The 115343-nt window shown below is 40.3% G+C and carries 103 protein-coding genes, 4 tRNA genes, 2 pseudogenes and 1 other annotated feature (1 of these 110 only partly in view); of the genes and pseudogenes, 37 read left to right on the top strand and 72 right to left on the bottom strand.

Annotation, left to right across the window (positions count from 1 at the left end):
• The 7 genes from F907_RS10815 to F907_RS10845 all read right to left on the bottom strand — a co-directional run.
• Nucleotides 1-503, bottom strand: the start of a protein-coding gene (locus F907_RS10815) for an efflux RND transporter permease subunit (protein WP_004699728.1). The gene continues 2632 nt to the left of window position 1, outside the view; only the first 503 of its 3135 coding nucleotides appear in the window; the start codon lies at nucleotides 501-503; its stop codon lies off the left edge, out of view.
• 14 nt (nucleotides 504-517) lie between these two features.
• The gene (locus F907_RS10820) at nucleotides 518-2008 is read right to left on the bottom strand and encodes an efflux RND transporter periplasmic adaptor subunit (RefSeq protein ID WP_016651922.1); all 1491 of its coding nucleotides are present in this window, start codon (nucleotides 2006-2008) and stop codon (nucleotides 518-520) included.
• Nucleotides 2008-3312: a TolC family protein gene (locus tag F907_RS10825; RefSeq protein ID WP_016651921.1), complete on the bottom strand. Its 1305-nt coding sequence runs from the start codon at nucleotides 3310-3312 to the stop codon at nucleotides 2008-2010. The genes F907_RS10820 and F907_RS10825 overlap by 1 nt, the downstream gene beginning before the upstream one ends.
• Nucleotides 3313-3392: 80 nt before the next feature.
• Nucleotides 3393-3797 carry a hypothetical protein gene (locus F907_RS10830; protein ID WP_004699723.1) on the bottom strand — a complete coding sequence of 135 codons (405 nt, stop codon included), beginning with the start codon at nucleotides 3795-3797 and terminating at the stop codon, nucleotides 3393-3395.
• A gap of 125 nt (nucleotides 3798-3922) precedes the next feature.
• Entirely contained in the window at nucleotides 3923-5752 is a 1830-nt protein-coding gene (feoB, locus tag F907_RS10835) for a ferrous iron transporter B (RefSeq protein ID WP_004699721.1), read from the bottom strand.
• On the bottom strand, nucleotides 5742-5999 hold the full coding sequence (locus F907_RS10840) for a FeoA family protein (RefSeq protein ID WP_004699719.1): 258 nt from the start codon (nucleotides 5997-5999) through the stop codon (nucleotides 5742-5744). Before F907_RS10840 ends, feoB begins: the two co-directional genes overlap by 11 nt.
• A gap of 10 nt (nucleotides 6000-6009) precedes the next feature.
• Nucleotides 6010-7290, bottom strand: a complete 1281-nt coding sequence (locus F907_RS10845; RefSeq protein WP_004699717.1) for a cation efflux transmembrane domain-containing protein — start codon at nucleotides 7288-7290, stop codon at nucleotides 6010-6012.
• A gap of 84 nt (nucleotides 7291-7374) precedes the next feature.
• Between F907_RS10845 and cadR the strand changes: the two genes are divergently transcribed.
• Nucleotides 7375-7779 carry a Cd(II)/Pb(II)-responsive transcriptional regulator gene (gene cadR, locus F907_RS10850; RefSeq protein ID WP_004699715.1) on the top strand — a complete coding sequence of 135 codons (405 nt, stop codon included), beginning with the start codon at nucleotides 7375-7377 and terminating at the stop codon, nucleotides 7777-7779.
• Between the two features lie 49 nt (nucleotides 7780-7828).
• On the opposite strand, the gene F907_RS10855 is transcribed toward cadR, so the two are convergent.
• The 3 genes from F907_RS10855 to F907_RS10865 all read right to left on the bottom strand — a co-directional run bounded on the left by F907_RS10855 (nucleotide 7829) and on the right by F907_RS10865 (nucleotide 11020).
• Nucleotides 7829-8713, bottom strand: coding sequence for a copper resistance protein B (locus F907_RS10855; protein ID WP_004801527.1), 885 nt, complete (start codon nucleotides 8711-8713; stop codon nucleotides 7829-7831).
• On the bottom strand, nucleotides 8700-10580 hold the full coding sequence (locus F907_RS10860; protein ID WP_016651920.1) for a copper resistance system multicopper oxidase: 1881 nt from the start codon (nucleotides 10578-10580) through the stop codon (nucleotides 8700-8702). The genes F907_RS10855 and F907_RS10860 overlap by 14 nt, the downstream gene beginning before the upstream one ends.
• Nucleotides 10581-10669: 89 nt before the next feature.
• A complete protein-coding gene (locus tag F907_RS10865) occupies nucleotides 10670-11020 on the bottom strand; it encodes a hypothetical protein (protein WP_004801531.1) in 351 nt (116 codons plus the stop codon).
• 150 nt (nucleotides 11021-11170) lie between these two features.
• Between F907_RS10865 and F907_RS10870 the strand changes: the two genes are divergently transcribed.
• Both F907_RS10870 and F907_RS10875 read left to right on the top strand, forming a co-directional pair.
• Nucleotides 11171-11854 carry a heavy metal response regulator transcription factor gene (locus tag F907_RS10870; protein ID WP_004722337.1) on the top strand — a complete coding sequence of 228 codons (684 nt, stop codon included), beginning with the start codon at nucleotides 11171-11173 and terminating at the stop codon, nucleotides 11852-11854.
• Entirely contained in the window at nucleotides 11844-13220 is a 1377-nt protein-coding gene (locus F907_RS10875) for a heavy metal sensor histidine kinase (RefSeq protein ID WP_016651919.1), read from the top strand. The genes F907_RS10870 and F907_RS10875 overlap by 11 nt, the downstream gene beginning before the upstream one ends.
• Nucleotides 13221-13298: 78 nt before the next feature.
• On the opposite strand, the gene F907_RS10880 is transcribed toward F907_RS10875, so the two are convergent.
• Complete coding sequence (locus tag F907_RS10880; RefSeq protein WP_016651918.1) at nucleotides 13299-15662, bottom strand: heavy metal translocating P-type ATPase; 2364 nt, start codon at nucleotides 15660-15662, stop codon at nucleotides 13299-13301.
• Nucleotides 15663-15943: 281 nt separating this feature from the next.
• On the opposite strand from F907_RS10880, the gene F907_RS10885 reads away from it, so the two are divergent.
• The 3 genes from F907_RS10885 (at nucleotide 15944) to F907_RS10895 (ending at nucleotide 17557) form a co-directional block, all read left to right on the top strand.
• Nucleotides 15944-16324, top strand: a complete 381-nt coding sequence (locus tag F907_RS10885) for a copper resistance CopC family protein (protein WP_004722340.1) — start codon at nucleotides 15944-15946, stop codon at nucleotides 16322-16324.
• Nucleotides 16325-16391: 67 nt separating this feature from the next.
• Nucleotides 16392-17273, top strand: a complete 882-nt coding sequence (locus tag F907_RS10890) for a copper resistance D family protein (RefSeq protein WP_004801541.1) — start codon at nucleotides 16392-16394, stop codon at nucleotides 17271-17273.
• Nucleotides 17274-17287: 14 nt separating this feature from the next.
• Complete coding sequence (locus F907_RS10895) at nucleotides 17288-17557, top strand: hypothetical protein (protein ID WP_004722342.1); 270 nt, start codon at nucleotides 17288-17290, stop codon at nucleotides 17555-17557.
• A gap of 103 nt (nucleotides 17558-17660) precedes the next feature.
• Here the strand turns inward: F907_RS10895 and F907_RS10900 are convergent, their stop codons facing one another.
• The 4 genes from F907_RS10900 to F907_RS10915 all read right to left on the bottom strand — a co-directional run bounded on the left by F907_RS10900 (nucleotide 17661) and on the right by F907_RS10915 (nucleotide 21417).
• Nucleotides 17661-18560, bottom strand: coding sequence for a recombination directionality factor (locus tag F907_RS10900; RefSeq protein ID WP_004801544.1), 900 nt, complete (start codon nucleotides 18558-18560; stop codon nucleotides 17661-17663).
• 146 nt (nucleotides 18561-18706) lie between these two features.
• A complete protein-coding gene (locus F907_RS10905) occupies nucleotides 18707-19834 on the bottom strand; it encodes a YqaJ viral recombinase family nuclease (protein ID WP_004801545.1) in 1128 nt (375 codons plus the stop codon).
• A 146-nt stretch (nucleotides 19835-19980) separates the two neighbouring features.
• Nucleotides 19981-21036, bottom strand: coding sequence for a DUF932 domain-containing protein (locus F907_RS10910; RefSeq protein WP_004801549.1), 1056 nt, complete (start codon nucleotides 21034-21036; stop codon nucleotides 19981-19983).
• Nucleotides 21037-21099: 63 nt separating this feature from the next.
• On the bottom strand, nucleotides 21100-21417 hold the full coding sequence (locus tag F907_RS10915) for a hypothetical protein (RefSeq protein ID WP_004801552.1): 318 nt from the start codon (nucleotides 21415-21417) through the stop codon (nucleotides 21100-21102).
• Nucleotides 21418-22217: 800 nt separating this feature from the next.
• On the opposite strand from F907_RS10915, the gene F907_RS10920 reads away from it, so the two are divergent.
• Nucleotides 22218-23339 carry a putative periplasmic lipoprotein gene (locus tag F907_RS10920; RefSeq protein WP_004801554.1) on the top strand — a complete coding sequence of 374 codons (1122 nt, stop codon included), beginning with the start codon at nucleotides 22218-22220 and terminating at the stop codon, nucleotides 23337-23339.
• Nucleotides 23340-23452: 113 nt separating this feature from the next.
• Nucleotides 23453-23962, top strand: coding sequence for a hypothetical protein (locus tag F907_RS10925; RefSeq protein ID WP_004699703.1), 510 nt, complete (start codon nucleotides 23453-23455; stop codon nucleotides 23960-23962).
• A 71-nt stretch (nucleotides 23963-24033) separates the two neighbouring features.
• Here F907_RS10925 and F907_RS10930 read toward each other — a convergent pair whose 3' ends face one another.
• The 3 genes from F907_RS10930 to F907_RS10940 all read right to left on the bottom strand — a co-directional run bounded on the left by F907_RS10930 (nucleotide 24034) and on the right by F907_RS10940 (nucleotide 26689).
• Nucleotides 24034-24963 (bottom strand): hypothetical protein, encoded by a 930-nt coding sequence (locus F907_RS10930; protein ID WP_004699700.1) that lies wholly within the window; start codon nucleotides 24961-24963, stop codon nucleotides 24034-24036.
• A 1-nt stretch (nucleotide 24964) separates the two neighbouring features.
• Nucleotides 24965-26299: a YagK/YfjJ domain-containing protein gene (locus F907_RS10935; RefSeq protein WP_004699698.1), complete on the bottom strand. Its 1335-nt coding sequence runs from the start codon at nucleotides 26297-26299 to the stop codon at nucleotides 24965-24967.
• 216 nt (nucleotides 26300-26515) lie between these two features.
• Nucleotides 26516-26689 (bottom strand): helix-turn-helix transcriptional regulator, encoded by a 174-nt coding sequence (locus F907_RS10940; RefSeq protein WP_228127864.1) that lies wholly within the window; start codon nucleotides 26687-26689, stop codon nucleotides 26516-26518.
• A gap of 149 nt (nucleotides 26690-26838) precedes the next feature.
• Here F907_RS10940 and F907_RS10945 point away from each other — a divergent pair, with 149 nt between their 5' ends.
• Nucleotides 26839-28188, top strand: coding sequence for a hypothetical protein (locus tag F907_RS10945; protein ID WP_004801557.1), 1350 nt, complete (start codon nucleotides 26839-26841; stop codon nucleotides 28186-28188).
• 445 nt (nucleotides 28189-28633) lie between these two features.
• On the opposite strand, the gene F907_RS10950 is transcribed toward F907_RS10945, so the two are convergent.
• From F907_RS10950 to F907_RS10960, 3 genes are all read right to left on the bottom strand, one after another.
• Nucleotides 28634-28723, bottom strand: a tRNA-Ser gene (locus F907_RS10950).
• A gap of 85 nt (nucleotides 28724-28808) precedes the next feature.
• The gene (locus tag F907_RS10955) at nucleotides 28809-30839 is read right to left on the bottom strand and encodes an NADPH-dependent 2,4-dienoyl-CoA reductase (protein WP_016651917.1); all 2031 of its coding nucleotides are present in this window, start codon (nucleotides 30837-30839) and stop codon (nucleotides 28809-28811) included.
• Between the two features lie 284 nt (nucleotides 30840-31123).
• Complete coding sequence (locus tag F907_RS10960) at nucleotides 31124-32041, bottom strand: DMT family transporter (protein ID WP_016651916.1); 918 nt, start codon at nucleotides 32039-32041, stop codon at nucleotides 31124-31126.
• Nucleotides 32042-32191: 150 nt separating this feature from the next.
• Here F907_RS10960 and F907_RS10965 point away from each other — a divergent pair, with 150 nt between their 5' ends.
• The 3 genes from F907_RS10965 to F907_RS10975 all read left to right on the top strand — a co-directional run bounded on the left by F907_RS10965 (nucleotide 32192) and on the right by F907_RS10975 (nucleotide 35529).
• A complete protein-coding gene (locus F907_RS10965) occupies nucleotides 32192-33043 on the top strand; it encodes a LysR family transcriptional regulator (protein ID WP_016651915.1) in 852 nt (283 codons plus the stop codon).
• Between the two features lie 263 nt (nucleotides 33044-33306).
• On the top strand, nucleotides 33307-34650 hold the full coding sequence (gene argG / locus F907_RS10970; protein ID WP_016651914.1) for an argininosuccinate synthase: 1344 nt from the start codon (nucleotides 33307-33309) through the stop codon (nucleotides 34648-34650).
• Nucleotides 34651-34845: 195 nt separating this feature from the next.
• Complete coding sequence (locus tag F907_RS10975) at nucleotides 34846-35529, top strand: pirin family protein (RefSeq protein ID WP_016651913.1); 684 nt, start codon at nucleotides 34846-34848, stop codon at nucleotides 35527-35529.
• A gap of 45 nt (nucleotides 35530-35574) precedes the next feature.
• On the opposite strand, the gene F907_RS19220 is transcribed toward F907_RS10975, so the two are convergent.
• Complete coding sequence (locus F907_RS19220) at nucleotides 35575-35802, bottom strand: hypothetical protein (RefSeq protein ID WP_016651912.1); 228 nt, start codon at nucleotides 35800-35802, stop codon at nucleotides 35575-35577.
• 389 nt (nucleotides 35803-36191) lie between these two features.
• Nucleotides 36192-36410 carry a hypothetical protein gene (locus tag F907_RS10980; protein WP_016651911.1) on the bottom strand — a complete coding sequence of 73 codons (219 nt, stop codon included), beginning with the start codon at nucleotides 36408-36410 and terminating at the stop codon, nucleotides 36192-36194.
• Nucleotides 36411-36634: 224 nt separating this feature from the next.
• On the opposite strand from F907_RS10980, the gene F907_RS10985 reads away from it, so the two are divergent.
• Nucleotides 36635-37012, top strand: coding sequence for a DUF6232 family protein (locus tag F907_RS10985; protein ID WP_016651910.1), 378 nt, complete (start codon nucleotides 36635-36637; stop codon nucleotides 37010-37012).
• 522 nt (nucleotides 37013-37534) lie between these two features.
• Here the strand turns inward: F907_RS10985 and F907_RS10990 are convergent.
• The 7 genes from F907_RS10990 to efp form a co-directional block, all read right to left on the bottom strand.
• A tRNA-Val gene (locus F907_RS10990) sits at nucleotides 37535-37611 on the bottom strand.
• A gap of 47 nt (nucleotides 37612-37658) precedes the next feature.
• On the bottom strand, nucleotides 37659-39632 hold the full coding sequence (locus F907_RS10995) for a transglutaminase TgpA family protein (protein ID WP_016651909.1): 1974 nt from the start codon (nucleotides 39630-39632) through the stop codon (nucleotides 37659-37661).
• A 2-nt stretch (nucleotides 39633-39634) separates the two neighbouring features.
• Entirely contained in the window at nucleotides 39635-40552 is a 918-nt protein-coding gene (locus tag F907_RS11000) for a DUF58 domain-containing protein (protein WP_016651908.1), read from the bottom strand.
• 14 nt (nucleotides 40553-40566) lie between these two features.
• A complete protein-coding gene (locus tag F907_RS11005) occupies nucleotides 40567-41526 on the bottom strand; it encodes an AAA family ATPase (protein WP_016651907.1) in 960 nt (319 codons plus the stop codon).
• A gap of 78 nt (nucleotides 41527-41604) precedes the next feature.
• Nucleotides 41605-41907 (bottom strand): YbdD/YjiX family protein, encoded by a 303-nt coding sequence (locus F907_RS11010; RefSeq protein ID WP_005271805.1) that lies wholly within the window; start codon nucleotides 41905-41907, stop codon nucleotides 41605-41607.
• 2 nt (nucleotides 41908-41909) lie between these two features.
• Nucleotides 41910-44012 carry a carbon starvation CstA family protein gene (locus F907_RS11015; RefSeq protein ID WP_016651906.1) on the bottom strand — a complete coding sequence of 701 codons (2103 nt, stop codon included), beginning with the start codon at nucleotides 44010-44012 and terminating at the stop codon, nucleotides 41910-41912.
• A gap of 196 nt (nucleotides 44013-44208) precedes the next feature.
• A complete protein-coding gene (gene efp, locus F907_RS11020) occupies nucleotides 44209-44778 on the bottom strand; it encodes an elongation factor P (protein ID WP_005271812.1) in 570 nt (189 codons plus the stop codon).
• An 89-nt stretch (nucleotides 44779-44867) separates the two neighbouring features.
• Here efp and epmB point away from each other — a divergent pair, with 89 nt between their 5' ends.
• The 3 genes from epmB to F907_RS11035 are packed head-to-tail and all read left to right on the top strand — an operon-like array spanning nucleotide 44868 to nucleotide 49727.
• A complete protein-coding gene (gene epmB / locus F907_RS11025; protein WP_016651905.1) occupies nucleotides 44868-45884 on the top strand; it encodes an EF-P beta-lysylation protein EpmB in 1017 nt (338 codons plus the stop codon).
• 13 nt (nucleotides 45885-45897) lie between these two features.
• Nucleotides 45898-47652 (top strand): hypothetical protein, encoded by a 1755-nt coding sequence (locus F907_RS11030; protein ID WP_016651904.1) that lies wholly within the window; start codon nucleotides 45898-45900, stop codon nucleotides 47650-47652.
• Nucleotides 47634-49727: an EAL domain-containing protein gene (locus tag F907_RS11035; RefSeq protein WP_016651903.1), complete on the top strand. Its 2094-nt coding sequence runs from the start codon at nucleotides 47634-47636 to the stop codon at nucleotides 49725-49727. Before F907_RS11030 ends, F907_RS11035 begins: the two co-directional genes overlap by 19 nt.
• An 89-nt stretch (nucleotides 49728-49816) precedes the next feature.
• Here the strand turns inward: F907_RS11035 and rpmE are convergent, their stop codons facing one another.
• The 4 genes from rpmE to F907_RS11055 form a co-directional block, all read right to left on the bottom strand.
• A complete protein-coding gene (gene rpmE / locus F907_RS11040) occupies nucleotides 49817-50041 on the bottom strand; it encodes a 50S ribosomal protein L31 (protein ID WP_005271825.1) in 225 nt (74 codons plus the stop codon).
• 199 nt (nucleotides 50042-50240) lie between these two features.
• Nucleotides 50241-51209, bottom strand: a complete 969-nt coding sequence (locus F907_RS11045) for a bile acid:sodium symporter family protein (RefSeq protein WP_016651902.1) — start codon at nucleotides 51207-51209, stop codon at nucleotides 50241-50243.
• Nucleotides 51210-51346: 137 nt separating this feature from the next.
• Nucleotides 51347-51748: a lactoylglutathione lyase gene (gloA, locus tag F907_RS11050; protein ID WP_005271831.1), complete on the bottom strand. Its 402-nt coding sequence runs from the start codon at nucleotides 51746-51748 to the stop codon at nucleotides 51347-51349.
• A 2-nt stretch (nucleotides 51749-51750) separates the two neighbouring features.
• A complete protein-coding gene (locus F907_RS11055; RefSeq protein ID WP_016651901.1) occupies nucleotides 51751-53922 on the bottom strand; it encodes an AmpG family muropeptide MFS transporter in 2172 nt (723 codons plus the stop codon).
• Nucleotides 53923-54108: 186 nt separating this feature from the next.
• On the opposite strand from F907_RS11055, the gene F907_RS11060 reads away from it, so the two are divergent.
• Nucleotides 54109-56739: a Lon protease family protein gene (locus F907_RS11060; protein ID WP_016651900.1), complete on the top strand. Its 2631-nt coding sequence runs from the start codon at nucleotides 54109-54111 to the stop codon at nucleotides 56737-56739.
• 48 nt (nucleotides 56740-56787) lie between these two features.
• On the opposite strand, the gene F907_RS11065 is transcribed toward F907_RS11060, so the two are convergent.
• From F907_RS11065 to surE, 3 genes are all read right to left on the bottom strand, one after another.
• Nucleotides 56788-57717 (bottom strand): LysR family transcriptional regulator, encoded by a 930-nt coding sequence (locus tag F907_RS11065; RefSeq protein ID WP_005271838.1) that lies wholly within the window; start codon nucleotides 57715-57717, stop codon nucleotides 56788-56790.
• A 137-nt stretch (nucleotides 57718-57854) separates the two neighbouring features.
• On the bottom strand, nucleotides 57855-58679 hold the full coding sequence (locus F907_RS11070) for a peptidoglycan DD-metalloendopeptidase family protein (protein WP_016651899.1): 825 nt from the start codon (nucleotides 58677-58679) through the stop codon (nucleotides 57855-57857).
• A 110-nt stretch (nucleotides 58680-58789) separates the two neighbouring features.
• Nucleotides 58790-59560, bottom strand: coding sequence for a 5'/3'-nucleotidase SurE (surE, locus tag F907_RS11075; RefSeq protein WP_005242997.1), 771 nt, complete (start codon nucleotides 59558-59560; stop codon nucleotides 58790-58792).
• Between the two features lie 102 nt (nucleotides 59561-59662).
• On the opposite strand from surE, the gene F907_RS11080 reads away from it, so the two are divergent.
• Nucleotides 59663-60037 (top strand): MCR_0457 family protein, encoded by a 375-nt coding sequence (locus F907_RS11080; RefSeq protein ID WP_005271840.1) that lies wholly within the window; start codon nucleotides 59663-59665, stop codon nucleotides 60035-60037.
• A 124-nt stretch (nucleotides 60038-60161) separates the two neighbouring features.
• Here F907_RS11080 and F907_RS11085 read toward each other — a convergent pair whose 3' ends face one another.
• Nucleotides 60162-60524, bottom strand: a complete 363-nt coding sequence (locus F907_RS11085) for a VOC family protein (RefSeq protein ID WP_016651897.1) — start codon at nucleotides 60522-60524, stop codon at nucleotides 60162-60164.
• A gap of 326 nt (nucleotides 60525-60850) precedes the next feature.
• On the opposite strand from F907_RS11085, the gene F907_RS11090 reads away from it, so the two are divergent.
• From F907_RS11090 to F907_RS11100, 3 genes are all read left to right on the top strand, one after another.
• Nucleotides 60851-61255, top strand: a complete 405-nt coding sequence (locus F907_RS11090) for an MCR_0457 family protein (RefSeq protein WP_016651896.1) — start codon at nucleotides 60851-60853, stop codon at nucleotides 61253-61255.
• A 127-nt stretch (nucleotides 61256-61382) separates the two neighbouring features.
• A complete protein-coding gene (dacC, locus tag F907_RS11095) occupies nucleotides 61383-62531 on the top strand; it encodes a D-alanyl-D-alanine carboxypeptidase PBP5/6 (protein WP_005271844.1) in 1149 nt (382 codons plus the stop codon).
• A 92-nt stretch (nucleotides 62532-62623) separates the two neighbouring features.
• Nucleotides 62624-63166: a gamma carbonic anhydrase family protein gene (locus tag F907_RS11100; protein WP_016651895.1), complete on the top strand. Its 543-nt coding sequence runs from the start codon at nucleotides 62624-62626 to the stop codon at nucleotides 63164-63166.
• 75 nt (nucleotides 63167-63241) lie between these two features.
• Here F907_RS11100 and F907_RS11105 read toward each other — a convergent pair whose 3' ends face one another.
• On the bottom strand, nucleotides 63242-63538 hold the full coding sequence (locus tag F907_RS11105; RefSeq protein ID WP_016651894.1) for an FmdB family zinc ribbon protein: 297 nt from the start codon (nucleotides 63536-63538) through the stop codon (nucleotides 63242-63244).
• Between the two features lie 35 nt (nucleotides 63539-63573).
• Nucleotides 63574-64749 (bottom strand): formamidase, encoded by a 1176-nt coding sequence (gene fmdA / locus F907_RS11110; protein ID WP_016651893.1) that lies wholly within the window; start codon nucleotides 64747-64749, stop codon nucleotides 63574-63576.
• Between the two features lie 299 nt (nucleotides 64750-65048).
• Here fmdA and F907_RS11115 point away from each other — a divergent pair, with 299 nt between their 5' ends.
• From F907_RS11115 to purB, 4 genes are all read left to right on the top strand, one after another.
• Nucleotides 65049-65537: an NUDIX hydrolase gene (locus F907_RS11115; protein ID WP_005271851.1), complete on the top strand. Its 489-nt coding sequence runs from the start codon at nucleotides 65049-65051 to the stop codon at nucleotides 65535-65537.
• A gap of 4 nt (nucleotides 65538-65541) precedes the next feature.
• Nucleotides 65542-66675, top strand: coding sequence for a tRNA 2-thiouridine(34) synthase MnmA (gene mnmA, locus F907_RS11120; protein WP_005271862.1), 1134 nt, complete (start codon nucleotides 65542-65544; stop codon nucleotides 66673-66675).
• Nucleotides 66676-66693: 18 nt separating this feature from the next.
• Nucleotides 66694-67425: a high frequency lysogenization protein HflD gene (gene hflD, locus F907_RS11125; RefSeq protein ID WP_016651892.1), complete on the top strand. Its 732-nt coding sequence runs from the start codon at nucleotides 66694-66696 to the stop codon at nucleotides 67423-67425.
• A gap of 89 nt (nucleotides 67426-67514) precedes the next feature.
• Nucleotides 67515-68903 (top strand): adenylosuccinate lyase, encoded by a 1389-nt coding sequence (gene purB, locus F907_RS11130; RefSeq protein ID WP_016651891.1) that lies wholly within the window; start codon nucleotides 67515-67517, stop codon nucleotides 68901-68903.
• A 343-nt stretch (nucleotides 68904-69246) separates the two neighbouring features.
• Here purB and F907_RS0117980 read toward each other — a convergent pair whose 3' ends face one another.
• The 8 genes from F907_RS0117980 to F907_RS11170 form a co-directional block, all read right to left on the bottom strand.
• On the bottom strand, nucleotides 69247-69633 hold the full coding sequence (locus tag F907_RS0117980) for a hypothetical protein (RefSeq protein WP_032861936.1): 387 nt from the start codon (nucleotides 69631-69633) through the stop codon (nucleotides 69247-69249).
• 223 nt (nucleotides 69634-69856) lie between these two features.
• The gene (locus tag F907_RS11135) at nucleotides 69857-70975 is read right to left on the bottom strand and encodes a hypothetical protein (RefSeq protein WP_016651889.1); all 1119 of its coding nucleotides are present in this window, start codon (nucleotides 70973-70975) and stop codon (nucleotides 69857-69859) included.
• Between the two features lie 18 nt (nucleotides 70976-70993).
• A complete protein-coding gene (locus F907_RS11140; RefSeq protein ID WP_016651888.1) occupies nucleotides 70994-72544 on the bottom strand; it encodes a hypothetical protein in 1551 nt (516 codons plus the stop codon).
• A gap of 200 nt (nucleotides 72545-72744) precedes the next feature.
• Nucleotides 72745-73964 (bottom strand): IS3-like element ISAba19 family transposase gene (locus tag F907_RS11145; RefSeq protein ID WP_087486619.1). Its coding sequence is split into 2 segments (ribosomal slippage): nucleotides 72745-73688 and nucleotides 73688-73964, totalling 1221 coding nucleotides; the frame shifts between segments, so codons are not numbered across the junction.
• Nucleotides 73573-73689 (bottom strand) — a sequence feature (AL1L pseudoknot). It overlaps the preceding gene by 117 nt.
• Nucleotides 73933-76680, bottom strand: coding sequence for a type VI secretion system Vgr family protein (locus F907_RS11155; RefSeq protein WP_016651887.1), 2748 nt, complete (start codon nucleotides 76678-76680; stop codon nucleotides 73933-73935). Before F907_RS11155 ends, F907_RS11145 begins: the two co-directional genes overlap by 32 nt.
• A 248-nt stretch (nucleotides 76681-76928) precedes the next feature.
• Nucleotides 76929-78392, bottom strand: coding sequence for an amino acid permease (locus F907_RS11160; protein WP_016651886.1), 1464 nt, complete (start codon nucleotides 78390-78392; stop codon nucleotides 76929-76931).
• Between the two features lie 457 nt (nucleotides 78393-78849).
• The gene (astA, locus tag F907_RS11165) at nucleotides 78850-79887 is read right to left on the bottom strand and encodes an arginine N-succinyltransferase (RefSeq protein WP_016651885.1); all 1038 of its coding nucleotides are present in this window, start codon (nucleotides 79885-79887) and stop codon (nucleotides 78850-78852) included.
• Nucleotides 79888-80271: 384 nt separating this feature from the next.
• A complete protein-coding gene (locus F907_RS11170) occupies nucleotides 80272-81174 on the bottom strand; it encodes a LysR family transcriptional regulator (protein WP_016651884.1) in 903 nt (300 codons plus the stop codon).
• Between the two features lie 238 nt (nucleotides 81175-81412).
• Between F907_RS11170 and F907_RS11175 the strand changes: the two genes are divergently transcribed.
• The gene (locus F907_RS11175) at nucleotides 81413-82777 is read left to right on the top strand and encodes a hypothetical protein (RefSeq protein ID WP_016651883.1); all 1365 of its coding nucleotides are present in this window, start codon (nucleotides 81413-81415) and stop codon (nucleotides 82775-82777) included.
• Nucleotides 82778-82859: 82 nt separating this feature from the next.
• Nucleotides 82860-84053 (top strand): OmpP1/FadL family transporter, encoded by a 1194-nt coding sequence (locus tag F907_RS11180; protein ID WP_016651882.1) that lies wholly within the window; start codon nucleotides 82860-82862, stop codon nucleotides 84051-84053.
• 44 nt (nucleotides 84054-84097) lie between these two features.
• Here F907_RS11180 and F907_RS11185 read toward each other — a convergent pair.
• The 4 genes from F907_RS11185 to F907_RS11200 all read right to left on the bottom strand — a co-directional run bounded on the left by F907_RS11185 (nucleotide 84098) and on the right by F907_RS11200 (nucleotide 86738).
• Nucleotides 84098-84171 (bottom strand) — tRNA-Trp (locus F907_RS11185).
• Nucleotides 84172-84239: 68 nt separating this feature from the next.
• Nucleotides 84240-84324 (bottom strand) — tRNA-Leu (locus F907_RS11190).
• A 106-nt stretch (nucleotides 84325-84430) separates the two neighbouring features.
• Nucleotides 84431-85255 (bottom strand): protein kinase domain-containing protein, encoded by an 825-nt coding sequence (locus F907_RS11195; protein WP_016651881.1) that lies wholly within the window; start codon nucleotides 85253-85255, stop codon nucleotides 84431-84433.
• Nucleotides 85230-86738, bottom strand: coding sequence for a DUF3336 domain-containing protein (locus F907_RS11200; protein ID WP_016651880.1), 1509 nt, complete (start codon nucleotides 86736-86738; stop codon nucleotides 85230-85232). Before F907_RS11200 ends, F907_RS11195 begins: the two co-directional genes overlap by 26 nt.
• Nucleotides 86739-86912: 174 nt before the next feature.
• On the opposite strand from F907_RS11200, the gene F907_RS11205 reads away from it, so the two are divergent.
• Both F907_RS11205 and F907_RS11210 read left to right on the top strand, forming a co-directional pair.
• Nucleotides 86913-87803, top strand: a complete 891-nt coding sequence (locus F907_RS11205) for an ATP-binding protein (RefSeq protein WP_016651879.1) — start codon at nucleotides 86913-86915, stop codon at nucleotides 87801-87803.
• A 101-nt stretch (nucleotides 87804-87904) separates the two neighbouring features.
• The gene (locus F907_RS11210) at nucleotides 87905-89005 is read left to right on the top strand and encodes a DUF6670 family protein (RefSeq protein WP_016651878.1); all 1101 of its coding nucleotides are present in this window, start codon (nucleotides 87905-87907) and stop codon (nucleotides 89003-89005) included.
• Nucleotides 89006-89079: 74 nt separating this feature from the next.
• Here the strand turns inward: F907_RS11210 and F907_RS11215 are convergent, their stop codons facing one another.
• Nucleotides 89080-89640: a TetR/AcrR family transcriptional regulator gene (locus F907_RS11215; RefSeq protein WP_016651877.1), complete on the bottom strand. Its 561-nt coding sequence runs from the start codon at nucleotides 89638-89640 to the stop codon at nucleotides 89080-89082.
• Nucleotides 89641-89732: 92 nt separating this feature from the next.
• On the opposite strand from F907_RS11215, the gene F907_RS11220 reads away from it, so the two are divergent.
• From F907_RS11220 to F907_RS11230, 3 genes are all read left to right on the top strand, one after another.
• Nucleotides 89733-90275, top strand: coding sequence for an HPP family protein (locus F907_RS11220; protein ID WP_016651876.1), 543 nt, complete (start codon nucleotides 89733-89735; stop codon nucleotides 90273-90275).
• A gap of 150 nt (nucleotides 90276-90425) precedes the next feature.
• Complete coding sequence (locus F907_RS11225; RefSeq protein ID WP_016651875.1) at nucleotides 90426-91004, top strand: TetR/AcrR family transcriptional regulator; 579 nt, start codon at nucleotides 90426-90428, stop codon at nucleotides 91002-91004.
• Nucleotides 91001-91909, top strand: coding sequence for a DMT family transporter (locus tag F907_RS11230; RefSeq protein WP_016651874.1), 909 nt, complete (start codon nucleotides 91001-91003; stop codon nucleotides 91907-91909). The genes F907_RS11225 and F907_RS11230 overlap by 4 nt, the downstream gene beginning before the upstream one ends.
• 529 nt (nucleotides 91910-92438) lie before the next feature.
• Here the strand turns inward: F907_RS11230 and F907_RS11240 are convergent.
• The 4 genes from F907_RS11240 to tsaD are packed head-to-tail and all read right to left on the bottom strand — an operon-like array spanning nucleotide 92439 to nucleotide 95199.
• A complete protein-coding gene (locus tag F907_RS11240; protein ID WP_005217099.1) occupies nucleotides 92439-92942 on the bottom strand; it encodes a hypothetical protein in 504 nt (167 codons plus the stop codon).
• A 40-nt stretch (nucleotides 92943-92982) separates the two neighbouring features.
• Complete coding sequence (locus F907_RS11245; protein WP_016651872.1) at nucleotides 92983-93738, bottom strand: tRNA(His) guanylyltransferase Thg1 family protein; 756 nt, start codon at nucleotides 93736-93738, stop codon at nucleotides 92983-92985.
• Nucleotides 93738-94190 (bottom strand): bifunctional polynucleotide phosphatase/kinase family protein, encoded by a 453-nt coding sequence (locus tag F907_RS11250; RefSeq protein WP_016651871.1) that lies wholly within the window; start codon nucleotides 94188-94190, stop codon nucleotides 93738-93740. Before F907_RS11250 ends, F907_RS11245 begins: the two co-directional genes overlap by 1 nt.
• Before the next feature lies 1 nt (nucleotide 94191).
• Complete coding sequence (gene tsaD / locus F907_RS11255; protein ID WP_004652786.1) at nucleotides 94192-95199, bottom strand: tRNA (adenosine(37)-N6)-threonylcarbamoyltransferase complex transferase subunit TsaD; 1008 nt, start codon at nucleotides 95197-95199, stop codon at nucleotides 94192-94194.
• Nucleotides 95200-95344: 145 nt separating this feature from the next.
• On the opposite strand from tsaD, the gene rpsU reads away from it, so the two are divergent.
• Both rpsU and F907_RS11265 read left to right on the top strand, forming a co-directional pair.
• Nucleotides 95345-95560 carry a 30S ribosomal protein S21 gene (gene rpsU, locus F907_RS11260; RefSeq protein WP_004652785.1) on the top strand — a complete coding sequence of 72 codons (216 nt, stop codon included), beginning with the start codon at nucleotides 95345-95347 and terminating at the stop codon, nucleotides 95558-95560.
• 29 nt (nucleotides 95561-95589) lie between these two features.
• The gene (locus F907_RS11265) at nucleotides 95590-96036 is read left to right on the top strand and encodes a GatB/YqeY domain-containing protein (protein WP_004808327.1); all 447 of its coding nucleotides are present in this window, start codon (nucleotides 95590-95592) and stop codon (nucleotides 96034-96036) included.
• A gap of 79 nt (nucleotides 96037-96115) precedes the next feature.
• Here the strand turns inward: F907_RS11265 and F907_RS11270 are convergent, their stop codons facing one another.
• The 7 genes from F907_RS11270 to F907_RS11300 form a co-directional block, all read right to left on the bottom strand.
• A complete protein-coding gene (locus F907_RS11270) occupies nucleotides 96116-96523 on the bottom strand; it encodes a hypothetical protein (RefSeq protein ID WP_016651870.1) in 408 nt (135 codons plus the stop codon).
• A complete protein-coding gene (locus F907_RS11275) occupies nucleotides 96501-96860 on the bottom strand; it encodes a hypothetical protein (RefSeq protein ID WP_016651869.1) in 360 nt (119 codons plus the stop codon). Before F907_RS11275 ends, F907_RS11270 begins: the two co-directional genes overlap by 23 nt.
• Nucleotides 96861-96900: 40 nt before the next feature.
• Nucleotides 96901-97266, bottom strand: coding sequence for a GFA family protein (locus tag F907_RS11280; protein WP_016651868.1), 366 nt, complete (start codon nucleotides 97264-97266; stop codon nucleotides 96901-96903).
• A 30-nt stretch (nucleotides 97267-97296) separates the two neighbouring features.
• Complete coding sequence (locus tag F907_RS11285) at nucleotides 97297-98739, bottom strand: M48 family metalloprotease (RefSeq protein ID WP_016651867.1); 1443 nt, start codon at nucleotides 98737-98739, stop codon at nucleotides 97297-97299.
• A gap of 125 nt (nucleotides 98740-98864) precedes the next feature.
• Nucleotides 98865-99452, bottom strand: a complete 588-nt coding sequence (locus F907_RS11290) for a 1-acyl-sn-glycerol-3-phosphate acyltransferase (RefSeq protein ID WP_016651866.1) — start codon at nucleotides 99450-99452, stop codon at nucleotides 98865-98867.
• A 111-nt stretch (nucleotides 99453-99563) separates the two neighbouring features.
• Nucleotides 99564-100529, bottom strand: a complete 966-nt coding sequence (locus F907_RS11295) for a 2-hydroxyacid dehydrogenase (RefSeq protein ID WP_005271931.1) — start codon at nucleotides 100527-100529, stop codon at nucleotides 99564-99566.
• A 17-nt stretch (nucleotides 100530-100546) separates the two neighbouring features.
• Nucleotides 100547-101185, bottom strand: coding sequence for a hypothetical protein (locus F907_RS11300; protein WP_016651865.1), 639 nt, complete (start codon nucleotides 101183-101185; stop codon nucleotides 100547-100549).
• Between the two features lie 279 nt (nucleotides 101186-101464).
• On the opposite strand from F907_RS11300, the gene F907_RS11305 reads away from it, so the two are divergent.
• Together F907_RS11305 and F907_RS11310 are read left to right on the top strand one after the other, a co-directional pair.
• Nucleotides 101465-102565 carry an MBL fold metallo-hydrolase gene (locus F907_RS11305; RefSeq protein WP_016651864.1) on the top strand — a complete coding sequence of 367 codons (1101 nt, stop codon included), beginning with the start codon at nucleotides 101465-101467 and terminating at the stop codon, nucleotides 102563-102565.
• Nucleotides 102566-102765: 200 nt separating this feature from the next.
• Nucleotides 102766-103407: an SDR family oxidoreductase gene (locus F907_RS11310; RefSeq protein WP_016651863.1), complete on the top strand. Its 642-nt coding sequence runs from the start codon at nucleotides 102766-102768 to the stop codon at nucleotides 103405-103407.
• A gap of 71 nt (nucleotides 103408-103478) precedes the next feature.
• Here F907_RS11310 and F907_RS11315 read toward each other — a convergent pair whose 3' ends face one another.
• Nucleotides 103479-104075 carry an NAD(P)H-dependent oxidoreductase gene (locus F907_RS11315; RefSeq protein WP_016651862.1) on the bottom strand — a complete coding sequence of 199 codons (597 nt, stop codon included), beginning with the start codon at nucleotides 104073-104075 and terminating at the stop codon, nucleotides 103479-103481.
• A gap of 99 nt (nucleotides 104076-104174) precedes the next feature.
• On the opposite strand from F907_RS11315, the gene F907_RS11320 reads away from it, so the two are divergent.
• Nucleotides 104175-105080, top strand: a complete 906-nt coding sequence (locus F907_RS11320) for a LysR family transcriptional regulator (protein ID WP_016651861.1) — start codon at nucleotides 104175-104177, stop codon at nucleotides 105078-105080.
• Between the two features lie 64 nt (nucleotides 105081-105144).
• Here the strand turns inward: F907_RS11320 and F907_RS11325 are convergent, their stop codons facing one another.
• From F907_RS11325 to F907_RS19455, 7 genes and pseudogenes are all read right to left on the bottom strand, one after another.
• Nucleotides 105145-106062, bottom strand: a complete 918-nt coding sequence (locus tag F907_RS11325; RefSeq protein WP_016651860.1) for an alpha/beta hydrolase — start codon at nucleotides 106060-106062, stop codon at nucleotides 105145-105147.
• Between the two features lie 40 nt (nucleotides 106063-106102).
• Nucleotides 106103-107029, bottom strand: coding sequence for an alpha/beta hydrolase (locus tag F907_RS11330; RefSeq protein ID WP_016651859.1), 927 nt, complete (start codon nucleotides 107027-107029; stop codon nucleotides 106103-106105).
• Nucleotides 107030-107360: 331 nt separating this feature from the next.
• A complete protein-coding gene (locus F907_RS11335) occupies nucleotides 107361-108275 on the bottom strand; it encodes an alpha/beta hydrolase (protein WP_016651858.1) in 915 nt (304 codons plus the stop codon).
• A 122-nt stretch (nucleotides 108276-108397) separates the two neighbouring features.
• Entirely contained in the window at nucleotides 108398-109300 is a 903-nt protein-coding gene (locus tag F907_RS11340) for an AraC family transcriptional regulator (RefSeq protein ID WP_016651857.1), read from the bottom strand.
• 52 nt (nucleotides 109301-109352) lie between these two features.
• Nucleotides 109353-110261 (bottom strand): AraC family transcriptional regulator, encoded by a 909-nt coding sequence (locus F907_RS11345; protein WP_016651856.1) that lies wholly within the window; start codon nucleotides 110259-110261, stop codon nucleotides 109353-109355.
• Nucleotides 110262-110679: 418 nt separating this feature from the next.
• Nucleotides 110680-110829, bottom strand: a pseudogene (locus F907_RS19525) (hypothetical protein); the annotation flags it as partial.
• Nucleotides 110827-115130: pseudogene (locus tag F907_RS19455) on the bottom strand (trimeric autotransporter adhesin AtaA); the annotation flags it as partial. The pseudogenes F907_RS19455 and F907_RS19525, both read right to left, overlap by 3 nt.
• Between the last annotated feature and the right edge of the window lie 213 nt (nucleotides 115131-115343).

Raw genomic sequence — 115343 nt, 5'->3', positions numbered from 1 at the left:
AGTTCATACTTCAAAAACCAATCTTGTATGCTTCGCAGTTGTGAGAGATCATGTTGCCCTGTTGGATCAACCAAAGCATATTCGTAGATCCAACCAACACCTGTAGCATCTGGTCCTAATGAAGATTTTGCATTTGCAGGCATTCTTTCTTGTATTTGATTGAGATATTCCAATACACGAGAACGTGCCCAATAAAGATCAGTATGTTCATCAAAAATGACATAAACAAACGAATCACCAAAAAAAGAATAGCCCCGAACAGCTTTAACACCGGGTACTGATAACATGGTCGTTGTTAAAGGATAAGTCACCTGATTTTCAACAATTTGTGGTGCTTGACCGGGAAAATTAGTTCGCACAATCACTTGTACATCAGACAGATCTGGCAAAGCATCAACCGGAGTATTCTTGACAGCCCAAGTTCCCCAAACGGCAAGAACTACAGCAGCTAATAAGACAAATACTCGATTTGTAATTGAAAAACGAATAATACGGGCGATCATAATGGTTCTCCCGTTTAGTTCTGCATAGATGTCATAGACATCTTGGAAATGTCAGAAATAACATAAGCATCCCCAACACGTGTAAAACGAAAACTGACCTGCTCGCCTTGCTGAATTTGGGTAAATGGTTGTACTGGTTGTTTAAAGCTCATGGTCATAGCCCCCCACCCCAATTCAGCAATTGCATGATGTGAAATGGTAATGTCTTGAGCTGTAACTTTTTCCACTTTACCAATGCCTTGGTATATTGATGCCTTAGTCACTTGAGATGATGTAATCGATTGTCCAGTGTTCAGCTTATCCAGTACACCCTGTAAATTGGCCTCAGAATCAATTAGGAATTGTCCCGAAATCACGATTTTCTGACCAGCGTTCAAACCCTGTAGAATTGCTATTTTATTTCCGTCACTCTGTCCTAACTGTACAACAACAGGTTCGAAACGCCCTTTTTCATGTGCGACAATAATAATATTACGAGTACCTGTACGTATAACAGCTTGCTCTGGCACAACTAAACTGCTTTGAGGATTGTTGGAAAATTTGACAGAAGCAAACATTCCGGGCTTGAGTTGCCCCTCTCTATTGGGTAACTCAATACGAACTTTTATGGTTCTGCTTGTAGTATCTAATGTCGGTAAAATATCAATGACTTTGCCAGACACTTTTTGAGGGTACGCAGCAAAAGTTGCTTCGATTTTATCTCCTCGCTTTATCCCAGCAATTTGCGTTTCAGGCACTGCTGCTTCTAACCAAATTGGATTCACGCCTTTAATGGTGGCAAGTGTTTGCCCCATAGCTAAAGCCATTCCACTACGAACTTCTAGTGAGTCAATGAATCCACTCAAAGGAGCACTCAAAGTCATATTAGACTGTACTTGATGTGTCCGTTCGACTTGATGGATCACATTTGGTGGGATTCCCAGAAGCTGTAGGCGTTGTCGACTTGCTTGAATAAGAGAACGGTCTCCTATTTTAAGTACTGCCAAAAACTCAGTCTGTTCCCCAGTCCACTCAGGGATTGAAATATCAGCAATCGGACTCCCTTGAGTCACTATATCCCCGACTGCTTGGCCATAAACACGCTGAACAAAACCACTTGCTCGTGTTTGCAGAATTGCTACCTGTCGTTCATTCGCTTGTAATATGCCATTGGTTAACAAGGTATTGCCCATTACAGCCTGTTCGACTGTGGCATAACGAATGGCTAGATTTTGTTGAAGAGCTGGATCAATCTTTACTCCTGCACTTTCAGTTATTCCAGAAGTACTTTCATCCGCATACTTAGGGACTAACTGCATATCCATAAAAGGGGATTTCCCTGGCTTATCAAAATGCTGTTCTGGTTTCATTGGATCGTACCAGTACAACACTTTAGCAGTTGCCTGATCACTTACAGTTTGCTTTTCATCATTTTGATGCGCATACCAATATCCAATCCCACTACCGACTCCCAAGCTGCCCACAATCAAGCCAGCAATTACAAATGCCAATTTATTTTTTAACATTATCTTGACTCCTCAGCATGGTTTAAGGTGGGTTCTACAAAAGAAAAATAGAGCTGGGCTTTGATAATTGCTTGCTGTTGTTGTAAATCGATGAGACGTAATCGCTGATTTAGTAATGCTTGTCGTGTCTCAATGACATCTGACAAATTGGCTTTACCAGCCTGATAACTTGCTAACTGTAAAGTTACTTTTTCTTTAGCCAAAGGAAGTGTACTTTGAACGGTACGTTGGATTTGTCTTTCAAGAGCTTTTAAATCCGATAGCCCCTCATCTAACATGGTGAGATGGTCGCGGTATTTTATCTCCTGATCTGCTGTAATCCGATTTTGTTCAGCTAATGCTGCCTGAATGAGCGGACCACTACGTTTTTTTGAAAATATTGGTAGTTCTGTTGTCAGTTGTACACCAATCATATCTCCAAATTCAGGAGCACGATGCTGATAGGCAAGCTCAATACCCCAATCTGGTTTTTGAAGGGCTTGGGCTTGCTTAAGCTTTGCTTCAACAGTTTGCTTTTCTGCTTGGAATGCTTTTAGTTCAGGGTGTTGATGCAGATGATGATATAAACGTGATGTATCAAAATTAATTATAGGTTCTTGGGTAGGCAAACTTTCTATTTCAGTTGTACCACTAGAATCCTCACTGATTAATCGGTGTAATTCTAGTTTTGCCTTATTTATATCTCGAAGCAAATCATCTTTTTGATCAAGCAAAATAGTTTTGTCCAGCCTAGGGGAAATTGTATTAGCAACCATGGTTCGACCAGACGCAACCTGTGTTTGTGTAATCTGGGATAGCAATCCATTTTCTGAAAGAAGGTCATCATATAACGCCAGTTTACGCTCAAGATAAAAACGTTTAAGCCATGCCGATGCTACTTTTTGACGTAACTCAATTTGCAGAATTTCTGTTTGAGCATTTGCTGAACCCAATTCAGCTTTTGCTAATTCAACTTCAGCTAATCTTTTGGCACGATTTGGAAAATCTTGCATGATGCCAATCTTTTGCATCGTCATCCCCTCTTGTGTGACAGACCATGCAGCATCACCTGATACAGGGTAATTATCGAGACCCACAAATAGTTTAGGATTGGGCAAAATACCTGAAGCTGAAACTATATTCTCAGCACCTTCAATCTGAGCACTATTAGCTCTTAGAGCAGGCGCATATCGCTCAGCAAGCTTCAATGCTGTATCCAAAGTCAGTGGCTGGGCATAAGCATGTCCATAACTCAAGAAAAAACAGATCGTCGCAATCGAGCATCCACCCCATTTTAGGGACAGCTTTCCTTTATTAAAGTTCATATTTTTAGCTCTAAAATGATGTACACGCGCACGTGCAGAACACCCATAGAAAACTCTATGAATGATGAAGAATCATCAAATTAGTTAAAGCGTGGGGGTTTCCATAAATTGGAAAGATCAGATGAGATGAAATTTTGATTTAATGGAGAAAAAGTAGACTGTTCCGCAGGTAAAAAAATCATCGACTGCAAAACATCCAGCGCTGTAGATGTATATGCAATTTTAGAAAATGACATAATACAATCTTGCTTAGACATACATGATGGATCATGTAATTGCTTCTTAATCTTTACCTCAGCTTTCATACAATCCATGTGCATAGCACTTGCTTTTTCATGATCTTCAGAATTCATCATTTGCATGGATTGTGTATCTTGAGATGACATTAAACATGGGCTATGTACAGATGCAGCAGCTGCTGCCGATCCTACAATTAGGATAGCAAAAGATAAAAACAGCGATAAGCATGTCCTTAACAAGTGCATAACATCAAGACCAAAATTTAACCTTTTTAGTTTTACAGATTATCCTGTAAATAACAATCCTATAATTAATTAAACTAATTCATTAAACAGCGGTTGTTGGTTTATATCAACAACCGCCTTCTAAATTAAAACCGACTTATAACTTGATAAGTTATAAAGGAAAATAAATAAGCCAATGAAAAGAGATATACAGCCATTACGACTGGTTGTTTCCAACTCCCTGTTTCTCTTCGAATGGTCGCTAGTGTTGCTAAACAATGCGGGGCAAAGATAAACCAAACTAACAATGACATACCTGTCGCTAGCCCCCATCCATCCGGACCAGATATTTGAGATAATAAAGTCTGGGTAACTGCATCTTCATCACCAGACATTGCATAGATCACCCCTAACGCAGCAATAATCACTTCACGAGCTGCCATTGCAGGAATCAAAGCAATACAAATTTCCCAAGTAAATCCAATCGGAGCAAATATTGGATGGATTAGATGCCCTAACTGTCCAGCAATACTATAATTGATTGGTGGCATTGTTGGATTATCAGGTGGTAAAGGGAACGTTACCAAGAACCATAATAAAATAGAAAGTGCGACAATAATTCCACCAACTCTTTTTAAGAATATAGTTGCTCTATCATAAAGCCCCAAAGCTACATTTCGAACATCTGGAATACGGTATGTAGGTAATTCAAAAATGAAAATACTTTCAGTTTTATCTTTTCTGACTAATTTCAGGAATAAAGAAACCAATAAAGCGGATACGATTCCTGACATGTAAAGCCCGAACAGAACTAGACCTTGTAAACTGAGCCAACCATAAACCAACTTGTTTGGAATGAATGCAGCGATCAGCAAAGCATATACAGGTAGTCGTGCAGAACACGTCATTAAAGGTGCAATCATAATCGTTGCTAAACGATCTCTTTCAGAGCTAATACTTCTAGTCGCCATGACTCCGGGAATTGCACAAGCAAAGCTCGAAAGTAGTGGAATAAATGAACGCCCACTTAAACCAGCTTTAGACATCAGCTTATCTAACAAAAAAGCAGCTCTAGGTAAGTATCCCGATTCTTCTAAAATTAAAATAAAGAAAAATAAGATCAGAATTTGAGGCATGTACGCGAGTACACTACCAGCACCTGCAATTACACCATCAACGACCAAACTTCTTAAAAGTGGATGAGTAATCAGAGGTCCTATCGCCCCACCAAACCATGAAATCGAATCCTCAACAAAGGAAATTAACGGTTGAGCCCAAATAAAGACAGCCTGAAACATTACAAACATGGTAAAGGTCAATATTAATAATCCAAAAACTGGATGTAAGAATATTTTGTCCAAGAAAGCCGTTCGTTTATCACCATTATCATTTTTCAAGATGACTTGTTTTGTAATATATTTGATTTGGTCAAAGTGACTCAGATCAGAATGATAAGGGGCAACAAACAAATTCTTTTGATCCAATTGGGTCAATAGCCCCTGAATGCCTTTTGTTTTTACAGCTACTGACTCAACAACAGGAATACCTAAAAGCTGAGATAGCTTCGTTGTATCAATTGAAATCCCACGCTTTCTAACCTCATCCATCATGTTAAGAACAAGTAACATTGGTCTGTTTAAAGCCCTGACTTCAAGTACAAGACTTAAATGAAGATGAAGATTCGTAGCATCGACAACACATACAAAAATATCAGGTATAACTTCGCCTTTTAATTCACCAAAGCATACTGCTCTAGTTACCTCCTCATCTAAACTGCTCGGTTTTAAACTATAAGTCCCAGGCAAATCCAATACTCGAACGGTATCACCAGATGGCAGTTTAAAAAATCCCTCTTTCCGTTCTACCGTTACCCCAGCATAATTTGCAACTTTTTGACGAGTCCCTGTGAGGGTGTTAAAAAGTGATGTTTTACCGCAATTAGGATTACCAACAAGTGCAATATTTTTAGTGTCCATTGGTAATCTCTACAAAAATTCGTTCTGCTTCATTTTTTCTTAAGGCGAAACGTGAGGTTTCGATTTGAACCAACACAGGATCACCACCAAAAAGCCCTTTCGCAAGCACTTGTAAGGATTCACCTACTCTAAAGCCCAGCAGTTCTAAACGCTCCAGAACAGGATCATTTTTATCTTGATACTGTTCACCCTTTTTAAGATCAATGATTTTTACAGTCTGGTCTTGCTTTACTTGAAATAAATTCATTGTCAGCACCCTACTTCAACGCCAAAATTTTTCGAGCGCCATTCAGTACAAACAGTGAAACAAGAATACCAATAATCAAATCTGGGTAAGCTGAACCAGTCCATGCAACAAGTACACCTGCTAAAATAACCCCCATATTTACTATTACGTCATTAGCTGAAAAGATCCAACTCGCTTTCATATGGGCTCCGCCATCTCTATGCCCAGAAATGAGATACAAGCACGTCACATTGGCAATAAGTGCTAAGAAGCCAATAATGATCATCAAATCTGACTCTGGTTCACTACCGAACATGAAACGTCTGACAACATCAATAATAACGATCAAAGCTAATAAAAGTTGAATCCATCCTGCAAAATGAGCTGCTTTTAATTGGTATTTAGCCGCTTTCCCTACCGCGTAAAGTGCTATACCGTAAACGGCCGCATCAGCAAACATATCAAGAGAGTCCGCAATGAGCCCCGTCGATGCGGCAATAATTCCACTTATGAACTCAATAAAAAAAAGAACACCATTAATCGCTAGTAATAATTTAAGGACTTTCGCCTGCTTAGTCGGATCTGGTGTTTCAGGCAATTCCCCAGTGGCTTTTACTGTTTCCACGAGCTTTGCACCAAAACCTAGGGCTTCAAGTTTTGTGGTAATTTCATTAATCCCATTGGTATGGAAAACAACTAACTGTCTTTGCGCCAAATCAAAAGATAAACCTTTAACTTCATGCAAGGGAGAAAGTGCCATTCTTACCATTTGCTCTTCTGCCGAACAATCCATCTTCGGAATCAGAAAAGTACTAGCTTCTTGTGCTTGTTCTTTATTTTCATAAGCTTCAGTTTTATTTAATTTTGCCCCAAATCCAAGAGCTTCAAGTTTTGCAGTGATTTCATTACTTTCACCATTATGCAGAACTTTTAGGTTTCGGTTCGGCAAATCAAAAACCAAGCTCTTAACATCTACCAATGAAGATAAAGTCATCCGAACCATTTGTTCCTCTGCGGAACAATCCATTTTCGGGATGCTATAGTCACTGATGAAAGTCGCTGTATCTTCACTCCCCCTAATCTTTTCAGGTGAAGTTATCGAATCCGAACCACAGCATGAATTCGACTGCTTACTACCGCATGAATCTTTTTCATCAGGGTTAGGTTCTTGCTGTACCTCATTATCGCAACAAGAACTTTCACTTTCTTCTGTAGCTAAATCTTTAATTTTACAAGAATCTGTTTTTGATTCATTTTGTTTTTGCTTAGTGTCTTCACAAGAACTTTCTTGATTACAACCGCAACCACTCATTGATGTGCCTATAGTCATATCTTCACGTATTGCATATTAAAATCCCTATAGCTACTATAGAGTCAATAGATCAGGTGACTTGAAATGAACTTAAAAATTGGTGAATTATCTCAGCTATCCGGTTGCCCTGTTGTTACAATACGGTTTTATGAAAAAGAAGCTTTATTACTAGCCCCTAATCGTTCGGAAGCTAATTATCGACTTTATAACAAAGACCACTTAGAGCGACTTCTATTTATTCTTAATTGCCGAACTTTGAATATGAGCTTGGACGAAATAAAAATTTTATTAGCATACAAAGACAAACCTTGTGGAAACTGTAGTTCTATTAACATCTTAGTTGATAAACATATTCATCAATTAGAGCAGAATATCCAAAAACAGATTCAGCTTAAGCAACAACTTTCTGATTTAAGAAGCAAATGCTCTGGTTTTTTGGAAATTAACTCTTGTAAAGTACTTGAAGGGTTATCCGTAAGTTTAAAATAATTAAGAATGAATAATGGAATATCACCATTATTCATTCTTAATAAAATATTTAGAAAACTAATTCAATACCTGCCCCGTATAACCACCCCTTTTCAGAATTTGTAGCTTCTTGAAAAGTTGTTAATTTCTGTCCTTTTTCATATTGATAAGCGACATCAACAAATGGTCTTATACGCTTATTAATCTCGTAACGAGTTTTTAGACCTGTCTTTAACTCAGACAAACCTGACTTTGTAGCAAAATCAGAATTATCATTAAACACAATATCTGCTGCAATATATGGCTGAGTAATTAGCTTTTGAGTGAGTAATAGATCTCGATCAAACTCAAAACTGGCTCCCCAAAAATTATTTTCACCACCATAAAGGTAGGCTTTTGTCTCAAAGAAATAAGGTGCAAGGCCTAATAATCCAATAACGCCATCAATGCGATTACTATTACGGTTATTTTTGTCCTCACTATACCTTACCCCAGCTTGTACATCCCAAAATGGTGCAACATTTCTACTGTAAAGAGCTGATACATCATATTTGGGATCATTACTCTCCGCTTTATTCATATTAGCTTCAACAAACATTCGATTTTCATCTGTTCCAATCAATGCCTCGAAACTCGAACCTAAGCTGCCCTTTCCATCTTTATCAACTATCCACTCATTGGAAAATTTAGTTGTCTGATAAATTTGCCCACCATGCTCGTTCATATGATTTTGGCTAAAAGCTAAAGTTTCAGACCCTTTGCTGTTTGAAGACTTTTGATCAGTATTACGTTCAACATAGCCTAATCCGCCTGATTCGCGTAAAAGCACACTCATACTTGACGTACTCTTATTTAGATTTTCAGTCGAATTATCATTCGCAAATGCCATACCCGCTAAGCCAATTAAAGCAACAGATAAAATTGTTTTTGAATATAACTGTTTAGTGATGTGCATGTTGATTCACTCCCTCATGGCTAGTTTGAGGTTGGGCAACGATACTTTTCGTATCATCATCATTGCTATCTACATTTGCCACAATGAGTTTGTTCATCATTCCAGCTGCCATGTGATATAACAAATGGCAGTGGATAGCCCATTCACCCAATTCATCAGCAGTAAGTAAAGTTGTAACTGTTTTCCCCGGTGGCACAATGATCGTGTGTTTATTTGGCATATTACTTGGATCTTGACCATTTTCAAGCTGCATAAACATACCGTGCAAGTGCATTGGGTGAGCCATCATACTGTCATTCACAAATTTCAAGCGTATACGTTCCCCGTATTTCACTTTGAATGGTTCTGTTTCATTAAACTTCTTACCATTAATTGTCCAAATATAGCGCTCCATGTTCCCACCAAGACGGATTTCCATTTCACGTTCAGGGGCACGAGTATCTGGTTGAGGCTTTAAAGATTGTAAGTCACTATATTGAAGTGCTTTTTGACCAACAGGTGTTGAAGCATTTGCCCAGCCATATACAACATCACCATTCTTTTCTTGTGTAGGTGCATTAGATGTAGTCATTTGCATGCCATGGTTCATACCTGACATAGATTGATCTTTTGAGCTGTCTGTCATAGACGACATATCGTGATCCATGCCTTTCATTGAAGACATGTCATGGTTCATTCCAGACATTGACTGATCTTTTGAGCTGTCTGTCATAGATGACATATCGTGATCCATACCTTTCATTGAAGACATGTCGTGATTCATGCCCGCCATAGAAGACATATCATGCCCCATCCCCATATCTTCCATAGTTAATAAAGAACGAGGACGTGACTTCGGCATTTTGATTTGATTTATTGGAGGAGTATTCTCATCATGTAAGGAACCAACTGAAAAACCACTCCTATCAATTGATTCTGCTTCAATTTGATAATTTGATTGTTTGGGTTCTACAATAACATCATACGTTTCAGCCGTCCCTATTCTGAATTCATCAACCGGAACAGGTTTCACTGGTTGCCCATCTGCACTGACTACCGTCATTTTCAAGTTAGGGATTCTGACGTCAAAGAATGACATTGCTGAGGCATTAATAAACCGAAGACGTACTTTTTCACCCGTCTTAAAATTACCAGTCCAATTTTGTTCTGGAGTCTTACCATTCATCAAAAAAGTATATTTTGTCACATCAGACATATCTGTCTTGAGCATTCGCATCTGGTTCCACATCGAACGGTCTTGCCATGTTGCTTTTAAACCATCTTTTTTAATTTGTTTAAAAACATCAAAAACAGTTTCACGACGGTTCTGATAATAGTCAGCTTCTTTCTTTAGATTATTCATGATTTTATCACTAGTTGAATCATGAAAATCTGAAAGTAATACGACATAATCCTTATCTGTTTTCTCAGCTACAGTTAAAGGTGTCCTATTTTTGGGGTAAATGACTAACGGACCATACAAGCCCTCTTGTTCTTGACCTTTACTATGCGAATGATACCAATAGGTACCATTTTGGCGTACCTTAAACTTATATTCGTAGGTCTTATTAGGGGCAATACCGTCAAACTGATTAAATCCGGGTACGCCATCCATGATGCCCGGTAGAATTAACCCGTGCCAATGAATAGAAGAATCTTGTTTTTTTAGCTTGTTATGGACACGAATAATAGCATCATCACCTTCCTCAAACTCAAGAAGAGGTGCAACAAATTTCCCATTAACCGTAATTCGTTTTAAAGGCTTACCTGTGATATTCACCGTTTGCTCAGCGATTGTTAAATCATATTCTTTAACTGCTGCCACAACCCAAGTTGATGAAAATAAACCGACTCCTATTAAAAGGACATGCGTTAATTTTGTAGACATTTATTTCACCTATCTAATATAAGGATGGGAGAATCAAGCAAACCTATTATTCGCTTTAATTTCCCCCGATCTTTCATTTATCGTATTTGTTATTTATTTGATGTATTTGACATGTTCATCTTTGAGTGGTCCATGTTCATCATACTGGAATTATCCATATTACTCATTTTAGATTGCCCCATATTCATCATCTTAGAATGATCCATCTGAGACATATCCGTCATGTTACCATGCTCATGCTGACTATGATCCTGTTGGGTTTTATCATCATTCTTCATATTACAAGGTTTTTGACATTTCTCTTGCGTCTTTGAATCGGCTTTAATTTCAGACACAACTGTAGTTCCTTGTTTCACATCTGCTGCCCAAGACTGAGTTCCTACAATTAAAGTACCAACACACATAAGAGTGGTTAAGCTACGGCTGAATAGAGTTTTCATGTTTTGCTCCAAAAATTAACTTTATGTAAATACCTTAAAGGCCTTCACTAAACATCTATGTGACATGAAAATGACATTTTTGTAATCTACAACGAATCACGTATTTATAACGTTATTATGTTCTTAATGAGTGATATGGGATTTTTATCAATGAGAATCTTACTAGTTGAAGATGAACAAAAAACCGGTGACTACCTTAAACAAGGTCTATCTGAAGCTGGGTATATAACGGATTGGGTAACGGATGGATTATCTGGTAAACATCAAGCGCTTTCCGAAGAATATGACCTCATCATTTTAGATGTGATGCTTCCAAAGCTAGATGGTTGGGATATCATTTATGATATCCGAAAAAGTGGCAAAACTATGCCTATTCTTTTTCTTTCAGCACGTGATCAAATTGAAGATCGTGTGAAAGGCTTGGATTTAGGTGCTGATGATTATCTAGTCAAGCCTTTTGCTTTTGCTGAGTTATTAGCACGAATTAAAAGCTTACTCCGACGGGGACAACAAAAAGAAGATAGTAACCTTATTACAATTGCTGATCTTGAACTTGATCTTCGTAAACGCCGCGTCACTCGCGCTGGGCAACGTATTGACTTAACAGCTAAAGAATTCGCGCTGATGGAATTATTTATGCGTAGACGTGGTGAGATATTACCTCGTACGCTCATTGCCTCTCAAATATGGGACATGAATTTTGATAGTGATACCAACGTTGTAGAAGTCGCTATCAAACGTTTGCGCAGTAAAATTGACAGTAATTTTAGCCCAAAGCTGATACAGAACATACGTGGAATGGGGTATGTTTTAGAGGTAGAAGATGACTCGTAAATTGTTTAATGCAATCAGCTTTCGTATAGCAATCATCTTTTCTCTTTCTACTGTTATCATCTTAATGATTATGGGGTTGGTTATTCACAAGCTCGTAATGCATCATTTTGAAGCTCAAGACCGAACTCAATTAGAAGGCAAAATTCAACTTATAGAGAATCTACTTGAACAGAACCCATCTAACTCTCAAGAACTAAATTTATATTTAAAAGATGCCTTAATTGGACATCACGATCTGATTGTTCAGATTGAACGTCCAACAGGTCAAGTTATTTTTAGCTCAGCACCATCAGTAATTCATCCCCAAGCACTCAACAAATCAAAACAAGATCCATGGCTTGAATGGAAAATTAAAAATAAGACTTATCGTGGATTAATTTATAAAAAGACTTTTGATCATAATGACTCGTTTATATCAGCTCAGATTATTGTTGGAATCGATACCTCTGAGCATCTACATTTCTTAAATGACTTTAGACGTCAACTTTTATACATTGGATTTGTGGGTACAATTTGTTTAATGTTCTTAGGGTGGTTCGCAGCATGGCGAGGGCTACGTCCAGTACAACAAATGGCAAAAGTAGCAGAGGGTATCTCAGCCCAACATCTTTCTGAACGTTTAGAAGTCGAAAATACTCCAACCGAACTTAAATCACTGGCTGTCGCTTTTAATGATATGTTAGATCGGCTAGAAGCCGCAGTAGAAAAACTTTCAGATTTTTCATCTGATCTTGCTCATGAAATAAGAACACCTATTAACAATTTGATGACTCAAACTCAAGTATGTTTATCTCGTAGTCGAAATATTAATACTTATCAGGAAGTTCTATTTTCAAATTTAGAAGAGTTTGAGCATTTAGCTCGCATGGTCTCTGATATGCTATTTTTGGCAAAAGCAGAACATGGTCTACATTTACCTAACCTACAACAGGTTAATTTAGTTAAAGAAGTTTCAGCATTATTTGATTTTTATGATGCTATCGCTGCTGAAAAGGGAATGTCACTCGAACAGAGTGGTTCAGGTAGTATAAAAGGTGATCCTTTAATGCTACGCCGCGCTTTAAGTAATTTGTTATCGAATGCAATTAAATATGGCAAATCAGATTCGGTCATCAAAATCAATTGCCAACAAAGCTTTGATAAAACTGTTTTTACAATTGAGAATGAAAGCTCACCTTTATCATCAGACCAGCTAAATCGATTATTTGACCGTTTTTATAGAACAGATGCTTCCAGACAGCGAGTTGAGGAAGGTACTGGCTTAGGGCTAGCAATTACCAAATCTATTCTTGATGTGCATGGAGCTTCCATTCAAGCGACTTATAACGAGGGACATATTTCTTTTAAAATTATCTTTAAAAATTAGTGATATCTCGGTTATTAAGCACTCATTCTAATGATGCTTACCACTCATTAACTTACGCTAATGAGTGGTAAGTCGTGATTATTTTTGATGACGTAATCGTAAGGCATTACCAATTACCGATGCTGAGCTTAGGCTCATTGCTAATGCAGCAATCATAGGCGAGAGTAACCAGCCAGTAAATGGATATAAAATACCCGCTGCTAAAGGAATACCTAAAGCATTATAAAGAAATGCGAACATAAGGTTCTGCTTCATGTTTTTAATGGTTGCTTCTGATAATGAACGAGCAATTTCAATACCACGTAAGTCACCTTTTACTAATGTAACTTGGGCACTATTCATTGCTACATCAGTACCCGTGCCCATTGCGATTCCAATATCAGCTTGAGCCAAGGCTGGTGCATCATTAATTCCATCACCAGCCATAGCAACAATTCTCCCTTCTTTTTGCAATTTTGTGACCAAATCTAATTTATCAGCAGGTTTAACCTCACCATAAACCTCACTAATTCCTAACTTAGCCCCAACTGATTTTGCTGTAGTTAGCCCATCACCTGTTGCCATGATGATTCTTAAACCTGAGTCTTCCAACGATAAAAGGGCCTCTGGAGTGCTTGCTTTGATTGGATCTGAAACTGCCAGAAGACCTAGCAGTTTTCCATCGGCTGCCAAATACATAACACTGGCACCTTCAGCTCTTAATACCTCTGCTTGTGGAATAAGAGTGTTAACAGATATCCCTAATTGCTTCATCAGTGCCGTATTGCCTAGCGCTAATTTTTGTCCGTTTATCTCTCCATTAACACCAATACCTGAACCTGATTCAAATGAAGTAGGTTTACTTAAAGTAAGATTTCGCTCACGGGCGGCACGTACAATTGCATTTGCTAAAGGATGCTCACTGCCCTGATCTAAACTCGCAGCTAAACGGAGGACTTCATTCTTTTCATATCCTGAAGTGGCTACTACTTTATTGAATGATGGTTGTCCTTCTGTCAAAGTTCCTGTTTTATCAATAATCAATGTATCAATTTTACGTAGATTCTCTATTGCGGCAGCGTCTCGAAAAAGTACTCCATTTGATGCACCTCGCCCTGTTGCTACCATAATTGACATTGGCGTAGCTAATCCCAAAGCACATGGGCATGCGATGATTAAAACAGCTACTGCATTGATTAATCCATAAACCCAACTAGGTTCAGGTCCGAATAGCCCCCACCCCAAAAAAGTTAGAACAGCAATACCTATAACCCCCATAACAAATCGTCCTGCAACATGATCCGCCATCCGCTGCATAGGTGCTTTTGAACGTTGAGCCTGAGCAACCATTTGCACGATTTGAGAAAGTACGGTTGATGATCCAACTTTTTCTGATCGCATCACCAATGAACCATTCATGTTCATTGTTGCACCAATGACTTGATCACCCACACGTTTTGTAACTGGCACAGGTTCACCAGTTAACATCGATTCATCTACAGAGCTTGAACCTTCTGTAATGACTCCATCAACAGGAACTTTTTCACCGGGGCGTATCCGTAATAAATCGCCTACGTGTACATGAGATAGTGGAATATCTTCTTCTATACCATCAACACTGATTTTTCTTGCTGTTTTAGGTGCTAGCCCAAGTAGGGATTTAATTGCCGCTGAAGTTTGGGAACGTGCTTTTAACTCTAGCACTTGACCTAACAATGTGAGAGAAATAATCGCTGCGGTCGCCTCAAAATACACAGCAACACGCCCCATAGATACAAATGAGTCTGGAAATACTTGAGGTACTATTGTTCCAACAAGGCTGTATATAAAAGCAGCTCCTGTACCTATTCCAATCAAGGTCCACATATTTGGACTCCGATTCCAGATTGACTGCCAACATCTCACAAAAAATGGCATTCCTGCCCACAAAACAATTGGTAAAGTCAGTACCAGTTCAATCCAGCTTTGCACCTGCATTTCGAACCAGTTCAATTGATGACCAAACATTGCTAAGAAAACTACAATAATGGTTAGCGGTAAGGTCCACCAAAATCTATGCTTAAAATTCTTGAGTTCTGGGTTTTCATCAGCGTCATCTAAGTCAGGAAGTAAAGGCTCTAACGACATACCACAGATCGGACAATTTCCCGCATGGTTCTGTCTAATTTCAGGATGCATTGGACAAGTGTATATCGTGAAGGTATTAACATGAGCAGGCTGATTAACTTCATTTGAATCCTCACCATCCCTCTTTTGTGGTTCTTTTAACGTAACTACATTCTCAACTTTAGTAATATAAAAATGAGGATCACTTTTAAACTTTATGTGGCATTTCTCACTACAAAAGTAAAAAGTTCTATTTTTAACTTCTTCATAAAACTTGGATGCTTCTGTAACTGTCATACCACAGACAGGGTCAGTAAGTCTGTTATTGAGTACTTTGTTTTCATGATGATGGTCCATAAAAGCCTCCTTCATATTTAATTTTTTAAATTAATAATTTCATTAAGATGGAAATAGACTCCCTCTTATTAGTTTGTTTAGTGATCATTGTTTTCTTTAAAGCCAGTGTACCACTTGTGGTTTTTTAATTTTTAAAATGACAAAAATGTAATTTTGAAGTCATCGGGATGTTTCTCTCATCCTTTAATAATAAGCGTGAGAAAGGTGATGACCAAGCAACCAATTGATGCATTTCATTCGGTCATTACTGAGCCCAAGATTAGTTTAAAGAGGATGAAGAAATGAAAATTTTCAAAAATAAAATGTCAGCTCTACGTAACACTCTCGTAGGTGCAACACTGATTGTTACTGCTTCAAGTGCATTTGCACACGTGAAACTTGAAAGTGCAATTCCTGCGATCAATGCTTCTGTAGCAAGTCAACCAAAAAACATAACACTCAATTTTGGTGAAGAAGTCATGCTAATGAACGTTAAGTTACTTGATGCCCAACGTAAGGATATCCCTTTGAACTACCAAATAACTCATGATATGAAAAAATCATTTGACGTAGCGGTTCCAAAACTAAAAAAAGGAAAATATACGGTGGTTTGGACCACAATGGGTACCGATGGCCATAACATGAATGGTGAATATAATTTCACTATTAAATCGGCAAAATAACAATGAGTGAAAATAGTCAACATGCCAGCAGCTTGCTGGCATGTTGCTATAATAAAGGGAGAAAAATATGATTCCTGAGACTTGGATATATGCAACATGGTTGGTTAAAGTCATTTTATATTTAGGGATTGCATTTGTTATTGGCGGTGCTTTCTGCTATTTCTTACTTGGACGTTATGTTGAAATCAAGGAGACTATTCTAAAATACATGACTATTGGTACAGGTTTAGGCCTTTTTTCAAGTGTTCTCGGCTTCTTCATTCTTATAGGAAGTTTTGCCAACACTGGCCTTTCAGGTATGTGGGATAGCAACTATATAAATATACTAGTCAATACTCCTACTGGACATGTCTCTATCATTCGATCAATCAGTTTTGCACTTTTACTCATATTTATGATAGTCAAACTTAGTAAAGGGACGATTGATATTTCCAAAACTGAAGGAGCAATCTTTACCATACTGCTCACACCAATCGTTTTAAGTTTTTCACAACTCGGACACGTCACGAATTTACCCTTATTCGCTCAAGCTTTGTTATCAATACATGTACTTGTAATGTCCTTATGGATGGGGTCGCTTTATCCATTATGGAAAACAAGCAAAAAAATTAATGGCTTACCACTTAAAGAACGTATGCATCTATTTGGGCAAATAGCAGCCTTTATTGTAGGAATACTCATCGCTTGTGGTCTTAGTATTGCTTTATTACTCTTTAAAGATTTTAATACTCTAATCAATACACCTTATGGGCATGGATTTATTATTAAAATATTATTTGTCCTAAGTATTTTATTGTTAGCAGCCTTTAACAAATGGTATTTCACACCTCGCTTACAAGACCCGAAATTTGCGAAACAATTGGGCTATGCCATTTTATTTGAGATGTCATTAGGTCTATCAATTCTTTTAGCCACTGGTTATATCACCACTGTAGTCGGTATTGAGTAAAAAAGGATCACGCTATGACTTCATGGATGAAGTACAATTTATTATTTTTCATTTTTTTGAATACGACATCATGGGCTGAACCTAGCACTTCAAAAACGATTCGCTCCTTAGATGATACCGAATTACGTAATATCACTGATCATAATCATGGCGACACCAAAGTCGAAGAGAATAAAGACCATCATTCTAAAGATAAACAACTACGTAATGAAGATAGTAGACAACAAAAAGTTATAAATGGATTAATGTTACAAAAGCCTAACGTACTACCGCCCTCCAAATAAACGATACTTAAGTAATGTTTATTGATTCAATAAGTAGTTCAAATTTTTTAATAAAAAATAGTAGCAATATTACTGTTGGGGGCTTCTTAGCCCCCAACAGTATTTAATTCAGAGCTTGAACCGACTGCTGTAAGCCTTTCTGAATATCTTGAACATGAGTGAGATCATGCGTTTGCTGATGCTCTGTTTGAGATTCAACGCTGTAAAACTCCTCCACTATATCCAAACCCTCTTCACCTCCCACCTCAAAGCAGGCATTACCATAACCCTGCCGTGCCACATGATCCAAAGCCTCCTGATAGAACCCTGCTGTCTTACTTTGTTCATCCATCTGTTTGGCTGAACTAATCGCATCTTTCAGGTTTGTGCCATCACGTAAAGTCAGATCCACGTAGTAGATCGGGGTACGGTAACTTTGTGTGGTGCTTTTACCTCGCAAGGTCAATTGCAATGGCAAACAAGAAAGTAAGTCACCCGATGCTGCGTGATAGTAACGAAGTCGAGCTGCCAAAGTGCGGATGCTGTTAAAGCCTGTGGTTCTAAAGATGAAAGTACCAAACTCATCTGATTCATCTAAGTTGACGTAGAGTCTGCCATAGGGCTTGCATAATCCACCCTGTGCCAATGGACATAAATCAGGGGATGGACAAGGATGTTGTTCAATGCCATTTTGACCGAGTCGCTGACAGCTTTCGCCATTGCCTGAACAGATTAAACGTCCAGTTTGGCGGTCAAATAGGCTGTACTCTGCTCTTAAGTTGAGATCGGGATCATTGAAGATCATGCGGACTGGAATGCTTCTCAGCTTTTGGTTCTGATTGGGCGCTTTGGCACGTAGTTGCTCATCCAGTGGATGTTTGACCCACCCATCTTTATTTTGGATTTGGCTGGTAATGGTAAATTGATCATCTTTTTCAGGCAGACGTTTTCCATTCTTTTCGACAATTTTGCCGATACTGATACGCCCCAACACAGGTGGGGTAATAGCTAAACCTTTAATCATGATGATGTACTCTATATAGATGTTGAAATGGCGTTTAAATTTGGATAAATAAATTTTGGGCATAAAAAATCCCATACTTGTTTGGGGTATGGGATCAGTTGGTTGGGGTGTTAGTTAAATTGAAATGGGTTACTTGGGTATCAGCCCTATCCACCATTCGGATAAATCTGAAAGCGTCGTGTTCCTGCTTTGGTTTGGGGAAATTGCTGTAGGTATTCAGGATGCTGTTTAAGCAATGATTTACTGTCTAGGCTGATTGAGTCTTGTGATTTCTTCCATGTGACTGAACCACCTGTAAATACCGCTCGCTCTGCTTCTTTCATCATCATTTGTAGTTGATGTTTCAGTTCATCAAAATACTGCTGGTGTTGTTCAACTTTATGTCGCTCCTCTAGTAACTGATTAAACAAATAATTAGCTTGTTCATTTTGGGTCAGGTCTTCTACTGTTAATGGAATCTGTTCAGGATAAAGTTGTTGCAAGGCTTTAGCTGCTGAATCCGAAGCATCTACACTGGGTGGAATACCTGTTTCGACACATTGCCAGAAATGACGTTCCGCATTAATGATGTGCTGAATCACAGTTTCATTACGAGTCACTTTATAGATTTTGGTTTCATGCCCACAGATCAAGGCACAAATATGCGCTGCCTGTTTACCTGTCACTGCCAATTGATGCTGTACCTGACACAGCACATATAAAGGCACGCCATCTCGCCATAGTTTTGCGCCATATTCCCCCACGGTTTTACATTCCAAAATTTGCACTTCTTCATTACCGACTACAGCATAATCCAAGTTCGCCAACATAAACTGTTTGTCTTCATCAGGGTGTTGCAATACTGCATTAACTCGACGGACTTTATGATTGGTGTGCATGCTGTAGTATTCAGCCACCAAAGGTTCTAGCTTTTTTCCCCAGTACAAGGGTGCGTAACCTGCACTTTCATCCTCGATGTTTTGTTGCATCCGCCCTGTCTTGATCATCCACAGTTCCAGCATCGACATATAGGGATTCAGTCCACAGGCCGTTGCTGCATCACTGCTGCCAATACCCTGTTTTCTGACTTCTAACCATTGTTGATAGTTCATCTGTTTGGTGTTGGCAAGTCTTTTTGCTGTAAGGGCTTTGGTCTTTCGTGGTTGCGTATTCGGTCGATCTCGTTTGGTTCGGGTTCCCACCTCAATCTGCTGAATGGATTGATTTAGATTCGGTAAATAGGGTTGTAGTGGTGGGTTATTTAGCGTGTTTTGAATTTGAGTATGACTATTCATTGCAATTATTCCTGTATCGATAAAATCGTAAAAGCTGAATTTTGGGCATAAAAAAGCCGCATGAGGGTGCGGCTAAAGGTGTTGCTGTGCTTGTACGGTGTTACTGTATGCTTAGGCTAATGGAGCTGGCTTAATTGAAACTGAATTTAGGCAATCATTCTCAATGCCTGTTCCAGACCACGCTGTTTAATGGCAGCCCCTGCACCAAACCATGCTGAATCGAGTCGATGATCGGTACTCATCGCTCGACGTTCATGGTCACAGAACTCGGTGATGCTGCACAATAATCCATAAGCGGTATCCTTGGCTGAACTCAGTTCTGCACCACGTCCATGTCCGTTAAACATGGTCATGACTTTCGACATGGCACGTCCATTTGGCTCGGTTTTATTGTCCGCTTTGGTTGGGGTGTTGATGCCTTGGTTTGGCATAGCAGCATTTCGATAGAACTGAATGATGCTTTCATCTTGTTCAGCCATAGTTAGGTTGGTATTGTTAAACACCGCATCAAAGAAGGCTGCTGCTTCCTGCTGAGTTACCTTACGCTGGCTCAGTTGTTTCATTTCATACATGTGTTCATCCCATGCACGGACTGAAATACCCAACTGTTGTTTAACTTTCTCAGCATCGAAACGAGTGCTGTGTGGGACTTTAACCACACCTGCACTGGTATTTTGTCCTTTGAGAGCAATTGCCAAAGTATTGTTACATACCACCCGGATACTGGTGAACTGTGCAGTGGTTGCTAGAGTGCCATCACAAGCCGTCGCTAGTAGAATATAGCCATTACTCACATCCTTACCCTTGAGTGCTGAAGTCTGTCCAGTCTTGGCTAATGCCCAGAATTTCTTGCCACCTTTCAGTACCCCTGCGGTTTCCAGTTCAAAGCCTGATTGCTCCGTCAGGTCTTTGTAGAAGTGTAGGATTTCCATCGGTTGGACTTCTTGAAAGCGTTGGCTGACCACGGATAAAGGTGCATGCGTATCTGAACGGTAAAGCACTCGTTGTTCTTCAAAAGGCATGATGATGCTTTGTCCACGTTCATTCTGTGCCATGTAATTGACATCCGAGGATTCTATCCGCCAGTCCATGCCTGCTTGTTGTGCCCAAACCTCGATGGGTTGGTTTGGTGTGAGTTCATTGCCTAACCCATGCCAAGGGGTTTGTCCAGTGAATGCCATAGTTTCAACTAAATGTGCCATAAGAATAATTCCTGTATCGATTTTGAATGGGTAAAAGGGTTCGATTTAAATTTTGCTAAATACTTAATTGCGTAAATTCGGGCTAAAGCTGCGGTCACAGTTGTTGCAGTAATACTGTTTGCGATAAGTTGGGTGAAGCGGTTGTTGCTGTTCATCTTCAGTGATCAACATCCAGATACCGCCAATCAGTACCCCAACGATTGCACCTGCAATTGGAGGAATATTCAGGCTTTTGGAAACACTCACTCCTAATGTGGCAAGTGCCATCGGTGACATCACACTATTGGAAATGGGGTTATTGGTTGAGGTACTGGGTAAATGTTGGGTTGATTCAAGCAGTACCGTCTCTCGGGACTGGCAATAAGGACATGGCAAACTCATTGTGGTATTTCCTGTAAATGAATAAAAAAACCTGCTGGGGAAGCAGGCAAAATGATTGCAATGTAGCTGAAGCATGTATTGGTGCTATCTCAAATGGAGAAACACTGTTCTCAATTAGATGCTATGTATTTGTATTTTTTTAGAATGCGTTTTTTTTCATCAGTTTTAGGCAATTTTTGAATGATGATTAAACAGATCAATTGACCTGTTTTTTAGCAGCGATTATGATGCAAGGGCTGACCTACATTGTCAGTCGGTTTTGACAGACCGCTCATCTAGCGCATCGGAGTTTATTCATCTGAGTATTCTTTGTATGTGTAAAAACCTTCTCGTCCCCCTTTGCGGTAGAACGGGAGGGGGACGCGTTCGCGCGTGCTGGTTCTAGATGTCCAGTCTGTCAACCCCTTTTCGTTCTGCCACCATAATCAATTGACAGTGATTCGGTAGAACTTCTAATTCATCTAGGAGTCAACCATGACGCAATTTACTGTGCTTTATTATTCCCCTGCACTTTCTCTGCCTCTCAGGCATTTTATTCCAATTCATTTATCACACGCTTTCACTGTGTCCTGATTGACTCAAGGCATCAATTAACTGCTGCATCCATTTTGGTCAGTGGTGTTTTGTGCTGGATAAAAATCATGAAATTCATCGCACAGCTTATTTTGGTTGTCCTTATTGTGCTCAGTAACAGCATCGCTAGAGCCTATGACAGCCAAGCAAAATGTATTTGAAATTACAGGCAATTTCATAATTCATTTTTAAAAACTTAAAAAATATTGGATGGGGAAAATAATAGGATGAAATACATTTCAATTGCGCTGCTCACCAGCCTTGCGTTGGTCGGCTGCTCAAAACCACAACAAGATGATGTAGAGAATAAAGAACTATCTCAAAAGATTGAAAACATGTCATTGAATGATGCTGTCCCTGCACAGGCTGTTTCTTCTCCTTTGATTATCGCTCGCAATAAAATTACACCTCCGCTAACAAAGACTGGAGAAGACTTTCAGGAACTCATCAAAGATGAGGGGTATTTTTCCTTTTATCCACCGTATAAAACCATCTATGGATTGCAGATGTTTGCTGAAAATGACGATGTTGCAGATTATTGTGCAAACTGCGTGTATTTCCAGTCCATTCTCAATGATTTAAGAAATGTGCTGGCTTTAAAAAACAATCAAGTTTTAGTGATCGGAAATACAGGTCAACAGTTTCCTGCATTCACTTTTGCTTTAGGTGATGACTATTCTTTGCGTGCAGCGCATGATACGGCAATCAATTATATAAGATCGACAATGCAGGTGACTCCACCACAAAAAGATCAATTTGAGAGTACAGAACAATATCAACAACGTATTCAGACACTTCAAAATGAGTTGGATACTAAAAATGCCCATCTAAATTATGACTTGAAGCTTTTAGAACTCAGTTTAAATGCTACGTCTGGTCAAAGTCTGTTTATGCCAAGCAGCTATACACCGAATGATCGACCAAATGGTCCGATTGATAATTTTGTTTATTACGATGCTGATTCGAAACAATTACATTTTGAGAATATGAATTTCGCATCTGATCTTATTGTGAATTTCACAGCCCCATCCACGCCAGAGTTAGCACAAAATATTATTACGGCTAGTGGACAGAAGTATGTCGGTTACATTTTTAACTTCAATAATCATAAATTGGAATTAGAGAGCTTAGTCATTTATCAGGCCAACAACACTCAAGCTGATTCTGCGAATGAACCGATTGCCATCCTTGAACCGAGCACCATGTCCTTTCAACGCAAACATTTCAACGGCATAGAAAATGCTCGATTAAAGCAATTTGATGTGACACTGAAAAAGCCAATTCCTTTTGATTTTAGCTTGGAAAACTACACGCCGATCGAAAAGGTATTTAAAAAGATCGATGAGTAATTCCCACTTTTATAAAAAGTAAAAAATTGATTGACCAAACAATTAAATACACAGAGTTGGGCTTTCACCCAACCCTGTAGATCACAATATTCGATTAAATATAGGCATGTGTAATGAATTTTATTCCATCGATTGTTTTATCCAGTGTGTTGCTACTGACTTTAACTGCGTGTAATTCAGGTAACGATGCACCAAAACCAAAGGATACCCCAACTCAAACAAGTGAGCATAGCACTGCTGATGCGACTGAAACTCCGCCTCAATCTGAAGATGATTTTCCAGCCGTTGATAAATCCTTTCTGGAAGATGAGTCATATAATGCTGAGGAAGGGACTGAACCCACTGTACAAGAACAATTTGAAGTCCGTGTCCGTCGTGAAGAATCACAATACTCCATGACAGGCTATACCGATTTGTTAAACATCATGTCCTTGAACGATGCGCCAACCACCATCACAGGGGTTTTAATCAACCGTGGTAATTGCAGAAGCAAAGGCACTTACGATTACCAAAATATGCGCTATGGCTCAGTGGCAAAAGTCTACTTGGGCTGTTCCGCTGAATATGTCCGTGAAGTGACCATCACCACCAACAGTGGTTTGACCTATACCTATAATTTTTAGAGATTTAATCACAGCGATTTATACAAGCATAAAAAAGGCGTTCTAATCAGAGCGCCTTATATTTGAAAAGTTTACTTAGCAGGGATATTCCCTGTATAGCTTTGCCATAAATAGGAAATATGCTGACTCATATACCGATAAAGTTTGAGGGGGCCATTTAGAAACTCAAGCTGTTTACTCCAGTAGCTACGCATATCACTGTCCGCAAAGTAACAGTGTTTTTCCCAAACCAAATAAGGTGATCCTTGCACAAGCTCATGTCCCTTGTGTAAACAAGCCCCTCTCCATACCCGTAAGATAAAATCAGAATATTTACACTCATCACCAATCACATAAATGATGGCATGGACTGAATAAAATCCATTCAGTGATTTCACAATACGCCATTGCACATCATACAGCTTGCCAGCTAATTCTTCGGATTGATGTAATCTTTCCAGCCATTTACTAGCAAGTTTTGGTAATTTAACTTCGGCATCAAATTGTAAGGGAATAGTAAACATACAAGGTAAATCATAGATCATACAATTGATCTGCTTATGTTTGTCTAGACAACGTTTAAACAATGCCTTTTGGAATTTAATACTTTCATTAATTGGTTCAATAAATTTTGTATATTCCAGTGCAATCCGTCGTTTCAGAAACTTATGTTTAAATTGATCATGAATAAGCTCTGCATTCTCTACAAGGTAATTCATATTACCGTAATGAGAAAAGCCTACTGTATCAAAGATTGCAGCCCAATAAGGATTTAGTTGAAATCCATGTAATACCAAACGGTGATAATGCAGCCAAGGTAGAGAATTTAAAAATATACGATAATTCTTATCCAAACATTTGGGTGATCGTTTATCCATAACCGCTAGTTTCCCATTTTCAATTTGAGCTGCATTTTGAATACTCTGTCCTAAGAACAAATGAGTATTAACATCCAGCATGAATGGGATAATTGGTGTCTGCGGTATATAGTGTGCTTGAGGAGTCGCTGAATAATGAGTCATTTCATGCCTCCTTTTGACCAGTATTTTTAAGAGATTTACCCATTTTTATCGCAACATCCTTAGCAATATTTTTACCAAATACACGTATGAAGTAGGCTTTATCATTTCTAAGGTTTTGCTCATTCTCTTCATCCTGCTTAATCCTTTTATGCACAATGAATTGGTCTCTTTTGGTTATATAACGGATGGCTTTAATCAAATACTCGTATTTTTGTTTATCACTGCGATGTAAGGTGCCAATACCGACATCTTTGTATTTGCCATTGTGAGCATCAATATTGCAATTATAGTAAGTCCCCTCATCACCAATCACTCTTTTCCAGACCTCACCAATCTGTTGTGCTAACTTAATGTCCTGTGAGTGTTTACGACCATCGAGAAAGAAAAAACAGTGGTAGTGATAGCCCGTTTTTTCGGCAAATTCCAATTTCCATAGATAGCCCAATATACGTAAATTTGAAGTACGCTTTAAATAACGAAGGCATGTGATTAAATCTGCTTTGACTTGGGCAAGTTCAGGGTTTTGTGTTTTTCCATAACGAAAATCGACACGAGCAATGACAATTCTCGAATGTTTAGCCAGTATCGTATCTACACATTCTGTAGCGACCTTTTGCTGATATTGGGAACGTTCCCTTCGTTTTTTCTGTTGGTATTTGAATTCCTTTTCTTGAGTTAGCAAATACAAACGTTCAATGAATAGATTAATTAATTCTGCATAACAAATTGAAGTTATTGTTCCATCAGTATTTCTTAGCTGAATAATATCATTGGGGTAATGTAGATAAAAATCAGCATGAAAATAACCCTTTAGAATTTCGTTATACGCTTGCATAACAATCTTATGATGCTCACAATCATAATGCTCTAGAGGATCAAACCCTTGGATGAGTATTTGCTTTAATAATTCAATGAATTTTTTATCAATAGGCTCATACCATCCATGATACAGAGTGCCTTTGATCTTACGATAAGCCTGCACATAGTTGTGTTTTAAGATTTGTTTTACTAATTCAATTTCTGAGAATATTTTCTCAGCTTCAGGATTTGATCGAATTTCATATTGGTTATATTCAGTGTTGAAATCTAATAAGTAATCCAATGCCAATGAGCTTGAATGCTGATCGTCTGCTGCATTGAAGCATTCTTCATACATTGAATTGAGTAAAGACTGTTGCTCTTCCAATGGTGCTGTAATCTGAATGGGCTGATTAGATGAATCAGTATCAGTTATTTCAGTCTGCTGATTTAGAAAGTGTTCAGGTACTTGTGTTAAGTATTCATGTGCTAAAGCAGGTGTTTGATTATTACTCATAAGATAGGATGATTGATTCATAATAATGAACTTCTCTGTACGTAATTACACCTAACAATTTGTTAATTAAGTCAATTTATATAATAATTAATATTATTAGATATACTGATCATATAAGTAACACAAATGGTCAGGCGTAAAAATCACTGTAATCCCATGACCTCGAAATCAAGGAATTACAGTGTTATAAGGGTTAATAGGGTATGTGAGAGTTGTAAAGATATCTTGCTAATCTGGTTAGCTTTTTTTTGAATTGATCCAATCAATTATGTCCTGCTCTAACCAACCAACGGCTGATAGTCCCAATCTAATCGGACGAGGAAAAGACGAATCATATCTCTTGGATTTCGGGTTCATTTTGTCATACAGACTTGATTTACTTAAACAGACTAATTCTGTTACTCCTTTCATTCTAAGAATCTGATTTTTTTTGGTTTCTGAGGTTTGCATTGTTTACTCCGATTTAAACCTGATGTGGATGTCTTCGGATATAAATATGCTCTAGAATCCTCAGAAACATCAGCAAAACAAGATTCACAATTGTTAAGTAGCGTATTTAAATGAGTAATCCCGTCTTCGATCATGAAATTTACAGAATAGCTCACCCTGTAATGCAAAAATTAGTAAAGCAAGCTGTAAAAGCAAGAGAGTTTCAAGCAACTTTCCCAAATCTGTATAACGAGTTAATACGTATTAGGGATGTAATATTGAGGCAACTGGTCAACCTGCTAACTGAAAAATATAAAGAAAGAAAGTCACTACCTATTGAGCAAATCAAGATTGAAGTAGAGATAATTGTCTTTGGCAGACAGTTACTCAACCATGTAATGGGATATTGTCAAACAAGGCAATTAGTGGATGAAGATATATTTTTGTTAAACCATTTACTTCAACCAGATGAACTAACATCAATATTTGAAGAACTTTATTGCATATTTTGGGAAAACATCAAAAGTTATGAAGAATGGACACAATTCCCCAATTTTTCGACAAACCTCAAACGTATTTTGAACGAAAAGTATTTCTTACCTGACTTGTTACCATTCTGGGATATTAAATCTCTATTTTTGGATTATCTTAAAATTTATATTGAATATCATAATTTTAAGAATAGCAAAGATATAAAAGGCACAAATATAACTCAAGTCCCTTCATATCACGAAGTTAGGAATGCAATTAAAGGATTGAAAATTTATGGTACACCACTACAGAAGTCCACAAAATCATTTATTGGATGCTCTCCGTTAGATGCCAATTTGCCACCTTCAAAGTTCATAAATCTTCATCTAAATCTAGAAGAGGATGTTAGCAATCTGCCTGTGCTTTTAAGTAAATTTATACATGAATTTATGGCTACAAGATTAGATAATCAGAGAAATGGGACAGATGCCCAGCCTATTATTGACAATAAGGTTTCTGAAAAAATTCATAGCTTGAGCATCATTTTAGATGATTGTGCAAATTCACTTGAAGTACTCAAAAGAGCTGATGCAATTCTTACTGCGCTAATCAGCCTGATTTACTACGATAAAATTTTTGAAACAAAGATCAACAAGGGTAACATCCAGCAGTTTGAATCAGCGAATTATTCTAAATTTATGCTAAGTGAAATTCACGGCTCTGCAAACCAAACTATAATTGAGAATGCTATCAATCAAGATCGTCGCAACTCAATCAATCATACAGGCATGGATTATTTTTCCGATTTGTTCCAAACGCTTTATGAATTACTTGAAAATGATAAAGATATAAAAACCATAAAGCCTAAAAAAGCAACAATATTTATCACTTGTGGTATGAGGGACATACTTTATGAACATACATTTAGTAAAGCAAGTCTAAGTAAAGGTCTAAATGATATGGTGAAAAATTTATCACCAGAAAATTTATATGAGATCATCAATCTGTAAGGATGCAGACAACTTAACAGTCCGTATGATATACCAGTATCATCAAATTTATGGGTTTAACATCACTTACAAGCATCTAAAGAATATGGGTAGATTTATTTTTTTACAGTCTGCCCATAATTATGAATCGATAAAATCTCATAAACAGAATGTATAAGATCAAGAAAACTCATCCAAGATGAAAGTAAAGATAAGCAACAGTAAAAAACCAAATACAACAGACCATTCAAGCATAAGACCAAAGTGGATATTTGCAAAATTCCCCACCTTAAAATCAGTTTGGAATTCTACTAGAAATTTTCTTTCAACTAATATGATGTCCAAATAAGTAAAAAGATGTCTCTTTAGATATCACCTAATCCAATGTTTGATGAGGGGTAGGTTGAGGGGTAAAATCATAGATAAAAAACAAGCCCTTGTAAAAACAAGGGCTTATTTAAATATTTGGCGGAAGCGGTGAGATTCGAACTCACGGAGGACTCACACCCTCGTCGGTTTTCAAGACCGGTGCATTAAACCGCTCTGCCACGCTTCCATGTGCGTAAGAATACAAAGCTTGCCCTCTTTATACAAGAGAAATTTAACTGCAATGTATTCAAATGCATAATGTTTCATCAATTTTAGAGTTTTGCGGCTAATTCAGCACCATCCCGGATCGCACGCTTGGCGTCAAGCTCAGCTGCAAGCTTGGCACCACCAATAATATGGTAGTTCGCTGAAGTATTTTCACCGTCTTTAGGCATGAGATCTTTCACCGACTCTTGCCCTGCACATACGACAATGGTATCTACACGCAATAATTGATCATGGCCATTATGCTCAACCCACAAACCCTCATCGGTCACGGCTTTATACTGTACACCACGCAGCATACGCACCGCATGTTTTTTCAACTGTGCACGATGTACCCAACCCGAGGTCTTACCCAGACCAATCCCAAGCGGTGTGGTTTTACGCTGCAATAAATAGATCTGACGCACGGGAAGCTCAACTTCTGGACGCTGCATCCCGCCTTCAGAGATATAGTTAGGATCTGGATCAACCCCCCACTCACGTTGCCATTCAGCCAAAGGTTGTGGCTGAGGTTGATGTGGTGGTTTTAACAGGAACTCTGATACGTCAAAGCCAATCCCGCCTGCACCAATCACGGCGACTTTATGCCCCACTTCTGCACCGCGTAATACTTCTGCATATGACAACACCTGAGGTGCGGTACTACCTTGAATTTTTAATGCGCGCGGTACAACACCTGTTGCAACAACCACTTCGTCAAAACCTTCACGTTCTAACTGCTCGCGACTTACACGTGTATTTAAACGGACATCTACACCTGTCTGTTTCAACTGCACTTTAAAATAACGAATCGTTTCATGAAATTCTTCTTTCCCTGGAACGACCTTGGCTAAATTAAACTGACCGCCGACATCATGATTGGCTTCAAACAGCGTTACGGCGTGACCACGGCTTGCAGCCACAGTTGCAGCTGACATCCCAGCGACACCACCGCCGACAACGGCAATACGTTTTGGTTTTTTAGTTTTGATATAAACCAGTTCTGTTTCATGACAAGCCTGTGGATTGACCAAACAGCTGACACGTTCATTCTTAAATGCATGATCCAGACAGGCTTGGTTACATGCGATACAGGTATTAATTTCATCCACACGATTGGTAGCCGTCTTATTCACCCAATAAGCATCTGCCAAGAATGGACGCGCCATTTGCACCATATCAGCCTTGCCAGAAGCAATAATCTCTTCAGCAACATCAGGCATATTGATACGGTTGGATGCAATCACAGGAACTGATACATGCTGTTTTACCGCTGCAGTATAGTCGACGAATGCGGCACGTGGCACTGAAGTCACAATCGTAGGTACACGGGCTTCATGCCAGCCAATCCCTGTATTAAGCAACGTAATCCCTGCTTTCTCTAATGCTTTAGCTACCACGATCACTTCTTGCATGGTATTGCCGTCATGCACCAGATCAAGCAAAGAGAGACGGAATGCGATAATGAATTTTTCACCGACTTTGGCCCGGATCGCTTTGACAATCTCTACAGGGAAGCGCATACGATTTTCAATATCGCCACCCCAACGGTCAGTACGTTTGTTGACATGGCTGCTGAGGAACTGGTTAATTAAATAACCTTCTGAACCCATGATTTCTACGCCATCATAGCCTGCTTTTTTTGCCAAGCTTGCACAACGGGCATAATCTTCAATGGTTGCCAAAATTTGAGAATCCGACATCTGACGTGGTTTAAAGGGATTGATCGGAGCCTGAATTGGTGACGATGACACTGAAAATGGGTGATAACCATAGCGGCCAGAATGCAGGATCTGCATCAAGATTTTTGCACCATGCTTATGCACTGCGTGAGTCACAAGACGATGATGAGGAATATCTGCCAAGCTATTCATGGTTCCGCCTGCAGGGAGTAACCAGCCTTGACGGTTTGGAGAAATACCTCCAGTAATAATTAAGCCAACCCCACCCTTCGCCCGTTCACCAAAATAAGCAGCGAGCTTTGGATAGTTAAAGAAACGATCTTCTAAACCTGAGTGCATTGAACCCATTACCACGCGGTTTTTAATGGTGGTAAAACCTAAATGTAATGGTTTTAAGATATTTGCATAGCTAGTCATGATATTCCTTCTTAATTTTGGCTTTGCAACTTGTTGCATAGTACTTTAATACTTTTTTGTTGATTTGGGATGACCCTAGATAAAAATTTAATGGTTGAAAGTGTCAATTCAGCTTCAACAAGCATCTTGATGCTGTCTATTCAGCATTGCAATCTAATGAAAACCAAACATAAAAAAGCAGCCATATTGCTATGGCTGCTTTGAGGTGCAAACTTAAATCTTTCCAGTCTCACTTAAGGAATAAAACGACTATTTCTCCAATCAAATACGGATATAAAAACAAATCAATGCTGCTGATGACCCGAATAAGCAAGAGGATCTTTTGGCACTTTCATTTTTAAAGAACTCATCACGATTCCCAAACAAATCAAGACCGCGCCTATTAAGATGTTTAAGCTTAAAGGCTCATGCCAGATCAAAGAGCCAAAAAACAGGCTCAAAATTGGAATACACATAATTGAGATCGAAGCCACAAAGGTATCCACCTGACTGACAATCCAGTTCCAAAGCACAAATGCAAAACCAGTTCCAATCACTGCAATATAAAAGAGTGCTGATTCATTTAAAGGATTCAACCAAACTTGAGCATCAACAGGCTCAAAGCATAAAGCCATGATGAACATGAGACTGCCACCCAGCAAAAGCTGCCAAATGGTCAACTTGATTTTGTCATAACTCGCAAAATTCTTTTTGATAAAAACGGTTGATAATGCCCAAAAGAACCCTGAACCAATCAATAACACTTGTCCCAGCAATGACATATTCAGATGCACATGATGCAGTTGCGGCCAGAGAATTGCGATCAATCCCAATGCTCCAAGAACCAGTCCAATAACTTTCTGCTGATTCAATCGTTCATTTAAGAAGTAATGTGCCAATACCCCAATAAAAATTGGCATGGTAAAAACCAGTACTGCAGATAAACCTGAATCTACAAATTGCATGGCAAAAGTCTGGGTGGCATAGAAACCAAAACAGATCAACATGCTTAAAATGATCAAAGGCTTCCACTCAGCTGGCCGTGGCAAAATAGATTTTTTTAAAATCCGTTGTACTAGCATCAAGGTTAATGCTGCTAAAATCAATCGCGTAGAGATAAATAAGAATGCTGGGAAAACTTGTAAACTATGCTTGACCAAGCCCCATAACGAACCCCAGACCAAACACAGCAATGTAATTGCACTGACGACTCGAATATTCACATCTGGTACTCAACCGCTAGAAAGTCTGCTTAGTGTATAAAACAAATGACATCATGAATAATGTTATGTTTTAATAGATACATCATTTTTTTTGATGCCATTATGATTTTTCATGCTTTTCTTGAATGGCTCAGATATTGAGGACTTGCCGTGAATATTGATATTAGCGATATCCGATCTTTTGTGACTGTGGCCGAGCTAAAAAGCATTACTGCTGCGGCAAATAAGCTCAATTATTTACAGTCTAATATGACTGCCAAAATAAAAAAGATTGAAAATCACTATAAACGCCAATTGTTCATTCGCAAGCCCAAAGGTGTGGAACTGACTGAATCAGGCATGAATTTGTATGCTCAATACAAAAAAATGATTTTTACGTGGGAAGAAACTGAAAATAAGATCTATCAACAAGAAAATGTACTGCGCTTTGGCACCAATACCAGTCTAGGCGGTATGCGTTTTCACCCCTCTTTTAGCCAGCTCTATGAAGCCTATCCTGACCTTTCGATTACCATGAAGACAGGTCCAACAGGTTACATCGAGGATGAGATTTTAGCGGGCAATCTGGATATTGCGTATGCCCTGGGACATCCTAAACATAAAAATCTACAATATATTCAAAAGGCAGAAGATCAACTGGTCATTATCGGTAAAAACATGATCAACCATGACAGTCTGGAGGAATGTCTGAATCATCAAAATATCTTGCTCGCGTCTGAACAATGCTGCTATGCCACAACCTTAGAGAGTATCTACACAGACTATAAGCTTAAAAAAGGTGAACTCACTCATATTTATGATCATGAAGCCTTAATTCATTTTACCCAATTGGGTATGGGCATCTCGATGATTGCCAAATCATTGATCGAAAAATATAACATTCAATATTATCGGGAAACGCCTGAGCAGTATCGAGATATCGGGCTCTATCTGATTGCACGCCATGATCATGTGTTCACACCGATTGAGAAACAATTTATTGGCTTAAATGATTCGCTTTGAACGAGATACTTTTTATCAACGGTATTTGCCTACTTTTCACTGAAGACCTTTTAAAGTTCAACGCCTGTTAACACCTTATGCTGAATACTTATCGTAAAACTTTATATTTTTCTGTTGTTAATCTATTTTTCAAATGAAAAAAAAAGAATTCCTTTCCCAACAGAAAAAAAATTGATTTGAAAAGTGATATAGTACTGAGCGTATAAATTCTCTTTGGTCACCGATGTATTAGGGTGCCTATTTCGAAATAGTTAGGACTAGCAATGACTGATAATGCAACGATCTTGCAGCATGTACCAGTAGGTAAAAAAGTTGGGATTGCCTTCTCTGGTGGTTTAGACACTTCAGCAGCTTTATTATGGATGAAACAGAAAGGCGCAGAGCCTTATGCATATACTGCAAATCTGGGCCAGCCTGATGAAGATGACTATGATGCTATTCCAAAGAAAGCTGAACAGTACGGCGCAGTCAAAGCTCGATTAATCGATTGTCGTTTACAACTTGCACTTGAAGGGATTGCTGCAATTCAATGTGGCGCATTCCATATCAGCACGGGTGGTTTACCTTACTTCAATACCACACCTTTAGGTCGTGCAGTGACAGGTACAATGCTTGTTACCGCGATGAAAGAAGATGACGTCAACATTTGGGGTGACGGCTCGACTTATAAAGGTAACGATATTGAGCGTTTCTATCGTTACGGTTTATTAACTAACCCTGCGCTTAAAATCTATAAGCCTTGGTTAGACCAAACCTTTATTGATGAGTTAGGCGGCCGTGCCGAAATGTCGCAATTCTTAATCGACAATGGTTTTGACTATAAAATGTCAAAAGAAAAGGCGTATTCAACTGACTCGAATATGTTGGGTGCGACGCACGAAGCCAAAGATTTAGAATATTTAAATGCTGGTATCAAAATCGTAGACCCGATCATGGGCGTTGCGTTCTGGAAAGACGACGTTGAAATCCAGCCTGAAGAAGTGAGCATTACTTTTGAACAAGGTATGCCAGTGGCACTGAATGGTCAACGTATCGAAGATCCTGTTGAATTCATTCTTGAAGCGAACCGTATCGGTGGTCGTCATGGTCTAGGAATGTCTGACCAAATCGAAAACCGTATCATCGAAGCGAAATCTCGTGGTATCTATGAAGCACCGGGTATGGCTTTATTACATATCGCTTATGAGCGCTTGGTCACAGGTATTCATAATGAAGATACGATTGAGCAATACCGCATTAATGGTTTACGTTTAGGTCGCCTACTTTACCAAGGCCGTTGGTTCGATTCTCAAGCGCTCATGCTTCGTGAAACGTCACAACGTTGGGTTGCTAAAGCGATTACTGGAACTGTCACTTTAGAATTACGTCGCGGTAATGACTACACCATCATGAACACCGAATCTCCTAACCTCACGTATGAAGCTGAGCGTTTAACCATGGAGAAAGGCGATTCGATGTTTACGCCAATGGATCGTATCGGTCAGTTAACCATGCGTAACCTTGACATTACCGATACCCGTGCAAAACTCGGTATCTATACTGAAACAGGTTTGCTTGCAGTTGGCCAAGGTTCTGCAATTCCACAATTGGAAAACAAATCAAAATAACAGATGAGTAAATTAATTTACCCATTTGAAAAGGCTGAATATTTTTATTCAGCCTTTTTTATTTTATCCAAGAAAATACACACGATTGAATCATCTTATTTATAGAACAATATGTCGCATTAAAAGACTGTTCATCCCTATTATGAATCGATAATATAAGCATTAAGCAATACATAATAATTTGGGAGATGAAAGATGAATGCTTATCTACATCGTAGTGAAAACCGTGGTCATGTCAAAGCAGGTTGGTTAGACACTTATCATAGCTTTTCATTTGGAAGCTGGTATGACCCAAAATACATGGGCGTCAGCGCACTACGCGTGATTAACGACGATACGGTTGCTGCACATAATGGTTTCGGTACTCATCCCCATGACAATATGGAAATCTTGACCTGTGTACTTGATGGCACCATTTCCCATAAAGACAGTATGGGTAATGAAGGCCAAATCAATGCCGGTGAATGGCAGTTGATGAGCGCTGGAACTGGGGTCACTCACAGTGAAATGAACAAGCATGATAAAGCGGTGCATCTGTTACAGATCTGGATCCAACCCAATGTGCAAGATGCGGATCCAACCTATCAGCAAATTCAACTCAATCCAAAAGATCATCCAAACCAATGGCACTTGATTGCTGGTGATGAATCTGCGCCAATGTCGATCCGTCAAAATGCTGAAGTGAAAACTGCGGTTCTTGAAAAAGATCAACATTTAGAAATTACAGCACAGAAAAAAGTAAACTATGTGCATGTGATTTCAGGTGAAGTGATGATTGCCGATCATTTGGTAAAAGTAGGTGATGCATTATTGTTTGATGAGACTACAACCATTACTGCATTGCAAGACAGTCAAATGATCTGGTTTGACCTACCTTAAGCCCAGTTTGACTTGTACCTCTTCCCCTCAAGGGGTACAAGCTTTTTAATCATTACTACTATCACAACTGTTTGAATCAGAATTTGATTCAGTATTAAAACTACAATCATCCATACGTCTATCATCATTATCTTGAAATGAGTCACCGCTAGATGTGGTCGAAGAATATGAATCGTTATAATCAGAAGAATCTGGTGTAGTGCTAGTGCTCTGTGCGAAGAAAAACAATAAAACGAGACCAATCACAATAACTAAAATGATAAACATCAGCATCGCCACCCCCTATTATTTCTATTGTTCTATTTCATTAAGGATATCACCTAAAGTCCCTTAAAATTGTAGGCATTAAAAAAGCCCGATTAACGGGCTTTTCTACAACCTTGAACATTTTTAAAAACGATCTAAACCGTTTCGTTCGTTGTTAGCTGTGTATTCAGGTCATCATATCTTTGTTCATTTAGGCAAGATTTCTCTTAAATCCCAAATAGTATATGACTTCCTTATTGTTTAAATTAGCACCAACCATCGAGTGAGTCAAGGGCCGAATATCTCATAAAAATTACAGCGCCTTTCACTAAAAAATGTTGAGCATAGTATTTTATTTTCTAATACATATGAGGAATTCTTCTCAAACTCCCCTCTAATCCCACTTACTTATATATTCAAGAAAAGTTATTCTCAATAAAAGAAGCTGTTCTATTTTTTAGATTAAAAATTAACATCATTTCAAATATTATTATGGCCTCTAAGCGAAATTTATCACTTTTTCTCCTTTTTATCTTTCCATTCACATCTGGATTTTCGTCATGAATAGTAATAATAGTTATTAGGCTAGGAGCTGATTCCAACCCCATAGCATCGCCTACTTTTAATTGCTCCATAATGATTACTCAATAAATCAAAATTGAACTAAAATAACTAAATAAATCAGAGATTGAAGCACAGTATAAGAGTCAGGCAATTATCATTTAAATTAATACTTGGGGGTTTTGGTATATTTCTATCAATATAAAGTGGATTTAAAAGTCGTTTATTAAAAGCCTTGCTTGATTAATTTTTTTCAATAAAATACCTTCTTACATAAATTTACAATGGGTACTAAAAATTGTCAGCAGTACAAAAACCAGAACAAACGCTTTTTTCAAGTGGTAATGTAAGTGTTACAAATGCAAGATTTATTGTAAACAATCAAACTTATGCTGTCCGTAATATCACTTCTGTAGATAAAAGGCTTAAGAAAGCGCCAAAACTCGGGTGGTGGATTTGCGGTGTAATCTTTCTTCTCGCTGGTATTTCAGGCAGTAATTTAACTGCTGTTATAATAGTCGGCCTTATTCTTATTGGTGTTGGATTTTTAGTTAAACATAAATACTATGTGGTCCTTAAAACATCCGCTTCTGAGCTACAAGCGCTTGAAAGCGAAGATGAGAATTATATTGATGAAGTAATTCATGCAATAAATCAGGCTATTCTTTATCATTAAAATGAAAGCATAGAAAAGCTCTTCTGGGCTTTTCTATGCGCCAAGTTAAGTATTCCTCATATTCACATATTATATAAAGCCGTACTAACCTAAATGTTTTCAATAATTGAACCTGAAACACAGAGCCAGAAAACGCTAAGTGCTTCAATTTTCAGGTAGCTAAAATATTTGAATAATAATGAAATTGGCTCATAAATATTGGCCCAAGTCAAACAATAGAGCCAAGGTGTTCAACTATTTGAATAAAATGCATCAACATTATTCAAAAGATGTTTATAATTTCTTGACTATAAAATCGGTAGAGTTAAAGTTTAAAATAACTGAAATCTAAAGATAGCTTTTAGACATAAGCTCGTTATAAGCCCCTCTTTTTCTTGGTTTTGGCAGTTTCATCTTGTCGAAGATTTGTCGTAAAGAGCCTAAAATACTGTTCAGCACCCACCACCAAGAATAAACCATGTCAAATAGACATAAAAAAAGACCTATAAGCCGCTGATTCGCTTATAAGTCTTTGATAAATCTTGGTAGGTATATCCAGACTCGAACTGGAGACCTCTACGATGTCAACGTAGCGCTCTAACCAACTGAGCTATACACCTAGAATGAGAAGCATCATATTCATTTTTTATGAGCTTCACAAGTTTTTTTACGACTGTTTTAGTGCAATCGCACAGTCTTTAAGCAAGCGCTTAAACTCTTGAATATTTCCGCTATCTTTTTGCTCTAAAAAAACAATTTGTTGATATAACACAATTGCTTGTTCAAATACCTGTTTGTTCTGAACCTGATCTGCTAAACGCTGCATCCACACCTGAAAAGTCTCTGCGGGTTGCTTATGCAAATGTTTAGGCAACTGCTTTTGAAACTTAAATACCGCTCTTTGATAATCTGCCTGCTGTCGTGTTTGTCTCCACCAATAAACCCCCACATAGATCACTAAAATCGTACCAGTGCCTGCAATCAAAACGATTACATAAGTATAACTTGAATCCAGACCGAGTCGGGACAACCAGTTTTTCTGCTTCTCTGCATCATAGCCTACGACTTTGCTTTGCCATTGATAGCTTAAATAGTCACTCCAAATCCGCATATTTTTTAAAAACTTAAACTGTTGTAAGCGCCAAGCCTTGCTTTCATCTCCCCATACCGTCTGGTCTTGTGCCAGATAATTTTGCATGCCTGTATCAATTCGTTGCGGTGCAATCATGGCTGTTGGGTCAATTCTTTTCCATTTTCCATTGAGATAAACCTCACTCCATGCGTGTGCATCTAACTGGCGTACTTCCCAGCTCTGCCCATCAAGTGCTAATTGCCCACCTTGATAGCCTATTACCACCCGTGCTGGAATGCCGGCATAACGCATCAGCATGACAAAACTTGAGGCGTAGTGTTCACAAAAACCTTTGCGACTGGAAAACAAGAACTGATCAATACGATCGCCACCTAAAGTACCTGGTGTTAAGGTATACACAAAGCCACTTTTTCGGTACCAAGAAAGCACAGATTGTAGATATTTTTCAGGTTGCTTCTGGCTCTGTTCAAAAAGCTGATGTGCCAATTGCTGTGCTTTTTCATCACGATTCGAATCAAATTTGAGATTTAACTCAAGTTGACGTGGTGGTAGGGAAATTGCTTCGCCTGAGTTAGGTCCTAACCACAACATTTGTATAGGTACATTGCGCTTAACCAATTTAGTCGGGCGAATACTATTGTCTTGATACAACTGCAAATAGCGTTCCTGTGGAATCGAGTATTCCAATCCCATAATCCAGTTGGCTTGCTCATCTGCCGATAAATATTGATAAGGCACACTCCGTGGTGTGGACTGCACATTTTTAATCTGCTGATTAAAGTCACTACTGGTCCATGTACTGCCATCATATTGATCCAACACCAAAGCTCGCCAGTACAGCTCAGATCGACTTGGAAATTGCGACATATCAGCTACAATCCGAAAGGCCAAAGCCGAAGACTGTGATAATTGAGCAATATCTCCTGGTGACATGCGATCACTCATGCCTGTAGTGGCTTGATTACCTTGAATTGGAACCGCCCAGAGTGGTGGTAAGCGAGGAAAAAAGATAAATAGAATCAGAAAGAAAGGAATTGCGATTCCAACAAATTTAAGAATTTGTTTAACATCTTGCTTCAGTTGATTGGATGACAATTTATTTTGATTAAATAATCCCGTCTGGATTCGATACAAGCCGACTAAACACATCACAAATGTAGCAAAAACAATCATAGCCATCCAAAATGCTTGGCTATGTAACAGCAAACTCGCACTGACGAATAAGGCAAAATTAAAGATGATTAATAAATCACGTGTGTTTTTCGCTTCTAAACATTTGGCAAATAAACACGTGCTTAAAAAGGCAACTCCGGCTTCAACCCCCAATAAGGTTTGATAGTTGAAATAGACCAAGCCTAAACACAATAAAATAAAAAGCAGCAAGAACCATTTTGGAAATGCACTGTAACGCTGTTGACGATAGCGACGCACTAACAGCAACCAGATGACAGCCCACACGCCTGTTAAAGTGACAGGTACAAAAGCAACTTGCCCCAGCAAGACCAAAGTTAATGCAGCCAACACACAGAAATAGATTTGTTGCGTCATCATTAAGCCTGCGCCAATAAAAGTTTTGCTTTAATCAACTGAACCTGCCCTTGCCCACTTTCCAAACGTGCATGCGGTAAAATCAAGGCATAATCATCACCCAATTGTTCGCATTGTTCGACCAAGCCCATCATAAAACTTAATTTTTCTTCATGACCTTGTGCTGGAATCTGTTGATAATCAATTTCCAAATGTTGATGACTGGCCTGAGCCTCAAACATTTTGATCAAAAAACCCTGCCCACGCGCCACCTGTTTCCAAGCCACATTCTGATAAGAATCGCCTTGTTGAAAGCCTCTGAGCTCCTTAAATTCATCCAGACGATCATGTGCTGAAGTTGGTTGGCTTTTATGTTCTTTTTGCCAATCATAAGCTTTGGGGGCAATCCATATTTTTTGTTTTGGCGATAAATAAGTCCAAGCCCGAACTAAGCCCAAAGGGTAAGTCGAATAAATTTTAATGGTCTCAAATTCATAGTATCCACGTACCGTAACAACAACAGGCAGTTCAATACTGTGTTGAGTCTGGTCTAGATAAAGAAGTTGCTCTTGAGTTTGCCACTGGATTCTCAAATAACGTGCTGAACTGACAGGCTGCTTAAATAGGAGCTTTAAAATGAGTGTTTGATCGACTTGCCCAACCTCAGGTATCACAACATCGATTTGCAAAGCATGTAATTGTTTAAAGGTCAGATAAAAACTGATACACAAAATGGCGCTGATTAAAAAACAAAATCCTAAAATCAGGTTATTGGCATAGTTAATCCCTGCAATAAAGGTAATCAGAATCAGGATTAAATATAAAAAGCCTTGCTTATAGATAAAAACCAATACATCTTTTTGTCGTAGCGTTTTACTGACACCCACCTGAAAGCGTTTGGCAATCCATTGGCTAAGCTGCTGTTTGAATCCAGTTTGCATATGCCTATACTCGCTTACAATGCTTCAACCGACTGCAAAAGTTGTTGTACCTCGGTTTCACCCAAACTAATACGATGCGCCGTAACAGCGACAAATACGGTTTGCACATCATCAGTCGTGACAAAACTGCGCCCCTCAACCAAGGCATAGGCTTGCGCTGCAGCCTTCAGTGCAAGTACACCACGTGTAGACAGCCCATGACGTTGCTTACGTGTTTCAGCAGCGAGATCCAGAATATAGTTGAGCACTGCATCACTGAGGAAAACCTGCTTTGCTAACTCACGTAAATGTAAGATATCAGCTTGATTAAACACGGCATCTAATTGATGAATCAGCACTTGGCGAGAGCTTTGCTGCAATAGTAACTTTTCTGCCTGACGAGATGGATAGCCCAGTGACAAACGCATCAGGAAACGGTCAAGTTGAGACTCTGGCAATGCATAGGTTCCACTTTGGAACAGCGGGTTTTGCGTTGCCAGTACCCAGAAAGGTTGTGGTAACGCATAATGTAGCCCATCTACAGTCACAGCACCTTCTTCCATCGCTTCGAGTAACGCACTTTGGGTCTTAGGACTACAGCGGTTAATTTCATCCGCAAGTAAGATCTGAGTAAACACCGGTCCTTGCTTAAACTCAAACACATGTTCTTTTTGATTAAAAATATTGATGCCAATCACATCACTGGCCAACATATCATTGGTGAATTGAATCCGTTGAAAATGCAATCCTGCCAGACGCGCCAGAGCACTGGCCAAGGTGGTTTTCCCCAATCCTGGTAGATCCTCAAACAGTACATGCCCACCTGCCAATAAACAGGTCAAAGCCAATTTAGTTTGCTGAGGTTTATCTAAAATCAGCTGATTCACTTCAATTAAAAAGTGCTCAATCTTCTGTGCAAAACTTCTGATATCTTGTTCTAATGACTGATTTTGCTGTTTTTTGTCCTGAACCGAAGTCTGACCCATGCCCCACATCATATTCTCCCCAAAATAAAACAGTGCATGCTTCAACATACACTGTTTTGGTTTTTTTTCAACGAAATCAATTGATTTCTAGCAAGGACATTTTTTCATATTGCCACCCGCTGAAGGATAACGCGCATCGATACAATGACGATAAAAAGTCTTGGCATCCATGGGAGTTAAATCCGGATGATGTGCTTTCATATGCTCAACATAGGTTTCATAATCAGGTACACCAACCATGAGACGAAAACTTTGCTGTAAACGTTGCCACAGTACGGCGATGCGTGACCAATTCTTTGGCGACAATAGCAAATGCTTCTGTGACATGATGGTGAATTTAATAATCTTCACAATCACTGAACCACCTTGTCGGGCAATTTTAAAATCCATACTTACTCTCCTTTGATGCTATTCGCAGTCATCGGTGTTTCTGAATAAACCGCAGGTGCTTCATTGGCAGTAGGCGTTGGACTTGCCAAAGCACGGCGTACGATGCCAATAGAAGCAATCACCATCACGATTGCAACAATCATAAAGAACCCACACAACGCAGCATTGATCTGGTTCGACATCACAATGGTCTGCATTTCAGCCACTGTTTTGGCTGGTGCAAGCACTTCGCCACGCGCAATCGCATCCGAGAAACGGTTCGCTTGTGCCAAGAAGCCAATCTTCGGATTTTCATGGAAAATCTTCTGCCAGCCTGCAGTCATTGAGGTAATAAACAAGAAAATAGTCGGGACAATGGTGACCCATACATACTTCTCTTTCTTCATCTTAAATAGAATAACTGTCCCCAAAATCAACGCCATAGAGGCAAGAATCTGGTTACCGATACCGAATAATGGCCACAAGGAGTTAATCCCGCCTAATGGGTCAACAACGCCTTGATAGACAAAGAAGCCCCAACCCGCTACCGCGACAAACGTTCCGACCAAATTCCCAAAGAATGAACTTGATTGTTTAATTGCTGGCACTACGATACCCACAGTATCCTGCACCATGAAACGACAGGCACGTGTTCCTGCATCTACCGCAGTTAAAATGAATAAGGCTTCAAATAAAATGGCAAAGTGATACCAGAATGCCATCATTGAACGGCTATTGAAAATTTCAGAAATGATATGCGCCATACCAATCGCGAAGGTTGGTGCACCACCTGTACGTGATAGAATTGAGCTCTCGCCCACTTCTTGTGCCAACAAAGTCAGCATTTCAGGACTAACGACAAAGCCAAGGTTACGTACTGCTTCCGCAGCAGTATCGACCGTTGTTCCCAGAATTGCCGCAGGTGCATTAATCGCAAAATAGACACCCGGATCAAGTACCGTTGCACAGATCATGGCCATGATCCCGACAAAGGATTCCATGAGCATCCCACCATAACCAATCATACGAATATTGACTTCGTTATCGACCAGTTTTGGTGTTGTCCCTGAAGCCACCAAGGCATGGAAGCCCGAGATCGCACCACAGGCAATGGTAATAAATAAGAAAGGAAATAAACTACCTGCAAATACAGGCCCTGTGCCATCAATGAAATGCGTTACCGCTGGCATTTTCAAATCAGGCATCGCAAAGATAATCCCGATCGCCAAACCTGCAATCACACCGATTTTTAGGAAAGTAGAAAGATAATCACGTGGTGCTAATAACAACCAAACGGGTAAAACTGACGCGATGAAACCATAAATAATCAACGCCCATGTCAACTGGGTACCACTCAGGGTAAATAACTGGCCCCAATATGGATCTTTTGCAACATCACCCCCATAGACAATTGCAGCCATCATTAGTACAAAACCAATAATCGATACCTCTGCAATTTTTCCAGGGCGCAAATAACGCATGTAAATGCCCATGAATAGCGCGATTGGAATGGTAGTTGCAATACTAAATACGCCCCAAGGACTATGTGCCAGTGCCTTGACTACAACTAATGCCAATACCGCAAGGATAATAATCATGACTCCAAGCGTACCGAGCATGACAATGACACCAGCAAAAGTACCGAGTTCCTGCTTGGCCATTTCTCCCAACGAACGGCCATCACGGCGTGTTGAAATAAATAGAACCAGAAAATCCTGTACAGCACCTGCAATCACCACTCCAACTAAAAGCCAGATTGTTCCAGGTAAATAACCCATTTGCGCTGCCAGAATCGGCCCAACCAAAGGACCAGCACCAGCAATAGCAGCAAAGTGATGCCCAAATAAAACGTATTTATTGGTTGGAACATAATCCAGACCATCGGCAAGGCGATGTGCTGGAGTTAACCGTTTAGGATTTAATTCAAAAACTTTGTTTGCAATAAATAAACTGTAGAACCGATATGCAATGCTATATACACAGACCGCCGCAAGAACCAACCAGACTGCATTGACATGCTCACCACGACTAACTGCCAAAATCCCAAATGAAATTGCCCCAACAATGGCAACCAAACTCCATAGGAGTTTTGAGGGAAGTGATGACTTTGCTTGTGTTGTCTCCATTCAAAAAACCTCTCAAATACATAACGCGTGGTTATTTAGATTTCCCTTTCCATATTTTCTGTAGAAGAAATATCTTTGTAAGTTTACCTTCTAGCTTCAATTATTTATCTAATACTTTGGCATAAAAAAAGGGATGATTGTTTAATCATCCCTTCGATAATTGTATGTCTTGAGTAGCTCTGCCACTCATTCACAATTATGCACGCTCTAGGTAATCACCCGTACGCGTGTCTACACGAACACTTTCTTCTTGCTGTACGAATAATGGAACACGGACTACAGCACCTGTTTCAAGTTTCGCAGGCTTACCGCCACCGCCAGAAGTATCACCACGAACACCTGGATCAGTTTCAACAATTTTGAGCACAACGAAGTTCGGTGGGCTTACAGTCAAAGGTACGCCATTGAATAACATGATCGTACATTTTTCATTAGAATCGTCTTTTAACCATTTCGAAGCATCACCCATTGCTGTTTTATCAGCAGCGATTTGCTCGAAAGATACAGGATCCATGAAGTTCCACATTTCGCCATCGTTGTAGAGGTAATCCATTTCTACTTCTACAATATCAGCTGCTTCTAAAGAGTCACCTGATTTGAAAGTTTTTTCTAATACTTTACCAGAGCGAAGGTTACGTAATTTCACACGGTTAAATGCTTGACCCTTACCTGGTTTTACATATTCATTTTCCATGATTGAACATGGGTTGCCATCAAGCATAACCTTAAGGCCTGCTTTAAAATCATTTGTAGAATAATAGGCCATGAAAGGCGCACTCCAAACTTAAAACTCAAATCTATTAATGTTAGACTACACGCACAGGTGTGACACTAACACTATTTTTAACGTATGGCATGATAAACTATTTACATCAAGAGCAAAACTGGCAATCACAACTCAGTGATCTAATTACCGATCCTTTAGAGCTGTTAAATCTGCTTGAGTTATCTACCGATCAGCTATTATCAGGTGCAATCCTCGCCTCTGAACAGTTTAAATTGCGCGTCCCGCGTGCATTCGTCGGAAAAATGAGCATTGGCGATCCGCTTGACCCTTTATTGCTACAAGTATTACCACACCATCTGGAACTGGAACAACATCCCGAATTTGTCACCGACCCGCTCGGCGAAGAAGCGGCCAATCAAATGGCTGGGGTTTTACACAAGTATCAATCGCGTTTTTTACTGACTTTAACCGGTGCATGTGCAATTCACTGCCGTTATTGTTTCCGCCGTCATTTTCCATATCAGGACAACCTTCCTAAAAATGACGACTGGATCAACATCAAGCAATATATTGAGCAAAATCCACAAATCAATGAGGTGATTTTAAGTGGCGGTGATCCACTGACGCTCAATAATCGAAAAATTTCTTTGTGGCTAGAACGTCTAGCATCTCTCCCTCAGATTAAGATATTGAGAATTCATTCACGCGTTCCGATTGTGATCCCGAATCGTATTGATGAAGAGCTGATTTCTATATTAAAAAACAGTAGGCTGCGCATTGTAGTAGTGGTACACTCAAATCACGCAGCTGAACTCGATGATTTCACCTGTTCGAAGTTATTGCAGTTATCACTTCACCATATAACCGTGCTGAATCAAGCGGTTCTACTCAAAGGTGTGAATGATTCTGCAGAAACGCTCAATGCCTTGAGTCTCCGTTTATTTGAAGCACGAGTAATGCCCTATTACCTTCATGTTTTAGATAAAGTCAAAGGTGCTCAGCATTTTGATTTAAGATCTTCAGAGATAGATCAGATATACAGTGATGTATTAGCGAGTTTACCTGGATATTTAGTTCCTAAACTTGTCAGGGAAATTGCGGGCGAAAAAAATAAAACACCGCTTTTTGGGGTTCAAACGTTCTGAGATTGATTACACAATGATGAATAATGCTTTTTCGGATATTTTTCAAATTCCAACGGTCTTAAGACGAGACAAACTGAGTTTTTGCGATACCAATTCAAAAAGTCTGAATGAATGGATCTCAAACCTGTCAATTATGCAGTTAGGTGATACCTCGAAGGCGTTATTTGCTGCCTTATTAGAACTTAGTGAATTAGAATGTTCTGAAACCTTGCGATTTGATTTAGTACAGGTTCTACATCCGACCATTGAAAACGTTCTGGGCAGCCTGGAAAAAAACTTTTTCAATCAAGGTGTGATCAGTTCAGATCGCAATGAGCACATCATCGAATTGGCGATGTTATTGCGTTGTTACTTTGCTGCTATTTATATCAATATCGTACGCCGTAGTAACGATCAACTCGATCAACAAAAGTTTTCTATTTTTGCTCTAAATCAAAAGAAGAACCTGCAAACGGCAAGAACACTTGCAACCTTTCAATCCTTGCAACAACTAACACAACTACTCTATCAACAACATATGTTGTATAGCGAGCCTGTTGCAGGACAATGGTTAATTGCACATCAGCTCTATGATGCAGCAGTCATGCATAAATACCAGCATACCAACCTCGATCAAGCTCAGGGTAAACCAAGCGCTATTAGCAACATTAGCCAAGCCTACGCCCAATTAATTTTGATGGATATTTTTAATACCAATCAAATCCGTCAATCTGAAATCCAGGCTCTGTTCCAGTGTAGTTTTGACTGGGCTAAAATGGTTCAAGTGCTATCTAAAGAAACAGATTTAACCAAATATGTCGTAGATACCACGAAAGACCATCCACCAATTTATAATAAAAAGCAAAGCTCAGGCTTTAATCCAAATATATTTATCAGTACCCATAGCCTTTTGGATCATGTCACGGCGACACTGCATAAAAATGCGGAATACATTTCCAAGAATGAAAAAATTTATTTGACCCCTGCGCTTAAATTTCATGTGCAAACCATCTTAGGCACAACCGCGGAACGCCGTCATGAACGTTATGAGTATTCCGCGCAACTGCATATCTGTTTTGGTTTGCTTACCGCTCACTTTTATCTTTCCAAAGCCAAAAACTTTTCGGAAACCTTATTGCTAGACCATAGTTACGGTCTGCAAAATGAATCGAAGTTTATGTCCGCTTGGGACAAAAAAAGCACTTCAGATAACCAAGAGTCAGCAATTCAACGCCTAAGCCGGGAAAGTAAAGCGGTATATCAGGCTGACATTCTGGATATCAGCGTCAATGGTTACCGTATTAAATGGTCTGGAGAAGCACCAAAGAATCTTAGAACAGGCGAATATATTTTAGTTAAAGAAACATCACATGGGCATTGGCGCGGAGGAGTAATTCGTTGGCTCAAACAATCAACCGAAAAAAGTTTAGAACTCGGTTTGGAAGTATTGGCACAGGAGATTTTCCCTTGTGCAGTTCGTTTACAAGCAGATCGACATATCAGCAATTATCATCCAACACTTTTATTAAAAAATCAAAATCTGGATGAAACAAAAACTACATTAATTTTACCGGGTTCACAAATTTTTAGAGAACACCAAGCTATTCATTTAAGATTGGGGAAAGAGGAAGTCAAAGTGTATTTATTAAACGCACAATTAATTACCCAGAGTTTTGTTCAATTTGAGTTTGAACTACTAAATGAAGAAGAACTCCCTGTTCTGCAAAAATATATGGCTCAAAAAAATATGGACACAATTGATCAAGATTTATGGGAAGCATTGAAGTGAGAAATTCTTTACTCTCTAAAAAACTAAAACGCACTGAAACACGCTTACTGATTATTGACGACAATCAGCTTCGATATAATCAAATTGCGGCAATTTTTAAAGCACAAGATCATCAAATTAAAGCCACTTTGTTAGATGATCTTAAAACATTTGAAAAGCAGCTTAATTTACCTTGGGATATTGTGATTTTTGGTCGTGCCTATGACCTAAAAATCGAACAAACGCTTTCCTTAATACAGGCTTCATCCCAACCAAGTTTACCTGTTCTACTATTAGAACCTGATGACTTCAATGCAGATCAATACCAGGGCTATATTCATAAAGGTATCTATGATGTAGTGAATTTTAAAACGCCTGAAACGTTTTATATCAACATGATCCGCGCCCTGTCTTATAGTCGCTTGGTACAGGCCGAGCACCGCTTGCTCAATGAACTGGAAGTCGCTCAATCCCAAGCACAATCTTTGGTTGCAGAGACACATAAAGCTGTTGCCATTTTACAGGAAGGCATTCATCTCAGTGCCAATACTGAATATGCCAACCTATTTGGTTTTAGCAATGCGGATGAATTGATTGGCTTGCCAATTCTTGACGTGTTACAACCCGAGGATTTAGGGCAATTTAAGCTCCGCTTTAAAAAGATCTCTCAAGGGCAATTTGAGCAAGGCCGATTTGAACTTCGTACTCAAAACTCAACCGTAAAGAATAATCCATTACACCTAGAGTTTCTGCCTTCAGGCAATGAAGAGGAAATTCAACTCAATATTGAGTGTCCTACATCTGCTCAGGTGATAGCTCAACCGCCAGCAGCGACTGTTTCATCCGAAAAAGTCTCGACTCTAGGCACAGCTTTACAACAGCTCAATCGACAACTGACCAATCATCCAGCCAATGCCAATGCCATTGTGCTATTTAGTCTCACTAGCTGCCCAAATGAAGTTTTCCAAAATGATTGGCGCGGAACAAAAGCATATTTTGCTAATATCCAAAACTTTATCAAAGAACAAGTGAGTGTTCCTGTCTATCAAGTCGATAGCACACTCTTCGTTGCATTATTTCAAGCTGAATCCAAGAATGTTTTAAATTCACTGCTGATCGGTTTAAATAGCTTGCAAAAACCCCAACTTTTGGCAACAGCAAATTACACCTTCCCTTTACACCTTAAATTAGGGTATTGCGAACTTGCACAAGCCATTCCAGATGAGGCTGTTTTTGAGCAAGTTCTCAGCAAAGCATTCTCTGCAGCTTTACCCGTATTCAACAGTCCAAAAATTGATACTGATATTGGTTTGACGACCGAACATATTCCAACAAAAGTCCAGTTAAGCTTGCTACAAGAGCTTAAACAAAAACTGGATGCGGGTGATATCCACCTTAAATATCAGCAGCTTTATGATAAACAAGATCAGCACACGCATACTTATGAAGTTTCTGGTGGCTTTATCTATAACAATCAATGGCAAGATTTAAGTGATCTGGCTGATCTTAAAGATGATACCGAACTCTCTGTTCAACTTGATCGTTGGGTTTTGGTTGAAGCATGCAAACAATTGCACAATTTTATTACCCAATACCCTAAGGCAAAACTGATTGTTAACCTAAATCATCAGGTACTATTAAATGATAAGCAGTTGCCTGAGCTGGTTGCAAAACTACTCACCATTATTGGTAGTAAACAAGCACATCCACTGATCTTGCAATTCTCAGAGCAGGCGCTCCAACAGAATCTTTCTCAAGCACAGCCACAGATTGCCTTACTACGCCAACATGGCGCCGAAATTTCAATTCGTGGTTTTGGCGACTCGCTGTACAGCGACAGCATGCTGCAGCAAATTGATACCCAGTATCTCAACTTACATAGCAAACTCACCAAAATGCTGAGTTCAGATAAAGACATTGCAACCTTACAAGAGAAAATCCTACATTTTATCGGTCAAAAACCTGTGGAAATTTTCTTGATGGAACTGAATGATATGAATTTATTCGCAAATGCATGGAATGTTGAGGCTCGCTTCTTGCAAGGTAACTATTTCCAGAAGAAACTTGATCGTTTAACCGATGTACAAGACCAATAAGGTCTTGCACATCGCAGACTATATACATTATTAATAAAAATATAGTCACAAAAAAACGGGCATATTGCCCGTTTTTTTCTTTCTTGATATTAACGTTTGATAGAACGTGACATACCAGAGAAACGTTGTTTGAATTTGTCGATACGGCCGCCTGTATCCACATTCTTTTGTTTACCAGTATAGAATGGGTGGCAAGCTGAACATACGTCAAGGTAAATTGTTTCTTTACCAAGAGCAGAACGAGTTTCGATTACGTTACCACATGAACAAGTAGCAACTAAGTTTTCGTATTTAGGGTGAATATCGGCGCGCATGGTCGATGCTCCTATTAAGTAAGAAAGGCTTAAGCTGTTATCGCAATTGATCACTCTCAATCTGAGGAAAGCAAAGTGTTTTCACACTTGCAGATCAACACCACAACAGACCATTTCTTTTGACTCACCGAGACTCTAACGGTCAGAGCAAAGCCAACAAGTGGCGACTATTATACGCCAAAAAATTCAATTTTGCGAACTATTCCTGTTTTGATTTTGACCAATGGTTCGCAATCATGCCACACACCATCAACTGAATTTGGTGAAAAATCATAATTGGCAACACAATCATACCTAGGGGTTGTCCAATAAACAGAATCTGTGCCATTGGCACGCCACTCGCCAAGGTTTTTTTTGAGCTACAAAAGAAAATCGTGACTTGATCGGCACGATTAAAGCCCAACCACTTTGGTAAATACAAAGCCAATAGCATGACGATCGTTAACAGCACCGAACATGCCAGCACCAGATATAATAAAGTTAGACCACTGACCTGATGCCAAAGTCCTGCAATTACAGCACTACTAAACGCGCCATATACCACCATTAAGATCGACCCCTGATCAAACGCTTTAACGACACTTGGGACTTTAACCATATAAGGAAACACATAAGGACGCAGCAACTGCCCCAGAACAAAAGGCACCAGCAGTAGCAATGTAATCTGGATAATAGATTTAGTCGGATCAAAACCATGTTGGCTTTGTCCTAAAATGAAGTAGCTCACCAAAATCGGGGTAATGAACATACCGATAATATTAGAGAAAGAGGCGCTACAAACGGCAGCAGCCACATTGCCTTTAGCCATCGAGGTAAATGCAATCGAAGATTGTACTGTAGATGGCAAGAAGCACATAAACAGAAAACCCCAATATAACTGTTGCCCTAAAAGTGGTTCTAGCACAGGTTTCGCCAACAATCCGATTGCTGGGAAAATTAGAAAAGTAAAAGCAAAGACGAGCGCATGCATTTTCCAATGCAGCATACCTTCAATCACAGCTTCACGTGATAACTTGGCGCCATGTAAAAAGAACAATACGGCAATCGCAACCGTGGTCAGCATATTAAAATAATGTGCAGCCTGCCCAGAGACAGGTAAAAAAGTCGCCAGTACCACCATCGCAATTAATAATATTGTAAAGCGATCCACTGCCAATAGCTTCAACATAACCTATCCTTATCTACTCACGAATAACTATAAAGCCCAATATGATGTTGTTGACCATTTGATCGACTCATCATACTGGGCTCTACAAATAAAGCTAGGGCTTTAGATCAGAAATCTTGGACTGACCAGACCAAAGCTTAATTATTACGTGCGTTTTGATCCTGTTGAATCAATTCAACTTTATAACCATCAGGATCTTCGACAAAAGCAATTACCGTAACGCCACCTTTCATTGGGCCTGCTTCACGCACGACTTTACCACCACGTGCCTTGATTTCTTCACATGCTTTATAAGCATCTTCCACACCAATCGCAATATGGCCATAAGCATTGCCGAGATCATAACTCGCGGTATCCCAGTTATGGGTTAACTCAAGTACCGTGTTATTTTCTTCATCACCATAACCCACAAAAGCTAGCGTAAAACGCCCTTCTTCATAATCACGCTGGCGTAGCAATTTCATACCAAGCACCTCAGTGTAGAACTTTAAAGATTGTTCTAAATTACCTACTCGTAGCATCGTATGTAACATGCGCATAGTTATTCACCTGTCTGTTGTGTTGTTCGGTTTTCATGGTCGCGTAATAATTTCGCCACCCAAACCACGAGGAATAAAATTGGAATTCCAATGAGAGTCGTCATTAAAAAGAAATTCGGATAACCGATATTGCTGACAATCGTTCCTGAGTACCCACCCAATAACTTGGGTGTGAGCGTCATCAGAGAACTAAAAATCGCATATTGAACTGCAGTAAACGATACGCTGGTTAAACTAGATAAAAAGGCAATAAAGGCAGCACCCGCCAGACCTGAAGCCAGATTATCAATAATAATTGCAAGGTACAGCCATAAAGAGCTATAACTTTTGATCACTTTACCAGAAAGCTCTACAGTTCCTGACTGCCCTGGATCAATCACAGCCACCGGCTGGATATCAATATCTAAAACATCCGCATGAGCAGCAGGATTAATACGATATTGTCGCGTTGCCAACACTTCGTGTCCAGCAGGAACTTTTAAGTTCGCCACAGCCTGGAGTGTTTTAGTCGGAGAAGCCTGTAATAACTTTCCATCGACAGCACCTGTAAACAAGCCCTTTTGGTCAATTTTTGCGGTAAATTCCTGTCCATCCAACTTTAAAATCACTGGACGTTCTGCATCTAACTCTTCCGCTTTCACCCCTGCGAGCTGACCTTTAATCACCAAACTTTGTTTAAGTTCTTTGAGTGTTAATTGATCATCATTGTTAATCGGCAATATTTGAATCTCAGGCTGTTGCGTATGAATGAGATATGGCACTTCTAACTGAATATGCGACGCTGCCTGATTCTGATATTGAGTACTCACCTGCACTTGGTTTGCTTTTAATAAAACCTCGTTCGGTACTTGTAACTTCCAATACCCAACTTCATCTGGCTGTACCTGATAGTGCTGATCTCCGACCTGAACTTCAACCTGATCAAGTGGCTTGCCCGATTTGACTAGACCGATAAAAATCAAATTGGTTGAACTAGCTAAAACTGCACCGACGAACATCAATTTCATAATGTTCATACGCTGTGCCAGCAAACCACCCAAGAAACCACCAACCAGACTAAAAAGTACACCGTAAATTTTAACCGCTTCTGCAATCTGCTCTTTACTAAAGTTCAGATCTTGGTAGAACACATTGGAAATTACCCCTGCAATAATGTCAGAGATACGGAAAAATCCAATCAACAGCAATAAAACTAAAGCCAGTTTTACACCATAGCGTTTAAAGAAATCCAGAATCGGCGCGACCCATGTTTCTTTCGCCATTTGCTGGTTAACCACCCCCATCTTGACCAGTCCAAAACCTGCCAATAATGCAATTGCAGTTGCGGTTAAAAAGCGTAATGCTTCTAAACCAAACAAAGTTGCAGTGTCTTTGATTGCTGCTGATTTCGCAATCGCATCGGTCACATTACCTGAATAGATATAGCTCAGCACGAAAGTCACAACGGCAATAAAAAATACAAACACCAAACGGTAATAATCTGTGGTTTTATACTGCTTATAAACACGATTTACTTGGGGTTCACGTACACATAAGGTCGTGATAATACCGACAACCATCACTGCTGCCATGGTTAAATAGGTATATTTCCAAGCTTCGTAAATATAATTGCCTTTCGCTGTGCCTAAATAGGCTGCCAAGAACAAAGCACCTGCACCTGCAACGATCATCCCGATCCGATAACCGGCATTGTAAGTCGAAGCTAAAACCGTTTGCATTTCAGTCTCGGCCAGCTCAATCCGGTAGGCATCAATTACAATATCTTGTGTAGCTGCAGAGAAACCCAGTAAGACCGCACCTGCCGCCATCTGGATCAGATAACTTTTTCCAAGCGCCGGGTCAGAAAAGGCCATGATACAAATTGCACAAATAATCAAACATTGTGCAATTAACAACCAGGCACGACGTCGACCTAAACTTTTAGTCAAAAAAGGAACAGGCAGCTCATCAATGAGTGGTGCCCAAACAAATTTAAAGGAATAACCGAGTGCAGCCCAACTAAAAAAAGTGACTGCACTTTTATCAATACCAGCCTCACCTAGCCATAATGACAAGCTAGAAAAAATCAATAAAATTGGAATCCCTGCCGAGAAACCAAGAAATAACATAATCAGCGCACGGCGATCTAAAAATGCTTTAAATGCCGACGCCCAACCAGAGGCTTGAGTTGTCATTGGTTATTATTTTCCATGAACATGCGTGAATGTGCTTATTCAATCGTTTCTTGCTCTCTCTTGCAAGTTGCTTTATGCAATCATTCTTTTGTTTTGTCGATAAAAAACACAAGTTCGCTTGATCTTTAGGGCTAAAACTGTATACCTTTAATTACTCAACTTTAGTTTATTTGTTGGATAGCAACAGTGACCCAAAAACTCGATCAAATGACTGCAACAACTTTATCTTTAACACCAACAAACACTATCAGCGCAAATATAAACTCTTTACCAAGTGCCTTTGAGCAGACGGAAATACAAGCAACACTGATTAAAACAGCTTTACGTGCCGACCAACTGACACATATTCCAGATCTCGCAGAAATTCCGAGTTCAACCAAACGAATCAAACCACTGAATAATTTTTTAGGGCAAGACCGCGCGCGCGCTTCCGTCGAAGCCGGTATTTCCCTACCATACTCAGGCTACAACATTTTTGCGGTTGGGACTGCAGGATTAGGTAAACGTACCATGATCAAGCGTTTGCTCCAGCAACATGCGAAAACCATGCCAACACCCAATGACTGGGTGTATGTGAATAACTTCAAAAACCCAAGACAACCCATTGCATTACGCTTTCCAGCAGGTCAAGGCACTAAATTCCAAAACACCTTGCAACAAGCATGGCAAATCATTTTAAAACAATTAGAGCGCCGTTTTAGCGCTGAAAGTTATCACAACCGGATTGAACGTATTCGTCAGGATACCGGCGATGTACAGCAACAGGCTTTAGTCGAGTTAACCAAAGAAGGCGAAGAACTCGATTTGAAATTGGTTTCTCGTAATGACAAACATACATTCATCCCGATGCAACTACGCAACGATGAATATCACGAGTTAAGTCAAAATGAACTGAATGCACTTGGCAGTAAAGAACGTGCTGAAATCAACGCCAATGTTCGTTATATGGAGAAAAAACTCGAACGTTTGGGTCTGCATCTGGGTGATTTAGAAGATGATGCTCGAGATCAGGTTTCAAGCCTAAATCGCGACATTGCCACTCAAGTGGTCATGCCACGTGTAGAATCTATCTTAAATAAAAACAAAGAAGTCAAAGGTCTCGACTTATATTTAAAACATTATGCTGAAGACATAATTGAAAATGTAGAGTTGATTCTAGAACAAGAAGAAGATGACTTTACCCCTGCTTTATTCAATCGTGTTCCTTCGCGCTATCAGGCCAATGTGATTGTTGCCAACAAGCCCAATAGCGGTGCACCAGTTATTTTTGAAGACTTCCCAACGCACTACAACCTGTTGGGTCATGTCGAGCAACTCACGCATAACGGTACCATTACCACCGACTTTACCTTGATTCGCCCCGGTTCTTTACACCAAGCCAATGGTGGCTTTTTAATGCTTGAAGCAGAACAACTGCTTGAACAGCCTTATGCATGGCAAGGTCTAAAACGCGCTTTAAAATCGGGACAACTCAAACTGTCATCACTCGAACATATGCTGACCTTAACTGGCAGCATTTCAATTGAGCCAGCATCCGTTCCACTTGATATTAAAGTGGTTTTACTTGCAGAACCTGAAATTTATTATGAAATTCTGGAAGTTGAACCCGAGTTAGGCAGTGTCTTTAAAATTCGTGCCGACTTCACCGATACATTACAACGTAATGACAGTAATGAGCAGGCATATATGCAGCTGATTGCAGATTATGTTCAAGCTGACAAGTTACTTCCCTTTGATCGTTCTGCACTTGCGGCTTTGTTAACGGATTCCAGCCGTCAGGCGGAAGATCAAAGTTCATTATCGCTACATGCATCTACCCTAGGTGACCTCATTCGTGAAGCACATCATCATGCATTTAAATCAGATGACAAGATCGTTACTGACCAGCATGTCAATCAAGCATTACATCACCGTCAATATCGCTTAGGCTATTTAAGAGAACTGTATTGGCAGGATCTTTCTCGCGGGACTCAATTAATTGAAACCTCTGGACACCGTCTCGGTCAGATCAATGCCTTATCCGTGATCCATTATGCCGATGTTGAATTTGGTCTACCTTCTCGCCTGACTGCATCGGTGTATCAGGGCGGCGGTGATATTCTGGATATTGAACGCAGTGTTGAGCTCGGTGGTTCACTGCATGCCAAAGGCGTGTTATTGATGTCGAGCTTTTTGAAGGCTCACTTTGGTCGTGAACAAATCCTGCACTTCTCTGCCGCTTTAGCTTTTGAACAAAGCTACGGACAAGTCGATGGCGATAGTGCGACGGTTGCAGAACTTTCAGCGCTGATCTCTGCGATCTGTCAAATTCCGATTGATCAATCTTGGGCAATTACAGGCTCGATGAATCAATTGGGCCAAGTACAGCCGATTGGTGGCGTCAATGCAAAAATTGAAGGCTTCTACGATGCATGTAAACTTCAAGGCTTAACAGGCAAACAAGGCGTCATCATTCCACGTCAAAATATGCAGCACTTAATGCTACGCCAAGATGTGAGCGATGCGGTACACGCAGGTCAATTCCATGTCCATGCGATTGATACTATTGATCAAGCTTTAGAAATTTTAATGGCACGTCCAGTCGGAACACTCGATAAGAAAGGCCGCTATACCAAAAACTCGATCTATGCTGCAGTGATGGAACAACTTGAGTATTGGCAAGCGATCGAAGATGGTGAGGCCGTTGAAGATGACGAACCAAAGAAAAAGAAAAAGCGTAAGAAAACCAAAAAAGATGAGCTCGCGGCGAAAAACACTGAAGAAACAGTAGTTGAAGCAAAAAGCTTAAAGCCAATCAACCGAAAGAAACGAAAATAGAAGTAAAGAAAAAGCCATGCTCCCAAAGGAACATGGCTTTTTTATGAATCAGGCTACGCCCTGCAAGGAACGCCCACCAGGTAACTGAGCAAAATATTGCTTCAGTGCGTCAATACAGCGATGTACTTTCATTGGATATTGTTCACGTTTCGATGTTAACGCATGTAAGGTATATGCAGGTAACTGCCAATCTGGTAACACTTCAACCAAAGAGCCACTCACCAATTCCTTTTGAATATCCATATATAAAATACGGGCAATTCCATGTCCTTGTTGGCATAGTGACTTAGCAACAAAGACATTATTGGTGCCTAAACGTGATTTCATATCCACATTAACAACTTCCCCACTTGTCCCATGACGGAACGAAAAGTGTTGGTAGTTTTGCATCAAGGTGATTGGAAGTAATTCATGATGATGCAAATCTTCAGGGCGCGTAATTGGTTGGGCTTGATTCAAATAGCTCGGGGAAGCAACCAATACCTGATCAACTCTTGCCAAAGGGACAGCTGACAGTTGATGATCATCCACTTTAAGACTCATTCGAATCGCAATATCAATACGCTCTTCAATGAGATCGATATAACGATGATCCGCTTCAAAATGAATGGCTAAGCCTTTATGTGCTGACATCCAATGAGAAAGCGCAGGAATAATATGCAATGCACCAAGTTCAGGTGTGGTCGCAATACGCAGATCTCCAACCAGATCATCACGTAATTCATTAATTCGGATTTTGCCACGCTCAGCCGCAGCTAACATTTCTTGGCAACTTAAAAAGAATGCTTGCCCAGCCTCGGTAAGACTCAGTTTTCGAGTTGAGCGATGAAGTAAAGTGACATCCATTTCTTGCTCTAAAGAGCGGATTTGTTGACTCACTGCGCTGGTTGTGATTCCTAACTCTCGTGCTGCACCACTGAAAGAGCTTCTTTCCACAACACAGGCGAAAACCCCCATTGCACGCAATTGATCTAGCATAGACTTCCCTCTTACCTTAATTTATTAATATGCTTATTGTTCTAATGAAAGCAATCTCAATTCAGTATACAAGGAAGTCTATTTGCGCACTAGAGGATTATTAATAAATTATTGAATGATTATTAATAATCTTAACGTTAATTTGGTAAAACCGTGACTGGGTTCACAGGTTTACCATCTAAACGAACTTGGAACTCCAACATGACACGTGATGCACCTGATGATCCCATTTCTGCGATTTTCTGTCCCGCAGTCACTGTATCGCCACTCTTCACTAGCATTTTACTGTTGTGCGCGTAAGCGGTGATGTAACCATCAATATGCTTCACCAAAACCAGATTACCATATTCTTTTAGGCCATCCGCGGCATAGACTACTTGTCCATTTGCTGCAGCAAAAACTGGATCACCTTCGTTACCACCGTAACGCGTCCCTTTCACATTACTCGCTAAATTAAAGGTTTGAATAATCGGACCATTCGATGGTTTGACCCAACGCAGACTCGAAGCCAAAGTCGTTGATGGGTTCACTGGTACAGCAGGAACAACGGGTCTCGGTACAACAGGTTGTGTTTTTGGTACAACAGGTTGCTGAGATGGCAAATTAATACTTTGACGTTGAATAGGTGTCGTTTGTGTCATGGCTTGCGTAGACGTTGTACGCTGCGCTACAGAACCTTTTAAACGCAAAGACTGATTCACATAAATTCGATAAGGCGGTGCAATTCCATTCAGTGCAGCAACATCCAAGTAGTTCAAACCATAGCGATTTGAGATTGCACTCAGTGTATCACCGGAGCGTACAGTATAATAATTCGGTGCTTGCACATAACGTGTTCCATTATTTACTTGCGGTTTAGATGCACAACCTGTCATAACTGCCACTGTAGCAACCGCCATAGACAAAACGATTGTTTTAATCATCTTCTGTGATAGAAAAACCGAGACATGGTTTAAGTGCATCTTCGCCCTCATCGAAAAAACCTTATTTACTTTGCGCCTAAGAGTATCAAAAAAGTGAGAAAAAACGAGTTCTCACTTTCTATATTCACAAACTTATAACATTCATACGGCTAACCATTTACATGAGCATGTAAATTTTCAAGTACCGCATAGTTGGTTGCATCCATCTGGATCGGTGTAATACTGACATAGCCATTTGAAACAGCAAAAAAATCGGACTGGATTTCACTTGACCCAGCTTGCGGATCAGTAATTGCTTCTCCAGCTAAGCCAATCCAATACACTTGACGTCCACGTGGGTCGACATGACTACTGATCGGCTTTGATTGTGCACGGCGACCCTGATAGGTGACCTGCGCCCCTTTGATCTGTTCAATATCCGGGATATTAATATTAAAGATGTGACGTGGTGGCAGCACTGGCAGACCTTTAGCAATAAAGTCATGTACCCATTTTGCCGCTACTGCATAATGCTGTGGATGTTCATAAGCACGAACATTGGATCCCGCTAGCGACACGGCAATTGCTGGATGTTTCATTAAACGCCCTTCAAAAGCTGCACCGACCGTACCTGAATATAGAACATCATCTCCCAGATTTGCCCCGCTGTTGATACCACTGACCACCAGATCGAATTCAAAATCAAAAAGACCGTTCATTGATAAATAAACACAATCCGCAGGTGTTCCATTAACAGCCCAGACATCTTCAGAAATCTGGATAGGACGTAAGGGACGGTCTAAGGTCAAAGCACTCGAGTAACCGCTTCGCTCACTTTCAGGAGCAACCACAACCACTCGGCCTAATGGCTTTAACGCTTGCGCTAAAGCCTGTAATCCTGGTGCAAACACACCATCATCATTCGCGATTAAAATATTCACTAAAATCAAATCTCTTCAATGTTACTAGGCAGTTTTTTCAATTGAATTATTCCTTGAATTATATATATTTATGGCTTCATAGTATTAGAAATTTATACAGCCATGAGACATTTATCTAATTTTATTCGAATTTTTGGGGTAAGTTTCACACTTTTAACAGCACCCGCTGTTTTTGCAGATGAAGCGGTTTCAGCAAAAGAAGCGGATGCATTAATTAAAGATGACATTGCCAATGCACAAGTCCTTATTGAAATGTGCCCTAATCTAATTGGCAAGAATGCTAAATTTGACCAGAACATCAAAAAAATGCTGGGTTCATATTTAAGTAATTACTCAGACAAATCTGCATCTTTAGACAGTCTACAAAAAGATGGAGAATTTAAAAGCCTACTCAAAGAAGCACGCGAAGCCGCCTCAGAAGTGGACAAAGCTGAACAAAAATCAGTATGTGAAGACGTACTCAATTTCGAAGGCTAAACTGCTTTCAAGATTTTGTTGTGGTTTTACACATAATCGTTTAAAACCACACAACCTGTATAAGCCATCTATCAACCTCTCAACCGCCATCCACATTTTTTTGAATTCAAGCAATAACCAGTTATTACCAAGCATCGGGTTCTCGAACCATATGAATAATATTGGCTGGGCTTGTAATCCACCCTCCTCGAAATCCTTCTGGCAAAGGTTCAATTGCATCACAACGGGTCACCCCTTGCGTATTTAAATATTGAGCAGCCTCAGGAAAATTATCCGTAAACAATTCCAGCCAAAGCTCAGCTTGACTCATTTCTGGCGCTGGAGCCAGCCACAATTTAACTGGACCAAGTTCAAAACCAATATCAGGCGATTTTTCTGTAATTTGTTTAAGACCAATCACGTCACGATAAAATATAACCGTAGCTTCAAATTGGTGTGGTGGAAGTTTAAGGGCGATATCAACACCACCCGTGAATTTTGCCTTCATCTTTTAACTCCTTTTCCATGTGATTTGTTATTTTCTCTTGTGCTTTTTTTGCTTTATTCATTCACCCTACAGCTCTAGCCACTTCATGCCTACTCATAGCAACACTCGGGGCAACCACTGTAGCTTATTTTTTTAAGCATGTTATGTACAAACAAGGATGTCAAGCCAAGGAATATCTACTCTTATCGTACGAACCATATTTTATATTTTGAAAGCTGAAAGCCACACTTTCTCTACGCTTCCTACAGCAAACATACATTTTTTAACATGCTTTTATGCTATAAGTTATTCAAATTCTTTAAGTCTTGTTTTGAGTTTGATTTCTTATGAAGAAAAATGTTTTTAAAACACTAGGTTTATCATTGCTCATCGCTTCGAGCGCTTTAGCTCCTACAGCCTTTGCAGCAGATAAAAAAACCGCTGAAGCAGAAAAGATTGAAGTAACCCCTACGTCTGATAGTGTGACCAAGCAAGAACTTGCGGCAATCTATGTTCTATCTGAAATTTGCCCAAGCTTAATCGGCAAAGATTTAAAATTTAACAAAGCCTATGACAATTTAGTCAAAGCCTATTTAAATAACGATGCCAAAGCTGTCGAAACCCTAAACAAACGTGTCAAAGGTAAAGATTTCCAAGAAGCGTTAAAAGAAGCGCGTGCTGATGCAAAAGCAGCTTCTGACAATGACAACCGTCAAATTTGCGATGATGTTCGTAATTATTATTCGAAATAATCCGACCAATTAAGCGTCAGGTTACAATACTGTATGAAAAAGCCGATTTCTCCCGTAGAAGTCGGCTTTGCTTTGTCCTAAAATGCTAGGCTCGTCTGCTTCATACAAGATACTGGAACCACCTAGAATGACTCACAAAAGCGCTCTTGCTGCATTACTCCTTTTGCCAAGCTTTTCATATGCAGCAACTGTCCTATCCGCTCCGCCAGAATTAAATAATAAATCCTATGTACTTATGGATTACGAGACTGGACAGATTCTCGCTGCAAAAAATGAAAATGAAAAACTTGCACCTGCTTCAATGACAAAAATGATGACAAGCTACATCATTGAGCAGAAGCTTTTAAAAGGTGAATTGACTGAAAACGAACAAGTCCGCATGAATGAATCTGCGTGGTGTCGTGGCAGCAGTTCTGAATCATGTATGTACGTTCCATTAAATGGTACGGCGACAGTTCTGGAAATGCTACGTGGTATCATTATCCAGTCGGGCAATGATGCATCTAAAGCAATGGCAGAACACATTGCGGGCAACGAAGGCACTTTTGCTCACATGATGAACCAAGAAGCAAAACGTGTGGGTATGGTAAATACACATTTTATCAACTCAACAGGTATGCCAGCTGACGGTCATTATTCAACTGCAAAAGATATGGCGATTCTTGCTCAGCACATTATCAAAGACAGTTCGAAGTACTACCCGATCTATTCTGAAAAAGAATTTACTTTCAACGGAATTAAGCAAGGTAACCGTAATGCCCTGCTTTATACCGATCCAAGCGTTGATGGCTTAAAAACAGGTCATACCAATGAAGCTGGCTTCTGCTTAACCACATCGAGCAAACGTGGTCCAATGCGTTTGATCTCGGTGATCTTTGGTACACCAAGCATGAATGAACGTGCCAGCCAAACTCGTACTTTATTGGCTTGGGGCTTTGCCAACTTTGAAACGGCAAACGTTCAACCGGCCAACCAAGTACTTGCTAAAGCAAAAGTATGGTTTGGTAAACAAGATGAAGTTCAAATTGGCTTAGCTGAAAACTTCAACGTTACCATGCCTAAAGGCCAAGCTGACAAAATCAAGACTCAGCTTGTGGTTCAACCGAAACTCAATGCACCTTTAGCCAAAGGTCAAGTGGTTGGTAAATTAGTGGCGAGTCTTGATGGTAAAGTGATTGCTGAGAAACCACTTGTGGCATTAAAACCTGTTGAAGAAGCTGGTTTCTTTGCCCGCATGATTGACCATATCAAAATGTTCTTCAGCAACTTATTCTAAATTTTAGAAGAGTCAGATTAAGCATTCATGCCCTTGGGCATGAATGCTTTTTTATTTTATAATTCCTTTAAATTTTTCGATCGAAAGCAACTATGCCAAAGAACATCCGTCCTTATTTAGACCAAAATCCTGATGTTGATCCAAGCTGCTACGTGGATGACATGTCCGTGGTCATTGGTGATGTCAAATTAGCAGAGAATGTTTCAGTTTGGCCATTTGCGGTGATTCGTGGTGATGTCAATTCAATTCAGATTGGTAAAAACAGCAATGTACAAGATCATTGTATGTTGCATGTCAGCCATAAAAATCAATCTAAACCGAATGGTTCTCCATTGCTAATTGGCGAAGATGTGACGGTTGGACATCATGTGACTTTACATGGTTGTAGCATTGGCAATCGTGTCTTGATCGGGATTAATACCGTGGTATTAGATGACGTCATTATTGAAGATGATGTGATGATTGGTGCAGGCAGTCTGGTTCCACCACGTAAAGTGTTAAAAAGTGGTTATCTCTATGTCGGTAGTCCAGTTCAGCAAGTTCGCGCACTGACTGAAAAAGAAATGGAATTTTTACCTTACTCAGCACGTCATTATGTGAAAGTGAAGGATAATTATCTCAATCAAGAGAATTAATTTGAAAATCAGCATTTAATGCTCTATTAAATGCTGATCAAATATAAATAATTAAGCGCTGACACCAGTGAGATATCACAGCTCACATAAAGAACAATTCACGCCTCGGCAATTGTGCAATACCGATGTCCGAGCACCCTTTTTATGGGTCCCGGGTCCTTCAACCAATGGCCCTGCCAATTGCTCGGCACCCGATGAGGGTCTCCATTTATTTTTAACCGAGATCTTTTGATGCCCTGTAATCATCGGTTTTAATAACATGGATTGCTGACAATATGGGCAGGACGTATTATCCCTTGCAATACTGACCATCGGGACATTCTGCTCAAAAATCCCTTCACAATGTTCACATCTAAAATCATACAATGGCATCTTAAAATCCTTCTTATACGCTGGTATTCATATTACTAGCGGTGTCCCCAAAACTTATTCTCGTTTAAGGCACCCTGCGGCAAAATATTCTTCTCAAAAATAGAGGTCGGTAAAGAAATTGTGCAGGCACAGTTTGGAATATCCACAATACCACCGATACGCCCTTCAACAGGTGCAGCAGTCAGCAACATGTAGGCTTGAGATCCGGTAAATCCAAAATTCTCAAGATACTTAATCGCTTTTAAACAGGCTTGGCGATAAGCAACCGTGGCATCCAAATAATGATTTACCCCATTTTCAACACTGATGCCTTCAAAGGTTAACCACTGATCGTAATTAGGTCTGACATTACTTGGAACAAAGATCGGTGAATCAATATTATATTTTTCCATTCCGCCTTTAATCAGATCAAAACCAACACGGGTTACCCCATCCATTTCAATCGCGCCACAGAAACCGATTTCACCATCACCTTGTGAAAAGTGTAAATCCCCCATAGAGAAGCCGGCACCTTTTTGATATACAGGAAAATAAATACGGCTGCCCGCAGCAAGATCTTTAATGTCGGTATTACCCCCATGCTCACGCGGTGGCACTGTACGTGCTGCTTCAGCAGCCATCCGATCAAACTCTGCTCCTGTCACGCCTCTCAGCACCGCAGTTCTTGGATCGGGTGGATTGGCCTGCCCTTTAGGCACCAATAACGCTTCTCGACGATTCCACTCCTTTAAAAGTTCATGCGAAGGAAGCGTTCCCATTAATCCGGGATGTTTTAAACCTGCGATACGTACACCGGGAATATGACGCGAGGTTGCAAATAAGCCTTTTAAATCCCAAATCGCCTTATCTGCTTCAGGAAAATAATCAGCTAAAAACCCACCGCCATTTTCCTTGGCAAAGACTCCAGAAAAGCCAACCGAAGAGATTGGCTGTATATCCAGTAGATCGATCACCAATAAATCCCCTGGCTCAGCCCCTTCAACATAAAAAGGCCCTGTCAGTGGATGCGCTCGTGTGAGATCCACATTTTTCACATCGGAGACATCATCGGTATCTTTGATTTGGGCATCTAAAAAATCCAGACTTTCAATCAGAATTTCTTCACCTGGTTTCACCGATGTTAAAAATGGAATATCTGGATGCCAGCGATTATGGCCAATCTCTGCTTGTTCCGCTAAAGCGACACCAGGTTTAATTTTAATATGTTGCATATGACTTCAACTCCGTGTGATGTATATGAATCTAATCAATTATCTGTTCTACTTCTAAATCATTGAAAGGCCAAACAAAGGCTACACTTCTTGGATGGAATAATTATTTTTACCTTGCGATCAAAAAACACACTAGCACATTCTGTTTTTTTGAAGCAATTCCTTTTCGATTCTCAACACAACAAATACTCACCAATGGCAACAAATATTTTTCTTCTACTTTAGTGAATTAACCTTCCTATATAGCCAAAAACAGCCAAATTTTGTAGAATACGTTTTTTAAAACCATGGTGCTTTCTATGACCGCTTGGACACCTCATGTCACAGTCGCCACTGTAGTCGAAAAAGACGGACGTTTTCTGTTTGTTGAAGAACACAGCGAAGGCTTTGTACATACCGTGTTTAATCAACCTGCGGGTCATGTCGAATGTGGTGAAACCATTATCGAAGCAGCAATCCGTGAGACCTTAGAAGAAACAGGTCATCATGTCGAAATTGATCATCTGCTCGGGATTTACACCTATACACCGCCAATGTTTCCTGACCGCACCTATTACCGCTTTTGCTTCTTGGCCCATGTCACGGCAGTTGAAGAAAATGCGCAACTGGATACAGGCATTGTTGCTGCGGTCTGGATGAATCTGGATGAACTAGAAGAATCCGCACGTGCACGTAGTCCATTGGTTTTAAAAGCTGTTAAAGATGCCCTTGCTGGCAAAAAATATCCTTTATCGCTTATTTACGAGCACCCTTTCTCTCCCTCATTAACTTCTCATTTGGACGCTTAATTAGATGCAACAACGTGTCATCGTCGGTATGTCTGGTGGTGTAGACTCCTCTGTTTCTGCCGCATTATTACTTCAACAAGGATATCAAGTTGAAGGTCTTTTCATGAAAAACTGGGAAGAAGATGATGGTACGGATTACTGCACAGCATTAGAAGACCTAGCAGATGCACAGGCTGTTGCTGATAAGATTGGCATCAAGCTACATACTGCCAACTTTGCCATGGAATATTGGGATCGTGTCTTTGAGCACTTCTTGGCTGAATACGCTGCTGGGCGTACCCCGAACCCAGATATTTTATGTAATAAAGAAATTAAATTCCGTGCCTTCCTTGATCATGCCATGACCTTAGGTGCAGACTTTATTGCAACAGGTCACTATGCGCGTCGTGGTGCGAGCATGCAGAACTCACGCGGTGAAACCTATGCCCCATTGCTGCGTGGTGTCGATAACAATAAAGACCAGACTTATTTCTTACATGCGGTACATGGTCGTGAAATTAACAAGACCTTGTTCCCAGTCGGTGAAATTGAAAAGCCCGAAGTGCGTCGCATTGCGGAACAACTTGATTTAGCAACAGCCAAGAAAAAAGACTCAACGGGTATTTGTTTTATTGGTGAGCGCCGTTTTACTGACTTCCTCAAACAATATTTACCTGCACAAGCTGGAAAAATTGTTTTGGAATCAGGTAAAGAAGTTGGTGAACATCATGGCTTGATGTACTATACGCTGGGTCAACGCGGTGGTATTGGTATCGGTGGGATGAAAGGTGTACAAGAAGGTGCATGGTTCGTACTGCATAAAGATATTGCCAATAACCGACTGGTGATTGGCCAAGGACATGAACATCCATTAATGCAAAGTACACAGCTTTGGAGCGAGTCGATTGATTGGGTTGCAGGTGAACAGGATATTCCAAGTACTGGATTCCGATGCACGGCAAAAACCCGTTATCGCCAACCTGATCAGGCGTGTACAATTTATCGTGATGAACAGACTGAACATGGTATTCGGGTTGAGTTTGATGAACCACAACGCGCTGTAACGCCTGGGCAAAGCGTGGTGTTCTACTCCGGAGAGGTGTGCTTAGGTGGTGGTGTGATTCACCATACCAATGCACCTGAACCAGATTTTATTTAAGGAAATTGGAAGCGAAGCATGGTCGAGTTACCCTTTCAGCACACTCAAGCGTTGAATGTTAGACAGAACCGTGCTCTGGCATTGGCTGCGGTCTTTCAAGCAACCCAGCTTACACATATGACCGCAATGGCAGGTCAGCAAAGTATTGGCGATAGTGGTAATTTTTACTTTGAACTCTTGATCAAAGCCAGTCTGAATATCCGCCCGACCGCTAATAATGCCAAGCAAACCCTCGATTTCTTTAACCAGCTTGCTGATATTTCACTTGGTTTAAAAACATTAGAAGGTTGTATTACCCAACCTTTTAATACGTCACCCAAATCTCGTGTTCCCAAAATGTCCACCGCTAAACTGCCAATGTCCTATGCAATGGCCTTATTGCAACTGGAAAAGAAAGTCTACAGTAATCCCGAATACGTCAAAATCATCGAAACCGCACAACAAAAAATCTTAAAGCAACTCTCATTTTTCGATAATAACTATCTGCACCCAAGCATTATTGCCAATCTCGCACAGACCTATGTTGAAACTGCCGGGCAGATTAATCCACGTATTTTAGTGCGTGGCAATGCAGAAGCTTTTAAAGACATCAACCATACCAACCGTATTCGTGCCTGCCTATTTACAGGCTTGCAGATGGCGCATTTATGGAAACAGCTCGGTGGTAGCTCTTGGGCGATGATCTTTAGCAAACGCAAGTTATTACAAGATATCCAAGCTCTCGCTCGTTTGCAGTATCAGGTGGTATAGACCGATGCTACAACGAATTTATTTTTATACCGTTTTACAACCTCTCTAAATCTCTCCTGTAAGGAGAGACTTTAATTTAAGGAATCTGTATGAATGCTTTAACCGCACTCTCGCCACTTGATGGACGTTACGCTAGCAAATGCGATGCCCTACGCCCTTTTTTGTCTGAGTTTGGTTTAATCCACGCTCGTGTCACGGTTGAAGTGCGTTGGTTACAAGCACTTGCAAATCGTGCAGAAATCATCGAAGTTGCGCCATTTTCAAATGAAACCAATGCTGCTTTAGATGCGATTGTTGCAGATTTCTCTGAACAAGATGCAAACCGCATTAAAGAAATTGAACGCACCACTAACCACGATGTAAAAGCAGTTGAATACTTCCTTAAAGAAAAAATTGCCAACATCGATGAATTACAAAATGCAGGTGAATTTATTCACTTTGCTTGTACGTCTGAAGACATTAATAACTTGTCTCATGCGCTTATGTTGAAAAATGGTCGTGAGGTTCTCGTTTCAAGCATGAAACAAATTCTCAATGCGATCTCAGCTTTGGCGATTACACATGCCGACCAACCGATGTTATCTCGTACACACGGTCAAACTGCAAGCCCAACCACTTTGGGTAAAGAGATGGCGAACGTTGCTTATCGTTTAGCGCGCCAAATCAAGCAATTTGAAAATGTTGAGTTATTGGGCAAGATCAATGGTGCTGTCGGTAACTATAACGCCCACCTTTCTGCTTACCCAGAAATTGACTGGGCTGCACATGCACAAGCATTCGTTGAGTCTTTAGGTTTAAGCTTCAACCCGTACACCACGCAAATCGAGCCACATGACTATATGGCTGAATTGTTTGATGCTTTACGCCGTTACAACACCATCTTGATCGACTTTAACCGTGATGTTTGGGGTTATATCTCTCTCGGTTACTTCAAACAAAAGTTAAAAGATGGCGAAGTGGGTTCTTCAACTATGCCACACAAAGTAAACCCGATCGACTTTGAAAACTCTGAAGGTAACTTGGGTATTGCCAATGCTGTCTTGGGTCACCTTGGTGAAAAACTTCCAGTTTCTCGCTGGCAGCGTGACTTAACCGACTCAACTGTATTACGTAATATGGGTGTTGGTTTTGCGCAAAGCTTAATTGCGTTTGATGCCTGCTTAAAAGGGATTGGTAAACTTGAATTGAATGCTGCACGTTTAGACGAAGATTTAAACGAAGCACAAGAAGTTCTTGCTGAACCAATTCAAACAGTTATGCGTCGTTATAACGTTGAAAAGCCATACGAAAAATTAAAAGCGCTTACCCGTGGTCAGGCTATGACACGCGACATGATGGTAAACTTTGTGAAAGGTGATGAACTTGCGCAAGTGCCAGAAGATGAACGTACTCGTTTAGCTGAGCTTACTCCTGCAACTTATACAGGAAATGCCGCTGAACAAGCAAAACAAATCAATGATTTGATTAGCAAGATCTAAAACTGATTGACTTAAAAAAGCAGAGCTTCGGCTCTGCTTTTTTTGTTTCATCACCCTACAATTATTTTTAGAAGCCATTCTCACAGCCTATTTCTAAAAAATTTTTAAAATTTTGATTTAATAGACTTCACTTTAAGCATCACTCCTAATATCACCCAAATTCAGATGGTTCTATTTTATATTTCTTGAATAGCATTTCACGCATCTTTGGATTGATATCCTCATCATATTTAATAGTTAAAAATATATCCCTTATAGTAGAAAATAGCTTATTCCCCCATAACAACTAGCTTCTTTATACTCAAAAACTGAAAAGAAAATTAATATAAAACATGGAAGATTGCTACTCCTCAATTTTCAAAACAAAATCTTTATTAAAGTCTTTCAGCCCATCCCTGACTGTACCAGAAATATTAATCTTATAAATACCAGACTTGATTGGCGTACCTTCAATCTTAGTCAAAGCATGAGGAGCAAAATCTTTATCCCCTTGACTTGATAAGACAATCAAACCACTCTTTTGATCTATATTTGATTCCACAAAAAAAGTATCCTCAATCACACGGTATTCCTTCATCTTTATTTCCGCATAATAAGGGCTTCCAACCTTTCCTCTAGGGATTTCTTTTGTCAAAAAGACATCATTACTTATATTAGAGCAACCTAATATAAATAATGATATTAGTATCAGAATTTTTTCATTTGTTTGAACTCTATTTTTTAATTTCATTTTTAAACTATAAGTTATTTCTTATTCGTCACTTCTAAATGCCAAATCGTTTCTCCCTAGCTACTTCTCAATCTTTTGAAGTACTTCACCACATTCAAAATAACGGGACTGCAATTGACTTACAGGACTTCACCAATCAACTGGTATGGAAATAGGCTCTATTTAAATCGTATCTAGTCATTTCAACCCCATACAAGATGAGGCTTTTAAAAACTAAAACTTATTATGACTCGCTATCAAAGATCCAGTATTCCTCACCCCAGTCTTTGTTATATTTAGGAATTAATGTTCCTTTAGTAAAATACAAACGCTTCTCCTTTTGGCTAGATAAAATCCAATAACCTGTTCTTGGGCATAGCTCGCCACCTATAACTTTTAAATCAGGTGTAGCAAAAACACTTATCTCTTCTCCCCCAATATCTTCAAACTCACCTTCTACTAATTCAACAAAATACCAACTACAATCAACCTCAGAAAAAACATTATTTGCAATCAGCTCTGGGGCCAATCCTAATTGGCTATCATAACTTAGTTTTACATAACCAAAATCATCATCTATTTTCTTCTTTTTAATATTTTCAATTGCGAATGTTCTTAGTTCTTCAGATGGAGTCCATGCTGTATATTCATTAAACTTAGAAAACAATTGCTTACCTAAAGCATTTATTGTACGGCACTCTTCTAACCATCCTCTTTCAAATGTATCTGACTCCTGATAAGTCCAAGCAAATTGTGGTACGCCATATTGATCACCCACAGGGATATATACGCCTGTTTTTGGGATAAGTTCCCCACTATTTACTCGTATATCTGTATGAACTCGAAGCTTTGGCACTTTACGATCAAAAATTCCCAGTTCTTTAATCACTTCAAATAAAGTATATAAACTCCATGATCTTGGAGGCTTAACACAAGAATCGTAATAACTACATAATCTATATAGTTCATCAAAGCGCATTTTAAAATCTGTTTCTTCTTCTTCTGACATCCAGTTGGGTTGAAACTCGCCTAACATACGTGCTGTATTATATGCAGGTGTCCAGCCATATTTTTCCTGTTTAGTCTGTTCTATAATCCTAATCAAACCTAATCTGAAATCAAGTAAAGACGGGTAAGCATAGGTGCTCCAATTGGCTGAGGTATCCCCCATTCCCCAACCTTCTTGCAATAGGACACGATCCCGATATTGTTGATCAGCTAGATCAATTACTCCACCAGTATATTGAATCAAATCATCCAATTTGGTCAGTAACATCTCTAAATAAGATCGTGAAGTAACATAATAGATTAGGGCAACTGATTGCTTTTGAAAACGAGTCAATTGCTGTTCTATATTCTGCATTATGAGCATCTCTCAATTTTATCTATTAATAACTTGTCCAGATATATTTGGAAGACCAATTCTGACATCTTTTAGCTGCTCATCAAAATCAGTCATTCCCCAATTTGTATCATAAGGACCATGAATATTCTGTTCTTTAATTTTGCTTCGTACTGCCTGATATTTAGCTTTCTCAGCCGGAGACAAACTATTATAGGCATCCCGTCTTATTGGGGATTTAAGCGATAAACGTCCATAAGTATCCACGGGATAATAAATGGTATTGTCGAACTTTCCTTCTTTGAAAATAACCTGTTCCCAACCACCTGATAAATGATAACTATCTCCTAAAGCATCTTTTGTTTGGCTTGAGGCAGGGCCACGCCATACCTTAATTGATTGACCAGCAGGAATATCATAAATTACAAACTGTCCATTTGCATTCCAGTCTGGCCATACCGCTAGATATTTACGCCAAGCCGCTTTCGGATCAGGACTATTTTTAATTTTAACAAAGACTTCTTCTGTGACCCAACACTCACCAAATGCACCATTTGCAGGTGAAGTTACACGGTATAATCTGGCAGGGCCAGTAATAATATCTGCTGACAACCTACTAAATGAAGCAATATTATAATCAGCCAAAGGAGGATAACCATCTTTTACCATTTCATTAACCGTCTTTCTTTTACTAGCAGGCTCTAATGGTGCATGTTCTAAATCCCCCCTACTTAACCAAGTCGGCCGTGGCTTTTTAGTACGCATTAAAGTAATAGCACGCGCTTCTGGCAACGTTCCTCTAAAATGAACATTGGTAGTATTCCTTACCGCTGTTCTTTGTAGATATGACTCCATATCCAATCTATAAATAACTCTTGCCAAAGCATCATTAAGAGGCGCTAAAGCTTTTGCCAGTGGGGCATCTGCAGCTTTTCGAATCTTTCTAACAATGGCGACAGTATTTTTAATTTTATCTTTTAAACCAGGAATATATTTAGCCTTATTCGTTAAGTTATCTAATAGTTGAATCCCTCGGTCAAAAGCAGCCAATAACTCCTTTGCACTAAGCTTATTTTTTACTTTTATAATTTCATTCTTTAAATAAACGAGAATATCCACGTTCGGTAGATATTTTTTAATATAATCTTGTACTTGTTTTTTCCTTAAAAAAGTAATAACCCATGTCATAGCTGAATCGACAGCTTTAACAACGGCTTTTCCTCCACTTCGTCTTACAAACAAGAAGAAGATTTTTAAAACCCCTTTAACCAAACTCCCTAGGCTTGGAAATAGACCAATTAAAGTAAGGGCCAATGCGACCCAAGCCCACTGATCCGAAATATCTTCATTTAACTTCTTACAATTTGCCACCAAATCGCGAACATCACATATCTGATCCACAAATGGGATCATGGAAATTGCTGCATCAAATACAATTTGCCCCGTACTACGATTGTCATTGAAGTCTCCTTCAATGGCTTCTACCATCCACTCCCATATACTTTTTTCCTCTTGAATGTCTTTTTGCTCACCAGTCATCCAAGCCAATGCATCTCTAGCTTGTGTAGCATTAGGAATATTATTTGCCATTATTTAAATCCCCAGAACTACGGATTGTTGAATCGTCTTCAATTTCTAATAACTCTTCTAGTGGATTGGCAATTTTTTCTTTACCGTCTTGAGTTTCATACACTACTTTTTTTATAGTTTCAGGTGGTACATTTTCATGCCTAGCAAATCCATTAGCATCTTGAACCGTACCGGGTTTGTCGGAGACTTTTTTATTTAAGTTAAGCCACCTGACCTAACGGGTTAATCTTATCATAGTACATTGCTTCAAACTCAAAAGGCGATACATAACCCAGTGCACTGTGTACACGCTTTTTATTGAACCAATCTACCCAGTTTAGTGTCGCAAGTTGTACATCTGCTAAACCTTGCCAATCTGCTTTTAAATATTCAATCACCTCTGTTTTGTATAAGCCATTCACCGTTTCAGCCAGAGCATTATCGTATGAATCACCCGTTGTACCGACTGATGCTCGTAAATTTGCTGCTTCTAAACGATTGGTATAGCGAATGGAAAGATATTGCACACCTCTGTCGGAATGATGAATCACATTCTTTGGCATGCCTCGATCATGCAATGCTTGCTCTAATGCATCAAGCACCATATCTGTATTCATCCGTGTAGATACTTTCCATCCAACAATTGCTCGTGAGAACACATCAATAACAAATGCGGTATATACCCAGCCTGAATGAGTTTGAATATACGTAAAGTCACCCACCCATAGTTGGTTTGGATGATCAGCATTAAAATTACGTTTCACTAAATCATCTGCCCGTTTTTGGTCATCTCGGTTACGGGTGGTTTGTTTATTCTTACCACGCCAAACACCTTGTATACCTAGCTTTTGCATCAATCGAGCAACTGTACAACGTGCAATAACATAACCCTCACGTTTCAATTTTTGCCAAACTTTACGTACACCATATCGACCTGAACTTTCTTTCCAAATTCGTTTAATTTGTTCAGCATGATACTCATCATGTAGATCTCGTTTCGCTCGATGTTCTGGATTGTCAGTGAGATCTAAAGTTCGGTAATAGGTTGAAGGTGCAATCGGTAAAATTCTACAAATCGCTTCAACACCATATCGATCTTTATTGTTATGGATAAAATCCACCATTATTTGTGTGGGCGGTCGAGCTCCGCCTGGGCGAAAAAAGCGGCTGCTTTACGTAGAATTTCATTGGCACGTTTTAATTCTTTAATTTCACGTTCCATTTGCTTCATTTTTTCTTGGTCAGATATCTGTTGTACTTTGGCAGGATTTAGTTGATCCAGATGCTTTAAATACCAAACACGCAATGTTTCAGGAGTACAACCGATTTTAGGAGCAATAGCTGTGATTGCTGCCCAAGTAGAAGGATAATCTTTTTCAGATTCAATTAGTAATTGAACCGCTCTTTCTCTAATTTCGGGGGTATAGTTTGGTTTTGTCATCGGGATAGTCTCTCAGAATATTGACTCTCCGACAAACCCGGTACGGTTCATCTAATTTTCCTTCTAACGTCGTTCCATTTTTAAAGAAAATTTTATAACCATTATCTGCAATCCCTTTTCTTGTTTCAGGGTCGCGATAATCTAATTCGATCCAATTTTTTATATCAGCACCTGGTAAATTAATTGGTGTTAACTGAACCTTCGCCCCACCCATAAATAAATGCTGCCCTGCCTTCACCTCAAACTTGCCACTGGTAATCGGGAAAATACCTGAACTATTCAGCTTGATCTGAGAACCACCTGCGGTAATCACAATCTCTTTTGGACTAGTAATTTCAATGCGGTCTTCGGTCGAGGTAATCTGGATGCCTTGCTTGGCAAGTAAATCCATACCATCCCCTTGGGCATGCATTTCAAACTTACCTTTGGCAGCCACTTGCTTAATGCCATTCTGCGCGGCAAACACACTGATTCTGTTTTGGACATGGCTAATCAGATTTTTTTGCGTACTTAAATTAATACTATCGCCTGCAATCTGATTAATTTGCCCATCGGCTGATAAATGAATATCTTCATTGCTGCTCAGACCTATGCCCGCTGGTGAATTAAGTAGAAGTACAGCTTTATTAAACTTGGCAATATCAGATTCAATGGATTCAAAAAATGCCTTTAACTGCGTTAAAGATTCAACCTCATCGGTTTGCTGATTCTTAGCTATTTCGCTCAGTGCCTTGGCATTGCTCTGGTTGCCCTCAAGCTGCTGTTTAGCAACTTGTGCATCAAGATGTTCACCTTGGGCTTGATCCTGTTTATAGGTGGAAAGCAATAAACCTTCGCCTGCCCGCACTGCACCCCACTGGTCGGTACGTAGCTCAAAACCTTCACCTCGATCTTCACTTTCGGCTTTATCTTTGGGATGACTCAGTTTGCCGAGGTTTAGTTGACTGGCCGCATGGCTACTTTGCAACTGGGCGCTGATCTGTCCTGTGGTGTCATCAAAACGCAGTTGGTTAAAGCCTTCTCCTTGGTACTCTTTAGATTTGATTCCTGCCAGTTTCTTGGTGTCTGGCAGCTTGCCTGCGTTGTCAAACTTGGTTGGGCTACGATGGCCTTCATGAATTCTTCCCACCACAAACGGACGGTCAATATTGCCATCAAAGAAGTCAATCACCACGATTTCACCAATACGCGGTAAAAAACGTGCACCATAGCCTTCACCAGCCCAAGGCGTGAGTACATCAACCCAAGCTGAATCGGTATCGTTGTCATTGGCACCCGCACCGCCATCATGGCTGTGATCATCGTTACGAGTGAATAGGAAACGGACTTTGATTCGCCCCCATTCATCGACATGGATTTCTTCACCACTTGGCCCAACCACTTTGGCACGCTGCGGTGAAGCGACTGGACGGTGTTGTAAGGGATTAAATTCGGGTACGGTTTTAATGCTGCGGCGTTGTAGCGTCAGTTGATTGGCTTGGCGTTCTTCATTGTTGGTTTGGGTTGGCTGCCAATTACTCTGCGCTAATAATTGGTTGATCTGCTGATTGAGGTCTTTAGGCAAGTTGTTTTGGTTATAGAAGTTTTTGCCTGTAATCAGGAATTCTTTATCTGCCCCATCGTGTTGATCAATTTCAGGATGTTCGGTCAATTCAAACCAGTAACCGACATGGGTATCTCGAACAGTGCTATCGGCAGTAAATTGTTTGGATTGCTGGTCGTAATATTGCCCCAGATTCTGATTCAGCTTTTCAATCTGTGCATTGCCTGATGCGGTTGCACCATCTTCCCCATTCAGGTCTTGCATCCACGCAGGTGAAAAATGCCATGCCTGTTCCAGACCTAGACTGGCATTGTTGTATTGCTCACTGTGTTTATGTGTGCTTTGTACGCTGCCTGCACCATCTTCCTGTTCCAGTGCATCAGCTTGCCAACGCTGTACATGTACACTGCTCGGTTGTAAGCTGCGTTGCCCGACCAGACTGGTCATGCTGTCGTATTGTTCAGTGGCACTGCTGCGATGGTAACGAATCTGACGACGATCGAGTGCTTGGTATTGGCTATTGTCATCAATCAAGCGTAATTTTTGTGGCTGAATCGCAGCACTACTGAGTGCAACGGTTCGCTCCGCTTCATCAATTAACCAATTAATGCCTTCGCTACGCATCAAGGATGTTAAAAATGCTTCATCCGATTGATTATATTGCATAATAAAGGGACGGATATCGTAATCCTGACTCAGTCCGCTTAAATCTAAAGTTAAGCTTGATGCAAACAAGGGACTTTTTTGTTGCCACTCTTTAAAGATGATTTGCACCACATCAGGCACGCTCTTGTTCATAAACACGCGGCTGTTACGGCGTTGTTTCCACAATGCGGTTGGGTCTTCTAAAGTCAGTTTATATACCGTGAGGCTACCATCCGATTGCCCTTGCAGGGCTTGGGTGATAATGCCTGTGACACGGGTCAATTGCCCCTGATCCGTAACGGTGTCAATTGCGGCTTGGCTACCAATAAATTGTTTCAGCGGAATAGTAGCATTGGTCGATAGGCAAATTAATTCTGCTTTAAAGCCCGCATTCAGTTGATGCTGACCATCAATCCGTTGCAGGAAAACCTGTGAATTTAGTTTTTGATTGGAAAACTGAATATGGATTGCACGTCTCTGTGCAGTAAGGCCCAAACTGTCCAAGGCCTGATAGATATTGTTCAACATTTTATAGATTTTTTTGCTTAAATTTACGGCATTGTAACGATATTAATCCGCCTCTGTCTATACAGCATGGTCTGTTTATGACGTTTTTTGTCACCCATTATTGATTGGCTTGAAAGAATCCTTTCTATTCATGTAGATACATCTGCATTCAAATCAATGTTCTTAGCATTTAAATAAAAAAGCAGAGCCTTCACTCTGCTTGCGTATTTAAAAGCCAAAAATCTATGATGACAACAGATCAAATTAACTTAAACATAATCAACCGCTCTTGCTTTTAACAGATCCAATTGCAGCATTTTTTTCTTTTTACGACGATATGCAATCAGCAAGCCAATGAACCACACAGGTGAAAAAGCCAGCGCAATCATTGTATCGTGATCTAAAGCCAAGATCACAATGGTAAACACCAAAAATGACATGGTCAGCCATGCCATAACCAAGCCACCCGGCATTTTAAATTTAGACTGTTGGTGCAACTCCGGGAATTTTTTCCGATAGCAGATATAAGACAGAATAATCAGCATAAAAGTAAAAATACATAGAATCGACGTCAGGGCCGAAATAATGGTAAACGCCGTCATGACATTCGGTACAATAAATAAAATCGAGGTTCCAATGGTGACACAAGTCATTGAAAAGATCAGACCACGAATCGGTACCTTTCTTTTTGACAATTTACTAAAACTTTTCGGCGCGTCATTGTCCAAAGCCAAACCGTAAAGCATACGACTGGTCGCAAAAATACCGCTATTCGCTGAAGAAAGTGCAGAAGTCGCCACCACAAAATTGACCAACCCTGCTGCAATCGGCAATCCAATCAAGGAAAACATTTCTACAAATGGACTTTTTTCTGGTGAAATTTTTGCCCATGATGTAACTGCGATAATACAAACCAATGCACCAACATAGAAAAGTAAAATACGCAATGGAATCGAGTTAATCGCTTTAGGCAGTGATTTATGCGGATCTTTAGTTTCAGCCGCTGTGGTTCCAACCAATTCAATACCAACAAAGGCAAAAATCGCAATCTGGAAACCAGCTAAAAAGCCAGTAACCCCATAAGGAAACATCGACTGAGTTTCAAATACATGACTCATCGACGCTTTGACACCGCTCGGCGAAGTAAAACCAGTACTGATTAAATAAATCCCTGCCAGAATAAACATAATAATGGCGGCGATTTTGATCAATGAGAACCAAAACTCCAACTCACCAAACATGCGAACCGCAACAAAATTCAGAATCGTAAGAATAGCTAAGGAGGTAAAAGCAGGAATCCAGACAGGAACATCGGGATACCAGAACTGCATATACCCTCCTATCACAATCACATCTGCAATTGCGGTAATAATCCAGTTACACCAATACGACCATCCGAGAAAAAAGCCAGCCCACGGACCGATATACGCTGTTGCAAAATCAGCAAAAGTCTTAAAATTGGTATTTGCCAGCAACAGTTCGCCCATCGCCCGCATCACAAAGAAAAAGAAAAAGCCAATAATTAAATAAGTTAAAATAATGGAGGTACCCGAAACACTTAGGGTCTTACCAGAGCCCATAAATAGCCCCGTACCAATTGCACCGCCAATGGCAATCATCTGAATATGACGATTGGTTAAAGAGCGTTGTAATTTTTCTTCATCCTGCTGAGTCATATGTTGACTACCAAGCAGATCTCCTTCCAGAAGCTGCTTATCTTTATCCTGACTCATGTAATCCTTACTCCAATGTATAACAGCCGTTATAATTGCCTAATAAAATTAAAATATTTTTAAAATGCCTGAATATCAAAATTCCATTTTTCTCAATAAAATTATTTTTAAATTTAGTGCTTAACTCAGCCACCTCGCTTATCTGTTATTTTCCATAAAGTCCTTATATGCACCCTAAAACCTGTTGTTATTGGTCAAAAGTTCTTTGGGCGAAAGCATCATATCTCATTCCTCAAACACTGTAAGATCATGCCGTGCTTTTCCGCTCAATTTACCAACAATTAAACGTGAAATATATTCAATTAACAACGCGAATATTTTGTGCAAATTAAAATTGAATTGATCTGCTTACACGGTTTGCAAACAAATCAAAACAGGTTTAATTAGCGCATAAAATTACGAGATAAGTAGATTAATTAAGTCCTCATCCTCGTTCTCATTTTCAACTGACAATGCCTCAATTTTTCTTTGGAATATTGATATTAAGCATCCGTGCCGATGCTCCTTCTTTCACATGTAACTGATGGGCCTGCTGAGGATCCAATGTCACTTGGTTTGTATCTGGCTGGCTGTAAATGAGGAGAGCGCGAAAATTTTTATAATCGTCATTGGCAATGATATAAGGATCATTACCTAGAATGATGTGATCAGATGGCTCAATCTTTACCGTCACCGCATGGCTGTCTTTGATCGCTCTTAAATTTTCAATATCGGCTTGCAAAGTCGCACCTGCATCAAAGATATCGACATAGCCCTTATAACGTAGACCTTCTTCAATCAAAAGATTATAGGCAGGTACCGTATTGGGATGGACCGCAGCAATCACCGCTTTGGCTTCATCGGGCAGCATATCTACATAAAGTGGATGTCGTGGCATCAGTTCTGCAATGAATGCCTTTTTACCTGTACCACTCAGATAATCTGCCTTACTAAACTCCATATCAAAGAATTTATGGCCAACTGCATCCCAAAATGGTGAACGGCCATTTTCATCTGAAAAGCCCCGCATTTCAGCCACAATAGTTTCTTCAAAATATTGTCTAAAAGCAGAAAGAAACAAGAACCGAACCTTGGATAAAAATTTGCCATTCTTATTTAAGCGATAATCGGGGTCTAAAAATAAAGTACATAACTCACTACAGTTGGTGTGGTTATTACTCAAATATAAGGTCGGTAATGATTTATAGACATTTAATGGCTCTGAAGAGTGCACTTGTGTACCGACGTGAAAGTTATACCAAGGTTCTTTTAAACCTAAGGCCACCTCGATTCCGCATACACCAACCACTTTATGCAGTGTGGTATCTTCTAAGGCGAATAAATAGCCCTGCTCCGACTTGTCCAATTTGCCTTCGACCGTCTTAATTGCTCGATCTATCCGTGCAGCCAGTATTTCCATATCAGGTTGCAAAGAGGTTAAACCAAAACCTGCTTTTTGCGCCAGTTGATAAAGATCATGGATATCTTTTTGTTTGATATAACGAATCAGCATCATATGACTTAACCCCTTTTTTGAATCACAATCAAGCCACGGCTGCTTGGATGATTTTGTGGGCTAAGGCCATCTAAATTACTTTTTCTATGCTGAACCATGCACAATACAGACATTGCCTCTTCCTTAATTATTCAATTTTCCCTAGTAACAACCTATTCAAGGCTGAACTGGCTTTATTTATGTCAGTCTTTTTTAACGTCTTTCATCAAGCTGAAATCAAATTTGAATACGCTAAAATGCTCAACAACCAAGCTAATCACTCTATTATTCAAAAACTAATTGGCACAAAAAATTTAAAATTAAGCAAAAAAAGGGCTGTTTTTTAGCATTTTATTTATTGACAGTGACAATGTGAAAAAACAGAAGTCTGTCTAAAAAGAACGTTCAGACATTTTTCTGCTCAAACCAATCCCGGATCATTTCTAAAAAAAGCTTCATCCCCATCGAGTGAATAGTAATTGACTTATAGACTGCACATGCATGCCAAGTGAAAGCAGGGTTCTGATAATCCAAAATCGCAATCTCTTTTTGCTTTAATAAGGCTTGAAACAAATGGCTAGGCCCTGCCGTTATGGCATTGCTGTGTTTAACTTGATGAATCAATAAATCATAGTCATTGACTGTCAAACAAATACGAGCTGAATGCCCCGCATGAGTTTGTGATCTCAACCATTGTATTTTTTGTTTTGCAATCCGCGGCAATGCAAATGGATAAGCCAACAGATGCTTAAATTCAAGCTGCCCAACTTCGAGTAATGGATGTCCAGCGCGAACAATAAAACGAGTAGGATCCTGCAACAGTGATACTGAAATCAGCTCTTCACTGAGATCGACATATTCAGTACTGAGTATGCCTAAATCCAAAGTTCCATTTTCCAATTTATCAATAATGTTCTTGGGATGATCTACATATAAATGCACTTCAATTTCAGGATATCGTTTTGAAAATAATGGAATCACATCTTTCATTAGCGCATGAATAATGACAGGCCCTGTACCGATATGTAGTTCCCCAACCTGACCACTTGAAAGTAACTTAATTTCTTTATGTAAAGTATCTAACTGCTGCAAGATCTGTGGTGCCTGTTTTAGAATATGCTCGGTATATAAAGTAGGTTTCACCCCTTTACTGGTCCTTTCAAACAAGCTCACTCCCAAATCATGTTCTAATTTTTTAATACTATTGGTTAACGAGGGCTGAGTCATACAAAGTACCTCAGCTGCCTGATTGATGGTTCCGATTTCAGTCAGTACCATAATTTGCTGTAAATGTCTTGGCTTAATCATCTCTCTTCCTTGAATATTTTATTGTGATTCATCAATGTATTAAAAAGGGTCCCTCTCACCTTTGCCTAAAATATAGCTTATTTTTATTCTCCTTCTAGCTATATCTAAAAACTATAACTTCCATACAAAAAATCCATTATCCAATATATCTGAAACTTTCTATGCTCGTTTTGGATTAAACATTTTTTAATCCAAAATTCGTCAACAGAGATAAATGTCATATTCACAAGGATGTAAAATGAATCGCTCTTTCATACCGCTGCTGATTGCAAGCGCTATATTTTCGCTTAGTTGTTCCACACAAGCACAAGAAGTCACACCCCAAATAAACGCTCAACAGCCAGACGCAATTCCGGGGCCACGTTCATGCTTTTGGGCGCGTGGCCCTGTCAGTGCTGACCCATACATCAATATCGCCTACCCAGATGCTAATGTTTATTATTGGGCAGGTACCTTCACGATTCCCGACGGTGCAAAACTTCAATTAAAAGGTCAATTTCCCCATTCTCGTTATATCTCATTTATTAGCTATAATGAGGCAGGAAAACCCATTGAGTCTGTTGCCGACTATTTAATCAAACCAGACAATAATTCTGTGAATCCTTTCGTTTATGGACAGCAACGCAGTTCATTACAACGTAATTACACATTAGATCTATCAACTACACCTGTAACAGTACAACGCAAGGTGGGGCAGCTCGGTCAAGCACAAAGTGTTAACCAGCTATACGCTCCAGCCTATGGTAAAAAACAACAAACCGTTCTATATCGGATCTATTTGCCTGATAACGGACAAAGTGTCACAGGCGGCGTCAGTTTACCCACTCCTCAACTGACCCTTGCAGATGGTCGCGTGCTTGAGGGCGATCAAGCCTGTGCACAACTCAACACCAAACAACCGCTCCAACTCTCTGCCGCTGCGGTGAGTATTCCTGCTAATGATTATCGACAGCTAGTTCATCAAGCGGGCAAACCAGATACATGGCCTGCACAGAATCCTGCAGAATGGTTTATTCAATTAGACAGAGAAAGCCTTTTGGGTATGTTCACTGGCAAAATCAATGAGCAAGCAAGACGTTCAGAAGGTGGCTTTTATCCAAACCTCGATAATCAGTACATCCGAACGATTGTGAATCGAAAATATGGCAAGGTCTTCGTTCTACGAGGGAAAGCACCCACCGTTTCTAAAACCTTCAATAATATAGGGCGATTCACTCAAGGTGAGTTGCGCTATTGGTCAATCTGTTCAAATCAAGGTTTTGCCAATACACGTGTCAATGACTGCTTATTTGATGAAGAAATCCCTGTCGATCAAAATGGTTATTACACCGTTGTCGTCAGTCGAGTTGCTGATCGTCCACGCAATGCCAAACCAGAATGCGGTATCGGTTGGTTACCGATGGCAGAAGACGGCGATGGTGCAGTCGATCCAGATATGACCATTGTCCAAATCAGACATATGCTCGCATCTAATAATTTTAAACACACCATTGCCAATGTAGAGCAGCAAAAAGATTTAACGTCGGTTATGGGTGAATATCTACCCAAAACCCATTACCTAATGCCAAATCAAGTTGAAATTTTTAATCCGTGTTTTAAATAACAATCAAAATATTCCATACAGCACCCAAGAAAAGAATAAAAACTTGCGTGTTGTATGCCCCAAAAGGAATTTGGAGGCTGCAATGAATTCACCTATCAGACAATACACACTAGCCACTTTAATCATGGCACCCTTTATGATCAGCGCTGTATATGGCGCAGGTCTAGATCGCTCTGGCCAATCCATTACTGATTTTTTTCAGAATGGAAGCTATGCATCCCTCTCTTATAATTATTCAATGCCGAATGTCAGTGGACAGGATAAAGGGTTGAGTAGCCAAGGCAATCCCAATGACATTCCCAATATCAGTGCCAACAACAGTACCTTGCGTGGCAGCCTTAAAACAGATTTAACCGAGAAGGTAAGTTTAGGACTGATCTACGATCAGCCTTTCAATATTGACCTTCAACATCGTGGACAGAGCGATTTTGTCTCTCAATTTTCGAATAAGCCCGCAGAAGGAACGCAGGCCAGCCTAGACAGTCATAATGTAACTGGGCTGTTTGGCTTAAATATCAATAAAAACCTAAGCATCTATGCAGGCCCAGCGCTTGAGCAAATACAAGGTGAAATCAAGTTACGTGGGCAAATTTATAGAGGAACAGCCAATTACAATGCTAAATTACATTCAGATTATGCGATAGGTTGGGTCACAGGGTTCATCCTGAAAAAACCTGAAATTGGATTAAAAGCAGCACTGACTTATCGCTCCGAAATAAAACATCAGACACGCACCACAGAGCAGTTTTCAGCATTAAGTAATGATCTTTACACGCTACCTGTCACATTTACTTCGCCAGAATCAGTAAATTTTGATTTTCAAACAGGCTTAAGCAAACAAACCTTACTCAGTGCCAATATTCGCTGGGTGCCTTGGCAAGACTTTCAATTTAAACCCGCCAAATTGGCAGAGCGAACAGCCCCAGTCAGTCCAGATCAAACAGGACTCCCCTTACTCAGCTATGAGAAAGATCAATGGTCTGCGCAACTTGGGATCGCGCAAAAACTGACTGATAAATTTTCAGTCTCAACCTCAATCAGTTGGGATTCAGGGCTGGGTGATCCTGCCAATGCGCTTGGACCTGTCAATGGCTACTGGGGTGCTGGCCTTGGATTGCAATATAATTTCCAACCTAACTGGGCACTTTCACTCGGCGGAAAATATTTATGGCTTGGAGATGCTCAGGCCAAACGTCAAAATGGTGATATTGTTGGAAGCTTTGCCGATAATCACAGTATGCTTTTGGGCTTAAAACTGGCATATCAAAAGAAATAGACCATAAAAAAGCCCTTGTTTTCACAAGGGCTTTTTTATTGATTTGGCAGAGGATCAAGGACTCGAACCTTGACGAACGGTTTTGGAGACCGTCATGCTACCATTACACCAATCCTCTATAACCACATGATTAAATCCACTCAGATTTAACCATAAAAAAAGCAAGATAAACTTGCTTTTTAAATATGGTGGGGGCGAAGAGACTCGAACTCTTACACCTTGCGGCGCTGGAACCTAAATCCAGTGCGTCTACCAATTTCGCCACGCCCCCGATGGCTATGCATATTAGTGAGAAAGATGCAGTATGACAAGTCCTTCGTATAAAAAAATCAATCAACTGAACACATAATATTCAAATCGCGTATTGATGTTTATTTTTACGGCAAATCAATGCCGTTTAGGCAGTTTTTTGCCACTAAAACTGAATTAAAACGTTGTTTAACATGCTTTTGAGTTAACCCATTCAATAAAGGAAGAAAAACCTCAAATTCAGTTGGAAGCTGAATCTGTAATTGCTGGCAATGCAAAACGGCCCAATCATGATACGTACTGGCCTTTAATCGAGATTGAGTCAACCATTCATACACAATGATCCCCAAAGCATATAAATCACTTTGAATGCTTTTGCCTACCCCGTGAAAAAGCTCTGGTGCCATATAATGTGGTGTTGCATCTAAAGTCTGGATGGGTTGTTCCGCTCTAAAAGATTGCTCAAAATCAATCAACCGACATGTGTATTCATATAAACGGAAATGTTCAGTCTTCAAATCAGCATGAATCCAGCCTGCTTGGTGCAAGGCATCTAAAGCATCTAATGCACTTATAATCTTTTGTTTTACTACTTCTATATCATTGATTACCGTGATATCACTAAAAAATGCATCTGAATTGACAGTCAACAGCCCCTGCTCAGCTCCCCCAAGATCTAAGCCTGTTGCAATATGGCTTAATTGAATCACTTGATAGGGCAATAAAAACAATTGCTGCGCCTGAGCAGATTGCTGATAGAATACGAGTTCCCGCAGAAAGGCCTGTTCTAGAAGCGGATGAGTCCCCAGCTTATGAAATTTAAGCCAATAAGCTTGTTGCTCCACTTGAAAAGTATAGACACGCCGCCCAAAGGCATAGCTTTGCGCTTTTGTTGTTAAATTTAAATCTTCAAGTTGAATGTTGGGATTAGAGATCCACGTAGTAAAACTCATTCTGCTGCTTTTCGTCCTGCTTTCGCAATGATGTTAAACAATGCTCAATCGTTTTACCAATCCGTGCATGGATTTCAATCGAGGCAATTTTCGGCCAAGTTGCCCGTTCGCCTTCTTGTTGCAATACTTTAAACAGTTTCGGACGCGGATTTTTTAGCATATAGCTATAGTGTCGCAGCCCATATCTGGCAATAATATTGACATCGCCATAGTAGCGTTGCCCTAAAATCCCATAACCATGATCGAGCATACGGCGAATCGGGAAAAAACTCCCCATATAGCTGCGGGTTAAATCCATAACATCCATCGCAATGGTTTTACCTTGATGGCGAATAATTCTTTCTGGCCAACTCAGTACATCTCGACGAAATCTTTCTGAATCACTCTGCATAAACGGCACGATATGTGGATTCACCTGACTGGCAATGGTGTAATTAATATTATATAGCCGAGCCATTTTCTCCTGCGGAAAATCACTGCGCATACTGCCATCCACCCATTTGGTATTGGCGAGATACGGCGTATGTTGTCCATCATAGCGCTTACTGGTCAAATGCACAGGTGGAAATAATACAGGCACCGCACAAGAAGCCAATACTGCACTCCAGACCAATACATTCGGTGCAGTTAATGCATTCATAATGCGTGGGTTTTGTGCGGTGTTGTAGGGCGCAATCACAATATTAATATGGCGTTTCGACTGTTTGTATGCTTCGGCAAAGGTGACATCACCCAAGTTCTGCATCAGGAATTTTTTCAAATACATCACATCGGCAACACCGCCACGACCCCGAACCAGTTCACTGATTTTTCTGAACTTAAATGCATCACTAAAAAAATGTTCACCTTGCAGCAATTCAGGAACTTTATCGGGTATAGAAACCCCCAGCATGCCTGTCATGATCGCCCCTGCACTTGAGCCAGATAAAACTTGCGGCATCAGGTCTTGCTCTAAAAGTGCCTTACAGACCCCGGTATGAAATAAACCCAAAGTGGCACCACCAGAAAACATTAAAGCAGGTTGACCATAGGCTTTTTGGCATTCCTCAAAAAACTGAATTTTCTCTTTTAACTGAAACGTAATACATTCACTCGAAGCCAAGTAACGTAAACAGTCACTCATTTCTTCAACATAGTTTTCAATAATTTTCTTCGTGCCAAAATAGGTTTCGGCAAATAGCATCGGATGTCCAATATTGGCAAAGTCATAAGACAACCCTTCTCTTAATACATAGATCAGATCAAGCGTTCGGTGCTGGGTTCGATATTTTTTTAATAGGTTATAGCGTTTAGAGAGTATTTCTGCATCAAAATAAGGCGATTCATTGTCATATTTCCAGGCCTCTTGCCCCGACTCTTCATCCAGTTTCAGTGCAATGTCTTTCCATTCATCATATGAGCTGGCATGTCGTAAGCGTTCTTGCAACACATCAACTCTATACGACTGATATGTATTCTTTTTTTCCTGAACTCTATTGAACATTTGCAATCCCGATTTTCAGCTTATTTTTTGTATTCTTGCACCTATACAATGCAAAAAGCCGCAGCAACAATCAAGGGTAAAATCGATTTATTTCGATATTTCTGATGATATTTTCTTTATTTCCGTAATAGCAGTGATAGTATCCCTATTCATCATTGAGTTTGGTTTATATTTATGGCTATCCTTGATTTACCCGAGTCTATTCTTCAATCTTTATCCAGCGTGTTAACACAACTGCAGCAAGTTCTACCTGCCCCAAAGCAACCCACTGATTTTTCGGCAATTGCTTTCCGTTGGGAAAATCAACAGTTGGTCGCAATACAGCAGCCCAAAAAAATGCATCTGGAAGATCTAAAAGGGATTGAACGCCAAAAAGACAAAATCATTCAAAATACGCTCCAGTTTCTGAATGGTTTACCTGCCAATGATGTATTACTGACAGGTTCTCGCGGTACCGGGAAATCATCGATTGTACGTGCCCTGCTCACTCAATATTCAGCTCAAGGTCTACGTTTGATTGAGATTGAACGCGATGATTTGTCGGATTTACCCAAGATTCAAAAGCTGATTGAGAATCGTCCTGAAAAATTCATCGTCTATTGTGATGATCTAGCTTTTAATGCCGAAGATGAAAATTACCGCAGCTTGAAAAGTGTGCTGGATGGTTCTCTACAATCAGGTTCAAGTAACTTCATTATCTATGCCACCAGTAACCGCCGCCACTTACTGCCCGAGTTTATGCACGAAAATACCCCTGTGCGTAAAGTCGATGTACCGCAATATACCGAGCTGCATCCACAGGAAGCGATTGAGGAAAAAATTTCGCTTTCTGACCGTTTTGGCCTATGGCTGTCTTTCTATCCAATGGATCAGCAACTCTATCTGGAAATCGTTGAACACTATATTGTGAAGGCCAATTTGGACTATAACGATCTGGTTCGTGGTGAAAGTTTGAAGTGGTGTCAGGCACGTGGCCAACGCTCTGGTCGTGCTGCTTATCAGTTCTCAAAACATTGGATTGGTTCACAAAATCTAGAAAAATTGCCCAATAAGATAAGTCAGTAATTGTCCTCAAAAGCTGTGGTTTTGTCCTCATTTCCGCTTAGCACTGGCAATTGTTTTTCATACCCTAGCTTTCACAGCATGGATTGAGTCTAGGAAACCAGATGAAGAAACAATTGCCACCAACCTCCCTGACCAGCAAAATCATGGGCAAAAGCTTATTGCTTGCTCAAGGTACGCTCGATAAAGCCGTCAAATATTCTACCCTTCCGTTTTCGGAACCTGAAATTATCCGCCCACGTACAGAAGAAAAATTTTATACTTGGACACATTATGGAATTTTCTTTCCACTCCTCCCAGAACCTCATCGTTATTTAAATATTATGATTTTGTTGGGTACGCCTGGCGCATTGGCTTTTGACCATGATGACATTACTGTAGGTGACCCGAGAAAAACCGCAACTTTCTTTTCTAGTACCGCTGCTGTAGATGAACATCTACTAAAAGCCTACATCATTCCAGAAGAAACCAATATCCAAGACAATGGCACATTGATCGAACTGGGCGAAGAAGTTTCCATTCAAGGCACATTACCGAATATTCATCTCAAAGGCAGCTATCATGGGCTCAGCTTTGAGTTTGATTTGGATGTCACAGACCAAATTTCATGGTTTATTAAAACCCCGATCTATGATCATTTTAGTCTATTGGCGAACTTTAAAGGTCAGCTTGAGTATCAAGGTAAAACCACCCCTGCCGAAGGCTTATGTACTTATGAATATGCCCGTGCAGTAGGTGCCCATGGCGTGGTGAAAAAACTCCTGCCTGAACCCTATAAATTGCCTTTAGACTTTTTCACTTATCAAATTATTAATTTAACCGAGACCACCCAGTTACTGCTCACCAAAGCAGATATTCTGGGGCAACCTGCGGCCTATAGTCTGCACGTCCGTCATACCGACCAACCAGCAGAAATCTATACCAAGGTCGAATTTAAGGTGATTGCCCATCAAGTTGATGATTATGTTTCCCCGAGCGGCAAGAAAATGCGTTTACCGCAACTGTTCTCTTGGTCAGTCAAAGATGATGCTGATCAAAAGGTTCTCGAAATCACTGCAGAAATTGATAGTCCATTCCGCTATGGTCATGGTGTTGGTTATGCCAGTGCTTATACCTTCACGGGGGAATATTTAAATAAACCCGTTCAAGGTCGTGGTTATATTGAATATGTAGATGTAGAAGACCAAAACGCATTTCAACAATAAATAAAAACAGTAAGCCTTTGGTACTTGATCAAAGGCTTACTGTTATACGATAAGAATAATGCGACCAACAACATTTAATCTGCTGTTGGATTAAATGCATCGATCATTTGCTGAATAGATACCTTGATCTGCGCTGCTACATTTGCATCATAACCTTCCACCAAAAAGCGACTAATCAATCCTTCAATCAAGGTATAACTTACTTCAATCAACATCTCTGCCTTTGGATAAGCATGCAGATATGCTCTGATTAAGTTTCTAATCCAAACTTTGTGTTCTTTTGACACGGAGATGATCTCTTGATCGCCCAAATGCGACTCAGCGACCGCTCTTACGAATAAGCAACCTTTAAAGTTATCTTCTTGAAACCATAATAAATGCCAATCGATCAGCCTGCTCAACGCCTCTCGTCCTGTTGCATCCGCAACATAATCCAGCAGGCTGTTTCTAAACTTTTCATCCCGCGCCTTTAAGACGGATTTCACCAATTGATTTTTATTTTTAAAATGGGTGTACATGGTGGTTTTTGAACAGCCAGACTCATCTCGAATCAGGTCAACCCCCACTCCAACAAAACTATTTTCATAAAATAATTTTTCTGCGGTATGCAAAATTTTATTGGCTGACTTTGACATAAAAATTTACTCAATCAAAAATAGTACAGACCTGTACTATTTTTGATTTTAGTTTTATTATCGCCGTAAAGCAACCCCGCAGAGAGATCACCATGTTATCTTTATTCAACGGTAGAGAACATCTCGCCCCCATGCCCCAATCCATTGATGTCATAAGAAGTCTCATCGGTGGAACATTGAGTATCTTGATCTTAATTTTCCTCAGTAAGCTCACTCACAATCTATTTATCATGGCACCATTCGGTGCAACCTGCGTTATTCTCTATGCAGTATCACAATCGCCTTTAGCACAACCTCGTAATGTGATTTTGGGGCATTTTGTCTCGGCTTTTATTGGCCTACTGTTTCTTAAAGTGTTGGGTGTCTCAACACTGAGCATTGCGCTGTCTGTTGGCTGTGCCATCGCAGCCATGCAAATTTTGCGCTGTGTGCATCCACCCGCTGGTGCAAATCCATTGGTGATTTTACTCACGGCAGATACCATTCAATATCATTGGAGTTTCTTATTCTTCCCTGTGCTCTTAGGCTCAATTGCATTGGTGCTGGTTGCATGGCTGGTCAACAATCTAAAATCCGAGAAGAAATGGCCTGTGTATGGATTGGCTTTTATCCACAGTAAAAAGAATCTTCAATAAATCCTGATCGATTAAAACCTGATCAATACGCTTTAATCGATTTCCTTTTATCAATCCAACTTAAATAAATAGAACGCATAAACTTTTGCTTGCAAATAATTTACTTTTCCATAAAATTAGGTAGGTCGGTATACATAAATATATTTTCTTATGAGCTCAAAATCAGCAAAACAAAAAATCCTGGATGCAGCAGCAACCCTATTTTATAACGATGGCATCAGTAATACAGGCATCAACAGCATTACAGAGAAAGCCAATGTCGCCAAAATGTCGCTGTACAATAACTTTGCCACCAAATCAGACTTGATCACCTGTTATATCGAAGCCCGTCATCAAGAATGGCTGGATTTATACGAAAAAAGAAAAGTGCAAATCCAAACCCCGATTGATGGTATTTTGGCGGTTTTTGATGCTTATCAAGATCATGCCGAATTTGCCTATGAAAAAGGCTTCCGTGGTTGTGGCTTACTCAATGCAGCCGCCGAATTTCCCGCACATAGTCCTGAACGTTTGGCCGTTAAACAGCATAAAGATGAAATCGAAGCCATTTTAGCGGGTCATTTGCAGCAACTCAGTATCACCCCACAGCGGGTAAATGAGCTGGCACTGCTGCTTTCATTTATCTTGGAAGGTTCAATTGCTCGTGCCGGTTTAGAAAGTGCCAGTGACAAAGTATTTGCCGCTAAACACATGGTTCACAACCTCTTAGAACAAGAGGTTGCAAAGTGAACAATACGTCCTTGAATTTAAGTTCTCATTCTGGCTTTATCGCTGTTTTAGTCGCTTCTATTTTATGGGGCACCACAGGCACAGCCGCCTCTTATGCACCCAATTTAAGCCCCTTAGCCATTGGCGCAATCGCCATGGGGGGCGGTGGATTATTACAGGCCTTATTGGCCCATAAAAATATCCGCAGCCATTTACCACAAATTCGCTCTTACTACCCTTTGCTGCTGATTGGCATGGTCTCGGTTGCGATTTACCCATTAGCATTCTATTCGTCGATGCGTATGGCAGGGATTACCATTGGTACGGTGGTTTCAATCGGTTCAGCCCCCTTATTTACCGCGTTACTGGAAAAGTTCTTTGATAAAAAAGCCCTCTCTAAAAAGTGGTTTATTAGCTTTATTTTCGGGGTTGCAGGTGTCCTATTACTCTCGATTGGTGAATCACACTCCCAAGCAACAGCACAAACGATTGCAACAGACCAGAAAACCCTTGGGATTATTCTCGGATTGATCGCTGCGCTCACCTATTCTTTATATTCTTGGGCTGCCAAAAAGATGATTGATCGTGGGGTCGACTCGAAAGCGTCTATGGGATTAATTTTTGGTTTTGGTGCTTTAATTTTATTACCAACACTATTTTTTACGGGTTATAACCTATTTGATGAACCCGTAAATCTGTATGTTGTCACTTATATGATGCTGATTCCAATGTTTCTCGGTTATCTGTTATTTGGTTATGCCTTAAAGACCATTTCAGCCAGTACTGCCACTACACTGACCTTGTTTGAACCACTGGTTGCCGCTTTATTTGCAGTCTTATTGGTGGGTGAGCAACTGGCACCGATTGGTTGGGTCGGTATGGTACTGATTTTTGTGTGTCTGGCCGTGTTGTCTAAAAATAATTAATCAGTTTGACAGAGTGTTGAATATGTGTGAATGCCAAAAGGTAAAATCTTTTTTTGCATGTCCTGATGATTTTACTGATCTTTTCAGTTTTGATTATCAGGCAAGTTATAGATTTCCAGAGTACTTAAAAGAAGAAATCCCTACAGATGACGTCCTACCTAATTTTGATTATTCTATTACGTCCTATCAATGTTCAGTATGTCAGCAATGGTGGTATTTTGAGTGCTCGCCCACAGAGAGCTCATACCCAATATTCGGTATTAAGTTAGATACTAAAGATCATGTCCTATCTGACAATGAAATTAAAGCAGTCAAACAATTTCTGGCAGTTCTTAGCCACGATGGATTTTCAGTAGAGAAATGTATTCATCATGGGTGTACGAATTTAGCGCTCAAGACGATTAAAATGTGTATCAATCATTTTATTTAATACAAAAAACAGATCTTTTCTAATAAAACGATTTTGTATAAATTTGACTAGCGATGCAGAGAAATAGATTTTCTCTGCATCGAAAATAGAGCTTAAATATCAATACTCTTTTGCTAACTTCTCTAATGTCGCGAGCATTTTTTTCACTACACTTCTTTTATGCTGCAACATATTCTTAATATTGCTTGGATTAAAACCAGTCAATTTTGCGATACCACGACTGGTCATATACTCACCGGTTTTCGCAAAGTGCTTTTCACTTAACTCAGTTTTCGCATTTGAGAATCGAACTGCCAGCTTATAATCACTAAACTCAGACCATGCACCGGTCTTATATTCGTCCGCATCAAAGCTACCCTTCTGCTGAGTAGGTTTTTCGCGCAGAATATTACTCAAGCGGTTAATCACAATCTTTTCTTCACTTTGCTCAATCAATTGATAAAGCTCAGTTTCTTCAAATGGTCGCCCCAAAGCGATATCTTTTCTATATTGTTCAATGACTTTTTCTTTTGATGCAACCTTCTCCTCACCTTTTTGAGTGAGGCAGAGAATCTTAAATAAAGACTCTAATCGGCCACATGTAAAAATATAAGAAATTTTCAACTTACTACTCCATTATGAACGACTGTTCATAAAAATATTTTCAAAAAATTTTTTGACCTATAAATTCACTATAGAGTTCATTTAAAGGCAACTCAAAGTCAGCAACTAACTGCCTTCTTGTCGTTTGTGTAATTTCACCAGTTTTCGGATTCAGCCCCGTTTTTTCAACGTCTTTCCAATAAATACCGGTACCACGCTTTTGCCATGCAGGGAGTTCATTAAAATTAATCTGTTGTGAAAAGAGTAAATCATGCTTTTCTTGACGATTTAATCCTTTCACTTGTTCCGTTGCTTCACCTACGGCATGACCCGATTTTCTTAACATCCAATAGCAGTGCGCATTTAATGCATTTCGATGAGCATCCTCTTGTCTCCAATGGAAATAGTCATCTACTAATTGCGAATTGGGTAAAATACAAACTCGAGCATCAAAAGTAGCAATTTGGCCATGCAGAACAGAGAACTTTGCGCTGGCCTCACCCGCTAAGATAGAAAGGATTTTTCGTTCCTTACGGTTAAAACTTTCATCGCGATAATGGAATAAAAGAGAAATTTCATCACTCTGAGTATAACCATAGACGATATTAAAACCACACTGTAATAAATGGGTTGTGGTTTCTACCATTAAATCCCTAAAATGTACATCAAATGGTGCTTCGAATTGCCAGATCTCTTTGGTTAGCCGTGTAAACCCCCGACCATCTAGCCTGACCACAATATAGTTTTCAGGCGGAATACAGAAATCGTAAGCCGTCTCATATTTTCTTAATCTTGTATCTAAATCTTCAAATCTCATTATTGTTCTCTTTGATACAGCAAGCTCATATTAAAGTCATTTTCTTGATCAATTGAAACGCTGTAAATTTCATCAAAACCCTCATTAAGCTCAGGTATTTCTAACTTTTTAAAAGTTGAAATAACCCCAACTCGAGGAATTTTCGCCTTACCTACACGTTGTTCATTCCGCAAAAGAGCATCATCCAGACCACTGTCAAAATAGTATGCAACCACTTTAAAATGGGCATTTTTTGCTTCTTGAACATATATCTTTCGATCTAGTTTGCTCGGATTGGTATTGTCAATAACAACTTTCTGTTTTGCTTCTAAACAGGCCTGAAACAATATTTTCTCACGATGTCTGGTTTTCAACATATCAAGATTGAGACGAATATGTGTATCAGAGAAATATTGCTTAAAAAATGTTGATTTACCTGAAGCCTGCCCACCAACAAAAATGATAAGTTCCATTTTAGGTCGGCTGTAACTCAGTCATTGGCCATCTTGGTGTTGTCGTCACCGCCAAACCATCATGTTGCCCAGCTTTTAAACGTTGATATCCAGCAAAGGCAATCATGGCACCATTGTCTGTACACAATGCGGGCTCGGCATAATAAACATGTGCCTTGATCTTTGCCAGTGACGTTTCTAATTGCTCACGCAATCTTAGATTGGCACTCACACCACCTGCAATCACCAAACGTTTTAAACCTGTTTGCTTTAAAGCCTTTACTGATTTTTTAACCAGTGTATCGACAACAGCCTCTTGAAAAGAAGCTGCCACATCGGCATCGCGATTTTCTTCACCTAACTTTTTCAGTTGTACAGAAACCGCTGTTTTAAGACCGCTGAAAGAAAAATCCAAACCCTGATGTAATATTGGTCGTGGGAATTCAAATGCTTTGGCATCCCCCTGTAACGCCAATTTCGCAATATTCGGTCCACCCGGATAAGGCAGTTTCATCATTTTTGCGACTTTATCAAAGGCTTCACCCGCTGCATCATCAATGGATTCACCCAATAACTCATATTGACCGATGCCATAGGCTGCCATTAATTGAGTATGCCCACCTGAAACCAATAAAGCCACAAACGGAAATTCCGGTGGAGTTTCCGAAAGTAATGGTGCAAGCATATGACCTTCCATATGGTGTACACCAATCGCAGGCTTATTAAATGCAAAGGCTAAACTGCGGCCAAATAAAGCACCTGTCATCAATGCCCCCATCAACCCTGGACCACGGGTATAGGCAACCGCATCAATCTCTTGTTTCTTGACGCCACTCTGTTCAAGCAGTTGATTAATCAAAGGAATCATCTTACGAACATGATCGCGTGAAGCTAACTCAGGAACAACGCCACCATATTCCGCATGCAATTTAATCTGGCTATATAAAACCTGTCCACGTAAGCCGAGCTCGCTATCATAGAGTGCTAACCCAGTTTCATCACACGAAGTTTCTAAGCCCAAAACAATCATTAAACTGCCTTTACAACGATCAAAAATAATATCGAAGCTATTATAGACTTGTGATCTGAGTTGTAAATGAGTAAAATACTGACCTTCACTTGCGATCTAGTGCAATAGTGCGTTAGATCTTATCCATAATCTTAGAGGATTTTACATGCCACAAGTTAAGTTGAAAGAAGGCGAACCAGTAGACGTAGCTATCCGTCGTTTCAAACGTTCATGCGAAAAAGCGGGTGTTTTAGCTGACGTTCGTAAGCGCGAATTCTATGAGAAACCAACTCAAGAACGTAAGCGTAAAAAAGCTGCTGCAGTTAAGCGTTATCAAAAGAAATTGACTCGCGAATCTGTACGTACTACTCGCCTTTACTAATTAATTTGTGATTGACTGCTGAAGAGACTATGAATACTTTAAAAAACCAAATTACTGACGTGTTAAAAAACTCAATGCGTGCCAAAGATATGGCAACAGTAACGGTTATTCGTGGTGTACAGGCAGCAATTAAGCAAATCGAAGTCGATGAGCGCATAGAGCTTGACGATGCTCAGGTTCTTGCGGTCATTGAAAAGCAAATTAAACAACGTAAAGAATCGATCAAGGCCTTTTCTGGCGCTGGTCGAGATGATTTAGCTAGTAAAGAACAAGCCGAAGTTGAGGTTATTTCTCAATTTCTACCAGCAGCTATGACTGAGGAAGAACTTGATTCTATCATTGAGCAAACGATTGCTGCTCAAGAAGCTACTAGCATGAAAGATATGGGTAAGGTGATGAATTCTCTACGTCCGATCATAGCCGGGCGTGCCGATCCTGCACAAGTATCTGCTAAAATCAAAGCAAAATTGAGTTAAGTAAAATTTTAACGCTTATGTTTGTATTAGCTCAAGACACTTCTCTTTGTCTTGCTATATCTTTTACAGATCAGCAAGTTTAAATAGATTGGTAAATAAGATCAGAAGAATATGCGTATATTTCGCCTTCTGCTACGCTGTCCATACTATAATACAAAATTAGATTTCCCAATTCTGAAGATACGACGCTAATCGCTTTGTCTATATGACATTCACCTAAAGCCACATATATTCTGACTGTACTATGTCCAAGTAGACAATTATCTTGGTAAACAATCGCTTCAATTTTAAAATCTATTTCATCTATCCAGCTTTTATTTGTGACTTTTTCACCTACATCATCATAATTTAAGATGATAGTTTCCGCTTTTGATTCTTTTAAGAAACCCAATAAATGCTCTCTTGCATCTTTAAATACAATTTCTTCTGTAAAAATATTTTCAAGCTGCTCTGATATCGCCATATTATTTAAAATCACACTGAACATTATATTTCGCCAGCATTTGCATTTCTTTTGATTCAACTACCTGCTTGATTAAATCTTGTTTGCTCATACTGGCATATTGCGCTGGTAATGATGAGCGATTTTTTTCAATCGCATCAGACATTTCCTGAATATAACGCTGATTAATCTGACAGTACTTTGTTTGTTGCTCAGGGCTAAATTGTGAAGTTTGTGGATTTAGACTCCGTAAAAAACTCCGAATATCCTGTGCATATGTGCCACGAATTTTATCGACTGAGTTTGCATACTGCTCAATCGATGCTGCCGAGCTGATCCCTACACTGCTTATCGCAAAAATAAAAACTAAAATCTTCTTCATAAATGTTCTAACTTGTTAGCGATTCTTTACGCTCGTCATCTTATCTTAATTCAATAAAATTTGGTTTATGCTCAAGAAAAAATTCTTCTTTAGGTGCAGGAACTTCTCCTTCGGTCACCGTACCGAGCCTTAAACGAATCACATCAGGTAAATCCTTGCGGTAAGAATAGAGTGGACTGGCGCAGTTTTGACAAAATACACGCGCCTTATTTGGCGTGTGAAAATATTCTTTTAGTTGCTCACGCCCAGTAATCAGTTCAAATTTACTTTGCTCGACTGGACTGTTCCAGCCTGCAATAGAGCCTTGTGCCTGTTGGCAATGGCTGCAATAACATAAAATGCTGTTTTCAATTTCACCATGATATTGGTACTGCACAGCGCCACACAAACATTGCCCTTGAATCATGAGCCTTTCCTTGAATTGTTTTAATGCATATTAGAGCTTCATACGACGCTCATCTTGCATCTGTTTCAACCGTGCGTCAATCTTAGCCGACATCGCCACATTTCCTTTCGCAAGTCGTTGTGCATGGAGCATCGACTTAATTGCATTCTCTTCATAACCTGACCAGTACTCAGCCTCTGCACGATAACCCAACACATTGACAGCTTGTAAGGGGGAACTCTTGTCTAAATTGGTGGCTTGTTGCAGCAACTGCCAACCTTCAATGTCACGTTGGTTTTTATGAATAAAACGCTGTACCAAAGCCTGTGCCTGCACAATTTGCCCTTGGCGGATCAGGACTTCTGCTAGCTTATAAGATAAAGCTCTATTTTCAGGCATAACTTTCTGGATTGAATTAATGCTGCTATATGCTTGATCTAATTTATTTTGGCCTAGATAGATATCAGTTTGAATCAAGGGAATCAGCACATGGTTCTTGAGTTTCGTCTTCACCAAATCCAAGTTGGCTTGCGCTTGCGCATAATCACCTTGTTCAAGATAAAACTTGCTCAGCGCCAATTGCGCTGCAGTATTGTTTTGATTCGCCAACGCCTGCAATTGAATTTCAGTGGCCTGATTTGAAACAACCAAAGTGTAAAGTTTTAAAATTTCAAAATCGAGATCATAAATTTTTGATTTCACTTTAGGTAGTTGATTGGCACGCAAACGCGCCTCACTCATCCGTTCGGTGGTTAAGGGATGGGTAAACCAAAAATCGGGTAAGAAGCTGACACGACTGGTCGCTCGATGCATCGTTTCAAAATAATCGGCCATACTTTGCGGGTTATAACCAGCAGCATACATAAACTGCATCCCGATACGATCCGCTTCACGTTCCTGATTACGGCTATAACTCAACTGCTTATCCATCAATGCTGCTTGTGTCCCCAGCATTACCGCTGCACCCGCATTACCATCTGCCTGAGATGCAATCGCAGCACCCACGATAATTCCCGCCAAAGCCAGTAAACCCTGCCCCTTAAACGCTTCTTGAGAGCGGCTATAGTGTCGCTGTGCAACGTGTGCAATTTCATGTGCCATCACACCTGCAATCTCATCAATATTTTTTGCAGATGTAATTAAGCCGGTATTCAGTGCAAATAAACCACCTGGTACAGCAAAGGCATTGATTTGAGGATCTTTGATAATGACCAAACCAATTGGCTGCCCAAGTTGAGTCTGGCTGAGAATACCCGCAAAAACTTGTAAAAATTGATCTTCCAACCATGCATCTTGCACTGTAGGCATTTGGCGATGCACTTCACGATAAACTTTTTCACCAATAAATTTTTCTTTTTGTTGATCGAGCAAACCTATGCCACTGCCAATTTCAGGCACTTCTGCTTGCCCTACGCCCTGCGAAGGTAAAAAAACTTCAGTGTGACTGAGTTGAGTTGTGGCGAAAAGGCCACAGGCGAGCAGCAACGATCTCAAGTGGTTTCTCTATGATTTTAATAAAGAAATTCAATATAGCATTGAAAGTAGGAGAAATTTGCAACAAAGTGTTATAAAAGGCAGGAAAAACCTGCCTGACTTTATGATTTTTGCAAGCGCTTGAATCACTCTGCCGCGATGTAACGCTGGTCGACACTAAATTTTTCTGGAAATTTGGCGCTGATTTCCGCATAAAAAGACATAATTTCAGTCATATCTTTTTGATAATCGCCCGTAGGATAGACAATTTTCCCTACACCAGTTTTTTTCTTGGCATAGTCCATATATGCGAGTGCAATCGGTACACCTGCTGTCATTGCAACATGATAAAAACCTGTTTTCCATTGTTCCTGCTTGGCACGTGTCCCTTCTGGGGTCACCAACATCACCAACTTGGGATGCGTCTTAAATAAATCGCTCATCAGTTGAACCATGCTTGGTCGTGCTTGACCTTCATGCTTCACGCTACGATCAATTCCAATCCCCCCCATAGCACGCACAAAGGGACCAAAGGGCAATTTCATATAACTGTCTTTGATGGTAAGTCGAACATTAACACCTAAAGCCTTCAATGCCAAACGGGCATAAAGCGCATCCCAATTGCTGGTATGCGGAGCCGCAATCATCACACATTGGTCAATATTTAAATCCCAATGATTATCAATTTCCCAGCCCATTAAGCCCAAACTTTGTTCAGCTAATTTCTCGAACACCAGATACCCCAAGACGAAGTCACAAAGGGCGCAAGTGTACCAATATTAATCAATTTAAAAAGATGGGATCGCACAAGAATGCAGCAACCAATTGGTCAGCATTGTAAGCAATTATTCAAACTTTGGATTGACCAGATAACGCGGCGTACGATCCTCTAAAGCATCAATCAGGTTTTGATAAGCCAGCTTCACCATTTTCTGACGTGTTTCGGCTGTCGCTGAACCTAAATGCGGTACAGTGACTGCATTTGCTAATTCGAATAAGGGAGAACTTTGCAACGGTTCTTTGGCATAGACATCTAGACCAGCAGCAAAAATTTTGTGTTGTTGTAAGGCTTCGATTAAAGCATTCTCATCGACCACAGAACCCCGTGCAATATTGACGAAGACGGCATGTTTTTGCATTAAATCAAACTGCTCTGCACCAATCAGTGCTTTTGATTCATGATTTAAATCAACAGCCACCACAATAAAATCCGACTGCTGTAAGAGCTGGTCTAAGTCGCGATACTGCGCATTGAAGGCTTGCGCCACTTCAATCTTTTCACGGCGGTTATGGTACAAAATATTCATATTGAAACCATAAAAACCACGGCGGGCAATGGCAGCCCCAATATTCCCCAAGCCAATAATACCCAAGGTTTTACCAAAAACATCCACACCAAATTGTTCAGTAGAAACAGTGCGTTTCCATTGACCTTGTTTGGTCCATGCATCTAAGTAGGGAATTTGACGTGCGGCACTGAGCAATAAAGTAAAGGCAAGATCAGCTGTTGTTTCTGTCAGTACATGTGGGGTATTGGCAAGCCAAATTTTCTTTTGATTAAGATAGTCGACATCGTAGTTATCGTAACCAACCGACACGGTCGAAATAATTTTAAGTTTTTGGGCAGGCGCTAAATTGCTTTCATTGAGTAAGCGTCCTGCACCAATCATGGCATCAGCATCAACCACTTCAGTTCGAATCTGTTCATTGATATCACCCAGTTTTGGGTTGAGTACCACCACCTGATAATCTTGCTGTAACTGCGCTAAAACGTCCTGATCTATTTGGCTGAATACAACGACTTTCTTCATGATTCGATTTCCGTTCTTTATTGCATGAGCTGCCACAACCGTTTTTTCAAGACAGGTTGAGCCAGCATTTCTTCTAAACTCGCTAAATGTAATATATTGGAATGCTGAATAAAGTCCAGTTGACCTAAGCATAATATTTTTTTGTTATTTGCTGTCGCGTCCAAAAAGCCTTGGATATAAGACGACAGTCCTCTGCTCTCTTGAAATGCAGCCAAGGGAAATGGCCATTTCAATTCAGCATATTGTCCGAGTTTCGCCTTTTGAATATTTTGCCAAAGCTGACGTTGCACATCGCTAAGCTGGCTGCTCTCTAATAAAATGGCACTGTTTTCCAAGATATACATTTGCAGTTCAAAGGCTTGAATCTGCGCTGTAATGACAATCTGCTCTTTTTCAACAACCGCTTCTTTGACCACAGACTTGGCAATGATCTCTGCAGGCTGAGGTTCTTCAATTGTGGTGGTTGTCGATACCGGTAAAATACGATCTTGAACAACTGATGCAGGAGCAATCATCGGTACTGAAGGCTGTGGTGTTTCATCCGCCACTTGATCTCGCCATAGACTCGATGCAGTATTTTTTTGACACACGACTTCTCTCGGAATCCAAACATCTATTCCTAAAGTTGCCAATATGTTTCTTTGCTGCCCGATCATCTTACCTACTCGTTGTCCTCATTCACAGTGATTCGCAACACTGTAACCCTGCCTAGTCTAACATAAACCAACCCAGCCTAAATGACTTCCTTTTGCTCAATCACATCAATCCAAATTCAATTCGCCTCGAAAATAAACGTTTTCTTAGTTTAGGCAAAAATTCAATAACTATAGGCAAATTTTCATTCGTCGACTTTTAGATAATATTTCATCATTTTGTCGCTTTTAGTTTTTATTACTGTTGTATCGAATGCTCAAATGAAAAGGTGGACTCCATTTATGCTTATTCTTTTTGCGATCGCTGTTGTTCTGCTCATTGCTGGCAGTGCCATATATACCCAACAACCTCTATTCGGTAAAATCCCTTCTGGTAAACGCCTCCAATTGATCGAGAACTCTCCCAATTATCGACAAGGCCAATTCCGTAACCTGATCGAAAAATCTGGAATGAGTGAAGGTTCAAGTATTGCGGTAGAACTCTACAAAACCTTTATTAAAACCATTCCTCATCGCAATCCAATTGATCCGATTCCTTCAATTAAAACCAATCTACTCAGCCTCAACCCTAAACAGGATGTCATCATCTGGTTTGGACACTCATCCGTATTTATGCAATTGCATGGTAAAACCTTTTTGATTGATCCCGTCATGAGCGGCAAAGCCTCCCCTTTTCCTTGGGGCACACGAGCCTATAAAGGGACTGATATTTATACCGTTGAAGAGTTACCTAATATTGATTATCTACTGATTTCGCATGATCACTATGACCATCTGGATTATGAAACAACACTTAAACTCAAAGATAAAGTTAAATATGTCATTACAGGTCTAGGTGTAGGCGAACACTTTGAGTACTGGGGTTATCCCAAAGAAAAGCTGATCGAAAGAGATTGGGGTGACAAAATCGAATTTGATGATGGCATTAGTATTATCACTGAAACCACCCATCATGATTCTCGACGTGCGTTTGATGGCGGCAAAAACCTTTGGGTATCGTTCGTGATTCAATCCCCTGATAAAAAGATTTTTTATACCGGCGATGGCGGTTATGACAAACACTTTATCGAGATTGGACAAAAATATGGTCCCTTTGATTGGGCCTTGATGGAAAATGGACAATACGATGCCGCCTGGCGTTCCGTGCATTGCCATCCAGATGAAGTGGCGCAAGCGACCGAAGAACTGAATGCACGCAATATGATTCCTGTGCATCATTCAAAATTCAGTTTGGCCAAGCACGCATGGGATGAACCAATTACCCGCATTGTCGAATATTCAAAGAACAGAAAATATCGCCTTGCCACTCCCATGATTGGCGAGTTGGTTGAACTGGATAATGAGCATCAAAGCTTTAAACAATGGTGGCAGAACATTCGTTAAAGAAACTCGCCTCTACAATATACCGCCTCATTTCGATGGGGCTTTTTATGGATATCTTAAAAACGGTCAAGCTCATCAAATTAGGCAAATAACTGCGCATTTCAGGTCATTTCTGTTTGACTATTTAAGCTTTAATAAAAACATCAAAAACAGTAAGAATACGCCATACAGACGGATTCTCTATGCAGAGGGCAGCTAAAATGAAACATGTATTGATTCTTGGTGCATCAGGCCAAATCGCTAAATGGGTTATTGACATGTTAGCCAATGAAGCTGATCTCACCCAAACCTTATTTGTCCGCGATGCAAGAAAATTAGCGTCGAATCTACCTGCCAATACAAGAGTTATCGAAGGTGATGCATTGAACTTGGAACAAGTGCAACAAGCCGTTCAAGGTCAAGATATCGTCTATGCAAACTTGGCTGGTGAGCTCGAAGCGCAAACAGAAAACATGATTGCTGCCATGTACACAGCGGGTGTTCAACGCATTATTTTGATCAATTCATTAGGCATCTATGATGAGGTCAAAGGTAAGTTTAGTGACTGGAATCGCAAAGAAATTGGTGCCTACCTCGGCCCCTACCGTAAAGCAGCTGATTTGTTAGAAGCCTCTGATCTGGATTACAGTATTTTGCGTGCAGCATGGCTCATGGATGAAGATGAAATTGATTATGAAACCACTGAACGTGATCAAGACTTTAAAGGCACCGTGGTTTCCCGTAAAAGTGTTGCGGCGCTGGTCGTCAAAATCATTCAGCAGCCCAACGTTGCTTCACGAAAAAATCTCGGGGTGAATAAACCCAATACAGCTGCAGATCGACCTTACTTCATCAACGCATAAAAAATCGGACAATGAGTTGGATCATTGTCCGATTCTGCCAATCGAGCAGCAGTAAAGGGGTTTATCAATTTTTAAACGGCAACCTGCTGGGCCTTTTGCTGTGCAGCTTTTAAGGCATCTGTTCTTAATGCTGGCATATCCAGGCCTTCTGCATAGACAAAATTCACATCATGGATACCCATCAGGCCTAGAACAGACTGAAGATAAGGCGTCACTGCATCCGTTACCTGTCCCAAATGAATTCCACCACGACTAGTCATCACAATGGCTTTTACATTTTCAACCAGACCTTGCGGGTAAGTTTCGGTATATCGGAAGGTGTGACGGGCACGGGCCACTAAATCAAACCAGTTTTTTAACTGTGTCGGAACATTCAAGTTATACATTGGCGCCCCAATGACCAATAAATCGGTTGCCTTCAACTCGGCAATAAGTTCATCTGATAACTGAATAATCTTTTGAATCGGTGCTGCAACATTCTCAGCGCCACGTAACGCTTGGAATATCTCGGCATCAAGTACAGGTAGATTCAGTGTTGCTAAATCACGGATGATGACTTCATCCTGCAATCCTTTCTCCACACGCTCTTGTAAAAATACATCGACTAAACGACTGGTTTGTGATTGATCACCCATAATACTTGATTTTAATACCAGCACTTTCGCCATGGTTGTTCTCCATATCTTTGATGAAGCTATCTTACTATTAGATTTAAATCACCAGTAGTGATACTATTTCTATAAATTGATTCCAAATAATCTACAATAATGCAAACTGAACTCAATACCATCTCAATCTTTGTCACCGTGGTTGAAGCAGGAAGTTTTAGCAACGCGGCTGAACAATTGCATCTGACTCGCTCAGCTGTCAGTAAGAGTATCGCTCGCTTAGAAGAGCGCTTGGGCGTGACTTTGTTTAAGCGCACCACTCGTACACTGAGCCTAACTACAGAAGGTGCTCTGTTTTATGAACATAGCCATCGTGCGCTCGCAGAAATCCATACTGCTGAAAGTTTATTAGATCAAGGCAAAATCAATGCGACGGGGCTATTGAGAATTTCAGCCCCAGTACTGTTTGGACAGCTCTATGTTGCGCCACTGATGGTTGAACTTGCACAACAACATCCTGATTTGCAAATCGAACTCTCATTGAATGACCGAACCATAGATCTGGTTGAGGATGGCTTTGACTTGGCCATTCGGATTGGTACGCTGCCCGATAGTCATCATTTGGTTGCAAGAAAACTGGGGGATCACCGCATGCTGCTCTGTGCAACACCACAATATCTTGAAAGGTCGAGTGCTTTACATCAGCTCGATGATCTACAACAGCATACGACGATTGCTTATCCCTATTCAGGACAGCAACCCAAATGGCATCTTCAAGATGAACATAAACAGAGCTATACCATCAAACCACAAGCAAAATTGATGTTAAATGATATGCAAGCGATTAAAAATACGGTCCTGTCACATCATGGCATTGCTTGGCTACCCGATTGGCTGGTTCATCACGAGCTGCAACAAGGGACCTTAATTCAGGTATTGGCAAATTTCTCCAGTGTTGACTTTCCAATCTACGTCCTTTGGCCCACTCTGCCCTTCATGCCCCTTAAAACCCGTTTGGCGATTGATCAACTCGTGGAAAAATTACCGCAACAACTGTATGCATAACCGTTTCAAAGTCTGAAAATATAAAAAAGACAGACCAATCGCCTGTCTTTTTTATCGCGTTATATTAAAGCTTGGCACTAAAGAACGCCGTTAACTGTTGTATGGCTTCATCAACGAAGTTTAATTTGTCATAAAGTGACATGTGGTTGGCTCCAACCACGATATAGAGTTGCTTATCACTACTTGCCGCACGATGAATCAAGTCTTCACTCATCCATTTACTGCCTGCTACGCTTCCTGCAATTGCCAATAAAGGTTGAGTCAAAAAAGCTTCAGCTTTGTTGTAAGCATCGTAAGTCATGATCTGGGTTAAACTACGCGCAGTGGCAAAACCTGGTGCATTCGGATGCTCGGCACGTGAAGTATGGTAATACTCCCACGCTTCACGTAATTCCTCATTGGGAGCATCTTCCTCTCTCAACGGTGCAAGCGGAATTGTGGCAATTTCAGTGCCACTGGCATCTGAAGTTCGCGCATCGGAACCTGCTTGAATATAAGGAAGCGCATCGGCATCTCTGACATTGTTCTCCCATCCATTACGGAACATTTGTCCAATGTTGACCGCACTTACCATGCCCACCGCTTTGATACGACGATCATTAATTGCTGCATTTGCGGTATAACCAGCCCCTGCACAAATCCCCATTGCACCAATACGCTCATTGTCGACATAAGGCAACGTTGTTAAATAATCAATCACGGCACTGATATCTTCGGTACGGATATATGGGTTTTCTAACTGACGTGGTAAGCCAGTACTCGCACCTTGATACGATGCATCATAGGCAATGCTAATAAATCCATGCTCAGCTAATTTTCGTGCATATAGGCCTGCTGTTTGTTCCTTGACACCACCACCTGGATGACTGACGACAATCGCGGGATAGACTTTGTTTTGATCAAATCCGTCCGGAAAATTAATCACTGCTGCAAGGGTGATCCCCTGACCATTATGATTTTGAATACTAATATCTTTAGACATAATCTTATTCCTATGAATATTTTTGATTTAGACTTAAGGCTTAAAGGTATTGCTTAAAAAAGGGAATCACCTTTTCCAAAGCTTTCGCTACAGGTTCTGGTTGATCATAAAGTTCATAATGTGAGGTGTTTTCTAACACCAATAACTCTTTTTGTGCTGATGCAGCACGACGTATGATTTCATGTCCATCACGGTAAGCCCCAAATGCACCGGGTTTATCACCGATCACCACTAAAATCGGTTGGGTTAATAGGACCTCAGATAAATGGAATGCATCCCAACCTAATGCCACACTCATACGGGAGAACAGGGCACTGGTTGCTCCATTCGGTTGCTGTCCGCGAGATGTTTTGTAGTAATCGGTCGCTTCTAGTGGATCAATATCTGTAATTCCAGCTTTTTTACCTTCTTCTACGGATGGCGGTAATAAGTTATTAACTAATAATTCTGCGCCTCGAGCTTCGGCAGTACGTTGCCGTGCAACTGCTTCTAGCCCTTCAATTAAGGCCTGCCCTGTACCGCCATAACCTTCACGCGTCATACGGCCAAAATTCACCCCTGTAATCGAGGTCACGGCTTTCAGACGACGCTCTGTTAATGCCGCATTTAAGACATACGCACCACCCCCACACACTCCTAGCGCACCAATTCGGTTTTCATCAACAAAGTCTTGTGTAACCAAGTAATCCACGGCATAGCGAATGTCTTCGACACGGTGATACGGATTCTCGATAAAACGTGGCTCACCACCACTTTCTCCCTGAAAAGATGCATCAATGACTAAAACAACAAAGCCTGCTTCGGCCAATGCCTTGCCATAAATATTGCCCGAAGTCTGCTCCTTACAACTACCAATTGGATGAACACTAACGATTGCAGGATATTTTTGAGCTGGATCAAAATCATTTGGGAATAAGAGATTTGCTGCCGATTCCCATGCCAAATTTTTATAGCGAACCGCTTGCATGTTGAGTACCTCGCTTGATGATGATGTGTAACAACAATCCATTTTTAGATTGAGGGCTACTTTTCATACTTCGAGTATAGGATGCAAAAACCTGATCAAATTGCCTATTCCGACGGGATATTTGCCTATTTTGTTAGTTCATATTTCATTTAATTTTATTTATAATTTTCAGATAAATAATACAAAGTGTTAATTAAAAAGACTGGAATAATTCGCAATTCACGCAGGCTCCACAGCTCTCACCTCCCTCCAGCAGGAGATTTTGCAAAATTTGAAAGTTGATCAGTCACCCGATCAACTCACAACACCATTTTTTAACAACAAGCAAGAATTAAAGATTGGCTTGATAGAATGGAATCAGCTTATCTAAAGCAATTTTGACCGGCTCTGCTTTGTCATAGAGGTCATAATGAGACCAACCTTCGACCACCACCAACTCTTTATTTTTTGAGGCAGCACGATTAATGATTTCAAAACCATCGCGATAGGCACCGAAACCACCCGGCTTACTCCCCACAATAATCATCAGGGGTTGAGTCAATAAGATTTCTGCCAAATGAAAAGCATCCCAACCCACAGCAACAGCGTTGTGAGAGAACAGCGTTTTATTCACACCATTTGGCTTTTCGCCCCGTACAGTACGGTAATATTCCGTCGCTTCTAACGGATCAATATCGGCATGATCCGCTTTGGCTGCTTCAACCGTTGGATACAAGCCTTGATCCACCCGAAGTACAGCCCCTCTTGCCTCCGCTGTACGTTGAGCTGCAATCGCCTCTAAAAATGCAATCGGATTACCACCACTTGCTTCGCGCATCACACGCCCATAGTTTGCACCCGTAATTGTCCCTACCGCTTTAATCCGACGTTCTGTCATGGCTGCGTTGATCGAGTATCCACCGCCACCACAGATACCTAAAACACCAATTCGATTTTCATCGACATAATCCAGCGTAACCAGATAATCTACCACGATGCGAAAATCTTCAACACGTAACGACGGGTCTTCGATATAACGAGGCTCCCCTCCACTTTCTCCCTGAAAACTGGCATCAAATGCAATCACCACAAAACCCGCTTTGGCGAGTGCTTCGCCATACACATTGCCCGAGGTCTGCTCTTTGCAACTACCAATTGGATGTGCACTCATAATGGTTGGATATTTTTTAGTTTGATCAAACGCGGGGGGGAAATATAAATCTGCGGCAATATCCCAATAGGTATTTTTAATTTTGACTGCTTCCATTTCATCACCTCTTCAATCTAGGAAAGCATAAGCAAAGTTCTCTTTGCTGATATCTTCAGTCTAGAGAGTTGCTGCAAATCAAAGTTGCCTATTCTTAAAAATAGTTTGCCTATTTTAAGGTTTTATCGCTGTCCATCTCGGCTGGGCGTACTGCCAAATAAGCGTGAATATTCTCGAATAAATTGTGACTGACTTTCATAACCAACCCGATCAGCAATTTGTTGTATATTCAGGGTTTGTGATAACACCAATTTTCGAGCTTCCTGCAACCTCAATTGTTTTTGGTATTGCAGCGGGGTCATCCCAGTGATGTTTTTGAACTGATTTCTGAATGTCGCTGCACTCATATTGGCCTGCTCAAAAGCCACTTGTAAACAATTTTCTTGCAGAAAATTATTTCTTAGCCAATGAATCACGCTGAAAATATGTTGATTCGAAATAGTTGCCTTGACTAAATTACGTAAATAAACACCGTGTTGCCCAACCAGTAAACGGAGCACAATTTCTTGCTTGATGATGGGTGCAAGTTGTTCAATCATTTGGGGTTCTTCAATCAAATCGACTAAACGTGACAATGCATTGATCAGTGGGGTATCGAGGTCCTCGATTGAAAATGCAGGCAGGTTTTTAAGTTTAATCTTGTTATCTAATGCCTGCACGGTTTCAATAATCAGGTCCAAATCCAATGGCAGCATCATACCCAAAAAAGGCTCACGATAAGATGCCTGCGTCACTCGGCTAATCGCAGGTAAATCTATGGTGGTGAGCATGGTTTGCCCAGTTCCATAGCCATACACCTTATCACGAATCAGAACTTCTTTTTGCCCCTGCAAGACAATGCCTAAACCAAGCCCATAAATGCAATGGATAGACTGTTTGACTGTACGTCGATGTAAAGAAAAACCTGAAATCCCAGTCTGAAAATCTTCATCCTGTACTAACCTGCCTACCTTATCAGCCAGTATTTTAACAAGTTCTTTGGTTTGATCTGACGCATCCATCTCATCACCTATCTTGCTGTACATCTGATCTCATATAGAAGATGAGAAATACGTACGATCTCTTTAAAGCCAATCGTTATAGACCTTGTCGCATGCGTTGAATGTCCCGTTGCGGTGACTCACCAAATAAACGGCTATATTCACGACTAAACTGAGAAGCACTTTCATACCCCACTAATCCTGCAGCATGTCCTGCATCAACATTTTGGTTAAACATCAAATGTCGTGCTTCCTGTAACCGTAACTGCTTTTGATATTGCAATGGACTCATGCCCGTCACTGCACGGAAATGTTGCCTAAAAGTTGAAGGACTCATAAAGGCCTTATCCGCTAAATCATCCATCCGCATAGGTTGCACATAATGATGCTTTAACCAACTCACCACCTGATGAATTTTCTGATTTGCTGAGCCTGATTTCACTAACTGACGTAAGTACCGACCATGTGGGCCATTCAAAACCCGCACAATAATTTCTTTTTGAATTAAAGGAGCTAAATGCGGCAACATCAAAGGTTCATCTAAAACACGAACCAGCCTCAAAAAGGCATCAATCAAGGGAGGATCAGCAATTTCCACCGAAAAAGAATGCTGGCTCTCATCTGACATGCTTAAAACGTCTACAGGCATTTCTGCCGCCACTTGGTTGACCATTTGCAGATCAAGTAGTAATAAGAGCGCTAAAAATGGTTGCTGTGGTGAAGCCTTTACAATATGTGAAGTTACGGGTAAATCAATGGTGGTCAACATACTTTGCCCTTCATGACAAAGGTAATTCCGATCACCAATCACAACCTCTTTTTGTCCCTGTAAAATCATACCGATACCCAAATTGTAAATACAATGGGTGCTATCGGTTGGGCGCATCCGATGGTGAAAAGAAAGCTGAGGAATCGTAGAAATATGATCGCCTTGCTGCATAGCTAAATCTGAAACTGCTTGAATCAGCTGATCAGTATTTCTATTTCGTTCAACAGAAGTCGTCATATCCAAATAAATTATCCCAAAATGTTGAAGTGAACAGTAATCTATTCATCTTAAAACATCAGTTCACATTATCAGCTCATATTTTTAGTGTAATCATGTGACCATGTTCAATGATTTATCTTACATCCCCCCACCCCATCACAATTAGGGTTTAGTCATGATCTCCAATACATACAAACGCTATCTAACTTTTAAAACCTGATCCCATTGGGTCAAATAGCTTGGTGATTTCTACCCAAAGCAGACAAATCATATTCGGCAAGTTCAAGTTGAAATGCTTGAGAATATTTAGCAATAGAAAAGCACCCGCCCAATTAGCATAAATCTGTCCAATTTTCAGGGTGCCGTTCACATTGTTGCAGTATTTTTTTAAGATTGCAGATATCTTAATATCTGCAATCTGGTTTTAATGATCAAGTTATTTCCACTGAACACCCACCGCAGCTCCACCGCCTACATTACCGCGGCTATCACCTGTACCTGAGAATTTCCAGACATAATTCACTGGTTTACCAAAAACTCTTCTATCCTCGGTTACACCTGATGCTCCAATTGCAACACTTGATTCACCCTGCCATACACCAGTACCCGCGCTCAGCATTGTGTAACCCTTTTCTGTTGGCTGCGGCAAACTTGCTACAGCAAGTGCAGAAGCAATACCGCCATTGGCTCTTTTCTCAACATCATTTATACGCTTATTCGTATCGTAGAAAGACTGCTCCAGACTATCAATACGATTATTAATCGCTACATCAGCCTTATTCAATGCATCAACTGCCCCACCCACATTGTTATAGTCCTTACCGCCTACGTTATATGTTGGATTGGTAAAGCTATTGGTAATGTTGTCATAACCAGCACCACCACCTAAGAACTCAACAACTTTTTGATTTGTTGCATTTAATTGAGAGCCATTGATTGCATCTGTAGATGTTTTATTGATTGCACCATCTTTAACACCAGTGACAACACGATTACCATCGGTACCAGCAACATTAACTTTAGTACCTCCAGTATCTTTGGCAACGGTAACTTCAGCACTACTATTTGCCTGTTTAACCAGACCCACCGTACCATTATTAATATCATTTTTAATGTTATTAATATTATTGGTATTGTTAGTAATTTGCCCTTGTAAATCATCTCTGATTTGCGCAACTTGCCCACCATTCACCGCATCTTTAGAGCCTTGAGCAATATTACCGTCTTTCACATTGGTAATAGTGGTTCCATTAGTACCACCCAGTGTGATCTTGTCTTTTGATGCATCATCGTATTTCACAGCATTATTGGAAAGCTCATTCACATTGTTATTCACATTGCTAATCGCACTATCCAATTGGCCCTTGTTCACGGCATCTGTTGCATTGGTACCCGCTGCAACATTGCTGATCTGTTTATTCCCAGCATTGATCCCTTGGGTCGTGACACTTGGCCCACCTGCAATGATTAAGCCAGTATTGTTCAACACAACCGCATTGTTACCGATGTTAATTCCGGCATTATTCAGAACTGTATTACCTGCTGTCACAGAATCAACCGTTAAGTCTTTGGCTGTAGCAACCTCATAGTTATCTGAACCATCTGCATTCTTGCTCTTATTCACAACAATATTCTGACCATTGGTCACCGTCGTTTTAGAGGTTGTTCCTACCGTGCCAATGGCTTTGTCGAGTGCCGTTAATGCATCACCCACATTAGTCTGTTTCCCTTGAGCCACATTATAAGTCGGTCCGGTAATGGTGCCATCGGCATTGACCGTAGCATTGCCACCCAAGCTATTCACAAGTGTATTCTGTGTAGTTACAACTTGATTGCCTACCGCTTTCAATTGTGCAACGTTCACGGCATCTGCATCTGCACTACCTGCCGCAACACCTGTGATCTGGCGATAAATTCCATTTGCAGCATCACCAACTGCAACCGCACCTGTCGTTGATGTCGTCTTATCAATGGCCGCTTTGTCTGCACCTGTCACAGCGGACAATGCATAACCTGCAACACCTGCACCAGTTGTTGCAGCAGAACCACTCCCTAATACAACTGAGCCCGCCACTGTTTTGGTCACATTGTTACCAAGTACAAAGGTATCATCTGTCAGTACCTGATTGTTATTACCTACAGAATAACTGTTTGCACCATCCACAATCGTTGGGTCACCAATCGCACCGGAGTGATCACCTTTCACTTTGTTACCCGTACCAATACTGATGGATTGCAGGCCTGTTGCTTCAGCACCTTTACCAATTGCAATGGACTCTTTGCCTCCAGCTTTACTGTTGTGACCTAAAGCCACTGCACTGTCTGCACCTGTTGAAACAATTGCATTTACACCAATCGCTGTAGAGTTGAGACCACCAGCACTTGAGTCATTGGTTGCCCCTAGATCACCTTTTGAGGTATCGGCATTGGTATGGAAGAACTTAATTCCATCGGTATTCATCTTCTGAACCGTTTGTCCAATCGTCAGGCGATCTGTGGTTTCTTGACCTTGCTTATCGTAGGTTAAGAACAATGAATCTTGGTTTTTGTTGTCTGGTTTGGTATTTACAATTTGGTCAATGATATTGACTTTGTTGCCATTACCATCAACAACTTCAGTGATATTGCTACTGATTGCAACTTTCAATTGCTCTTCAGTTGCAGCTCTGCCTTTGGTTGCAAAATCACTGGCTGTAATGTCTTTATTGCTCAGGCCTTCAATAGTATTGCTTGCCTTATCAACCACCACACTACCTACAGTCACTTTATCGAAGTTCACGTCTTTCGCTGTAGAAACTTGATAATTGCTTGAACCATCAGCATTGGTTGTTGGCGTTACAACAACGTTGTCACCCGCTGTAACGGTTGTTTTTGCTTTGGTTGCTGCGTCTTTAACGCTGGTGATTGCACCATCAATGGTGTTCGAGCCTGTGCCACCGATGTTACTAGTGGTGATCGCACCTGTGGTTGCATCAATTGTGGTTGAACCACCAATTGCATTCTTGACGCTATCCGCGACGCCATGTAACTGGCTGCCATTGATTGCATCAGTTGAAGTAGCATTCACAGCACCTGCTTTAACGTTAGTAATTGTTGTGCCACCTACTCCAGCTAATGTGATCTTGTCTTTGGCAGTTGGGTCGTCGTATTTAACCGCTGCATCATCCAAACCACCCAACTTACCGTCAACGATTGCCAATTGATCTTCTGTTGCCGCTTGGCCTGAGACTGCTGTACCGTTCCAAGTCTTGTTAGTTAAGCCGCCGATTGTACCTGCTGTACCATCAATCGTAACGGGGTTAGTTGTACCCACTTTGATGGTATTACCCAAGCCAAGCTGTACACCATCTGCTGTTGTGGTACTGGTAATACTGCCATCAGTTGAACCTTTGACATTCAGCGTATCACCCAATGCAAACTGGTTGCTACTTGTACCATTACCAAATTTGATGCCTTTGTCTGCTGTCGCTTTAACGCTGGTGAAATGGTGTTCGAACCTGTGCCACCAATGTTACTGGTGGTGATCGCACCTGTGGTTGCATCAATCGTGGTTGAACCACCAATTGCATTCTTGACGCTGTCCGCGACACCGTGTAACTGGCTACCATTGATTGCATCAGTTGAGCTTGAATTCACCACGCCCGCTTTAACGTTAGTCAAGGTTACTGGTGTGGTTGAACCTGCTCCACCTAAGGTCACTTTGTCTTTGGTCGTTGGGTCATCGTATTTAACCGCTGCATCATCCAAACCACCCAACTTACCATCAACGATTGCCAATTGATCTTCTGTTGCTGCTTGACCTGATACCGCTGTACCATTCCAGGTCTTATTGCTTAAGCCGCCGATTGTCCCTGCTGTACCATCAATCGTAACTGGGTTAGTTGTACCCACTTTGATGATATTACCTAAACCAAGCTGTACACCATCGGCTGTTGTGGTACTGGTAATACTGCCATCACTTGAACCTTTGACATTAATCGTATCGCCTAAAGCAAACTGATTATTTATCGTGCCATTACCAAATTTGATGCCTTTGTCTGCTGTTGCTTTAACGCTGGTGATCGCACCATCAATGGTGTTCGAACCTGTGCCACCGATATTACTGGTGGTGATCGCACCTGTGGTTGCATCAATCGTAGTTGCACCACCAATCGCATTCTTGACGCTGTCCGCGACACCGTGTAACTGGCTGCCGTTGATTGCATCAGTTGAACTTGAATTCACCGCACCCGCTTTAACATTGGTCAAAGTCACTGGTGTAGTAGAACCTGCTCCACCTAAAGTCACTTTGTCTTTGGTTAATGGGTCATCGTATTTAACCGCTGCATCATCCAAACCACCTAACTTGCTATCCACTGCAGCCAATTGGTCTTCTGTCGCCGCTTGACCTGAGACTGCTGTACCGTTCCAAGTCTTGTTGCTTAAACCATTAATCGTATTGGTCGCTTTATCAACGACTACACTGCCTACCGTCACTTTATCGAAGTTCACGTCTTTTGCTGTCGCGACTTGATAGTTGCTTGAACCATCAGCATTGGTTGTTGGGGTTACAACAACGTTATCACCCGCTGTAACAGTTGTTTTCGCTTTGGTTGCTGCATCTTTAACGCTGGTGATCGCACCATCAATGGTGTTCGAACCTGTGCCACCAATGTTACTGGTGGTGATCGCACCTGTGGTTGCATCAATCGTGGTTGCGCCACCAATCGCATTCTTCACGCTATCTGCAACACCATGTAACTGGCTGCCATTGATTGCATCAGTTGAGCTTGAATTCACCGCACCCGCTTTAACGTTAGTCAAAGTCACTGGTGTAGTTGAACCTGCTCCACCTAAAGTCACTTTGTCTTTGGTCGTTGGGTCATCGTATTTAACCGCTGCATCATCCAAATTACCTAACTTGCTATCCACTGCAGCCAATTGGTCTTCAGTCGCTGCTTGACCTGAGACTGCTGTACCGTTCCAAGTCTTGTTGCTTAAGCCGTTAATCGTATTGGTCGCTTTATCAACCACCACACTGCCTACAGTCACTTTATCGAAGTTCACGTCTTTTGCAGTCGCGACTTGATAGTTGCTTGAGCCATCAGCATTGGTTGTTGG

The organism is Acinetobacter colistiniresistens (assembly GCF_000413935.1).
In the GTDB taxonomy this organism is placed as follows: Bacteria; Pseudomonadota; Gammaproteobacteria; order Pseudomonadales; family Moraxellaceae; genus Acinetobacter; species Acinetobacter colistiniresistens.
Note: the sequence above shows the minus strand (reverse complement) of the source record. Positions and strands in the feature narration are given on the sequence as shown.

Coding starts and splice junctions, on each gene's coding strand:
- F907_RS10860 (WP_016651920.1), bottom strand. CDS start 10,580: ATGTCTACAAAATTAACGCATGTCCTTTTAATAGGAGTCGGTTTATTT.
- F907_RS11155 (WP_016651887.1), bottom strand. CDS start 76,680: ATGTTGAACAATATCTATCAGGCCTTGGACAGTTTGGGCCTTACTGCA.
- argG (WP_016651914.1), top strand. CDS start 33,307: ATGACTGATAATGCAACGATCTTGCAGCATGTACCAGTAGGTAAAAAA.
- F907_RS11175 (WP_016651883.1), top strand. CDS start 81,413: ATGAATCGCTCTTTCATACCGCTGCTGATTGCAAGCGCTATATTTTCG.
- hflD (WP_016651892.1), top strand. CDS start 66,694: ATGGTCGAGTTACCCTTTCAGCACACTCAAGCGTTGAATGTTAGACAG.
- F907_RS11070 (WP_016651899.1), bottom strand. CDS start 58,679: ATGCACTTAAACCATGTCTCGGTTTTTCTATCACAGAAGATGATTAAA.
- F907_RS10845 (WP_004699717.1), bottom strand. CDS start 7,290: ATGAGTGGTTGCGGTTGTAATCAAGAAAGTTCTTGTGAAGACACTAAG.
- F907_RS11245 (WP_016651872.1), bottom strand. CDS start 93,738: ATGAGATTTGAAGATTTAGATACAAGATTAAGAAAATATGAGACGGCT.
- dacC (WP_005271844.1), top strand. CDS start 61,383: ATGACTCACAAAAGCGCTCTTGCTGCATTACTCCTTTTGCCAAGCTTT.
- F907_RS10910 (WP_004801549.1), bottom strand. CDS start 21,036: ATGGCACATTTAGTTGAAACTATGGCATTCACTGGACAAACCCCTTGG.
- F907_RS11335 (WP_016651858.1), bottom strand. CDS start 108,275: ATGGAAGCAGTCAAAATTAAAAATACCTATTGGGATATTGCCGCAGAT.
- F907_RS10840 (WP_004699719.1), bottom strand. CDS start 5,999: ATGAATTTATTTCAAGTAAAGCAAGACCAGACTGTAAAAATCATTGAT.
- F907_RS10905 (WP_004801545.1), bottom strand. CDS start 19,834: ATGAATAGTCATACTCAAATTCAAAACACGCTAAATAACCCACCACTA.
- F907_RS19220 (WP_016651912.1), bottom strand. CDS start 35,802: ATGCTGATGTTTATCATTTTAGTTATTGTGATTGGTCTCGTTTTATTG.
- F907_RS11080 (WP_005271840.1), top strand. CDS start 59,663: ATGAGACATTTATCTAATTTTATTCGAATTTTTGGGGTAAGTTTCACA.
- F907_RS10995 (WP_016651909.1), bottom strand. CDS start 39,632: ATGACGCAACAAATCTATTTCTGTGTGTTGGCTGCATTAACTTTGGTC.
- F907_RS11305 (WP_016651864.1), top strand. CDS start 101,465: ATGCTTATTCTTTTTGCGATCGCTGTTGTTCTGCTCATTGCTGGCAGT.
- F907_RS11140 (WP_016651888.1), bottom strand. CDS start 72,544: ATGGCAAATAATATTCCTAATGCTACACAAGCTAGAGATGCATTGGCT.
- F907_RS11315 (WP_016651862.1), bottom strand. CDS start 104,075: ATGGCGAAAGTGCTGGTATTAAAATCAAGTATTATGGGTGATCAATCA.
- F907_RS11010 (WP_005271805.1), bottom strand. CDS start 41,907: ATGGATTTTAAAATTGCCCGACAAGGTGGTTCAGTGATTGTGAAGATT.
- F907_RS11035 (WP_016651903.1), top strand. CDS start 47,634: ATGGGAAGCATTGAAGTGAGAAATTCTTTACTCTCTAAAAAACTAAAA.
- F907_RS10885 (WP_004722340.1), top strand. CDS start 15,944: ATGAAAATTTTCAAAAATAAAATGTCAGCTCTACGTAACACTCTCGTA.
- F907_RS10935 (WP_004699698.1), bottom strand. CDS start 26,299: ATGAATCAATCATCCTATCTTATGAGTAATAATCAAACACCTGCTTTA.
- F907_RS10975 (WP_016651913.1), top strand. CDS start 34,846: ATGAATGCTTATCTACATCGTAGTGAAAACCGTGGTCATGTCAAAGCA.
- tsaD (WP_004652786.1), bottom strand. CDS start 95,199: ATGATTGTTTTGGGCTTAGAAACTTCGTGTGATGAAACTGGGTTAGCA.
- astA (WP_016651885.1), bottom strand. CDS start 79,887: ATGATGCTGATTCGTTATATCAAACAAAAAGATATCCATGATCTTTAT.
- F907_RS11330 (WP_016651859.1), bottom strand. CDS start 107,029: ATGCAAGCGGTTCGCTATAAAAATTTGGCATGGGAATCGGCAGCAAAT.
- F907_RS11100 (WP_016651895.1), top strand. CDS start 62,624: ATGCCAAAGAACATCCGTCCTTATTTAGACCAAAATCCTGATGTTGAT.
- mnmA (WP_005271862.1), top strand. CDS start 65,542: ATGCAACAACGTGTCATCGTCGGTATGTCTGGTGGTGTAGACTCCTCT.
- F907_RS10900 (WP_004801544.1), bottom strand. CDS start 18,560: ATGATTAAAGGTTTAGCTATTACCCCACCTGTGTTGGGGCGTATCAGT.
- feoB (WP_004699721.1), bottom strand. CDS start 5,752: ATGGACACTAAAAATATTGCACTTGTTGGTAATCCTAATTGCGGTAAA.
- F907_RS10820 (WP_016651922.1), bottom strand. CDS start 2,008: ATGTTAAAAAATAAATTGGCATTTGTAATTGCTGGCTTGATTGTGGGC.
- F907_RS10830 (WP_004699723.1), bottom strand. CDS start 3,797: ATGCACTTGTTAAGGACATGCTTATCGCTGTTTTTATCTTTTGCTATC.
- F907_RS10980 (WP_016651911.1), bottom strand. CDS start 36,410: ATGGAGCAATTAAAAGTAGGCGATGCTATGGGGTTGGAATCAGCTCCT.
- F907_RS11275 (WP_016651869.1), bottom strand. CDS start 96,860: ATGAAGAAGATTTTAGTTTTTATTTTTGCGATAAGCAGTGTAGGGATC.
- F907_RS11045 (WP_016651902.1), bottom strand. CDS start 51,209: ATGTTGAAGCTATTGGCAGTGGATCGCTTTACAATATTATTAATTGCG.
- purB (WP_016651891.1), top strand. CDS start 67,515: ATGAATGCTTTAACCGCACTCTCGCCACTTGATGGACGTTACGCTAGC.
- rpsU (WP_004652785.1), top strand. CDS start 95,345: ATGCCACAAGTTAAGTTGAAAGAAGGCGAACCAGTAGACGTAGCTATC.
- F907_RS11115 (WP_005271851.1), top strand. CDS start 65,049: ATGACCGCTTGGACACCTCATGTCACAGTCGCCACTGTAGTCGAAAAA.
- F907_RS11325 (WP_016651860.1), bottom strand. CDS start 106,062: ATGTCTAAAGATATTAGTATTCAAAATCATAATGGTCAGGGGATCACC.
- F907_RS0117980 (WP_032861936.1), bottom strand. CDS start 69,633: ATGAAATTAAAAAATAGAGTTCAAACAAATGAAAAAATTCTGATACTA.
- F907_RS10955 (WP_016651917.1), bottom strand. CDS start 30,839: ATGACTAGCTATGCAAATATCTTAAAACCATTACATTTAGGTTTTACC.
- rpmE (WP_005271825.1), bottom strand. CDS start 50,041: ATGCGCGCCGATATTCACCCTAAATACGAAAACTTAGTTGCTACTTGT.
- F907_RS11295 (WP_005271931.1), bottom strand. CDS start 100,529: ATGAAGAAAGTCGTTGTATTCAGCCAAATAGATCAGGACGTTTTAGCG.
- F907_RS11320 (WP_016651861.1), top strand. CDS start 104,175: ATGCAAACTGAACTCAATACCATCTCAATCTTTGTCACCGTGGTTGAA.
- F907_RS11000 (WP_016651908.1), bottom strand. CDS start 40,552: ATGCAAACTGGATTCAAACAGCAGCTTAGCCAATGGATTGCCAAACGC.
- F907_RS10945 (WP_004801557.1), top strand. CDS start 26,839: ATGAGTAATCCCGTCTTCGATCATGAAATTTACAGAATAGCTCACCCT.
- F907_RS10890 (WP_004801541.1), top strand. CDS start 16,392: ATGATTCCTGAGACTTGGATATATGCAACATGGTTGGTTAAAGTCATT.
- F907_RS11300 (WP_016651865.1), bottom strand. CDS start 101,185: ATGATCGGGCAGCAAAGAAACATATTGGCAACTTTAGGAATAGATGTT.
- F907_RS11225 (WP_016651875.1), top strand. CDS start 90,426: ATGAGCTCAAAATCAGCAAAACAAAAAATCCTGGATGCAGCAGCAACC.
- F907_RS11310 (WP_016651863.1), top strand. CDS start 102,766: ATGAAACATGTATTGATTCTTGGTGCATCAGGCCAAATCGCTAAATGG.
- F907_RS10895 (WP_004722342.1), top strand. CDS start 17,288: ATGACTTCATGGATGAAGTACAATTTATTATTTTTCATTTTTTTGAAT.
- fmdA (WP_016651893.1), bottom strand. CDS start 64,749: ATGCAACATATTAAAATTAAACCTGGTGTCGCTTTAGCGGAACAAGCA.
- F907_RS11015 (WP_016651906.1), bottom strand. CDS start 44,012: ATGGAGACAACACAAGCAAAGTCATCACTTCCCTCAAAACTCCTATGG.
- F907_RS11210 (WP_016651878.1), top strand. CDS start 87,905: ATGAAGAAACAATTGCCACCAACCTCCCTGACCAGCAAAATCATGGGC.
- F907_RS10880 (WP_016651918.1), bottom strand. CDS start 15,662: ATGGACCATCATCATGAAAACAAAGTACTCAATAACAGACTTACTGAC.
- F907_RS11345 (WP_016651856.1), bottom strand. CDS start 110,261: ATGACGACTTCTGTTGAACGAAATAGAAATACTGATCAGCTGATTCAA.
- F907_RS10865 (WP_004801531.1), bottom strand. CDS start 11,020: ATGAAAACTCTATTCAGCCGTAGCTTAACCACTCTTATGTGTGTTGGT.
- efp (WP_005271812.1), bottom strand. CDS start 44,778: ATGGCCTATTATTCTACAAATGATTTTAAAGCAGGCCTTAAGGTTATG.
- F907_RS11135 (WP_016651889.1), bottom strand. CDS start 70,975: ATGCAGAATATAGAACAGCAATTGACTCGTTTTCAAAAGCAATCAGTT.
- F907_RS11220 (WP_016651876.1), top strand. CDS start 89,733: ATGTTATCTTTATTCAACGGTAGAGAACATCTCGCCCCCATGCCCCAA.
- F907_RS11270 (WP_016651870.1), bottom strand. CDS start 96,523: ATGTTCAGTGTGATTTTAAATAATATGGCGATATCAGAGCAGCTTGAA.
- F907_RS10915 (WP_004801552.1), bottom strand. CDS start 21,417: ATGAGTTTGCCATGTCCTTATTGCCAGTCCCGAGAGACGGTACTGCTT.
- gloA (WP_005271831.1), bottom strand. CDS start 51,748: ATGCGCATGTTACATACGATGCTACGAGTAGGTAATTTAGAACAATCT.
- F907_RS11250 (WP_016651871.1), bottom strand. CDS start 94,190: ATGGAACTTATCATTTTTGTTGGTGGGCAGGCTTCAGGTAAATCAACA.
- F907_RS10855 (WP_004801527.1), bottom strand. CDS start 8,713: ATGCACATCACTAAACAGTTATATTCAAAAACAATTTTATCTGTTGCT.
- F907_RS11170 (WP_016651884.1), bottom strand. CDS start 81,174: ATGATTAAGCCAAGACATTTACAGCAAATTATGGTACTGACTGAAATC.
- F907_RS10920 (WP_004801554.1), top strand. CDS start 22,218: ATGAAATACATTTCAATTGCGCTGCTCACCAGCCTTGCGTTGGTCGGC.
- F907_RS10870 (WP_004722337.1), top strand. CDS start 11,171: ATGAGAATCTTACTAGTTGAAGATGAACAAAAAACCGGTGACTACCTT.
- F907_RS11090 (WP_016651896.1), top strand. CDS start 60,851: ATGAAGAAAAATGTTTTTAAAACACTAGGTTTATCATTGCTCATCGCT.
- F907_RS11340 (WP_016651857.1), bottom strand. CDS start 109,300: ATGTACAGCAAGATAGGTGATGAGATGGATGCGTCAGATCAAACCAAA.
- epmB (WP_016651905.1), top strand. CDS start 44,868: ATGATAAACTATTTACATCAAGAGCAAAACTGGCAATCACAACTCAGT.
- F907_RS11195 (WP_016651881.1), bottom strand. CDS start 85,255: ATGAGTTTTACTACGTGGATCTCTAATCCCAACATTCAACTTGAAGAT.
- F907_RS11105 (WP_016651894.1), bottom strand. CDS start 63,538: ATGCCATTGTATGATTTTAGATGTGAACATTGTGAAGGGATTTTTGAG.
- F907_RS11055 (WP_016651901.1), bottom strand. CDS start 53,922: ATGACAACTCAAGCCTCTGGTTGGGCGTCGGCATTTAAAGCATTTTTA.
- F907_RS11065 (WP_005271838.1), bottom strand. CDS start 57,717: ATGCTAGATCAATTGCGTGCAATGGGGGTTTTCGCCTGTGTTGTGGAA.
- F907_RS10825 (WP_016651921.1), bottom strand. CDS start 3,312: ATGAACTTTAATAAAGGAAAGCTGTCCCTAAAATGGGGTGGATGCTCG.
- F907_RS11005 (WP_016651907.1), bottom strand. CDS start 41,526: ATGTGGGGCATGGGTCAGACTTCGGTTCAGGACAAAAAACAGCAAAAT.
- F907_RS11215 (WP_016651877.1), bottom strand. CDS start 89,640: ATGTCAAAGTCAGCCAATAAAATTTTGCATACCGCAGAAAAATTATTT.
- F907_RS11085 (WP_016651897.1), bottom strand. CDS start 60,524: ATGAAGGCAAAATTCACGGGTGGTGTTGATATCGCCCTTAAACTTCCA.
- F907_RS11200 (WP_016651880.1), bottom strand. CDS start 86,738: ATGTTCAATAGAGTTCAGGAAAAAAAGAATACATATCAGTCGTATAGA.
- cadR (WP_004699715.1), top strand. CDS start 7,375: ATGAACTTAAAAATTGGTGAATTATCTCAGCTATCCGGTTGCCCTGTT.
- F907_RS10875 (WP_016651919.1), top strand. CDS start 11,844: ATGACTCGTAAATTGTTTAATGCAATCAGCTTTCGTATAGCAATCATC.
- F907_RS11180 (WP_016651882.1), top strand. CDS start 82,860: ATGAATTCACCTATCAGACAATACACACTAGCCACTTTAATCATGGCA.
- F907_RS10925 (WP_004699703.1), top strand. CDS start 23,453: ATGAATTTTATTCCATCGATTGTTTTATCCAGTGTGTTGCTACTGACT.
- F907_RS11205 (WP_016651879.1), top strand. CDS start 86,913: ATGGCTATCCTTGATTTACCCGAGTCTATTCTTCAATCTTTATCCAGC.
- F907_RS10940 (WP_228127864.1), bottom strand. CDS start 26,689: ATGAAAGGAGTAACAGAATTAGTCTGTTTAAGTAAATCAAGTCTGTAT.
- F907_RS10930 (WP_004699700.1), bottom strand. CDS start 24,963: ATGACTCATTATTCAGCGACTCCTCAAGCACACTATATACCGCAGACA.
- F907_RS11265 (WP_004808327.1), top strand. CDS start 95,590: ATGAATACTTTAAAAAACCAAATTACTGACGTGTTAAAAAACTCAATG.
- F907_RS11030 (WP_016651904.1), top strand. CDS start 45,898: ATGATGAATAATGCTTTTTCGGATATTTTTCAAATTCCAACGGTCTTA.
- F907_RS11160 (WP_016651886.1), bottom strand. CDS start 78,392: ATGAGTCAGGATAAAGATAAGCAGCTTCTGGAAGGAGATCTGCTTGGT.
- F907_RS11280 (WP_016651868.1), bottom strand. CDS start 97,266: ATGATTCAAGGGCAATGTTTGTGTGGCGCTGTGCAGTACCAATATCAT.